At 70.4% G+C, this 111,063-nt stretch carries 105 protein-coding genes and 1 pseudogene (2 of these 106 cut by a window edge); 48 read left to right on the forward strand and 58 right to left on the reverse strand.

What is annotated here, in order from left to right:
* Window positions 1-450, forward strand: partial view of an enoyl-CoA hydratase/isomerase family protein gene (locus tag ACFY10_RS20330; RefSeq protein WP_390666534.1) — the 3' portion only. 333 nt of this gene lie to the left of the window's left edge; the window shows 450 of its 783 coding nt (coding positions 334-783); the start codon falls outside the window, past its left edge; it ends in the stop codon at window positions 448-450.
* A 5-nt stretch (window positions 451-455) separates the two neighbouring features.
* Here the strand turns inward: ACFY10_RS20330 and ACFY10_RS20335 are convergent, their stop codons facing one another.
* The 3 genes from ACFY10_RS20335 to ACFY10_RS20345 all read right to left on the reverse strand — a co-directional run bounded on the left by ACFY10_RS20335 (window position 456) and on the right by ACFY10_RS20345 (window position 4,396).
* Window positions 456-953: a hypothetical protein gene (locus ACFY10_RS20335; RefSeq protein ID WP_390666535.1), complete on the reverse strand. Its 498-nt coding sequence runs from the start codon at window positions 951-953 to the stop codon at window positions 456-458.
* 137 nt (window positions 954-1,090) lie between these two features.
* Complete coding sequence (locus tag ACFY10_RS20340) at window positions 1,091-3,439, reverse strand: PQQ-binding-like beta-propeller repeat protein (protein WP_390666536.1); 2,349 nt, start codon at window positions 3,437-3,439, stop codon at window positions 1,091-1,093.
* Between the two features lie 210 nt (window positions 3,440-3,649).
* Entirely contained in the window at window positions 3,650-4,396 is a 747-nt protein-coding gene (locus tag ACFY10_RS20345) for a VOC family protein (protein ID WP_390666537.1), read from the reverse strand.
* Between the two features lie 135 nt (window positions 4,397-4,531).
* Between ACFY10_RS20345 and ACFY10_RS20350 the strand changes: the two genes are divergently transcribed.
* Window positions 4,532-5,167: a TetR family transcriptional regulator gene (locus tag ACFY10_RS20350; RefSeq protein WP_275773609.1), complete on the forward strand. Its 636-nt coding sequence runs from the start codon at window positions 4,532-4,534 to the stop codon at window positions 5,165-5,167.
* 75 nt (window positions 5,168-5,242) lie between these two features.
* Here ACFY10_RS20350 and ACFY10_RS20355 read toward each other — a convergent pair whose 3' ends face one another.
* Window positions 5,243-5,695, reverse strand: a complete 453-nt coding sequence (locus ACFY10_RS20355; RefSeq protein WP_390666538.1) for an Lrp/AsnC family transcriptional regulator — start codon at window positions 5,693-5,695, stop codon at window positions 5,243-5,245.
* A gap of 82 nt (window positions 5,696-5,777) precedes the next feature.
* On the opposite strand from ACFY10_RS20355, the gene ACFY10_RS20360 reads away from it, so the two are divergent.
* Together ACFY10_RS20360 and ACFY10_RS20365 are read left to right on the forward strand one after the other, a co-directional pair.
* Window positions 5,778-6,398, forward strand: a complete 621-nt coding sequence (locus ACFY10_RS20360; protein WP_390666539.1) for a LysE family translocator — start codon at window positions 5,778-5,780, stop codon at window positions 6,396-6,398.
* Between the two features lie 67 nt (window positions 6,399-6,465).
* Complete coding sequence (locus ACFY10_RS20365) at window positions 6,466-6,738, forward strand: hypothetical protein (protein ID WP_390666540.1); 273 nt, start codon at window positions 6,466-6,468, stop codon at window positions 6,736-6,738.
* A gap of 8 nt (window positions 6,739-6,746) precedes the next feature.
* On the opposite strand, the gene ACFY10_RS20370 is transcribed toward ACFY10_RS20365, so the two are convergent.
* Window positions 6,747-7,211, reverse strand: a complete 465-nt coding sequence (locus ACFY10_RS20370; protein ID WP_390666541.1) for a nitroreductase family deazaflavin-dependent oxidoreductase — start codon at window positions 7,209-7,211, stop codon at window positions 6,747-6,749.
* The gene (locus ACFY10_RS20375) at window positions 7,208-8,395 is read right to left on the reverse strand and encodes an acyl-CoA dehydrogenase family protein (RefSeq protein WP_390666542.1); all 1,188 of its coding nucleotides are present in this window, start codon (window positions 8,393-8,395) and stop codon (window positions 7,208-7,210) included. Before ACFY10_RS20375 ends, ACFY10_RS20370 begins: the two co-directional genes overlap by 4 nt.
* Window positions 8,396-8,498: 103 nt before the next feature.
* Between ACFY10_RS20375 and ACFY10_RS20380 the strand changes: the two genes are divergently transcribed.
* A complete protein-coding gene (locus ACFY10_RS20380) occupies window positions 8,499-9,692 on the forward strand; it encodes an acetyl-CoA acetyltransferase (protein ID WP_390666543.1) in 1,194 nt (397 codons plus the stop codon).
* Window positions 9,693-9,706: 14 nt separating this feature from the next.
* Here the strand turns inward: ACFY10_RS20380 and ACFY10_RS20385 are convergent, their stop codons facing one another.
* Window positions 9,707-10,060 (reverse strand): DUF1330 domain-containing protein, encoded by a 354-nt coding sequence (locus ACFY10_RS20385; protein WP_390666544.1) that lies wholly within the window; start codon window positions 10,058-10,060, stop codon window positions 9,707-9,709.
* Window positions 10,061-10,346: 286 nt separating this feature from the next.
* On the opposite strand from ACFY10_RS20385, the gene ACFY10_RS20390 reads away from it, so the two are divergent.
* The 5 genes from ACFY10_RS20390 to ACFY10_RS20410 all read left to right on the forward strand — a co-directional run bounded on the left by ACFY10_RS20390 (window position 10,347) and on the right by ACFY10_RS20410 (window position 13,097).
* Window positions 10,347-10,679 (forward strand): type VII secretion target, encoded by a 333-nt coding sequence (locus ACFY10_RS20390; RefSeq protein WP_390666545.1) that lies wholly within the window; start codon window positions 10,347-10,349, stop codon window positions 10,677-10,679.
* On the forward strand, window positions 10,676-11,809 hold the full coding sequence (locus ACFY10_RS20395; RefSeq protein ID WP_390666546.1) for a WXG100 family type VII secretion target: 1,134 nt from the start codon (window positions 10,676-10,678) through the stop codon (window positions 11,807-11,809). The genes ACFY10_RS20390 and ACFY10_RS20395 overlap by 4 nt, the downstream gene beginning before the upstream one ends.
* Before the next feature lie 2 nt (window positions 11,810-11,811).
* The gene (locus ACFY10_RS20400) at window positions 11,812-12,054 is read left to right on the forward strand and encodes a hypothetical protein (RefSeq protein ID WP_390666547.1); all 243 of its coding nucleotides are present in this window, start codon (window positions 11,812-11,814) and stop codon (window positions 12,052-12,054) included.
* 51 nt (window positions 12,055-12,105) lie between these two features.
* Window positions 12,106-12,363 (forward strand): hypothetical protein, encoded by a 258-nt coding sequence (locus ACFY10_RS20405; protein WP_390666548.1) that lies wholly within the window; start codon window positions 12,106-12,108, stop codon window positions 12,361-12,363.
* Window positions 12,364-12,431: 68 nt separating this feature from the next.
* Complete coding sequence (locus tag ACFY10_RS20410; RefSeq protein ID WP_390666549.1) at window positions 12,432-13,097, forward strand: pyridoxal 5'-phosphate synthase; 666 nt, start codon at window positions 12,432-12,434, stop codon at window positions 13,095-13,097.
* A 12-nt stretch (window positions 13,098-13,109) separates the two neighbouring features.
* On the opposite strand, the gene ACFY10_RS20415 is transcribed toward ACFY10_RS20410, so the two are convergent.
* The 4 genes from ACFY10_RS20415 to ACFY10_RS20430 are packed head-to-tail and all read right to left on the reverse strand — an operon-like array spanning window position 13,110 to window position 15,531.
* On the reverse strand, window positions 13,110-13,970 hold the full coding sequence (locus ACFY10_RS20415; protein WP_390666550.1) for a GNAT family N-acetyltransferase: 861 nt from the start codon (window positions 13,968-13,970) through the stop codon (window positions 13,110-13,112).
* Between the two features lie 39 nt (window positions 13,971-14,009).
* The gene (locus ACFY10_RS20420) at window positions 14,010-14,663 is read right to left on the reverse strand and encodes a GNAT family N-acetyltransferase (RefSeq protein WP_390666551.1); all 654 of its coding nucleotides are present in this window, start codon (window positions 14,661-14,663) and stop codon (window positions 14,010-14,012) included.
* Window positions 14,664-14,686: 23 nt separating this feature from the next.
* A complete protein-coding gene (locus ACFY10_RS20425) occupies window positions 14,687-15,082 on the reverse strand; it encodes a Zn-ribbon domain-containing OB-fold protein (RefSeq protein WP_390666552.1) in 396 nt (131 codons plus the stop codon).
* Window positions 15,082-15,531, reverse strand: coding sequence for a DoxX family protein (locus ACFY10_RS20430; protein WP_390666553.1), 450 nt, complete (start codon window positions 15,529-15,531; stop codon window positions 15,082-15,084). Before ACFY10_RS20430 ends, ACFY10_RS20425 begins: the two co-directional genes overlap by 1 nt.
* Window positions 15,532-15,752: 221 nt before the next feature.
* On the opposite strand from ACFY10_RS20430, the gene ACFY10_RS20435 reads away from it, so the two are divergent.
* The 7 genes from ACFY10_RS20435 (at window position 15,753) to ACFY10_RS20465 (ending at window position 25,249) form a co-directional block, all read left to right on the forward strand.
* Window positions 15,753-17,354, forward strand: coding sequence for a subtype B tannase (locus tag ACFY10_RS20435; RefSeq protein ID WP_390666743.1), 1,602 nt, complete (start codon window positions 15,753-15,755; stop codon window positions 17,352-17,354).
* Between the two features lie 192 nt (window positions 17,355-17,546).
* Window positions 17,547-18,740, forward strand: coding sequence for a flavin-containing monooxygenase (locus ACFY10_RS20440; protein WP_390666554.1), 1,194 nt, complete (start codon window positions 17,547-17,549; stop codon window positions 18,738-18,740).
* Window positions 18,741-18,911: 171 nt separating this feature from the next.
* Window positions 18,912-20,423 (forward strand): flavin monoamine oxidase family protein, encoded by a 1,512-nt coding sequence (locus ACFY10_RS20445; protein WP_390666555.1) that lies wholly within the window; start codon window positions 18,912-18,914, stop codon window positions 20,421-20,423.
* A 162-nt stretch (window positions 20,424-20,585) separates the two neighbouring features.
* On the forward strand, window positions 20,586-22,811 hold the full coding sequence (locus ACFY10_RS20450) for an acetate--CoA ligase family protein (protein WP_390666556.1): 2,226 nt from the start codon (window positions 20,586-20,588) through the stop codon (window positions 22,809-22,811).
* 43 nt (window positions 22,812-22,854) lie between these two features.
* The gene (locus ACFY10_RS20455) at window positions 22,855-23,694 is read left to right on the forward strand and encodes an enoyl-CoA hydratase/isomerase family protein (protein WP_390666557.1); all 840 of its coding nucleotides are present in this window, start codon (window positions 22,855-22,857) and stop codon (window positions 23,692-23,694) included.
* A 42-nt stretch (window positions 23,695-23,736) separates the two neighbouring features.
* Window positions 23,737-24,348: a flavin reductase family protein gene (locus ACFY10_RS20460; protein ID WP_390666558.1), complete on the forward strand. Its 612-nt coding sequence runs from the start codon at window positions 23,737-23,739 to the stop codon at window positions 24,346-24,348.
* A 124-nt stretch (window positions 24,349-24,472) separates the two neighbouring features.
* Window positions 24,473-25,249 (forward strand): polysaccharide deacetylase family protein, encoded by a 777-nt coding sequence (locus ACFY10_RS20465; protein WP_390666559.1) that lies wholly within the window; start codon window positions 24,473-24,475, stop codon window positions 25,247-25,249.
* A 126-nt stretch (window positions 25,250-25,375) separates the two neighbouring features.
* Here the strand turns inward: ACFY10_RS20465 and ACFY10_RS20470 are convergent, their stop codons facing one another.
* A complete protein-coding gene (locus tag ACFY10_RS20470) occupies window positions 25,376-26,689 on the reverse strand; it encodes an MFS transporter (protein ID WP_390666560.1) in 1,314 nt (437 codons plus the stop codon).
* Between the two features lie 83 nt (window positions 26,690-26,772).
* Between ACFY10_RS20470 and ACFY10_RS20475 the strand changes: the two genes are divergently transcribed.
* Window positions 26,773-27,867, forward strand: a complete 1,095-nt coding sequence (locus ACFY10_RS20475; RefSeq protein ID WP_390666561.1) for a GlxA family transcriptional regulator — start codon at window positions 26,773-26,775, stop codon at window positions 27,865-27,867.
* Here ACFY10_RS20475 and ACFY10_RS20480 read toward each other — a convergent pair.
* From ACFY10_RS20480 to ACFY10_RS20495, 4 genes and pseudogenes are all read right to left on the reverse strand, one after another.
* A pseudogene (locus ACFY10_RS20480) lies at window positions 27,829-29,103 on the reverse strand (MFS transporter); the annotation flags it as partial. The gene ACFY10_RS20475 and the pseudogene ACFY10_RS20480 sit on opposite strands and share 39 nt — an antisense overlap.
* Before the next feature lie 119 nt (window positions 29,104-29,222).
* The gene (locus ACFY10_RS20485) at window positions 29,223-30,272 is read right to left on the reverse strand and encodes a Zn-dependent alcohol dehydrogenase (RefSeq protein ID WP_390666562.1); all 1,050 of its coding nucleotides are present in this window, start codon (window positions 30,270-30,272) and stop codon (window positions 29,223-29,225) included.
* Window positions 30,272-31,420 carry an acyl-CoA dehydrogenase family protein gene (locus ACFY10_RS20490; RefSeq protein ID WP_390666563.1) on the reverse strand — a complete coding sequence of 383 codons (1,149 nt, stop codon included), beginning with the start codon at window positions 31,418-31,420 and terminating at the stop codon, window positions 30,272-30,274. Before ACFY10_RS20490 ends, ACFY10_RS20485 begins: the two co-directional genes overlap by 1 nt.
* A gap of 154 nt (window positions 31,421-31,574) precedes the next feature.
* Window positions 31,575-32,486 carry an SDR family oxidoreductase gene (locus ACFY10_RS20495; RefSeq protein WP_390666564.1) on the reverse strand — a complete coding sequence of 304 codons (912 nt, stop codon included), beginning with the start codon at window positions 32,484-32,486 and terminating at the stop codon, window positions 31,575-31,577.
* 85 nt (window positions 32,487-32,571) lie between these two features.
* Here ACFY10_RS20495 and ACFY10_RS20500 point away from each other — a divergent pair, with 85 nt between their 5' ends.
* Window positions 32,572-33,498, forward strand: a complete 927-nt coding sequence (locus ACFY10_RS20500; protein WP_390666565.1) for a cyclase family protein — start codon at window positions 32,572-32,574, stop codon at window positions 33,496-33,498.
* A gap of 367 nt (window positions 33,499-33,865) precedes the next feature.
* Here ACFY10_RS20500 and ACFY10_RS20505 read toward each other — a convergent pair whose 3' ends face one another.
* The 4 genes from ACFY10_RS20505 to ACFY10_RS20520 form a co-directional block, all read right to left on the reverse strand.
* Window positions 33,866-34,327 carry an ATP-binding protein gene (locus ACFY10_RS20505; protein WP_390666566.1) on the reverse strand — a complete coding sequence of 154 codons (462 nt, stop codon included), beginning with the start codon at window positions 34,325-34,327 and terminating at the stop codon, window positions 33,866-33,868.
* A 487-nt stretch (window positions 34,328-34,814) separates the two neighbouring features.
* Entirely contained in the window at window positions 34,815-35,720 is a 906-nt protein-coding gene (locus ACFY10_RS20510; RefSeq protein WP_390666567.1) for an acyl-CoA dehydrogenase family protein, read from the reverse strand.
* Between the two features lie 3 nt (window positions 35,721-35,723).
* A complete protein-coding gene (locus ACFY10_RS20515) occupies window positions 35,724-36,857 on the reverse strand; it encodes an acyl-CoA dehydrogenase family protein (protein WP_390666568.1) in 1,134 nt (377 codons plus the stop codon).
* Window positions 36,857-38,050 (reverse strand): amidohydrolase family protein, encoded by a 1,194-nt coding sequence (locus tag ACFY10_RS20520; RefSeq protein WP_390666569.1) that lies wholly within the window; start codon window positions 38,048-38,050, stop codon window positions 36,857-36,859. The genes ACFY10_RS20515 and ACFY10_RS20520 overlap by 1 nt, the downstream gene beginning before the upstream one ends.
* 163 nt (window positions 38,051-38,213) lie before the next feature.
* Between ACFY10_RS20520 and ACFY10_RS20525 the strand changes: the two genes are divergently transcribed.
* Window positions 38,214-39,749 carry a class I adenylate-forming enzyme family protein gene (locus ACFY10_RS20525; RefSeq protein ID WP_390666570.1) on the forward strand — a complete coding sequence of 512 codons (1,536 nt, stop codon included), beginning with the start codon at window positions 38,214-38,216 and terminating at the stop codon, window positions 39,747-39,749.
* Here ACFY10_RS20525 and ACFY10_RS20530 read toward each other — a convergent pair.
* Together ACFY10_RS20530 and ACFY10_RS20535 are read right to left on the reverse strand one after the other, a co-directional pair.
* The gene (locus tag ACFY10_RS20530; RefSeq protein WP_390666571.1) at window positions 39,733-40,245 is read right to left on the reverse strand and encodes an EF-hand domain-containing protein; all 513 of its coding nucleotides are present in this window, start codon (window positions 40,243-40,245) and stop codon (window positions 39,733-39,735) included. The genes ACFY10_RS20525 and ACFY10_RS20530 overlap by 17 nt on opposite strands.
* Window positions 40,246-40,421: 176 nt before the next feature.
* Window positions 40,422-40,802 carry an STAS domain-containing protein gene (locus ACFY10_RS20535; protein WP_390666572.1) on the reverse strand — a complete coding sequence of 127 codons (381 nt, stop codon included), beginning with the start codon at window positions 40,800-40,802 and terminating at the stop codon, window positions 40,422-40,424.
* A 304-nt stretch (window positions 40,803-41,106) separates the two neighbouring features.
* Here ACFY10_RS20535 and ACFY10_RS20540 point away from each other — a divergent pair, with 304 nt between their 5' ends.
* Window positions 41,107-41,688 carry a sigma-70 family RNA polymerase sigma factor gene (locus tag ACFY10_RS20540; protein ID WP_390666573.1) on the forward strand — a complete coding sequence of 194 codons (582 nt, stop codon included), beginning with the start codon at window positions 41,107-41,109 and terminating at the stop codon, window positions 41,686-41,688.
* Window positions 41,685-43,121, forward strand: coding sequence for a maleylpyruvate isomerase N-terminal domain-containing protein (locus tag ACFY10_RS20545; RefSeq protein ID WP_390666574.1), 1,437 nt, complete (start codon window positions 41,685-41,687; stop codon window positions 43,119-43,121). The genes ACFY10_RS20540 and ACFY10_RS20545 overlap by 4 nt, the downstream gene beginning before the upstream one ends.
* 165 nt (window positions 43,122-43,286) lie before the next feature.
* On the opposite strand, the gene purU is transcribed toward ACFY10_RS20545, so the two are convergent.
* Entirely contained in the window at window positions 43,287-44,168 is an 882-nt protein-coding gene (purU, locus tag ACFY10_RS20550) for a formyltetrahydrofolate deformylase (protein WP_390666575.1), read from the reverse strand.
* Window positions 44,169-44,214: 46 nt separating this feature from the next.
* Window positions 44,215-44,715, reverse strand: coding sequence for a hypothetical protein (locus tag ACFY10_RS20555; protein ID WP_390666576.1), 501 nt, complete (start codon window positions 44,713-44,715; stop codon window positions 44,215-44,217).
* A 117-nt stretch (window positions 44,716-44,832) separates the two neighbouring features.
* Here ACFY10_RS20555 and ACFY10_RS20560 point away from each other — a divergent pair, with 117 nt between their 5' ends.
* Complete coding sequence (locus ACFY10_RS20560) at window positions 44,833-46,140, forward strand: ABC transporter substrate-binding protein (protein ID WP_390666577.1); 1,308 nt, start codon at window positions 44,833-44,835, stop codon at window positions 46,138-46,140.
* Window positions 46,141-46,171: 31 nt separating this feature from the next.
* Here the strand turns inward: ACFY10_RS20560 and ACFY10_RS20565 are convergent, their stop codons facing one another.
* Together ACFY10_RS20565 and ACFY10_RS20570 are read right to left on the reverse strand one after the other, a co-directional pair.
* Window positions 46,172-47,845: a hypothetical protein gene (locus tag ACFY10_RS20565; protein WP_390666578.1), complete on the reverse strand. Its 1,674-nt coding sequence runs from the start codon at window positions 47,843-47,845 to the stop codon at window positions 46,172-46,174.
* 190 nt (window positions 47,846-48,035) lie between these two features.
* A complete protein-coding gene (locus ACFY10_RS20570) occupies window positions 48,036-49,421 on the reverse strand; it encodes a transcriptional regulator (protein ID WP_390666579.1) in 1,386 nt (461 codons plus the stop codon).
* 263 nt (window positions 49,422-49,684) lie between these two features.
* Here ACFY10_RS20570 and ACFY10_RS20575 point away from each other — a divergent pair, with 263 nt between their 5' ends.
* The 3 genes from ACFY10_RS20575 to ACFY10_RS20585 all read left to right on the forward strand — a co-directional run bounded on the left by ACFY10_RS20575 (window position 49,685) and on the right by ACFY10_RS20585 (window position 52,830).
* On the forward strand, window positions 49,685-50,338 hold the full coding sequence (locus ACFY10_RS20575) for a bifunctional DNA primase/polymerase (protein ID WP_390666580.1): 654 nt from the start codon (window positions 49,685-49,687) through the stop codon (window positions 50,336-50,338).
* Between the two features lie 108 nt (window positions 50,339-50,446).
* Complete coding sequence (locus tag ACFY10_RS20580; RefSeq protein ID WP_390666581.1) at window positions 50,447-51,238, forward strand: ABC transporter ATP-binding protein; 792 nt, start codon at window positions 50,447-50,449, stop codon at window positions 51,236-51,238.
* Window positions 51,235-52,830 carry a transporter gene (locus ACFY10_RS20585; protein ID WP_390666582.1) on the forward strand — a complete coding sequence of 532 codons (1,596 nt, stop codon included), beginning with the start codon at window positions 51,235-51,237 and terminating at the stop codon, window positions 52,828-52,830. Before ACFY10_RS20580 ends, ACFY10_RS20585 begins: the two co-directional genes overlap by 4 nt.
* Before the next feature lie 152 nt (window positions 52,831-52,982).
* On the opposite strand, the gene ACFY10_RS20590 is transcribed toward ACFY10_RS20585, so the two are convergent.
* Complete coding sequence (locus tag ACFY10_RS20590; RefSeq protein WP_390666583.1) at window positions 52,983-53,909, reverse strand: alpha/beta fold hydrolase; 927 nt, start codon at window positions 53,907-53,909, stop codon at window positions 52,983-52,985.
* Between the two features lie 613 nt (window positions 53,910-54,522).
* On the reverse strand, window positions 54,523-55,215 hold the full coding sequence (locus tag ACFY10_RS20595; protein WP_390666584.1) for a metal-dependent transcriptional regulator: 693 nt from the start codon (window positions 55,213-55,215) through the stop codon (window positions 54,523-54,525).
* A 239-nt stretch (window positions 55,216-55,454) separates the two neighbouring features.
* Between ACFY10_RS20595 and ACFY10_RS20600 the strand changes: the two genes are divergently transcribed.
* Window positions 55,455-56,210 (forward strand): SIS domain-containing protein, encoded by a 756-nt coding sequence (locus tag ACFY10_RS20600; RefSeq protein WP_390666585.1) that lies wholly within the window; start codon window positions 55,455-55,457, stop codon window positions 56,208-56,210.
* Window positions 56,211-56,239: 29 nt separating this feature from the next.
* Here the strand turns inward: ACFY10_RS20600 and ACFY10_RS20605 are convergent, their stop codons facing one another.
* Both ACFY10_RS20605 and ACFY10_RS20610 read right to left on the reverse strand, forming a co-directional pair.
* Entirely contained in the window at window positions 56,240-57,643 is a 1,404-nt protein-coding gene (locus ACFY10_RS20605; RefSeq protein WP_390666586.1) for a PAS domain-containing protein, read from the reverse strand.
* A 140-nt stretch (window positions 57,644-57,783) separates the two neighbouring features.
* Window positions 57,784-58,605, reverse strand: a complete 822-nt coding sequence (locus ACFY10_RS20610) for a GNAT family N-acetyltransferase (protein ID WP_390666587.1) — start codon at window positions 58,603-58,605, stop codon at window positions 57,784-57,786.
* 961 nt (window positions 58,606-59,566) lie between these two features.
* Between ACFY10_RS20610 and ACFY10_RS20615 the strand changes: the two genes are divergently transcribed.
* The gene (locus tag ACFY10_RS20615) at window positions 59,567-60,595 is read left to right on the forward strand and encodes an isopenicillin N synthase family dioxygenase (protein ID WP_390666588.1); all 1,029 of its coding nucleotides are present in this window, start codon (window positions 59,567-59,569) and stop codon (window positions 60,593-60,595) included.
* Window positions 60,596-60,703: 108 nt separating this feature from the next.
* Here the strand turns inward: ACFY10_RS20615 and ACFY10_RS20620 are convergent, their stop codons facing one another.
* Entirely contained in the window at window positions 60,704-61,804 is a 1,101-nt protein-coding gene (locus ACFY10_RS20620) for a citrate synthase 2 (protein WP_390666589.1), read from the reverse strand.
* Window positions 61,805-62,097: 293 nt separating this feature from the next.
* On the opposite strand from ACFY10_RS20620, the gene pdxH reads away from it, so the two are divergent.
* Window positions 62,098-62,766 (forward strand): pyridoxamine 5'-phosphate oxidase, encoded by a 669-nt coding sequence (gene pdxH / locus ACFY10_RS20625; RefSeq protein WP_390666590.1) that lies wholly within the window; start codon window positions 62,098-62,100, stop codon window positions 62,764-62,766.
* A gap of 23 nt (window positions 62,767-62,789) precedes the next feature.
* On the opposite strand, the gene ACFY10_RS20630 is transcribed toward pdxH, so the two are convergent.
* The 8 genes from ACFY10_RS20630 to ACFY10_RS20665 all read right to left on the reverse strand — a co-directional run bounded on the left by ACFY10_RS20630 (window position 62,790) and on the right by ACFY10_RS20665 (window position 72,892).
* Window positions 62,790-63,413, reverse strand: coding sequence for a TetR/AcrR family transcriptional regulator (locus ACFY10_RS20630; protein WP_390666591.1), 624 nt, complete (start codon window positions 63,411-63,413; stop codon window positions 62,790-62,792).
* Window positions 63,401-64,135: an enoyl-CoA hydratase family protein gene (locus tag ACFY10_RS20635; protein ID WP_390666592.1), complete on the reverse strand. Its 735-nt coding sequence runs from the start codon at window positions 64,133-64,135 to the stop codon at window positions 63,401-63,403. The genes ACFY10_RS20630 and ACFY10_RS20635 overlap by 13 nt, the downstream gene beginning before the upstream one ends.
* Window positions 64,132-65,709, reverse strand: a complete 1,578-nt coding sequence (locus tag ACFY10_RS20640; RefSeq protein ID WP_390666593.1) for a 4-coumarate--CoA ligase family protein — start codon at window positions 65,707-65,709, stop codon at window positions 64,132-64,134. Before ACFY10_RS20640 ends, ACFY10_RS20635 begins: the two co-directional genes overlap by 4 nt.
* A 25-nt stretch (window positions 65,710-65,734) precedes the next feature.
* Complete coding sequence (locus tag ACFY10_RS20645; RefSeq protein ID WP_390666594.1) at window positions 65,735-66,871, reverse strand: acyl-CoA dehydrogenase family protein; 1,137 nt, start codon at window positions 66,869-66,871, stop codon at window positions 65,735-65,737.
* An 83-nt stretch (window positions 66,872-66,954) separates the two neighbouring features.
* A complete protein-coding gene (locus ACFY10_RS20650; RefSeq protein ID WP_390666595.1) occupies window positions 66,955-68,805 on the reverse strand; it encodes a biotin carboxylase N-terminal domain-containing protein in 1,851 nt (616 codons plus the stop codon).
* Between the two features lie 12 nt (window positions 68,806-68,817).
* Window positions 68,818-70,416, reverse strand: coding sequence for an acyl-CoA carboxylase subunit beta (locus tag ACFY10_RS20655; protein WP_390666596.1), 1,599 nt, complete (start codon window positions 70,414-70,416; stop codon window positions 68,818-68,820).
* The gene (locus tag ACFY10_RS20660; protein WP_390666597.1) at window positions 70,413-72,101 is read right to left on the reverse strand and encodes an acyclic terpene utilization AtuA family protein; all 1,689 of its coding nucleotides are present in this window, start codon (window positions 72,099-72,101) and stop codon (window positions 70,413-70,415) included. The genes ACFY10_RS20655 and ACFY10_RS20660 overlap by 4 nt, the downstream gene beginning before the upstream one ends.
* Window positions 72,098-72,892 carry a TIGR03084 family metal-binding protein gene (locus tag ACFY10_RS20665; RefSeq protein ID WP_390666598.1) on the reverse strand — a complete coding sequence of 265 codons (795 nt, stop codon included), beginning with the start codon at window positions 72,890-72,892 and terminating at the stop codon, window positions 72,098-72,100. The genes ACFY10_RS20660 and ACFY10_RS20665 overlap by 4 nt, the downstream gene beginning before the upstream one ends.
* A gap of 106 nt (window positions 72,893-72,998) precedes the next feature.
* On the opposite strand from ACFY10_RS20665, the gene ACFY10_RS20670 reads away from it, so the two are divergent.
* A complete protein-coding gene (locus ACFY10_RS20670; protein ID WP_390666599.1) occupies window positions 72,999-73,754 on the forward strand; it encodes a class I SAM-dependent DNA methyltransferase in 756 nt (251 codons plus the stop codon).
* Window positions 73,755-73,787: 33 nt separating this feature from the next.
* Here the strand turns inward: ACFY10_RS20670 and ACFY10_RS20675 are convergent, their stop codons facing one another.
* From ACFY10_RS20675 to ACFY10_RS20690, 4 genes are all read right to left on the reverse strand, one after another.
* Entirely contained in the window at window positions 73,788-74,720 is a 933-nt protein-coding gene (locus ACFY10_RS20675) for a DMT family transporter (protein WP_390666600.1), read from the reverse strand.
* Between the two features lie 121 nt (window positions 74,721-74,841).
* Window positions 74,842-76,875 (reverse strand): ABC transporter ATP-binding protein, encoded by a 2,034-nt coding sequence (locus ACFY10_RS20680; protein ID WP_390666601.1) that lies wholly within the window; start codon window positions 76,873-76,875, stop codon window positions 74,842-74,844.
* A gap of 97 nt (window positions 76,876-76,972) precedes the next feature.
* Window positions 76,973-77,107 carry a hypothetical protein gene (locus ACFY10_RS20685; RefSeq protein WP_276622102.1) on the reverse strand — a complete coding sequence of 45 codons (135 nt, stop codon included), beginning with the start codon at window positions 77,105-77,107 and terminating at the stop codon, window positions 76,973-76,975.
* 301 nt (window positions 77,108-77,408) lie between these two features.
* Window positions 77,409-80,369 (reverse strand): FAD-binding and (Fe-S)-binding domain-containing protein, encoded by a 2,961-nt coding sequence (locus ACFY10_RS20690; RefSeq protein ID WP_390666602.1) that lies wholly within the window; start codon window positions 80,367-80,369, stop codon window positions 77,409-77,411.
* Window positions 80,370-80,568: 199 nt separating this feature from the next.
* On the opposite strand from ACFY10_RS20690, the gene serC reads away from it, so the two are divergent.
* Together serC and ACFY10_RS20700 are read left to right on the forward strand one after the other, a co-directional pair.
* A complete protein-coding gene (gene serC, locus ACFY10_RS20695) occupies window positions 80,569-81,687 on the forward strand; it encodes a phosphoserine transaminase (protein WP_390666603.1) in 1,119 nt (372 codons plus the stop codon).
* Between the two features lie 109 nt (window positions 81,688-81,796).
* Window positions 81,797-82,279 (forward strand): hypothetical protein, encoded by a 483-nt coding sequence (locus ACFY10_RS20700; RefSeq protein WP_390666604.1) that lies wholly within the window; start codon window positions 81,797-81,799, stop codon window positions 82,277-82,279.
* 63 nt (window positions 82,280-82,342) lie between these two features.
* Here the strand turns inward: ACFY10_RS20700 and ACFY10_RS20705 are convergent, their stop codons facing one another.
* Window positions 82,343-83,860, reverse strand: a complete 1,518-nt coding sequence (locus ACFY10_RS20705; protein WP_390666605.1) for a cellulase family glycosylhydrolase — start codon at window positions 83,858-83,860, stop codon at window positions 82,343-82,345.
* 108 nt (window positions 83,861-83,968) lie between these two features.
* The gene (locus tag ACFY10_RS20710; RefSeq protein ID WP_390666606.1) at window positions 83,969-84,955 is read right to left on the reverse strand and encodes a WD40 repeat domain-containing protein; all 987 of its coding nucleotides are present in this window, start codon (window positions 84,953-84,955) and stop codon (window positions 83,969-83,971) included.
* 129 nt (window positions 84,956-85,084) lie between these two features.
* Here ACFY10_RS20710 and ACFY10_RS20715 point away from each other — a divergent pair, with 129 nt between their 5' ends.
* Window positions 85,085-85,759, forward strand: coding sequence for an SGNH/GDSL hydrolase family protein (locus ACFY10_RS20715; RefSeq protein ID WP_390666607.1), 675 nt, complete (start codon window positions 85,085-85,087; stop codon window positions 85,757-85,759).
* Between the two features lie 127 nt (window positions 85,760-85,886).
* On the opposite strand, the gene ACFY10_RS20720 is transcribed toward ACFY10_RS20715, so the two are convergent.
* Window positions 85,887-86,723, reverse strand: a complete 837-nt coding sequence (locus ACFY10_RS20720; RefSeq protein ID WP_390666608.1) for a DUF2637 domain-containing protein — start codon at window positions 86,721-86,723, stop codon at window positions 85,887-85,889.
* 15 nt (window positions 86,724-86,738) lie between these two features.
* Window positions 86,739-86,966, reverse strand: coding sequence for a hypothetical protein (locus ACFY10_RS20725; protein WP_390666609.1), 228 nt, complete (start codon window positions 86,964-86,966; stop codon window positions 86,739-86,741).
* 340 nt (window positions 86,967-87,306) lie between these two features.
* Here ACFY10_RS20725 and ACFY10_RS20730 point away from each other — a divergent pair, with 340 nt between their 5' ends.
* Both ACFY10_RS20730 and ACFY10_RS20735 read left to right on the forward strand, forming a co-directional pair.
* A complete protein-coding gene (locus tag ACFY10_RS20730) occupies window positions 87,307-87,894 on the forward strand; it encodes a Uma2 family endonuclease (protein WP_390666610.1) in 588 nt (195 codons plus the stop codon).
* 18 nt (window positions 87,895-87,912) lie between these two features.
* Complete coding sequence (locus ACFY10_RS20735; RefSeq protein WP_390666611.1) at window positions 87,913-88,554, forward strand: 1,4-alpha-glucan branching protein; 642 nt, start codon at window positions 87,913-87,915, stop codon at window positions 88,552-88,554.
* On the opposite strand, the gene ACFY10_RS20740 is transcribed toward ACFY10_RS20735, so the two are convergent.
* Window positions 88,538-88,948: a hypothetical protein gene (locus tag ACFY10_RS20740; protein ID WP_390666612.1), complete on the reverse strand. Its 411-nt coding sequence runs from the start codon at window positions 88,946-88,948 to the stop codon at window positions 88,538-88,540. The two genes, ACFY10_RS20735 and ACFY10_RS20740, sit on opposite strands and share 17 nt — an antisense overlap.
* Before the next feature lie 83 nt (window positions 88,949-89,031).
* Between ACFY10_RS20740 and ACFY10_RS20745 the strand changes: the two genes are divergently transcribed.
* Together ACFY10_RS20745 and ACFY10_RS20750 are read left to right on the forward strand one after the other, a co-directional pair.
* On the forward strand, window positions 89,032-89,844 hold the full coding sequence (locus ACFY10_RS20745; RefSeq protein ID WP_390666613.1) for a helix-turn-helix domain-containing protein: 813 nt from the start codon (window positions 89,032-89,034) through the stop codon (window positions 89,842-89,844).
* Window positions 89,841-90,074 (forward strand): DUF397 domain-containing protein, encoded by a 234-nt coding sequence (locus ACFY10_RS20750; RefSeq protein ID WP_390666614.1) that lies wholly within the window; start codon window positions 89,841-89,843, stop codon window positions 90,072-90,074. The genes ACFY10_RS20745 and ACFY10_RS20750 overlap by 4 nt, the downstream gene beginning before the upstream one ends.
* A gap of 9 nt (window positions 90,075-90,083) precedes the next feature.
* Here ACFY10_RS20750 and ACFY10_RS20755 read toward each other — a convergent pair whose 3' ends face one another.
* Complete coding sequence (locus tag ACFY10_RS20755) at window positions 90,084-91,022, reverse strand: nuclear transport factor 2 family protein (protein WP_390666615.1); 939 nt, start codon at window positions 91,020-91,022, stop codon at window positions 90,084-90,086.
* A gap of 174 nt (window positions 91,023-91,196) precedes the next feature.
* Here ACFY10_RS20755 and ACFY10_RS20760 point away from each other — a divergent pair, with 174 nt between their 5' ends.
* A complete protein-coding gene (locus tag ACFY10_RS20760) occupies window positions 91,197-92,189 on the forward strand; it encodes an aldo/keto reductase (protein WP_390666616.1) in 993 nt (330 codons plus the stop codon).
* 188 nt (window positions 92,190-92,377) lie between these two features.
* On the opposite strand, the gene thpR is transcribed toward ACFY10_RS20760, so the two are convergent.
* Window positions 92,378-92,944 (reverse strand): RNA 2',3'-cyclic phosphodiesterase, encoded by a 567-nt coding sequence (gene thpR / locus ACFY10_RS20765; protein ID WP_390666617.1) that lies wholly within the window; start codon window positions 92,942-92,944, stop codon window positions 92,378-92,380.
* Between the two features lie 26 nt (window positions 92,945-92,970).
* On the opposite strand from thpR, the gene ACFY10_RS20770 reads away from it, so the two are divergent.
* The gene (locus tag ACFY10_RS20770) at window positions 92,971-93,492 is read left to right on the forward strand and encodes a GNAT family N-acetyltransferase (RefSeq protein WP_390666618.1); all 522 of its coding nucleotides are present in this window, start codon (window positions 92,971-92,973) and stop codon (window positions 93,490-93,492) included.
* A gap of 36 nt (window positions 93,493-93,528) precedes the next feature.
* Here the strand turns inward: ACFY10_RS20770 and ACFY10_RS20775 are convergent, their stop codons facing one another.
* The gene (locus ACFY10_RS20775; RefSeq protein ID WP_390666619.1) at window positions 93,529-94,923 is read right to left on the reverse strand and encodes an MFS transporter; all 1,395 of its coding nucleotides are present in this window, start codon (window positions 94,921-94,923) and stop codon (window positions 93,529-93,531) included.
* 24 nt (window positions 94,924-94,947) lie between these two features.
* The gene (locus tag ACFY10_RS20780) at window positions 94,948-95,385 is read right to left on the reverse strand and encodes a MarR family winged helix-turn-helix transcriptional regulator (protein WP_390666620.1); all 438 of its coding nucleotides are present in this window, start codon (window positions 95,383-95,385) and stop codon (window positions 94,948-94,950) included.
* A gap of 175 nt (window positions 95,386-95,560) precedes the next feature.
* On the opposite strand from ACFY10_RS20780, the gene ACFY10_RS20785 reads away from it, so the two are divergent.
* Entirely contained in the window at window positions 95,561-95,749 is a 189-nt protein-coding gene (locus ACFY10_RS20785) for a ribbon-helix-helix protein, CopG family (RefSeq protein WP_390666621.1), read from the forward strand.
* Between the two features lie 10 nt (window positions 95,750-95,759).
* On the opposite strand, the gene ACFY10_RS20790 is transcribed toward ACFY10_RS20785, so the two are convergent.
* A complete protein-coding gene (locus tag ACFY10_RS20790; protein WP_390666622.1) occupies window positions 95,760-97,211 on the reverse strand; it encodes an NCS2 family permease in 1,452 nt (483 codons plus the stop codon).
* Window positions 97,212-97,323: 112 nt separating this feature from the next.
* On the opposite strand from ACFY10_RS20790, the gene ACFY10_RS20795 reads away from it, so the two are divergent.
* On the forward strand, window positions 97,324-97,590 hold the full coding sequence (locus ACFY10_RS20795; RefSeq protein ID WP_390666623.1) for a DUF2530 domain-containing protein: 267 nt from the start codon (window positions 97,324-97,326) through the stop codon (window positions 97,588-97,590).
* Between the two features lie 109 nt (window positions 97,591-97,699).
* Window positions 97,700-100,093 (forward strand): HAD-IC family P-type ATPase, encoded by a 2,394-nt coding sequence (locus tag ACFY10_RS20800; protein ID WP_390666624.1) that lies wholly within the window; start codon window positions 97,700-97,702, stop codon window positions 100,091-100,093.
* 13 nt (window positions 100,094-100,106) lie between these two features.
* Here ACFY10_RS20800 and ACFY10_RS20805 read toward each other — a convergent pair whose 3' ends face one another.
* A complete protein-coding gene (locus tag ACFY10_RS20805) occupies window positions 100,107-100,991 on the reverse strand; it encodes a hypothetical protein (protein ID WP_390666625.1) in 885 nt (294 codons plus the stop codon).
* A gap of 213 nt (window positions 100,992-101,204) precedes the next feature.
* Here ACFY10_RS20805 and ACFY10_RS20810 point away from each other — a divergent pair, with 213 nt between their 5' ends.
* Complete coding sequence (locus tag ACFY10_RS20810) at window positions 101,205-101,528, forward strand: hypothetical protein (protein ID WP_390666626.1); 324 nt, start codon at window positions 101,205-101,207, stop codon at window positions 101,526-101,528.
* A 93-nt stretch (window positions 101,529-101,621) separates the two neighbouring features.
* On the opposite strand, the gene ACFY10_RS20815 is transcribed toward ACFY10_RS20810, so the two are convergent.
* Window positions 101,622-104,774, reverse strand: a complete 3,153-nt coding sequence (locus ACFY10_RS20815; protein ID WP_390666627.1) for a sacsin N-terminal ATP-binding-like domain-containing protein — start codon at window positions 104,772-104,774, stop codon at window positions 101,622-101,624.
* 287 nt (window positions 104,775-105,061) lie between these two features.
* On the reverse strand, window positions 105,062-105,988 hold the full coding sequence (locus ACFY10_RS20820; RefSeq protein ID WP_390666628.1) for a DUF3027 domain-containing protein: 927 nt from the start codon (window positions 105,986-105,988) through the stop codon (window positions 105,062-105,064).
* Window positions 105,989-106,332: 344 nt separating this feature from the next.
* Here ACFY10_RS20820 and ACFY10_RS20825 point away from each other — a divergent pair, with 344 nt between their 5' ends.
* The 4 genes from ACFY10_RS20825 to ACFY10_RS20840 all read left to right on the forward strand — a co-directional run bounded on the left by ACFY10_RS20825 (window position 106,333) and on the right by ACFY10_RS20840 (window position 109,834).
* Complete coding sequence (locus ACFY10_RS20825) at window positions 106,333-107,757, forward strand: MFS transporter (protein WP_390666629.1); 1,425 nt, start codon at window positions 106,333-106,335, stop codon at window positions 107,755-107,757.
* Window positions 107,758-107,818: 61 nt separating this feature from the next.
* The gene (locus tag ACFY10_RS20830; protein WP_390666630.1) at window positions 107,819-108,307 is read left to right on the forward strand and encodes a DUF2771 domain-containing protein; all 489 of its coding nucleotides are present in this window, start codon (window positions 107,819-107,821) and stop codon (window positions 108,305-108,307) included.
* A 20-nt stretch (window positions 108,308-108,327) separates the two neighbouring features.
* A complete protein-coding gene (locus tag ACFY10_RS20835; RefSeq protein ID WP_390666631.1) occupies window positions 108,328-108,996 on the forward strand; it encodes a futalosine hydrolase in 669 nt (222 codons plus the stop codon).
* Window positions 108,986-109,834 (forward strand): 1,4-dihydroxy-6-naphthoate synthase, encoded by an 849-nt coding sequence (locus tag ACFY10_RS20840; RefSeq protein ID WP_390666632.1) that lies wholly within the window; start codon window positions 108,986-108,988, stop codon window positions 109,832-109,834. The genes ACFY10_RS20835 and ACFY10_RS20840 overlap by 11 nt, the downstream gene beginning before the upstream one ends.
* 22 nt (window positions 109,835-109,856) lie before the next feature.
* Here ACFY10_RS20840 and ACFY10_RS20845 read toward each other — a convergent pair whose 3' ends face one another.
* Window positions 109,857-110,240 (reverse strand): cold-shock protein, encoded by a 384-nt coding sequence (locus ACFY10_RS20845; RefSeq protein ID WP_275778652.1) that lies wholly within the window; start codon window positions 110,238-110,240, stop codon window positions 109,857-109,859.
* A gap of 164 nt (window positions 110,241-110,404) precedes the next feature.
* Here ACFY10_RS20845 and ACFY10_RS20850 point away from each other — a divergent pair, with 164 nt between their 5' ends.
* The gene (locus ACFY10_RS20850; RefSeq protein WP_390666633.1) at window positions 110,405-110,653 is read left to right on the forward strand and encodes a hypothetical protein; all 249 of its coding nucleotides are present in this window, start codon (window positions 110,405-110,407) and stop codon (window positions 110,651-110,653) included.
* Here the strand turns inward: ACFY10_RS20850 and ACFY10_RS20855 are convergent.
* Window positions 110,632-111,063 carry the 3' portion of an HAD family hydrolase gene (locus ACFY10_RS20855; protein ID WP_390666634.1) on the reverse strand. The gene runs 210 nt beyond the window's last position, so only the last 432 of its 642 coding nucleotides appear in the window; the start codon falls outside the window, past its right edge; it ends in the stop codon at window positions 110,632-110,634. The two genes, ACFY10_RS20850 and ACFY10_RS20855, sit on opposite strands and share 22 nt — an antisense overlap.

Below are 111,063 nucleotides of genomic sequence, written 5' to 3' on the forward strand. Positions count from 1 at the left end.
GGGGGCGCCTTCTATCTCCTCGGCGAATCGGACTTCGTCGTCGCCGACACCACCGCCGCCTTCTTCGACCCGCACACCACGTACGGCATGGTCAGCGCCTACGAGTCCGTGCTCATGGCGCAGCGGATGCCGTACGGCGAGGTCGCGCGGATGATGCTGATGGGGACGGCGGAGCGGATCGGGGCCCGGCGGGCGTACGACCTCGGGCTGGTCTCCGAACTCACCGAGCCCGGCGGGGCGTTGGCGGCGGCCGAGCGGTGCGCTGCCGTCATCGCCGGGTATCCGCCCGAGGGCGTCCAGGGGACCGTGCGGGCCCTGTGGGCGGCGAAGGAGAGCGCCGTCGCCGCCGGGTTCGCGCAGGCGGCCCACCTGGTCGCGCTCGGGAACCTGCCGGACGAGCGGCAGGCGGAGTTGTTCGTCCGGCGCAGCAAGGCGTTCCGGACACGCTAGAACCGTCAGCCCACCGCCGGAGCCTGGTCCGCCACCTCGCAGTGCTTGACGCCGGCGACGAGGGCGCCGCTTCCGCCGACGTTCACGCTCGCGGTCGCCGTTCCGTTCGCGGGCACGTCCACCTGGTCGACCCGGGTGGCGACGACACCGTTCTTCGCGTTCCGGAAGGTGACGGTGACCTCGAAGGTGCCCGCGGTGCCGTTGGGGTTGCTGACCTCGACACTCGCGTACGGCTGCTTCACGGTCGCGCACTTCAGCAGGACCGCCATGGCGGGCGACGCCGAAGCGGCCGGAGAAGAGGAGTACGAACCGCTGCCCCCGGTCGTCGTGCCTCCGGTGGTCGTGTACGACGACGTGTCGTGGTCCTGCGACGAACTGCTGCACCCACCGCCGCTGTGATGCTTGCCGATACCGTGGTGGTGCCCCCGCGAGAAGCCCGTCAGCGACAGGATCACGAACCCGATGACAGCCGTGTACTTGAGTGTGCGCCCCCGTGTATTCACGCCGTCACTCTAGCGAATCCCTGTCACGGCCATGTCACCGCGTGGCGACCGCCGCGCACCCGGCGTAGCGTCTAGGTGGGACGGCCGCCGTCCACACCCTTCCGTGAACCGGTACGACGGCCGTCACCAGCAACAACTCATGCGGTCCGGGCAGTTCCCGTCCCCTTCTCCGCGTCCAGGGCGTACACGCAGCGGTCCTTGCTGCACGCGTACACGACGCCGTCCTTGACCACCGGGGAGCCGGTGATCTCGCCACCGGTCGCCAGCTTCCAGCGCAGTCGGCCGTCGTCGGCCTTCAGGGTGTAGAGCAGGTGGTCCGTGGAGCCGAAGTGGATGCGGCCCTCGGCCACCGCGGGGGCGCCCACGATGTCGCCGCCCGCCTGGAAGCGCCACTTGGGCGTGCCGGTGACCGCGTCCAGGGTGTACAAGCCCTTGCCGCTGCCCACGTGGACGTGCCCGGCCGCCACCAGTACCGGATCGATCGACGCCCGGGACTCGGTGGCGATACGCCAGCGGTCGCGGCCGTCGGTGGCGTCGAGGGCGTAGACCGTGCCGAGGTAGTCGGCCAGGTAGATGCCGCCGCCGGTGACCGCGGGGCCGGGCGCGAAGGTGGGCGGACAGAGGAAGACCGCGGGGGCCTCGAAGTGCCACTTCACATGGCCGCTCGCCACGTCGATCGCCAGGACCCGGGTGCCGGCGGACACGTACACGTATCCGTCCGGCGCGTGCGTCACCCGTACCGGCACCCCGCCGCAGGAGGCCGCGTCGCCGATCGGGTAGGACCAGCGCTCCTTGCCCGTGCGGGCGTCCAGGGCGCGCAGCCGCGCGTCCTGCCAGACGTACACGGTGCCCTCGTGGACGGTGGGCCCGGCCTCGGGCGACTCGAAGTCGGTCTGCGCCCCGGTGAGTTCCCAGAGCTTCTGGCCGTTCGAGGCCTCCCAGGCCTGGACGCCGCCGCCGCGCGTACCGGTGACGACCGTGCCGCGGTCGGCCTTGAGGGAGTACACCCAGGCGTCCGTCTGCAGCCGCCACAGGTCGGCGCCTTCGCGAGCCTCCAGGGCGAACAGTGTCGGCCCGTCGGAGGCGTGGATACGGCCGTCGGCGACCGCCATCGACCAGGCCACGTCCCGCGTCTTGAAGCGCCGGCGGCCGGTGGCCACGTCCAGGGCGTGCACCTCGAAGGAGGTGACGTAGACGAGGTCGCCAAAGACCGACGGGGTCCCCCACACATCGTTCGACATACGGAAACGCCAGGGGCGCCAGCCTGCCGCGGCCTCCGGGGGCGCGGGCAGCGACGACGGTACGACGGGGTCTGCGCCGTTGACGCCCGGGCGCGGCTTGGACCAGGAGGCGGCCAGGGCGGCCTCCGGAGGAGGTGCCTTCACGGCGGCGGCACGGACGTCGGAGACCCGCGGCCCCGGCCCGATGGGCACCTGGGCGCCGGCCAGGCGGACAGGGCCGGTGTCGGGGGCGCCGACGGACGCGGGGGACGCCGGTACGACGGGGTCGTGCGAGGGCGGGGGCGGAACGGGGGCGGGTCGCGCGCCGCCGCCGCTGCGGCCGCCGCCCTGACCGGGTTTCGCCGCCGGACGGCCGTTGCGGCGCGCCTCGATCAGGCTCACCGCGCGCTCGGGCAGCCACGCCGACGCCGTACCGCTGTCGTCGGAGCCGGAGCCGAAGAGGTGCGGGGCCAGCTGGGCCTGGAGGTCGGCGGGGTTGGGGCGGCCCGTCGCCTCCATCTGCATGAGGGACTCGATCAGCGGGCGCAGCTCCTCCGGGAGCCCTTCCAGGTCCGGGCCCTCCCGCAGCAGCATGAAGACCGTCTCGACCGGGTTGGCGCCGTGGAAGGGCGGGTGTCCGGTGGCGGCGAAGACGAGCATCGAGCCGAGCGAGAACACGTCGCTCGCGCCGGTCACTGACCGCGAGTCCTTCGCCTGCTCCGGCGACATATAGGCGGGCGTACCCACCGCCACGTTCGTCATGGTCAAACGCGTGTTCGATACGCCGGAGGCGATACCGAAGTCGATCACCCGGGGGCCGTCCTCGACGACGAGGACGTTCGAGGGCTTCAGGTCCCGGTGCACAAGCCCGGCGCCGTGGATCGACTGCAGTGCCTCCGCGACACCCGCCGCGAGCCAGCGCACCGCCTGGGCCGGGAGCGGCCCGCACTCGTTCACTATTTCTTCGAGGGAGGGCGCGGGAACGTACGCGGTGGCCAGCCACGGCACGGCCGCGCGCGCGTCGGCGTCGACCACGGCCGCCGTGTAGAAGCCGGAGACCGCCCGGGCGGCCTCGACCTCGCGCGAGAAGCGGACGCGGAACAGCTGGTCCTCGGCGAGCTCCGTTCGGACCGTCTTGATCGCCACGCGCCGGCCGGACGCCGAGCGCGCGAGATAGACCAGCCCCATGCCGCCGGCACCGAGCCGCCCCAGCACCTCGAACGGACCGATACGCCGCGGATCGTGCTGTGTCAGCTGATCCACCACTTGCCTGCCACCTCCCCGTACGGGCCGCGCCGGCCACATCTCTACGCGACCCCGTGCAGCGTCTCACCACCGCACCGCCATGGCGGCACGCACCCCGATTCTTCCTGTCCCGGGCACTGGTTGCGAACCCGAGGACGAGTCGGGATGTCTTACCGCAAAACGGTACGTATCACTGCTCGGTCTGATTCAGTCGGTCTAATTCAGTCGTTTTCAGTCGGTCTGCTTCAGCCGTTCCAGCACCGCGAACGACGCCCCCTGATTGTCGGTGACGACGGCCACCCTTCCGTACGACGTCTCGAATGGTGGCGCCCAGATCCGACCGCCGAGACGATTCACCGTCCCGAGTACGGCTTCACAGTCGTCGACGCGGAAGTGCACCAGGAAGTGGGGCGGCATCTCCGCCGGAAAGACGTCCGACACGGCCGCCCGCCCGAAGTCGGGCCTGGCGTCCGGCCCGAACAGGGCGTCGTGGAAGAGATCGCCGTAGAAGGTGTTGGCGACCTCCACGTCCCGGGCGTACAGCTCGGCCCACGCGAAGGTGCCGGGCTCGTGCCGCCTGCCGAAGCCGGGGTGGCTGCCCGGCTCCCAGAGGCCGAAGACGGCGCCCTCGGGGTCGGTGACCAGCGCGGCCGTGCCCAGCTCCGCGACCGGCGTGGGCGCCGTGACCACCTGCCCGCCCGCCGCCCAGATCCGGTCGGCCAGCGCCTCGGCGTCCGGCGTCGCAAAGTACACGGTCCACACGGTGGGCAGCCGCCCGTCCGTCTTGCGCGCGAGGGCGGCAACCCGCTCCCCCTCCTGACGGGCCCACACGGAGCCGCCGGACACCTCCGGCCGGTCCTCGAAGGCCCACCCGAAGAGCTCACCGTAGAACCGCTTGCCCGCCTCCACGTCGGGAAGCTGCGCGTCCACCCAGCAGGGGACGCCCTCTCCGTACGCGGATGCCCTGTTTTCGGCCATAGCGCCAAACTAACGGCGACTCACGCACCCCGCAGGACCAGGCACAGCAGCCTCTCTCCACTCATGCACCCCATTTGCAGTCGGCCGAATCGCGATCCGATCACCCCTCGGTAAGCTGACGACATGACAGGACAAGTGCGTACCGTCGACGGCCGCGTGGCCGGTCGGCGTGGGCAGGCGACCCGGCAGAAGCTGCTCGACTGCCTCAGCGAGATGCTCAGCTCCTCCCCTTACCGGGACGTCAAAGTCATCGATGTCGCCCGGAAAGCGGGCACTTCGCCCGCGACCTTCTACCAGTACTTCCCGGACGTCGAGGGCGCCGTCCTGGAGATCGCCGAGCAAATGGCCACCGAGGGCGGCCAGTTGACCGCGCTTCTCGAGGGCCGCTCCTGGGTCGGCAAGGCCGGCTGGCAGACCTCGCAGGAACTCGTCGACGGCTTCCTGGAGTTCTGGCGCAAGAACGACGCGATTCTGCGTGTCGTCGACCTCGGTGCGGCCGAGGGCGACAAACGCTTCTACAAGATCCGCATGAAGATTCTGAACTCGGTGAACAACTCCCTCACCGACTCGATCACCGAACTGCAGTCCAAGGGCAGGGTCGACAAGGACGTGAACCCGGCGGCGGTCGCCGGTTCACTGGTCGCGATGCTCGCGGCCGTCGCCTCGCACCAGAAGGGTTTCCAGACGTGGGGCGTCAAGCAGGCTGAACTCAAGCCGAATCTGGCGCTGTTGGTGCACCTGGGCGTCACGGGCAAGAAGCCCACGAAGTAGCGCATCTCCTTTTTCCAGGCCCAAGTCCTGTCTGGCAGGCGGTGGTTCACCCGACGTGAGCCGCCGCCTGCTGCGCTATGCGGGCAGCGGACGGTCCCGCACCACGTGCTTCATCACCAGCGTCGAGTTCAGCCGCTGCACCCCCGGCAGTGTCGCCAGCCGCTCGTCGTACAGCCGCTGGAAGGCGGCGAGGTCGGCGGTGGCCACCCGCAGCAGATAGTCGGGCTCACCGAACAGTCGTTGCGCGTCAAGGACATGGGGGATGTCCGCGATTGCCCTCTCGAACTCGGCGACCGTGTCCCGGTCCTCCTGCCGCATGGACACGAAGACCAGCGCCTCGAAGGTCAGACCCACAGCAGCCGGGTCCACCACCGCCCGGTAGCCGCTGATCGCCCCCGCCCGCTCCAGCTCCCGCAGCCGCCGATGGCAGGGCGAGACACTCAGCCGCACCCGCCCGGCCAGCTCGGTCACGGTCAGCCGCCCGTCCTGCTGCAGCTCGGCAAGGATTTTTCTGTCCACGTCGTCCATGAGGCAGATCTTTCCACGAACCAGCTACTTGCGGGCAAAATCTGAGAACACTTTCGACCCCTTCACGCCTAATGTTCCCCACATGGACACCGGACTGCTGCTTTCCTTCCTCGCCCTCGATCTTCTGCTGGTGTGCGTGCCGGGTGCCGACTGGGCGTACGCGATCTCGGCCGGCCTGCGCGGCCGCTCCGTCGGGTGGGCGGTGGGCGGTCTGGTCGCCGGGTACGCACTGCACACGGTGCTGGCTGTGGCGGGGCTGGCAGTACTGGTGGCGGGCGAGCCGAAGCTGCTGACCGCGCTGACGGTGGCGGGGGCCGGGTATCTGGTGTGGCTGGGGTGGGGGGTGCTGCGCCGGCCCGGCGTCCCGGGCGCGACGGAGGAGCCCGTGGAGACGTCCAACGCCCGCATCTTCCTCCGCGGCGCGACGATCAGCGGCCTGAACCCCAAGGGCCTGCTGCTGTACCTGTCGCTCCTGCCGCAGTTCCTGACCCCCCACGGCGGCCTGCCCGTCCCCGTCCAGACCGCCACCCTCGGCCTGCTCCACATGGCGTGCTGCGCCGCCGCCTACCTGGCGGTCGGCCTCGGCGCCCGAGCCGTCCTGGGCACCCGCCCGTCCGCGGCCCGCGCGGTGACACGCACGTCGGGGGCGGCGATGTTGGGGATCGGGGCGTTTTTGCTGGTGCAGCGGCTGGCGACGCTGTAGGTCATTGAACACTCCGCGCCCGGTTTACGTACGTATGAGCACGTACTCCGCGAAAGGAGAGGCGATCATGAACCTCCTGAAGCATGCGGCCGTCGCTGTGGCGTCGGTGGCTCTGATCACCGGTGCCGCGGGCATGGCCGCCGCCCCTGCCTTCGCAGGCCAACCGGGCAAGGAATGCGAAGACACCCGCCCCGGGCACTCCTCGTCCGCCCCCGGCTCGGCCTTCAACCCCGACGGAGTCGCCGGCACGCACTACGCGGGCGAGCAGCCCCAGAACTCCAAGAACCCGCAGTCGGTTTCCCAGTACGACGTGGCTTGCTTCCAGCTCGAATCGCACTGAGGCCACAATTACCTCCGCACGATCCTGAAGATCCGTATCTCCCGCTCCACCCGAGCCTGATACGTCGCATACGGCGGCCAGAAGGCCAACAGGGCCTTCCAGGCCGCCGCCCGTTCCTCCCCCACCAGCAGCTGGGCGTGGACAGGGATGTCCGCGCCCTTCCAGCTGATCTCGGCATCGGGATGCGCGAGGAGGTTATGGGTCCAGGCGGGATGGTCGGTGCGGCCGAAGTTGGAGCCGATGAGGAGCCAGCCGCCCTCTTCCGGCATGCAGGCGAGGGGCGTACGGCGGGGCAGCCCGCTCCTCGCCCCCGTGGACGTAAGGATCACGCCCGGCAGCATCTGCGCGCTGAGCAGCACCTTTCCGCGCGTGAGCCGATGGACGGCCCGGTCCAGCGCAGGAACGACATGCGGGGCGACCTTCACGAACCCCCGCGTCGACGAAATCTTCTGCACCACCCGTACGCCGATCACACCGCCACCTCCCGGCCCTGCTCGAAAAGGTGCGCCGAGTCGGCGGCGTGCGCCCGCAGCCGGTGCACCGGCCCGAACAGCAGCTCGTCGCCTGAGGCGCGTTTGAAGTAGAGATGCGCCTCGTGCTCCCAGGTGAAACCGATGCCGCCGTGCAGCTGGATCCCCTCGGCGGCGGCAGCGCGCAGCGCCTCCAGAGCCTGCGCGAGGGCGAGCCCGCCGACGCGCTCACCGTGGGCGGTGGCCCAAGCGGCGTAGTAGGCGGCCGAACGCGCCGCCTGGACCTGGACGTACACGTCGGCCAGCCGGTGCTTGACCGCCTGGAAGGACCCGATCGCCCGCCCGAACTGCTCGCGCTGCTTGACGTATTCGACGGTCCGTTCCAATGCATGGTCGGCAGCCCCGACGGCTTCGCAGGCGAGCACGGCGGCGGCCGGGTCACCGACGGCGGAGAGGGCACCGAGGACGTCCGCACCTTCCGTACCCAGCAACTCGGCTTCCACGTCCCGCAGTTGGAGGCGCGCCTGCGGCCGGGTCGCGTCGAGCGCGGTCTGCCGTACGCGTACGAGACCGGCCGCGTCCCCCGTCACGAGGAAGAGGAGGGTGCGCGAGCGGGCGAATCCGCCGGTGTGGGCGGCGACCAGGAGGAGCTCCGCGCTGTGGCCGTCCAGCACCTGGTCGACCTGCCCGTACAGCTGCCAGCCGTCCCCCGCCCTCCTGGCCTGTACGCCACCCGCACGACCCCCGCCCGCCCAGTCGCCGTCGCCCGTGCCGGTGAGGGCGAGGGCGCCGGCGAGGGCGGCGCCCGGGACGGCGAGGGCGGCGGTGAGGGTGCCGTCGGCGATGCGCGGCAGCAGGCCGGCGCGCTGGGCGTCGGTGCCGAGGGCGAGGATCAGGGGTGCGGCGAGGACGCAGGTCGCCAGGAGCGGGGAGGGGGCAAGAGTCCTGCCCGACTCCTCTGCCGCCAGGGCGAGTTCGGTCATGGAGCAGCCGACCCCGCCGTACGCCTCCGGGAGGGCGAGTCCGGGCAGGCCGAGCTGGTCTGCGAGGGCCGACCACAGGGCCGGGTCGTGTCCGGCGGGGGTGTCGAGGGCGGCGCGCAGCTCCTCGGGGCCGCAGCGTTTGCGGAGCAGTTCGCGCAGGGTGCGGCGGATCCCGTCCTGCTCGGCTGTGAAGCCGGCGTCCATGGCTCCCCCTCCTCTTCCCTGTCCCCGTTGTCTTCCCTCCGGATCTGACGGTCCGTCATATTAGGAGGGCCGGAACGATATGCACAGGGGCAGGAGGCCGCTCATGACTTCCCGGACGACTTCCCGGACGACTTCACGGAGCCGGAAGGTCGCCGTGGTCGGCGTGGCTCTCTCCGACTGCGGCCGCGTGGACGACGCGACCCCGTACGCCCTGCACGCCCAGGCGGCCCGCCGCGCGCTGGCCGACGCGGGGCTCGCCCGGGAGGTGGTGGACGGCTTCGCGTCGGCGGGCACGGGCACCCTCGCCCCCGTGGAGGTGGCCGAGTACCTGGGCCTGCGCCCCACCTGGGTCGACTCGACGGCGGTCGGAGGCTCGACTTGGGAGGTGATGGCGGCCCACGCCGCGGACGCGATCGCGGCCGGGCATGCAAACGCGGTCCTGCTGGCGTACGGCTCGACGGCCCGCGCGGACATCAAGGCGGGCCGCCGCACGGGAAACCTCTCCTTCGGCTCGCGCGGCCCGCTGCAGTTCGAAGTCCCGTACGGCCACACCCTCGTCGCCAAGTACGCGATGGCGGCCCGCCGCCACATGATCGAACACGGCACGACGATCGAGCAGTTGGCGTCCGTGGCCGTACAGGCGAGGGCGAATGCCGCGCTCAACCCGGACGCGATGTTCCGCACCCCGATCACCGTGGACGAGGTCCTCTCCGGCCCGATGATCGCGGACCCGTTCACGAAGCTGCACTGCTGCATACGTTCCGACGGCGGGGCGGCGGTGCTGCTGGCCGCCGAGGAGTACGTACGGGACTGCCGTACCGCTCCGGTCTGGGTGCTCGGCACCGGGGAGCACGTCTCGCACGCCTCGATGTCCGAGTGGGCCGACTTCACGGTGTCACCGGCGGCGGTGAGCGGGCGGCTGGCGTTCGAGCGGGCCGGGGTCGGGCCCGCGGAGATGGACTTCGCGCAGATCTACGACGCGTTCACGTACATGACGCTGGTGACCCTCGAGGACCTCGGGTTCTGCGCGAAGGGGGAGGGCGGGGCGTTCGTGGAGAAGGGGCGGCTGCGGGTGGCGGGCGGGGAGCTGCCGGTGAACACGGACGGCGGCGGGCTGTCGGCCCAACACCCCGGGATGCGGGGGTTGTTCCTGCTGGTCGAGGCGGTACGGCAGTTGCGGGGTGAGGCCGGGGCGCGGCAGGTCCGGGCGTCGGACGGGGAGTTGCCGCGGCTGGGGGTGGCCTCCGGCACGGGCGGCTGGTTCTGCTCGTCCGGGACGGTGGTGCTGGGCAGGTAGTCAGCCGCGAGGGGCTACTCGGCAGGCAGGGGCAGGGTCTCGCGCATCGCGCGTGCGGTGGAGGCCGGGTCGTAACCCTCGGGAACGCCTTCGACGAGGATGATGTCGCCGTCGATGTGCAGCGACCGCAGCGGGGCGATCTCCTGGTACGCGGGTGAGTCCCACCAGGCCCGCGCCTCGCCGATCCCAGGAAAGCTGATCACCACCACATGCCCGGGCCAGCTGCCCTCCTTCACCTCGTGCTGCGCGGCGTGCACCAGGAAACGGCCGCCGTACGGCTCGAAGGTGTCACTGATGCGCTCGATGTACTCGGCGATCTCCGGGTGCGGGGCGGCTTCCTGCAGGTGACCTATGACGTAGGCGGGCATGGTGTCCTGGTGTCCTTCCGGTCGGTCGGGCTGGTCGGGCTCCGTATGCCGACGATCGTGGCAGGCCGACGCGGCCGGGGTCGATGACCTCACAGGTAAGCGACTGGGCGACCTGGCCAGGAACTGTCGTCACGAGCCCCGTGGCCGGCGACTTCAAGACAGTGGATCTTCTGGGCAAAGGACGCGCCATCTTCGCATCTGGAACCCGCAAACAGCCCTTCCCGGCGGATCACTGCCTCCGGTACTGCTGGTCTCTGCTTGTGTACTCAACAACGGGGGAGCGGGAATGAGCCAGTTCGGTGTCGACCCAGACACGCTGACCGACCTTGCCGGGAAGTTCGACAGGGAGGCGAAGGACCTGGCGAAGCCGATCGACGCCTTCGCGGCGACCGCGTCCGAGATCGGAGAGGCCTTCGGCCTGCTCGGCGCCTGCGACGGTGCGGCGGACAAGTACCAGACGCTGCTGAACAACACCCTCAAGGCCCTCGGGCATCTGCCCGGGGTGTTCACCAGCGACGGCGACCGGCTGCGTCTCAACGCCGGCAACTACAAGGCCTCGGACCAGACCGCCATCGACCACCTCCGCGCCGCGACCCAGCCGGCAGGAGGCCCGGCGTGAGCATCAACAGCTGGATCGACGGCAAGGTTCTGGACATCCTCCAGGCCTTCGGGGTGGAGCTCCCGGGCGGCAACGGCGACACGCTCCGCTCTGTCGCCGGTGCCTGGGACACCATGGGCAACGAGCTGACAGAGGCCGTGCATGCCCTCGACGTCCAGATCCAGGGCGTCGACAAGCAGGGCTGGCACGGTGAGGCCCGCGATGCCTTCGAGAAGCACTGGGCGGAGCAGAAGCGCGTCATCAATGACGTCGCGCACAACTTCCACCAGGTGGCCGACGGGCTGCGGGCGTACGCCGACGAGATCGACAAGATCAACGAGGAGATCATCGACATCTGCGTCGAGATCGCCGAGATGGAGATCGCCGGCGCGGCGCTCTCCTTCTTCACCGGCTTCCTCTCCGACCTCGTCGCGAACACGGCCGTCGCCTCGCGCGTCGCCAAGATCGTCGACCTGGTGAAGCTCTTCACGTCGGCCGCGGAGAAGGTGGCGGCTCTGCTGGAGCGGTTCGGTGCGCTCACTGAGGAAGGGGCGGTGAAGCTGGCGCAGGTGCTCACCAAGGTGGCCGAGTTCAGTGCGAAGTTCCTCACGAAGGGCGCGGAGAGCTTCGTCACGAACTTCGTGGCCGACTCCGGCAGCACGATGCTCAACCAGGCTGTCCACGGCCAGCCCGTGACCGTCGGAGACGATCTTGTCAACGGTGCCTGGGCCGCCGGCGGTACGGCTGTGTTCACCGGGGGCGGCGCGGCGCTCGCGGACAGAGCCGGAATGACCGGGGTAGTCGGCAACATCCTGCGGGGGGACGGCCTGCTCGGCACCACCGTCAACGGCGCGGCAGGCAATGTGGCAGGTGGGCTCACGGCTGACATCGTCAACGATCAGGACGCCTCGACGATGGGCCAGGACGCTCTCACGAACGCCGCAACCGGCGCGTTCGGAAACGCCCAGAACCACGGCGTCAACCACGCCTTGGAGCAGCATGGGAGTCTCGGCGGCGAGAACCTCAGTGACCGGGGCAAGCTTGCCGACAGCGCGTTCAAGAACACCGTGGGGACCACCTTGAACACGGGCGTCTACGCTGCCGGCTCCGGCATCGAGTCGGATGTCCAGGACCTGGCCAAGGACGAGTGAGAGTGGTCGGCGACATGAGACTTGCGGCCACATGGACCCCTAACCCGGACCACCCCGCTACTTGGATCGGCTTCTTCTGGGCGCTTCTCGGGGTTGCCGGGTGCCTGATCGCCATTACCGGCGCCGCTGTGACCGTTGCGCTCTGGCGCGTCAACGGCCGGAAGACGTGGGGCAACTACGTTCTCGGGCCGGTAATTCTCGTGATCGGCCTCGCCATTGCTGCCCTGGGCTTCTGGGCCCAGTGACCGTGCGGCCTTGGGCGACCTGAACCGGATCCAGAAGAAGGCGAGTGATCCGTGCACGATGAGTTCGGGGAGGTGATCCTGGCAGGGGTCGCACACAACAACCCGAACTACGACCCCGGCTGGGTTCCCTTCTTTGCGGCGCTCGTCGTGCTCGCGGGGTGCTTGATCGTCCTTGTCGGTGGAGCCATGTCCATCGGTATCGGTATGCGGGACCTCGTAGGTCGAAGGAAGTGGGCCGGTTACACGATCGGGCCGGTGATCACCACGATCGGCCTTGCTGTCGTCGCCCTTGGCGTGTGGGTGTACTGAGCCGCACGCCCGTGGCCCTGCCGGGGCCGGCAGGGACTGGTGTCGGACCCGCGGGTGATACTCGACCCATGGGAACCGATCTTCACGAGTTGCTGAGGTCGCTGCGGGTGTGGGACCCGGAGGTCACACAGCTGCCGCCCTTCGAGCCGGCGGACGCCCCCGCCGAACCGCTCGCCCTCTTCACGACGTGGTTCGCTGAGGCGGTGGCGGCCGGGCAGCCGGAGCCGCACACCATGTCCCTGGCCACGTCGGACGCGGCGGGTATGCCGGACGTACGGATCGTGATGCTGCACGGCGCCGACGCCGACGGCTGGTCCTTCGCGACGCATGCGACGAGCCGTAAGGGCGGACAGCTGGCGGCTCGGCCGTATGCGGCCCTCGGCTTCTACTGGCCTGTGCTGGGCCGCCAGGTGCGGGTACGCGGACCGGTCACCGCCGCTCCGGCCCAGGAGTCCCAGGGCGACCTGCACGCCCGCTCGACCGGTGCGCTCGCCGCCGCCCTCACCGGGCGCCAGAGTGAAGTCCTGGGGTCTGTGGAGGAGTTGGCGCGGGCGTCCGAGGCCGCCTGGGAGCGGGCCCAGCAGGAGCCCGACGCTCCGGTGCCCTCCTGGACCCTGTACCGGCTCCGGCCGGAAGAGGTGGAGTTCTTCCAGGGGGACGAGCGCAGACGGCATGTACGGCTGAACTACCTTCGCAAGGAAGGGGGTTGGGTCAATGAACTGCTGTGGCCGTAGGCCCGCGGCCCCTCATCCCATGAAGTCGTACACCGCGAAGTCCGCCACCGGCCGATACCCGATCCGCTGGTACAGCGCGTTGCTGGTCGGGTTGGCGAGGTCCGTGAACAGCAGCACCTCGGCCGCGCCGGAGGCGAGCGCGGCCCGGCTGACCTCGGCCGTGACCGCCCCGGCGTAGCCGCGGCCGCGCAGGTGGGGCGGGGTGTAGACGGGAGCCACTCGTATCTGGCCGGCAACCGGCGGCGTCGCTCCGGCCATGGCGAGCGGGGTGCCGTCGGCGTCCTCCCAGAACGTGATCCCGCCGTAGGAGATACGGGCGTCTGCCCACTTCTCCGCGTTCATCATCGCTCCGCCGCCGACCGCTTCGGCGAACTCGCGCTGCCAGCGCACCAGTTGGTCCCGGTCCGCTTCTCCCGCGACCCTCGCCCGCCCCTCCGGCACCGGGCTCGGAGCCGTGAGCGTGCCGAGCCGGTACAGCCGCTGCCGCTCGGCCGGGCTCGAAGTCCCGCCCGTGTGCCGCTCCCAGGCCCGGGCCAGGGCGTCGGCGCTGGAGCGCTCGCCGGTGACTCCGGGGACCGGTCGACCCAGGCCGGCCAGGTGGGCGGCGAGGGAGTCGGCCTCCTCGGGGGTGAGCGGCGTGACGTTCAGCGAGTGGGGAGGGGTGCGGATGTAGGCGGCGCGGACTGCGCCTTCCGACTCCAGTACGCCGAAGTGGGGCGCCTCGGTGCCGTAATAGTGCAGGCCGCGCGTCCGCAGTCCCTCGGTCACCGTCAACGGGACGGTATGCAGGGCGGGGCGGGAACGGAGGAAGCTCCCGGCGCGTGTCAGAAAGGTGTCCAGGTCGTCGGTGCTGTACCAGTCATCGGGACGCATGCTCCATCGTCCCGCGCGCCTCGCCCCGACGCCTTCGAATTACGGGACCTGCGGCTCCGGATCCGTCGCTGTCCGCCCATGCAGATGCACGTCCCGGAACGCGTCGTACCGCCCGGCCTCGAACATCGCGCCCCGCAGCGTCCCCTCGTAACGGAACCCGCACCGCTCGGCGATACGACACGAGCCCTCATGGCCGAGGGCATGGCCGAGCTCCAGCCGGTGCACCCCCAGTTCGGTCAGCGCCCAGCGGGAGGCCACGGCCAGCGCGCGGGTGGCGACCCCTTGCCCCCGGGCCTCGGGCAGCACCCAGTACCCGACACGGGCAACGCTCAGGACGAGGTCGATCGCATTGACGCCGATGTGCCCCAGCACCGTCCCGCTCGCCGCGTCGGTCACGCAGTACGACGCCGCCGACCCGTCCGCCGAGCCCAACGCCTTGGCCCGCAGCGACTCGCGCGCGCCCGCGAGGTCGTCGACCGGCCTGAGCGGTGTGTTCCAGCGCCGGAACTCCGGGTCCGTGAGGCCGCGCAGCCAGGTGGCGACATCGGCGTCCGAGTCCGCGTCCCACTGGCGCAGGCGGAGTCCGTGACCGTGCAGATCAGGAAAGGAAGGGGCAGCGGGAACAGAAGCAACGGGAGCAGGAGCAGGAGCAGGAGAACGTGGGTCGATGTGCTGCGCGTCGACAGAGGTCATCGGCCCATTCAAGCCCGTACGCCTCACTCGCGCGGCCGGAATACCGGCGTCCCCTCCCGGAACGCCACCTCCAGTTCCATCCCCGCCCGGAGCTCACCCGCCCCGCACCCCACCACCTCCGTCATCATCCGCGGCCCCTCCGCGAGGTCGACCACGGCGGCCGTGTAAGGCGTCCGCTCCCCGAAGGGCGGCAGGTCGTTGCGGTGGACGACGGACCAGGTGTAGAGCGCCGCCCGGCCACTCGCCCGCTCCCACTCCACGTCCTCGCTCCAGCAGTGCGGGCAGAACTCGCGCGGGTAGTGGTGGGCCCGCCCGCACGCCCCGCAGCGGCGGATCAGCAGCCTGCCCTCGGCGGCCGCGTCCCAGTAGGTCCGTGTGAAGGCGTCGGCCTCCGGTACGTCGAAACGCGCGCCGGCCATCAGAACAGCCCCAGCGCACTGTCCAGCGACCACGTCTGCCACGACATCCCGAACAGCGCGACCACCGACATCAGCGCCATCATCGAGTTCTGCCCCTGCTCGGCCACCTCGTGGATCATGAGCGTGAAGTAGAGGACGTTCAGCAGCAGCCCTCCGACCAGCGCGATCGGGCTCAGGAACCCGACGACCAGCCCCAGCCCGATCGCCAGCTCCGCGTACACCACCACGTACGCCATGGTCCGCGGGCGTGGCGCCACCATGACCTCGAAGCCGGATCGTACGGCGTTCCAGCGGTGCTTCGCCGCGATGTCGGCCGCCCACTTGATCCCGGTCCCGCGCTCGAACCAGGCCTTGCGGTCCTTGTGCCGCCAGCTTTCCAGCCACCACAGCCCGAGGCCTATGCGCAGCACGGCCAGCCATTCAGCGCCACTGAGCCAGATCGCATCCATGAATCTGACGGTACGTCAGATGGCGGGATCGGGGAAGCGTCGTGCGCCTCCCGCGAACCGGGGAGGGAGCTGTGCGGCCGCCATGAAACTGTGCATCGCCCATGAATGCCGACGGATTGTTGGCAATTTTGTCGGCACGCTGGCTACCTTCGCAGACGCAGCCCAAACACCGAGGGAGTCGAACTGTGAAGCACAGGGCAGTCAAGCGCAGGACCGTTGTGATGGGCATCGGCGCGACCGCCGGCGTCGCCGCGGCCGGGGGCGTCGCCCTCAGCGCGCAGGCATCCAGCGACTCGTCGTCGTCCGCGTCGTCCTCGTCGTCCTCGGACTCGCTGGTCTTCGACCCGGACGGCTACACCAAGCTGACGACGACCGTCACGGACACCGACGGCAACGACCACTCCGTGACGTACCACTTCTGGAAGGCGATCACCTACGTCGCCAAGCCGGTCGACGAGACGTACCAGTCGCTGATCGTCAGCGCCCCGGTCGAGATCGACGGCAGGACGGTCGACCCGACGAACGCGCCGATCCTGTTCGCAAACTCCGTCGGCGGCTACATGCCGTCCTCCGTGGCGGACGCCACCGGGGTCGGCGCCGGGGGCATGACCGGCGGCGGTGGCATGCCGAGCGGCGCGCCCACGGGGAGTGCCGCGCCCAGCGCCTCCGCCTCCAACGCGAACGGCAACACCAACGCCACCGGCGGCGCCACGGCCTCCAACCAGCTCCTGGCGCTGGCCGCCGGGTACGTCGTCGTCGAGCCCGGCGCCCGCGGCCGTACCCTCAAGAACTCCAGCGGCGAGTACTACGGCACCGCCCCGGCCGCGATCGTCGACCTCAAGGCGGCGGTGCGGTACGTGAAGTTCAACAAGGGGCGCATACCCGGCGACGTCGACCGGATCGTGTCGGCAGGCACCAGCGCCGGTGGCGCCCTGTCCTCGCTCCTCGGCGCGTCCGGCGACAGCCCGATCTACGAGAAGTACCTCGCCGAGATCGGCGCCGCCGACGCCTCCGACGCGATCTTCGCCGTCGGCGCCTGGTGCCCGATCACCGACCTGGAGCACGCCGACGGCGCGTACGAGTGGAACTGGGGCTCCAACGTCACCCAGTCCACCGGCAAGGTCGTCGACCAGACGGTGTCGAAGGACCTGCAGGCGCAGTTCGCCGAGTACCAGGCATCGCTGAAGCTGCGCGGCCTCAGCCGCTTCGGCGCGCTCACCGCCCGCAACTACGACGAGTACCTGGTCAAGCAGTACCTGGAGCCGTCGGCGACCAAGTACCTGACCGACCTGTCGGACTCGGACCGTACGACCTATCTCGCCAAGAACACCTTCATCAACTGGTCGGGCGGCAAGGCCACCTTCGCCTGGGACGACTTCCTCACCCACGTGGGCGCCCGCAAGAAGACCACCCCGGCCTTCGACGCCTTCGACCTGTCCGCCGGCGAGAACAACCTGTTCGGCGCGGGCACCACCGCGAACCGCCACTTCACGGCGTACGGCGCCAAGAACGACACCACGGGGCTCAGCAGCAAGCGGGTCGCGAGCGACATCCCCGAGAAGCTGCACCTGATGAACCCGATGTACCACCTGGTGGAGAAGGTCAACGGGCGGCGCTCGAAGCACTGGTGGATCCGCCTCGGCACCAACGACTCCGACACCTCGCACGTCATCTCCGCCAACCTCGCCGCCGCCGCGAACGGCCTGGGCGACGAGGTCAACCACCTCTACTACTGGGACCAGGGCCACGGCGCGAACACCGACCCGGGCGACTTCATCACCTGGATCGCCAAGGTGACGGGCCACAAGGCCAAGAGGAAGTAGGCAGAAGCAGACAGCGGGGCCGCCTGGGCGCCACATGCCCCCGGAGGAGCGGGCGGGTGCTCGCCAAATGGCCACAACCAGGTGGCCTACGTCACGCATCCCACCCACTCCTCCTACAGGCGTGATCAATCCGAAACCAATTCCGGGCTTGACCGAGACCCATCAACCCGGTGCGTGATTACGCTCCCGCACATGGCCGACTCCTCTCCGTCCGCAAGCCCCTCGGACCGCCACCGCCCCGTCTACGTCATCGGCGGCGGCCCGGCCGGGCTCTCCGCCGCATACGCGCTGCGGGCCCGGGGCATACGCGCCGTCGTCCTGGAGAAGTCCGACCGCGTGGGTGCGCCCTGGCGACGGCACTACGACCGCCTCCACCTGCACACCACCCGCCGCCTCTCGGCCCTCCCCGGGCTGCCGATACCGCGCCGGTTCGGGCGGTGGGTGGCCCGGGACGACGTGGTGCGGTACCTGGAGAAGTACGCCGAGGTGCACGCACTGGAGATCGTCACCGGCGTCGAGGTCTCCCACGTGGAACGCACACCCGACGGCGAGGGCTGGCTGCTGCACGCCACGGGCGGCCGCGAACTGACCGGCGCCGCGGTGGTCGTCGCCACCGGCTACAACCACACGCCGTACGTCCCCGACTGGGCCGGACTCGACACCTACACCGGCGACTTCCTGCACGCCGGCGACTACCGCAGCCCAGCGCCCTACGCCGGCCGTGACGTCCTCGTCGTCGGCGTCGGCAACACCGGTGCCGAGATCGCCGTGGACCTGGTGGAGGGCGGCGCCTCGCGGGTGCGGCTGTCGGTGCGGACGGCTCCGCACATCGTGCGGCGCTCGACCGCCGGGTGGGCCGCCCAGTACACGGGCGTGCTGGTACGGCGGCTGCCGACCGGGGTCGTCGACCGGCTCGCGCGGCCGATGGCGAAACTGAGCGTCCCCGATCTCTCCGCGCAGGGGCTGCCCCGCCCCGACACCGGGCTGTACAGCCGGGCCAAGGAGGGCGCCATCCCGGTCCAGGACGTCGGTCTCATCGACGCCGTCCGCAAGGGGCGCATCGAGGTCGTCGCCGCCGTCGACGGCTTCGAGGACGGCAAGGTCGTCCTCGCCGACGGCACCCGCATCTCCCCGGAGGCCGTCGTCGCCGCCACCGGATACGTCCGCGCCCTGGAAGGCCTGGTCGGCCACCTCGACGTGCTCGACGCACAGGGAAGACCCGTGGCGCACGGCGCCCGCACCCCGCAGAACGCCCCCGGCCTGTACTTCACCGGCTTCACCACCCCCATCAGCGGCACCCTCCGCGAGGTGGCGATGGACTCCGAGAAGATCGCGAAGGTCATCGTGAAGAACGGCGCGGACGCGCTGTCCCGACTGCCCGGGTGACGTAGAAACCCTCAGCTCCCTGCCCCCCTTTCGACTCAACTCCCTTCAGTAGAACTCTCGTTACGCGTGGGTCAGATGTGACGGGAGCGTTGAAGCGTGCCGCCGCGCGGGGCCAGAATGTGAATCCTGCTCACCTTTCTGGCTCCACCGACTTCTCTCCCCCGACGGAGGATGCACGTGGCACGCGAAAGACAGCACCAACCCCAAGCCCTCTCCCGACGCTCCCTGCTCGGCGGTGCCGCCGCGGCTGCCGGAGCCGTCACCCTCACCGGCACCGCCGCCGGTACGGCGTCCGCCGCGACCACGCGTGATGTGGACGTCGCCGTCGTCGGCGGCGGGCTCGCCGGGCTGACGACGGCCCGCGACCTGGTGGCGGCCGGCAAGACCGTGGCCGTCCTGGAGGCCCGTGACCGCGTGGGCGGCCGGGTCGTCAACCTGTCCCTGGCCAACGGCGGATTCACCGAGGGCGGCGGCGAGTTCATCGGCCCCACCCAGGACCGCATCAAGGCCCTCGCCGACTCCCTGGGCGTGGCGACCTTCACGACCTACAACACAGGCAAGAACCTCCTCTACAAGGACGGCACGAAAACCCCTTACGCCACCGACGGCATCCTCGGCTCGGTCCCGCCCGTCGACGTGGCCGGGCTCGCCAACGCCGCGGTCGTGCAGGCGTCGCTGGACGACATGGCCAAGCAGGTCCCGGTCGACGCGCCCTGGACCGCCGCGAAGGCCGCCGAGTGGGACAAGCAGACCTTCGAGAGCTGGCTGAACGCCAACGCGGTCATCCCCTCGGCCAAGTTCCTGCTCGACGTGGCGACCACCTCGATCTTCTCGGCCCAGCCCCGTGAACTCTCCCTCCTCTTCGTGCTCTTCTACATCGCCGCCGCCGGCAACGAGTCCAACGCCGGCACCCTGGAACGCCTCACCGACACCGCGAACGGCGCCCAGGAGTCCCGCTTCGTCGGCGGCTCCCAGCAGGTGCCGATCAAGCTGGCCGCCAAGCTCGGCGACCGGGTGGTGCTGAGCGCGCCGGTGCGGTCGGTCGTGCAGTCCGGCGGCAAGTACGTGGTGACCGCGGACGGGGTGACGGTGACGGCCAGGAAGGTCGTCGTCGCCGTACCGCCGCCGCTGGCTGCGCGCATCACCTTCGACCCGTTGCTGCCGGCCTCGCGGGACCAGCTGAGCCAGCGGCTGCCGATGGGCTCGATCGGCAAGGCGATCGCGGTCTACGACACCCCCTTCTGGCGGGCCGACGGCCTCAACGGCCAGGTCGTCAGCGACTCCGGCGTAGTCCGCTCGACGTTCGACAACTCACCGCCCGACGCCTCCTACGGCGCCCTGATGGGCTTCATCGAGGCCGACGAGATGCGGGCATACGACGCGTCGAGCGTGGCCGAGGTCAAGGCCGCCGTCCTCAAGGACTACGCCAACTACTTCGGCGACAAGGCCAAGTCACCCACCTCCTTCGTACTGCAGCGCTGGAACAACGAGGGCTTCTCCCGCGGCGGCCCGGTCGCCTACGCGCCGCCCGGCGTCCTGACCGAGTACGGCGCCGCCCTGCGGGCGCCGGTCGGCGGCATCCACTGGGCGGGCACCGAGACCTCCACGTACTGGAACGGGTACATGGACGGGGCCGTGCGGTCGGGGGAACGGGTGGCCAAGGAGGTCCTCGCGGAGCTGTGAGGAGCCCCGCCGGGGTTGATCGGCCTCCGGTTCGACTCTGCGTGCCGGTTCAACTCTGCGTGCCCGTTCAACTTTGCGTGCACACCCGTTCCTGACATCGCGTCAGTTCAGTAATCTGACAGTGCGTCAGTTATTGGCTGTCTCAGAGGAGCGGGCGGACCGATGCTTGGATCAACCCACGGCACCCTCACCACCGACTCCCGCCGGGCCCGGGTCATCGCCTGTGGCGAGCAACCCGGGCCCGCCGTCCACGGCAGGCCCGCCGAGGTCGACGACCTCGACGTCAGCGGCCTGCCCCTGTACGCCGACGTACCCGATCTGGACCGGTTCTTCCGGCCGGAGTCCGTCGCCGTGGTCGGCGCCTCGGACACCGAGGGGCGGCCCAACACCGGTATCACCCGGCAGCTGGTGGCCTGGGCCGAGCGGGTCGGGGCACGGCTCCACCCCGTCCACCCGAGCCGCCCGTCCGTGTTCGGCATACCCTGCTCCCCTTCCGTCGCCGGCCTGCCCGAGCAGGTCGATCTCGCCGTACTGCTGGTCGCCGATCCCCTTCCCGTGCTCGAGGAACTGGCCGAGGCCAAGGTGAAGTTCGCGGTCGTCTTCGCCTCCGGGTTCGCGGAGACCGGTGCGGAGGGCGCGGCCGCACAGGAGCGTCTGGCGGTGGCCGTGCGCCGCTCCGGGATGCGGATGCTCGGCCCCAACACCAACCTCAACGCCTTCGAGCGGTTCCGGGACGACCTCGACGGACCGGCCATCGCGCTCATCACCCAGTCCGGCCACCAGGGCCGCCCCGTCTTCGCCCTCCAGGAACTCGGCATCCGGCTCTCCCACTGGGCACCCACCGGCAACGAGGCCGATCTGGAGACCGCCGACTTCATCTCCTACTTCGCCGAGCGGCCCGAGGTCGGCGCCATCGCCTGCTACGTCGAGGGCCTGAAGGACGGCCGGTCCTTCCTGCTCGCCGCCGACCGGGCCGCCCGGCGCGGGGTGCCGGTCGTCGCCGTCAAGGTCGGCCGCACCGAGACCGGCGCCCGCACGGCCGCCTCACACACCGGCAAGCTGACCGGCGCGGACACGGTGGTGGACGCGGCGATGCGGCAGTTCGGGGTGGTGCGGGTGGACGGACTCGACGAACTCCAGGACACCGCCGCCCTGTTGGCCCGCGCCCGGCCTCCGCGCGCGGAAGGCGTCGTCGTCTATTCGATCTCGGGCGGCACGGGCGCGCACTTCGCCGACCTGGCGACCGAGGCCGGGCTCACCCTGCCGGTGCTGTCCGAGGCCAGGCAGACCGAACTGCACCAGTGGATACCCGAGTACCTGAGCGTGGCCAACCCGGTCGACAACGGCGGACATCCGGTCGGCGACTGGCGCGGCCGGAAGATCATCGACTCGATCCTGGACGACCCCGACGTAGGCGTCCTGATCTGCCCGGTCACCGGCCCGTTCCCTCCCCTCAGCGACCGCCTCGTCCAGGACCTGGTGGACGCGGCCGAGCGGACGGACAAGCTGGTCTGCGTGGTGTGGGGCTCTCCGGTCGGCACCGAGCCGGCCTACCGCGAGGTCCTCCTCGGCTCCTCCCGGGTGGCCACCTTCCGCACCGTCGCGAACTGCATCACCGCCGTCCGCGCCTACCTCGACCACCACCGCTTCGTCGCCCGCTACCGCTCCCCCTTCGACGAGGCCCCCCGCACGACCTCGCCCTCCTTCCGCAAGGCGCAGGCACTGATGCGCCCGGGCCAGCAGCTGAGCGAACACGCGGCGAAGCAGCTGCTGCGGGCGTACGGAATCCGCGTACCGCGCGAGCAGTTGGTGACCAGCGCGGCAGCGGCCGTACGCGCGGCGGGCCTGGTGGGCTACCCGGTCGTGATGAAGGCGTCCGGTGCGCAGATCGCCCACAAGACCGAGCTGGGGCTGGTCAAGATCGAGCTCACTTCCGCCAGCCAGGTCCGGGACGCCTACCGGGAGTTGACCGACATCGCGCGCTACGAGGGTGTCTGTCTGGACGGCGTCCTCGTGTGCCAGATGGTCGAGCGGGGCGTGGAGATGGTCGTCGGCGTCGCGCACGACGAGCTGTTCGGTCCGACCGTGACCGTCGGGCTCGGCGGGGTGCTGGTCGAGGTGCTGCACGACGTCGCCGTACGCGTGCCGCCCTTCGGCGAGGAGCAGGCGCGGGACATGCTCTCCGATCTGCGCGGGCGGGCTCTGCTCGACGGGGTCCGGGGGCGTCCCCCGGCCGACCTCGACGCGCTGGTCGAAGTCGTCCTGCGGGTGCAGCGCATGGCGCTGGAGCTCGGGGACGACCTCGCGGAGCTCGACATCAACCCGCTGATGGTGCTGCCCAGGGGGCAGGGAGCCGTCGCGCTGGACGCGTTGGCGGTGTGTCGCTGAGATGGCCGGTGACATGGCAGCTGACACGGCAGCTGAGATGAACATGCCCAATACCCCCCGTACTGGCGCGAACGATTCCGAGCCGGAAATTTCCGCTGAGTCATTGGTACAGCACGCCACTGACAACCAGGTCTGCCGCATCACCCTCAACCGCCCCGAAGCTCTCAACGCCATCACCCCTGACCAGCGGGAACGCATCATCCGGCTGCTCGGCGACGCCTCCGCCGACCCGGACGTACGAGCCGTGGTCATCACCGGAACCGGGCGCGGATTCTGCGCGGGAGCCGATCTGCGGGGCGGCGCGGGAGCAGGTGAACGGGTCGCCGGCGACGTCGCCCGCATGCTCCGCCTGGGCGCCCAGCGTCTGATCGCGGCCGTCCTCGACTGCGAGAAGCCGGTGCTGGCCGCTGTGAACGGCACGGCGGCCGGGCTCGGCGCGCATCTCGCGCTCGCCTGCGATCTCGTACTGGCCGCGGAATCGGCCAGGTTCATCGAGGTGTTCGTGCGCCGCGGGCTCGTACCCGACGGCGGGGGTGCCTATCTCCTCCCCCGTCTGGTCGGCCCCCAGCGCGCCAAGGAGCTGATGTTCTTCGGCGACGCGCTGTCCGCGGCCGACGCCGAACGCCTGGGACTGGTCAACCGGGTCGTCCCGGACGCCGAGTTGGACAAGACGGCCCGCGAGTGGGCGGCCCGGCTCGCCACCGGCCCCACCCGCGCCCTCGCCTTCACCAAGCAGCTCGTCAACACCTCCCTCGACACCGACCGCGCCACCGCCTTCGCCGCCGAGGCGGCCGCGCAGGAGATCAACATGACGACGGCGGACGCACGGGAAGGGGTAGCGGCGTTCGCGGAACGCCGAGCCGCAGAGTTCCGAGGTCGATGACCCTTCCCATCTGACGAACCGTCAGCTTCAATGGAAGGCGTGATGGGACACGCAGGGGCGGCTGCCGCCGCCGTCCGTTACCTCAGGTCGGCCGGGGCCCCGGCCCCCGTCGAAGCGCTGCCGCGCCCGGAGCTGCGGTGCGTCGGCGCGGACGAGCGCGCGCCGGTCGACCAGACCGAGTTCCGGCGTGTCCTCGGCAACTTCGCGACGGGCGTCACCGTCGTCACCGCACCCGCCGCCGACGGCGAGGACGGTCCGGCCGGCTTCGCCTGCCAGTCCTTCTCGTCCCTCTCCCTCGACCCGCCGCTGGTCGCCTTCATGGTCGGCCGTACGTCCACGACCTGGCCGCGTATCGCCCGCGCGGGCGTCTTCTGTGTCAACGTCCTGGGCGCCCACCAGGACGCCCTGTGCCGCGCCTTCGCCGTGAGCGGCGCGGACAAGTTCACGGGGGTCGCGTACGACCCGGCACCGGTCTCCGGCTCACCGCGGCTGGCCGGTGCGCCCGCGTGGATCGACTGCACCATCCACGCGGTGCACACGGGCGGCGACCACCTGATCGTGGTGGGGCGCGTCGAGGCCCTCGGTGCCGGGGCCGCCTGCGACGAACCGCTGATCTTCCATCGGGGGCGGTTCGGGCGGCTGACTGACGGCTGAGCCGACGCACTTCGCATCGCGGCAATGTCCCGCAGACTGGCTTGAAACGCCCTGCACACACGTGTCCTGCCTCACTATCGAGGCCGCTGGGCAACCCTTCCGGCGCTGAAATCTTCTCCTTGGGATGAAGATCCTGAAGAGACGGCCTCGCCTACTCATACTCATAACCCTGGCCGTGGTGGCGGCCGTGACGGTGACCGTCGCCATGGTCATCCAGGCGAACAAGATGGAGACGATCTCCCCGCGCGAGCAACGTGACCGGGCCGCGTCCGGAGCAGTCGTACCGTCGGGGCAGGTGGACTGCCGGAAGGTCAAGTGCATCGCGCTCACCTTCGACGGCAACCCGGGCGAACCCACCGACCGGCTGATGGACCTCCTGAAGGAGTACAAGGCGCCGTCGACGTTCTTCCTCGAGGGCCGGCGCATCCACAAGTTCCCGGATGTGGTGCGCCGGATCGCCAAGGACGGCCACGAGATCGGGGACCACACCTGGACGCACGCGGTGCTGACCGATGTCTCTGATGCGCAGATCCGCGACGAGCTGCGCCGCACGGCACGGGCCATCTCCGGCATCACCGGCAGCGAGCCGACGCTGATGCGCCCGCCCCAGGGCCGCACCGACGACCGCGTCTCCAAGGTCTCGAAAGAAATGGGGATGGCGCAGGTGCTGTGGACGGTGACCGCGAAGGACTACGAGACGGACGACACCGCGCTGATCACCAAGCGCGTGCTCGCGGGCGCCGACCGCGACGGGATCATCCTGCTCCACCCGCTGCACAAGGGCACCGTGCCGGCCATGCCTTCCATCCTGAAGGCGCTCAGCAAGCAGGGCTACACCTTCGTGACCGTCTCCCAGCTGCTCGCTCCGTCCAAGGCCGAGCCCGGCAAGATCTACAGGTGACTGACTGAGGCGCGAGGCGTCCGCCTCCTTGGGCCCCTTCGGTAGCAGGCGACTGCCCGTCACCGGAAGCCTTCGGTGCGGGTGAGGACGAGCCGGGGTCGTCGTCGAGGTGTTGAGCGGATCCGGTCAGGACACGGCCAGGGCAGGGACCGCCTGCCTCCGCCGGATCACCAGCGCCATCAGCGCCGCCACCGCGCACAGCGCACCGGACGCGTACCAGACCATGTCGTACGAGCCGAAGACGTCACGCGCGACGCCGCCCAGGAAGGCGACCAGTGCGGCGCCGACCTGGTGGGAGGCGAGGACCCAGCCGAAGACGATCGCGCTGTCGTCGCCGTACTGCTCGCGGCACAGGGCGACGGTCGGCGGGACGGTGGCGACCCAGTCGAGGCCGTAGAAGACGATGAAGAACAGCATCGGCGGGTGGACGCTCGGGGCCAGGAGCATGGGCAGGAAGAGGAGCGAGATGCCGCGCAGGGCGTAGTAGACCGCCAGCAGTCGGCGCGGTTCGAAGCGGTCCGTGAACCAGCCGGAGGCGATCGTGCCGACCACGTCGAACACGCCGATGACCGCGAGCAGCGAGGCCGCCGCCGTGACGGGCATGCCGTGGTCGTGGGCGGCGGGCACGAAGTGGGTCTGGACCAGGCCGTTGGTGGAGGCACCGCAGATCGCGAAGGTGCCGGCCAGCAGCCAGAAGGTGCCGGTGCGGGACGCCGAGAACAGCACGGTCACGGCTCGGCGGGCGGCCCCGACCGCGGGCTCCGGCTTCGGTACGAACTCCTTGGCGCCGTACGGCTTCAGGCCCACGTCCGCCGGGTGGTCGCGCAGCAGCAGCCAGACGAGGGGGACGACCGCGAGGGCGGCGAGGGCCACCGTGGCGACCGCCGGCCGCCAGTTGTGGTTCGCGACGATCCAGGACAGCAGCGGCAGGAAGATCAGCTGGCCGGAGGCCGAGGCGGCGGTGAGGATGCCGGTGACCAGGCCGCGCCGCTCCGTGAACCACCGGTTGGTGACCGTCGCGGCGAAGGCGAGGGCCATCGACCCGGACCCCAGGCCGACCAGCAGACCCCAGCAGAGCAGGAGCTGCCAAGCCGCCGTCATCCACCAGGTCAGACCCGAGCCGAGCGCGATCACTGTCAGAGCGACCGCCACCACCCGCCGGATACCGAAACGGTCCATCAGCGCTGCCGCGAAGGGGGCGGTGAGGCCGTAGAGAGCGAGGTTGATGGAGACCGCGGCACCGATCGTGCCGCGCGACCAGCCGAACTGTTGGTTCAGCGGGTCGATGAGCAGTCCGGGCAGGGAACGGAAGGCGGCCGCGCCGATGATCGTCACAAAAGTGACGGCGGCGACGAACCACGCCCGATGGATACGGATGCGAGGGGATCGCCCGGACTCGGGGGCCGTTTCGACCGCTGCGGGTTCGGTTGTCTGGGTCACGACATAGAGCATCCAGGCCGGAACCGAGCGCATCCACTGGCCCGAAGGACAGTATTCGTTAGGATCGGGCCATGGATACGGCCATGAGCAGTGAGACGGGTTTCCGCCCGCACCGCGTAGTCGTCCTCGCCCTCGACGGCCTGCTCCCCTTCGAGCTGGGCATTCCGCACCGCATCTTCGGGCGCCCCAAGGACGCCCGGGGCCGGCACCTGTACGAGGTCGTCACCTGCTCGATCCGGCCACCGGGCCCGGTGCAGACCGACGCCGACTTCGCCATCCAGGTCGAGAACGGCCCGGAGGCCCTGGCCACCGCCGACACGGTCATCGTCCCGGCGTCGTACGAACTCGGCCCGGTCTTCGAGCAGGGCGTCCTCACCGACGAACTGGCCGCCGCCCTCGCCCACATCCGCCCCGGCACCCGGCTCGCCTCCATCTGCACCGGCGTCTTCGTCCTGGCCGCCGCCGGCTACCTCGACGGCCGGCCCGCGACCACGCACTGGGCGGAGACCGACCAGCTGCAACGCCTCTTCCCGAAGATCGACGTCGACCCGAACGTGCTGTTCATCGACGACGGCGACATCCTGACCTCGGCCGGCGTCGCGGCCGGCCTCGACCTGTGCCTGCACATGGTGCGCCGCGACCACGGCACCGCCGTCGCCAACGAGATCGCCCGCCGCACCGTCGTACCGCCGCACCGCGACGGCGGTCAGGCGCAGTACATCCAACGCCCGGTGCCCGAGCCCCAGTTGGCGACCACGAGGGGAGCGCGCGCCTGGGCCCTGGGCCGGCTGCACGAGCCGATCCAGCTCCGCGACATGGCCACGCAGGAGTCCATGTCCGTCCGCACCTTCACCCGCCGCTTCCGCGAGGAGGTCGGCATCAGCCCCGGCCAGTGGCTCACCCAGCAGCGCGTGGAGCGGGCGCGACACCTGCTGGAGTCGACCGACCTGTCCATGGACCAGGTGGCGCAGGAGGCCGGATTCGGCACGGCACAGTCGATGCGGCAACACCTACAGACGGTCCTCGGGGTCACACCCACCGCGTATCGCCGCACTTTCCGCGCCGGGAGCGGCGGGATCTATGGGGTCGATGGGAACGGTGGGAGCGGCGGGTCCGGGGACAGCCGGTCCGATGACAGCGGGTCCGGGAGTTACGGCGGTGTCGGCGCCCTGCGCTGACTGTCCGGCACGGCGGACCTCGCCCCACCAGCCCACCGCGGTGAGCACCAGGGTGAGGCCCACGCCGGCCAGGATGGCGGTGGACGGCGCCGTCACATGCAGCAGGGCGCCGGCGAGCGAGCCCGTCGCCGCATAACCCGCGCCCGCAGCCGCGTACATGACCGAATAGCCCGCGGCCAGGGTTCTCTGCGGAAGGGCTTCGCGCAGCGACAGGTTGCGGGTGAGCAGCACCGCCGACTGGAGCATGCCGCCCACGACCAGCGCAGCGGCGATCCCGGCCGCACCCGGTATCAGCGCGACGAGCGTCACGCACGCCGTCGTCGCGCACATCAGCACGGCGCTGCGGGTGCGCAGCAGCCCGGGCCAGCTGCGCAAGCCGTAGAGGAACGCGCCCAGTGCGCCGCCCACCGCCAGTCCCGTCAGCATGGGGCCCGACCAGCCGACGGCGATGCCGCGCTGTTCCAGCAGGGCGGGCAGGACGAGTTCGGCCAGACCGAGCAGGGCGAGGCCCGCCGCTCCGGTGACGAACAGCGGCCAGGCGCCGGTCAGCAGCCGGATCGGCGACTTGTCCGCCCGCGCCTCGCCCTTTGAGCCGCCCGCCCGTTCTCCGTCCGTCGTGCCGCCCGCCCGCACCCCACCCTCCGCATCGCCCTCCGCATCGCCCGTCTCCCAGCCGGCCGGCAGCAGCCACAGACCGGCGAGCGACGACGCCATCAACGCGGCAGCGAGCAGCAGCGGGACGCGCGGTGCGACGCCCAGGGCCAGGCCGGTGACGGCGGCCGGGGAGACCGCCCAGATGCCCGACACCAGCATCGACTCGGTGGACAGTGCCTGCGCAACGGCACGCTCCGGGACCAGATGGGTGAGCAGTGCGCGCAGCGCTCCCGCCGTCGCGGCCGGGGCGCCGCCGGCCAGGAAGGCGAACGCGGCGAGGACCACGGAGTGCGCGCCGGGAAACGCCCCGAGGCCCGCGAAACCGGCGACTCCGGCCGCGAGGCCCGCGGCCAGCTGAGGGCGCGCGCGGTCGAGACGCAGCCGCATGCCCAGGACGGGGGCGCCGATGATCTCGCCGATCACATAGGCCGCGGCGAGAGCCGCACCGAGCGCATAGCCCCCGGGGCGCTCCCGCACCAGGAAGACCAGGGCCAGCGGAGTCATCGCCACCGGCATGCGGGCGCCGACGGACGTGCAAGCCCAGACGAGGACTTGTCGGGAGGCGACGTCGCGGTAGGTCATGCGTCGAAGTTACGGGTCGGCACTGACAACGCCCAGGCGTTTTCCGCTGCCTGTGGAAAACCCTCCAACTGCTGCCAGAAGCTGCCCAGTTAGAAGGTGAGCAACTACAGGGTGAGCAACTAGAAGGTGAGCACCCCTCTGGCCACCCGCCCCGCCTCCGCATCCGCCTTCGCCTTCTCGAAGTCCTCGATCGGGTACGTCTCGGTCACCAGCTCGTCCAGCAGCAACCGCCCCGCCCGGTACAGCTCCGCGTAGACGGCGATGTCCCGTTGCGGCCGCGAGGACCCGTACCGGCACCCCAGAATCGACTTGTCCAGATACATGGAGGAGACGCGGAAGGACGCCTCGGCGGTCGCCGGAGGAACACCGAGGAGCACGGCCTGCCCATGCCGGTCCAGCAGATCGATCGCCTGCCGGATCAGCTCCACCCGCCCGACGCACTCGAAGGCATGGTCGGCCCCCGTGGGCAGGATCTCCTTCACCCCCTCCGTCGACGTCAGGAAGTGCGTCGCCCCGAACTGCCGGGCCACCGCCTCCTTCGCCGGGTTCGCGTCGACGGCGACGATCCGCAGCGCACCCGCGATCCGCGCGCCCTGGATGACGTTGAGCCCGATGCCGCCGGTGCCGATGACCAGCACGCTGTCCCCGCGATCGACTCTCGCCCGGTTGAGCACAGCCCCCACCCCGGTCAATACCCCGCACCCGATCAGCGCGGCGGCCGGCAGCGGAATGTCCTTGGGAATGCGAACCGCCTGCACTGCCTTCACCACGGTCCGCTCCGCGAACGCCGAGTTGGAGGCGAACTGGTAGACGGCCCGCCCGCCTTGGACGAACGGCTGCCCGGGACGCCCGATCGCCTGCCGGCACATCGTCGGCCGCCCCCGGTCGCACTCCGCGCACGTACCGCAGTTGGCAAGCGTGGAGAGCGCGACATGGTCGCCCACCACCACATGCGTGACCCCGGCGCCGACGGCCTCCACCACCCCCGCCCCCTCATGCCCCAGCACCACAGGAACGGGGAAGGGTATGGTCCCGTCCACCACGGACAGATCGCTGTGACACAACCCGGCTGCCGAGATGGCGACCTGCACCTCCCCCGGCCCCGGCTCCCGCACCTCCAGGTCGTCCACGACCTCGAGCCGCTTGCCGTCGAACACCACACCGCGCATCAGAAGTCCCCCTTGGGCTCCCTGGGCAGGCCGAGCACGCGCTCGGCGATGATCGTGCGCTGGACCTGGTCCGAACCGCCGTAGATCGTGTCGGCCCGGGAGAACAGGAACAGGTGCTGCAACGAGTCGAGTTCGTACAGCGCCGACGGCGACCAGTCCGCCGGCCCGACCCCCGCCGCGGCCCCCCGCACCTGCATGGCCAGCTCCCCGAGCCGCTGATGCCAGCCGCCCCACAGCAACTTGGCCACGCTGGGCGCCCCCGCGTCCCCCGAACTCCCCAGCGTCCGCAGGGCGTTCCACCGCATGGCCCGCAGTTCGGCCCACTGCCGCACCAGCCGCTCCCGTACGACGGGATCGGCGACCGCCCCCGTCTCCACGGCGGCCCGCACCACGCGCCCCAACTCCTGAGCGAACCCGACCTGCTGGGCGAGCGTGGAAACTCCCCGCTCGAACCCGAGCAGACTCATCGCGACCTTCCAGCCACCCCCTTCGCCCCCGACAACGTGCTCCACGCGCGCGTGTGCCCCGTCGAAGAAGACCTCGTTGAAGTCGCTGGTCCCGGTCAGCTGCCGAATGGGCCGCACCTCGATCCGCCCCGGCTGGTCCATGGGGACGAGGAGGAAGGTCAGTCCGTGGTGACGGCGGGATCCGGGTTCGGTACGGGCGAGCACGAAGCACCAGTCGGCCTCCTGCGCCAGCGAGGTCCAGATCTTCTGCCCGGTGATCCGATAGCCCGCCCCCTCACGCACGGCCGCCGTCCGAACCCCGGCCAGATCCGATCCGGCACCGGGTTCGCTGTACCCCTGACACCACAGCTCGTCACCCGCGGCGACCGGAGGAAGAAAGCGGGCCTTCTGCGCCTCCGTCCCATGGGCGAGGAGCGTGGGAGCAAGCAGCTTCTCCCCGATGTGCCCCGACCGCGGCGGCGCACCCGACCGCGCATACTCCTCGGCCCAGACGACTTGCTGGGTGAGCGTGGCAATCCGGTTCCCGTATCCACCTTCGGACCACCCGAGCCCTATCCAGCCCGCCTTACCGAGGGTGCGTTCCCAAATACGACGATCCAGCCCGGGTTCGGCGTGCTCGCAGAGCCACCCCCGAGCCTCGGCCCGAAACGCCTCATCCTCGTCAGCAAATCCGAAGTCCACGGGATCTCCTCTCGGCAACGGGGGTCGCTTCTTGGTTCCGGGCGACGGATCCAACCTCAGGGGCTCGGGGCTGTGTCCATATGCGGCTCCGCTGCAGGGCGCGACCAGCCACAACAAACCCGCACCCGCGACACAAACCGCGCACCCCGAGCTCTTAGGCGTTGGGCTTGTCGCCCCGCGCAGCGGCCTTCTCCATCGCCGCCAACCGCGACAGCATCGGCATCGGATCCACCCCCACCGACCCCGGCAAGAACTCCGCAATCCGCTCAGGCGTCCAGGAACCCTCGGCATACGCCGAGCGAAGCTCCCGCGGCTGAGCCCATACCGCCAGCTTCGGCCCCGCAATCGTGTACACCTGCCCGGTGATCCCCTGCTCCCGCGCCTTGTCCGACAGCAGGTACACCACCAGGGCGGCCACATCCTCCGGCTCCCCGATCTCCGTCAGCTCCACAGGAACGTTCGCCGACATCCGCGTACGAGCAACCGGCGCCACCGCATTGGCGCTGACCCCGTACTTGTTCAGGCCCAGCGCGGCGCTCCGCACCAGCGAGATGATCCCGCCCTTGGCCGCGCTGTAGTTGGCCTGCGAGACCGACCCCTGATGGTTGCCGCTGGTGAACCCGATCAACGTTCCCGCGCGCTGCCCCCGCATCACCGCCGAGGCCGCCCGGAACACCGTGAACGTGCCCTTCAGATGGGTGGCGACGACCGGGTCCCACTCCTCCTCGGACATGTTGAACAGCATCCGCTCACGCAGGATCCCGGCGACACACACGACTCCGTCGAGCCGTCCGTACGACGAGACCGCGACGTCGACCACCCGCTGCCCGCCCGCCATGGTCGACACGTCGTCGGCCACCGCAACCGCGTCCCCGCCCGCTGCCTCGATCTCCTTGACGACGCCCTCGGCGACCTCGCTCGTCGGGGACGCACCGTCCACCGACACCCCGTAGTCGTTGACGACGACCTTCGCCCCCTCAGCGGCCGCGGCCAGCGCCACCGCACGACCGATGCCCCGTCCGGCGCCCGTCACGGCGACGACCTTGCCTGCCAAGAAGTTCCCCACGTCCGGCCCCTTCCCGCGGTTTCTGACGGACCGTTAGATTTTATGACCCGTCAGATACCTGGAGACAAGCCCCCGGGGAGGGCCGATGTCGCTGCCCGCCGAGTTCCACGAGATCGCCAAGCGCGTGAACAACTGGGGTCGTTGGGGCTCCGACGACGAGATCGGCACCCTCAACCTGATCACCGACGAGGTCGTCCGCGAGGCCGCGGCGACCGTCCGCACGGGCCGCCGCATTCCCCTCGCGCTGCCCCTGAAGCAGGACGGCGTACAGACCGGGATGATCCCGGGGCGGGTCAATCCGCTGCACGCGATGGTGCAGATCAACCAGGAGTTGTTCGGCCCGGGGTCGGTGGCGTGCAGCGACGACGCCGTGACCATGGGGCTGCAGGCCGCCACCCACTGGGACGCGCTGACCCATGTGTCGCACTCGGGCCGGCTCTACAACGGCCGCCCGGCCGCAACCATCACCCCGCACGGCGGCGCCGAGTTCAGCGGCATCGACAAGGCGCGGCACGTCGTCTCGCGCGGGGTGCTGCTGGACGTGGCACGCGCGCGAGGCGTCGACCGGCTGGAGGGCGGGCACGCGGTCACCCCCGAAGACCTGGAGGCCGCCGAGGAGATGGCCGGTACGCGCGTGCGTGCCGGCGACGTCGTGCTCGTGCGCACCGGGCAGATCCAGGTCTGTCTCGCCGGGGACAAGCACGCGTACGGCTATCCCTCCCCGGGCCTGTCGATCCGCACCCCGGAGTGGTTCCACGCGCGCGATGTCGCCGCCGTCGCGAACGACACCCTCACGTTCGAGATCTTTCCGCCCGAGATCGAGGATCTGTGGCTGCCCGTGCATGCGCTCGACCTGGTGGAGATGGGGATGCTGCAGGGCCAGAACTGGAATCTCGAAGAGTTGTCCACAGCCTGTGGAGAAGCGGGGAGGTTTGCGTTCCTGCTGTCGGCGATGCCGGAGCCCTTCGTCGGTGCGACGGGGACTCCGGTGGCCCCCGTCGCCATCCTGTGAGGGCCGTCGGCCGGCGGCGCGGTGCTCCCGCCCCGAGCACGGCACCACGCGCCGCCGACCGACTCCGGCGCACCCGCCCCGGCTCCTCTTGGCCCTGAGGGAGCCGACGCCGAATCACGACTCGCACTCGTCGAGGGCTCCCGTCACCGAAGCCCTCGTCGTCCCCTCACGGCGAATCGCTGACCACAAGCGTGACCAAACGGACACGATGCGTCAACGCCCGTACGGGGATTTATTACTTAAGCCCAATTTGTCACGGGCGCGCACTGAAGCACATCCCGGCGCACCGCCTCAGCCGACCATGACATGAGAGCGGTTTCTGCGACCGTGCACCGAAGCTGACGGATCTTCGGCACCCGTGCGCCGGTCACACCGCCTCGAACGCCAGCCCCTCGTACGCCGTTGCGCCGCCCACGCAGGCCTGAGCGGCCTCGCGGGTCTGTGCACAGCGGTCGAGTTCGCACCAGATGCGCTTGCCGGCACCCTCGGGGCTCCAGCCCCAGCGGTCGGCGAGACCGTCGACCAGGGCGAGGCCGCGGCCGCCGGTCGCGTCGCCGTCGACGCACCGGGGCACGGGAGCCTGGGCACTTGTGTCGGCCACCTCGAGGCGGACGGTGGCCGACTCGGCGGCCACGCCCGGCAGGGAGAGTCGCAGCACGGCCGGACAGCCGGTGTGCACAACGGCGTTGGTGACCAGTTCTGAGACGAGCAGGATCAGCGTCTCGGCGAGCGGCTCGTCGGCCTCTATCCCCGACCCGGCCAGGCGCGAACGCGCCCACCGCCGGGCTCGCCCCACCTCAGCGGGGTCGGGCCGGACTTCCAGCTGCACCTGAAGCACCTGCACCGCTCACACCATCCGAACCGGCGGACACATGACCTCGCGCCACGCGCGCGCCGCAACGAGGGCCACGATCGTAGCCATTTTCTGCATGACCAGAACAACAGCCAGTGCAGAGCCCAGAGCAAGGGTCACGGAACGTGAATCCCTTAAGAGACAGCATGGTTGACGTACAGTCACGCCAACAAGCGCTTCGGGCATATTCCAGCGCGAAGGAGTACCCGTGCGGCATACTGTGCGACGCTCATTGCGGGGACTCGAACAGGCCAGTTCCGGCATCACCCCGGGGGCAACACCGGCACGGCTCGTGCTCGGAACCACTCGCATCCCACAGAAGGTACCGGAGCCGGACGCCGACTCCAGGACGTGACGGGTCACGCGTAGGACACAACCCGATATCAACGCTCCGTAATTCCGGTATGCCACAATCCGCGACAACTGCGAGGGCGGCTTCCGCGACATCCCAGGCCCGCGCCGCTCAGGCCGCCAGATCGGCCGCGAGCAACTCCTCACTCTCCGTGACTCCGCCGCCACGTTCTGCCCGCACCCACGCCCGCTTCAGATGCAGATGCACCTCGGACTCCCAGGTGAAGCCCATGCCGCCGTGCACCTGGAGGCAGTCGCGGGCGCCGCGCACGGCGGCCTCGTCGGCGAGCAGCCGGGCCGCGGCGATGTCGGCCCGGTCGGCGGTGACGGCGGCGGCATAGACCGCGGCGCGGGCCACCTCGACGCGCACCAGCATCTGCGCACACAGATGCTTCACGGCCTGGAAGGCCCCGATCGGCTGCCCGAACTGCTCGCGCGTCCGGGCGTGTTGCACAGCCAGCTCGCACGCGCGCGTGGCCGTGCCGAGTTGCTCGGCGGCGGTGAGGAGGACGGCCACGGGGTCGGTGCGCCCCGGCGCCGGCACCCGATGCAGCGGCGTCAACGGATCCACCGACTGCAGCGGTACGGCCCCCTCGGCGCCCCGCCGGACGACGTCCGCCTCGTCCATCCACTCCACGATCCTCCCGTCCACGGCGGCCACGACGACCTCCCCAGTGGCCGCTCCGGGCACTTCCCCGGCCGCAAGATGCGTCGCCACGAGAGGCCCCGGCACGAGTGCCCGCCCGGCCTCCTCGAACACCAACACGGCCTCAGGCAGCCCGAGTCCGGCCCCACCGTCGGCCTCGGGCAGCCGCAGAGAGAAAAAGCCCAGCTCTCCGAGAGTGCGCCACAGAACCCGGTCGAGACGGGGCTGATGATCGCCGGGGCGTGCAGCGCCGGGAAGGGGCGCGGGGAACTGCGCGACCAGCCACGACGCACCCGCAGTCGACCGACGACCGACGACATCCCGCACAGCACCTTGCAACGCCCGTTGCTCCTCCGTCAGTTGAAAACGCACACCTCACCTCCCCTTCGGCAACCCGAGAATCCGCTCAGCCACGATGTTCTGCTGAATCTGCGAGGTCCCGGCCGCGATGGTGTACGACAGCGACGACAGCCGGTCGAGCATCCAGGGCGCGTCCAGGTCCAGGGATCCCGGCCCCAGAACGTCCGCCGCGGCGTCGTACAACTCCTGCCGCGCATGCGAATACCGCAGTTTGAAAACCGAACCCCCGACTCCCGGGACCCCGGAACCGCCCTCCGCCTCGCTCACGTTCCACTGGATCAGCCGCCACAGCCCCCGGAACTCCGCATTCAGCCTCCCGAGGCGGCGCCGGAGCACCGGATCGTCCCAGCGGCCGCGCCTCCGCGCCTCCGCGGCGAGTTCGCCCAGCACGCGCCGACAGGCCACCACCTCGCCCACGAACGCCGTACCGCGCTCGAAGGACAGCGTCACCATGGTTACGCGCCAGCCGTCGTTCTCGTCCCCGACCCGGTTGGCGACCGGCACGCGCACGTCGTCGAGGAACACCTCCGCGAACTCCGCCGACCCGGCGAGGGTCCTGAGCGGCCGTACGGTGATCCCCGGGGCGTCCATGGGCATGGCGAGCCAGCTGATGCCCTTGTGCTTCGGCGCGTCCGGGTCCGTACGGACCAACAGCTCGCACCAGTCGGCGACTTCGGCATGGGAGGTCCAGATCTTGGACCCGCTCACCACATAGTCGTCGCCGTCCCTACGCGCGCGCGTGCGCAGCGCCGCGAGGTCGGAGCCGGCGTCCGGTTCGCTGAAGCCCTGGCACCAGACCTCCTCGCCGCGCAGGATCGGCGGCAGCCAGCGCGCCCGCTGCTCGGCGCTCCCCTCGGCGGCGATGGTCGGCCCGGCGTGCAGCAGCCCGACGAAGCCCGCGCCCACGTAGGGCGCACCGGCCTTCTCGGTCTCCTCCAGGAAGATCAGCCGCGTCGTCGGGGAGGCGTCCCAGTGGACGTCGGCGTACCCGGCGTCGTACAGCATCCGCTGCCACCCGAGGTCGTACGCCCGGCGCCCCGGCCAGTCGTCCGGGGACGGCTTCGGCGGCAGGGTCGGCAGCACCTTGCCGAGCCACTCCCGCAGCCGCGCCCGGAACTCCTCCTCCTCGGGCGTGTACGACAGGTCCATCAGCGGTCGAAGTCCAGGTCCAGCATGCGGATCGCGTTGCCCCGCATCAGCTTGTAGACCGTCTCGTCGTCGAGGCCCTTCACATGGTCGAGGGCGACCTCCTTGGTGTGCGGGAAGGTCGAGTCGACGTGCGGGTAGTCGGTCTCGAAGGTCGCGTTGTCCCGGCCGACCACGTCCAGCGAGGCGACCCCGTGCTTGTCGCGGAAGAAGCAGCAGAACATCTGCCGGTAGTAGTACGTCGACGGCGGCTCCGGGATCAGATCCCGCACGCCGCCCCATGCGCGGTGTTCCTCCCAGACGTCGTCGGCGCGCTCCAGGGCGTACGGGATCCAGCCCATCTGGCCTTCGGAGTAGGCCAGTTTGAGGCTCGGGAACTTCACCAGGACTCCGCTGAACAGGTAGTCCATCATCGAGGCCATGGCGTTGTTGAAGCTCAGCGAGGCCTGGACGGCGGGGGGCGCGTCCGGGGACGCGGCGGGCATCTGGGAGCTGCTGCCGATGTGCATGTTGACGACCGTGCCGGTCTCCTGGCAGACCGCGAAGAACGGGTCCCAGTAGCCGGAGTGGATGGAGGGCAGGCCGAGGTAGGTGGGGATCTCGGAGAAGGTCACCGCCTTCACCCCCCGCGCGGCGTTGCGCCGGATCTCCACGACCGCCAGGTCGACGTCCCACAGCGGGATCAGGCAGAGCGGGATGAGCCGGCCGCCGCTGTCGCCGCACCACTCCTCGACCATCCAGTCGTTGTAGGCGCGCACACAGGCCAGCGCGACCTCCTTGTCGTGCGCCTCCGCGAAGGTCTGCCCGCAGAAGCGCGGGAAGGACGGGAAGCAGAGGCTGGCCTCGACATGGTTGAGGTCCATGTCCTCGAGGCGGGCCTTCGGGTCCCAGCAGCCGCGCCGCATCTCCTCCCTGGTGATCCCCTCCAGGGTCATCTCGTCCCGGTCGAAGCCGACGGCGGCGATGTTGCGCTTGTACGGGAACTTCAGGTCCTCGTAGATCCACCAGTCGGTCGGCTGGCCCTCCGGATCCATGGTGATCCGGTACTTGCCGCCGATGTAGGCGAGCTCGCCGATCCCGGCGGTGAGGGGCTGCGGGCCCCGGTCGCGGTACTTCTCCGGCAGCCAGGTCTCGAAGAGGTGGGCGGGCTCGATCACATGGTCGTCGACGCTGATGATGCGGGGCAGTTCGGTCATGGGTCCCCCACTCAGATATCTGATGGACCGTCAGATTCACTTCATCGAGCAGGCTAGTCCCGCACCCCTGGACCGACAAGGCGCCGAGCCCTACGCTCTGCGCACGATCTGACTGTCCGTCAGCTCAGCACCAGCTCCGTGTCAGCTCCATGAGGGGGTCGCCGTGAACGACACCGCCCACGCACTGAGCGCATCCCGCACCCTCTGGGACCTGGTCGCCCGCCGCGCCGGCCGCACCCCCGACCGCCCGGTCCTCCTCCAGGACGACCGCTCGCTGACCTTCGGCGAGCTACGCGCGCGTGCCGAGCGCGTGGCGGCCGGCCTGTACGGCATGGGCGTACGCCCCGGCACGGTGGTCGCCTGGCAGCTGCCCACCCGGATCGAGACGGCCCTGCTGTCCTTCGCACTGGCCCGCCTGGGTGCCGTACAGACGCCGGTCATCCCGTTCTACCGGGACCGCGAAGTCGGGTTCGTGCTGCGGGAGTCCAAGGCCGAGTTCTTCGCCGTACCCGGTGAGTGGCGGGGCTTCGACCACACCGGGATGGCGCGGCGGCTCGGCGCGAAGGGGGTCTTCGAGGCGTACGACGTCCTGCCGGACGGTGACCCGGGGGTGCTGCCGCCGCCGCCCTCCGACGGCACCGCCGTCCGCTGGATCTACTGGACCTCGGGCACCACCTCCGACCCCAAGGGTGTGCTGCACACGGACCGTTCGCTGATCGCGGGCGGGTCGTGTCTCGCGCATGCGCTGCGTCTTTCGGCGGACGACGTGGGGTCGATGGCCTTCCCGTACGCCCACATCGCCGGGCCGGACTACACGGTGATGCTGCTGCTGTACGGCTTCCCGGCCGTGATGTTCGAGCAGTTCGCGCTGCCGGACGCGCTCGAGGGATACCGCAAGCACGGGGTGACGGTGGCGGGCGGATCGACCGCGTTCTACTCGATGTTCCTCGCCGAGCAGCGCAAGCAGCCCGGCCAGAAGGTGATTCCCTCGCTACGGCTGCTCGCGGGCGGCGGGGCGCCCAAGCCCCCGGAGGTGTACCACTCCGTCGTACGGGAGATGGGGGTGCAGCTCACCCACGGGTACGGCATGACCGAGGTGCCGATGATCACCATGGGGGCGCCGGACGACACCGTGGAGAACCTGGCGACGACGGAGGGGCGGCCGCCGGAGGGGATGGAGATACGGATCGTGGACGGGGAGGTGCGGCTGCGGGGGGAGGCCGTCTGCCAGGGGTATCTGGATCCGGCGCAGACGGCGGAGGCCTTCGACGAGGAGGGGTTTCTGCGCACCGGTGACCTGGGGTTCGTCAAGGACAGCGGGCATCTGGTGCTCACCGGGCGGCTCAAGGACGTGATCATCCGCAAGGGCGAGAACATCTCGGCGAAGGAGATCGAGGATCTGCTGGCCGCCCATCCCGCCGTCGGGGACGTCGCCGTGATCGGGCTGCCGGACGCCGAGCGCGGGGAGCGGGTGTGTGCGGTGGTGGAGCAGCCTGAAGGTGCCCGGGAGTTGACCCTGGACGCGGTGACGTCGTACCTGCGCGCGGAAGGGCTGTCGGTGCACAAGCTGCCGGAGCAGCTGGAGGTGGTGGACGCCCTTCCGCGCAATGAGACGTTGCGGAAGGTGCTCAAGTACAAGCTGCGGGAGCGCTACGCGCAGGGCGCCTATCGAGGGCAGGGCCCTACTCAGGGACCGTGAAGTAGCGGGCGAACGCCGGGACGATCTCCGCCTCGCCGACCCTGCCGTCGCCGTCGGCGTCGAGCGCGGCGGCGACGCTGTGGGCGATGTCCTCGCCCACACCCAGAATCGTCAGCACGCGCGCGGTGTCCTCGACGGTGGCCGCTCCGTCGCCGTCGGTGTCGGCGACGGCGATGGCCGCGTGCAGGAAGGGGCGGGCGATCTCGGCGAACCGGTCGGGGTTGTCGCGCAGGCGCTTGACCGCGCCGGTCACGAACTCCTCGCGGTCGATGCGCTGGTCGCCGTCCCGGTCCGCTATCCCGGCCATGCCCTGCCAGAACGCCTCGGCGCCGGCGTACAGCGCCTGGCCCTTGTCGGAGCGGGCCGCGACGGCGAACTCGGCGAGCAGCGCCTTGGCCGCCCCGCTGAAGTCCTCGCGGTCGATGTAGCCGTTGCCGTCCTGGTCGAAGGTGGCGAACCGGGCCGCGATCCGGCGCTCGTACTCGCTGCTGACCATGTCTTTCGGGCCGCCTTACGTCATGTCGGGTGCATCTCGTGGGAGCGTACGACGCGAGGGACCGTCCGGGCGCGGGAAAGCGGCGCTTGTGCCAAGACCGGGGGAATTTCGGGACAACGGTGTGGCACACGCGGGTGAGCTGTGACTCCTGCGACAGCTGCCGGACAGGCCCCGGGTCAGGCCGACAGCGGGCCGGCCTCCTCCGCGACGGCCGACGCGACGTCGGCGTACACGTCGAACAGGCGGCGCACGCCGAGGGCGCCCAGTACGCGGTTGACGTGTGAGCCGTCGACCGCGCCCTGGGCCGGGAGTATCAGGCGCAGGGTGCCCTGGCAGGAGCGGATGAGGCGGCGGGCGGCGATGAGCACGCCGACGCCGCTGGAGTCGCAGAAGAAGACCTCGGAGAGGTCGAGGACGAGGCCGTGGCGGCCCTCGGCCACCACGTCGTGCACCCGCTGACGCAGCACCGGCGACGTCACCAGGTCCAGCTCGCCCGACACACGGAGCACGGTCCAGTCGCCCTGCTCGCCGCCGGTCACATAGAACGCCACCACCATGCCTTTCGCTCGCCGGACCCCCCGCAAACGGAAGTCATCCCTACGCTTCCTTGCAGCGCGGCTGCCCAGCGGCCGTTCCCTGAAACACAACGCGAGAAACGGAAACTGATCGGAAGAGGCTTGTTTTAGTCGACTTCGATCCTGTTCGATCAGGTCTGATCGGAGGTCGAGCGGGTAGGCAGGCACAGAACGACGGCTGCACACATTGCGACAAAGCGACGTGCACTGTCGTAGGTGCCGACTACATTCGAGGAGACGATGGACGCAGGCCGGGCCGAGGAACGGGCAGGGGTGAGGGGGCCGTATGGCGAAGAAGGACGCACCGCCCCGCTGGGACCGCAAGATGCAGCAGCGACTTGCACGCGGTGAGGCGGCCGCCCTCGGCGAGCTCTACGACCGGTTCGCCTCACTCGTGCACGGCATGGCCCACCGCGTCCTCGGGGACGAGCGCGCGGCGGACGGCATCACGCGCGATGTCTTCGTCCACGTCTGGGAACACCCCGAGGCGTACGACCCCAAGCAGGGCCCTCTGCGCTCCTGGGTCGCGACGCTGACCCACCGCCTCGCCGTGCAGCGGCTGCGCGCCACCGAGACCGCCGCCCTGGCCCAGGGCTCCGGCGGCTCCGCCGAGGACCTGGAGCGCAAGGTGCGCCGCGCCTCGGTCGCCGCCCGCGCCGACTACATCGTCACGTCCATGCCCGCCCCGCTGCGCGCCGCCCTCGACCTGGCCTACTTCCAGCGCCGCGACTACCGCCAGACCGCCGCCGACCTCGGCGTCACCGAGGACGAGGCCCGCCGCCGGCTCCGCCTGGGCCTGCAGCTCCTGTCCACCGCCCACGACGCCGGCGCACCCGGAGCACCGCCCGGTTACGGGGGTGCGGTGTGAACGACACAGGCAGCGCGGACCGCTTCGGCCATGGGGACTTCGACGGCGAGGACGGTCTCGAGGGCAAGGGCGACCTCGGAAGCAAGGGCGGCTTCGGGAACAAAGGCGACAAGAACGACAAGGGCGACAAGGACGAGCAGCAGAAGGGGTACGGCATCCCGGGCGGACCCGCGAACGGAAACGGAAACGGCAACGACACCGGCCCCGACTCCGACCAGCCGCCCCGCATACCCATGCCCCGCGCCTCCGTCGAGGACGGCGGACGGCCGCTGCCCTCCCTGGAGGACCTGGGAGACCTGGCGCCGCAGCCCGCCCCGCTCGTCCTGGAGCACCGCGTCCTGAAGTCGCTCCTCGGCGCATGGGCGCTGGCCGCCTGCTCGCCGGACGAGACGGCGGCCGTCGAGGAGCACCTGGGCGACTGCGGCGCCTGCGCCGACGAGGCGCTGCGGCTGCGCGAGGCGGTCGGCCTGCTGCACCAGCCGGAGAGCCTCGACCTGGACCCGGGCCTGCGCACCCGCGTCCTGGACGGCTGCCTCGACCGGCGCCCGCCACGCATCCCGGTGCCCGAGTGGGCGGCTCCGTACGACGCCGAGACCGCCCGGCTCGACGCCCTGCTGCAGGACATCGGGGACGCCGAGTGGCACGCGCCCGTGCGGCTGCGCTGGTTCGAGGGCGAAGGCCCGATGACCCGTCGTACGACGGTCGCCGGGGTCATCGCCCACCTGCTGACGGTCGACGGGCTGGTCGCGGTCGCCCTCGGCCTGGACGACCCGCTGGGCGACGTCGCCGCGGAGGGCCCCACACCACGGGCCCGCACCGAGGCGTACTGGCGCACCTCGCACTTCCCGCCCACCCGTGCCGTCCGGGCCCCCTGGCGAGAACAGACCCATGACCTCGTCCGCACGGTGTCCTTCACCAGCGACTCGGGACCGGCCCGGCTGGCCGTCTCCTACGGCGACTTCGAGCTGCCGTTGCAGGACGCGATGCTGGACCGGGCCTTCGAGTGCTGGGTGCACGCGGAGGACATCGCCGAGGCGGTCGACTACCCGTACGAGCCGCCCGCCCCACGCCATATGCACCGCATGATCGACCTCGCGGCGCGTGTCCTGCCGGACGTACTCGCGACCCGCCGCCGGGCCGGCCTGGCTTCGCCTCCCCACCACCGACACCTGGTCCCGGCGGGCGAGCCGGGCCGCAGCCTGCGGCTGGAGATCGAAGGGATGGGCGGCGGCGAGTGGCTGATCCCCCTCGACTCCCCCGCGGCGGTCGGCTCCGCCGCGTACGAGGTGGCCCATGTGGCCCTGGACGGCGCAGAGTTCTGCCGCCTGGCAGCGGGCCATGTGCCTCCGGCGGAAGCGGCGGCGGGGCAGGTCGGTGACCGGGAGGCGATCAGGGATGTGCTGTTCGCGGCGGCGAGCTTGAGCCGGATGTAGGGGTGGGTTGCTGTTTCGCGGGCGGCTGCGGGTGATTCGTGGTTTCTCGCGCCCACGCGACGGAGCCGCATATTGATACAGCCCCGCGCCCCTTCAGGGGCGCGGGAAACTGCGCGAACAACCCCCACACACCCGCAGGCGCCAACGACAGAAGAACCCGAGCTCCTAGGCGAACACGACCGTCCGCCGCCCGTTCAGCAGAATGCGCCGCTCGGCATGCCACTTGACGGCCCGTGCCAGCGCCTGGCACTCCACATCCCGCCCGACCGCCACCAGCTGATCCGGCGTGACGTCATGCCCCACCCGCTCGACCTCCTGCTCGATGATCGGCCCCTCATCAAGGTCTGCGGTCACGTAGTGCGCCGTCGCACCGATCAGCTTCACACCCCGCGCATGCGCCTGGTGATACGGCTTAGCGCCCTTGAAGCTCGGCAGGAAGGAATGGTGGATGTTGATGATCCGCCCGCTGAGCTGCTTGCAGAGATCGTCGGAGAGCACCTGCATGTAGCGGGCCAGCACCACCAGCTCGACGTCGTTCTCACGAACGATCTCCAGGAACCGCGCCTCCGCGTCCGCCTTCGTATCCTTCGTCACCGGAATGTGGTGGAACGGGACGTCGTACGACCCCACGAGCTCGGCGAAGTCGGTGTGGTTGGACACCACGGCCGCGATCTCCACCGGCAGGGCACCGATGCGGGCACGGAACAGCAGGTCGTTCAGGCAGTGGCCGAACTTGCTGACCATGAGCACGATGCGCATCTTCTCGTCGGCCCGGTTGATCTGCCAGTCCATGTGGAAGGAGTCACCGATCGCCGCGAAGCTGGCGCGCAGCTTGTCCACCGTCACCGGCGGCGCTGCGGAGAAGTGGACGCGCATGAAGAACAGACCCGTGTCGTGGTCGCCGAACTGCTGGCTGTCCTCGATGTTGCAGCCGGTCATGAAGAGGTAGCTCGACACGGCGTGCACGATGCCCGGCTTGTCGGGGCAGGAGATCGTGAGGACGTACTGGTCGGCGGGCGCCGCGGCTCGGGTGGACTGCTCGTTCATGCAGGACAGGGTCCCATAAGTGAGCCCCCGTCCGGACCGGAGTCCGCTACGCGGACCTCGTCATGATCCGCAGCACCTCGAGCGTGCGCGGGGGCGCGTCCGGGTCCTCCCCGTCGGCGACGGCCATCCGCACGTGCGCGTCCCGGGCCGCCCGGATCGCCTCCGGCCAGGCCTGGTTCTCGACATAAGCGGAGACCGGGGCGTCGGGTCCGACCTGGTGCATGATCCGCAGCACCCGGAGCACGGCGGTGTCGACGAGGGCCGCCTCCTGGGAGTCCCGGAAGATCGTGCCGACGTACTTCTCGGCGGACCAGTTGTCCAGCCAGGTGTCCTCGACCAGGCGGTACACGGCGTCGGTCACGTCCCCGTATCCGTCGACGCCGGCCAGCCAGACGTTCTGCTGGAACGCCGGATCGGAGAGCATGTGCAGCGCGGAGCGCACATTGCTGCGCCAGCGCCACCACGGCATGTCGTTCAGTGGCATGCCGCCCATGGTGGAGGAGCGACGGCCGCGACGGGAAGAGTTCTCCGAACCTTGCACGGTCATCGATCGTACGTTCTCCCGTTCCGGCGCCTCACCGACCCCCGTAATTCACCTTGCCGTCACCGATCCATAACCGAGGGTCATCCCCGGGTTGGCGGTGTGGCGGAAACGTGTGTGTCCATGACCGGCAGGCGACGCATCCGCAGCACCTTCCTCCCCAACCGCACCCGGCCTTTCAGAGCCACCGCCCTTTCGGCGGGGGCGCTGGTGGCGTGTGCGTCGCTCGCCGCCGGATGCGGGGTCATCCCCGGTGCCACGGGGGGCTCCGGGGATGACCCGATCACGGTCATGACCTGGGCCCCTTCGGACACCAAGGCGACCAACAAGCCCGGCATGCCCGCCTTCGCCCAGGCCTACGCCCGCTGGATCAACGCCCACGGCGGCATCAACGGCCGCAAGCTGAACGTCCTGACCTGCAACGAGCACAACGACAGCGTGGCCGCCGCGAAGTGCGCCCGCCTCGCCGTCAAGGAGAACGTCGTCGCGGTCGTCGGCTCCTACAGCCAGTACGCCGACACCTACCTCCCCGAGCTGGAGGGCGCCGGCATCCCCTACATAGGCGGCTACGGCGTCACGACCACCGAGTTCACCAGCCCCATGTCCTACCCCGTCAACGGCGGCCAGCCCGCCCTCCTGGCAGGCCTCGGCAAGGAACTCGCCGGCAGCTGCGGCCCCGTGGCGCTGATACGGCCCGACAGCATCGCGGGCGACGAACTGCCCGCCATGCTCGACTCGGGCCTGAAGGCGGGCGGGCACGCCGCCGCGGTCGACCAGCGGGCGGCGGACGACACCACCGAGTACTCGGGGCCCTCGCAGCGGGCACTGACGGCCACGACCGGCAACCCGGCGAAGAAGGGATGCGTGATACCCGCGCTCGGGGACCGCACCGACACCTTCATGGACTCCTTCCGGCGCGACCGCGAGGACTACCCGGCGGTGAAGACCGCCGCCACGCTCGACAGCGTCGACCAGACGGTGATCAACGAGTCCGGCGGGCAGTCGGGGCCGTACGAGGGCTCGTACGTCACCGGCTGGTACCCGGCGTCGAGCGACCCGCGCTGGGACCCCATGAAGAAGGTGATCAAGGAGCAGGCCTTCGGCGACAACCGCATCGACGCCTCGGACACCGGGGTGCAGACGACTTGGATCGCGTACACCGTGTTCAGGTCCGTCGTCGCGTCACTGGGCAGCGCCGACGTGAGCGCCGACACGGTGCGCAAGGCCCTCGACGACGGGCTGAAGGTCACCACGGGCGGACTCACGCCGACGCTGCAGTGGTCCTCCGAGAGCCCGCTGGCCGCCATCGGCTTCTCCCGCCTGGTCAACGCCGACGTGACGCTTCAGGTCGTGCGTCAGGGCCAACTCGTGGCGGCGAAGAAGGGGTTCGTGGACGCGACGAAGACGCTGCAGACCGCGGACGTGAACTGAGGCTCACGTCCGCGGGTTCACAGGCTCCCGGTCACAGCTGGGTCCTCTGGCGCTGGGTCAGGCCGTATGTCCTCGCGATGGCGTTCCACAGCTCGGCCGCCTTGACCTTCTGCTGGCTGGCCGTGCCGCTCGCGCGGTTGGCGGCCGCGGTCTGGCCGGTGACGCGGGCCTCGCCCCCCTTGCAGCCCTTCTTGCCGCCGACCTGGTCGGCCCAGGCCGCGTAGTGGTTGTCGGCCGCCGCGGACGCCTGCCACGCCTTGGTGAGTGCGGTGGTCAGCGCGGCGTGGTTCGGGAGCTTGTCGACGGACAGGCCGGAGAGCCGGGTGACCAGCTCGGCGCGCTGCTTGGCCGCGGCGCGCAGGTCGGAGGCGGCCTGGGGCAGGTTGTTGCACTTCTTCACACTGGCCACTGCCTGGATCACCGAGGCCCGGCTGTCTCCGCTGTCGGCGAGCAGCTTGTCCAGGGCGACGGCCTGCTGCTTCGCCGGATCGGCGGCCGACGAAGCCGAGCTGTCGGTCGCCGGAGCCGTGGCGGACACCGTCTGGTTCTTGTCCTTGCCGTCGTCGCCGCCGCCGCTGAGCATTGCACCGGCGCCGACGCCGAGCACGACGATGCCCACACCGATGGCGGCGATGAGCGGCACCCGAGCCCCGCTCCGGCCCCCTCGGCGGTCGTCGCCCGGCGGGGGGTACGCGGCCTGCGGAGGCGGCGGGGGCGGCTGCTGGAAGCGCGGCATCTGCTGCGTGGCCTGAGCCGGGCTCTCGCCGCCCGGCCCGCTGCGGAACAGGTTGTCGAACTCGGCCGGCGGCTGCCGGTCCCCGCCCTGCGGCATGCCGTACGGCGCCTGCCCGGTCACGGGCGGTATGTACTGCGTGGCCTCGGAGTCGGGCCCGGCCGCATGCGGCGCACTCCCCAGGAACTGCGTCGCCTCGGAGACCGGTCCGCCCCCGCCCACCTCGGGCGGCAACGCCCCGGGCGCAACGGGCGGAATGTACTGCGTCGCCCCTTCGACATCGGATACGGCAGGTACGGGCGGTATGTACTGGGTGGCCCCTTCGTCCGCAGCGGGCGGCAGGGGAGCACCGCCGTAGCCACCGGGGGTGGCGGGAGGCAGAGGCGCGGCCGGCCCTCCGTGCCCGGCGGGCGGCAGGGCCGCGCCCGGGGCGGAAGCGCCGTATGTGTCGGCTGGCGGCAAGGGTGCGTTCGCCGGTGGCTGCGATATCGCGGGCTGCCCACCGTACGACGGAGCCGGGGCACCCTCCGGGGGCAGTGCCCCGGACGCGGGCGCACCCCACTGGTCAGGGGGCGGCGCCTGCTGCTGGTCGGGCGCTCCCCACGCCTGGGCCGGTGGCGTCGGCCAGCCCTGGCCCGGCTGCGGGGCCGGGCTCTGCTGCTGCTCGGGGCCCCACGGCGTGCCCCAGGCCTGGCCGCCGGGCGGTGCCGCGGCGGGGGCCTGCGGGGCGTTGTACGGACCGGTCTGCGGGCCGTTGTACGGGCCGGGCTGGTGCCCGTTGTACTCGCCCGCCTGCTGCCCGGCGGAGTACCCGGGCGGCTGCGGTCCGGCGTAGTGACCGGGCTGCGGGCCGGCCGGGCCCTGTGCGCCCAGCATGCCCGGCAGCAGGGGCTCGCCGCCGTCGGAGGGCAGCACGATGCCTTCGCGCGCTTCGCGCGGCGAGGGCTCCTCGCCCTGTCCACTCTGCGTCACCGGGACTCCTACGAATGGGGGACCTTCGGAATCGTCGGCTCACGCTACCGGGTCCCCCGAGCCGGGTGCCACGCAGCTCAGGGCACAACCTCCTTCCCTGTGACGGCAGTAACAGAACGGCTCTACAGACCGCTGTATCTGTCACCCTCTCCGACTGCCCCCGCACGGCAACCGGCCGTTTCCCGCAGGTTCACGCAGCCGCCTGCAACTCGAGCCGTGCCCCGAACTCCCGCACCACCGGCTCGTCCCGGTACGGCTCCAGCCGCTGCTGGAAGTCCTCCAGGTACTCGGCGCCGCGGTTGGAGCGGAGGGACTCCAGGAGTTCCACGGCCTTCAGTCCCGTGTTGCAGGCCTGCTCGATCTCGCGCTGCTGCACCTGTGCGGTGGCCAGCAGCACATACCCGATGGCCCGCCTGCGCGCCTTGGTCTCGGGCAGCCCGGACAGGGACTCCTGCGCACGGCGGGCCGCCGCCTCGGCCTGGCCGAGGTCCCGGTGGCAGTGCGCCAACTCGTCGGCCAGATACGCTTCGTCGAAGTGCGCGATCCACGCCGGGTCGTCCCCGGACGCCGCATCGGCCCCTTCCAGCGCCGTGACCGCCCGCCCGGACGCCACCTGGGCCGCCCGCGCGTCGCCCATCAACGCGTGCCCGCGCGCCTCCGCCGCATAGAACATCGCCTCCACGCGCGGTGTCACACGCCCACGCGCCCCCTCCTGCGCCGCCCGGGCCAACTGCGCGATCTCACGCGGGTTTCCGAGCTGTGCGGCGAGGTGGCTCATGGAGGCGGCGAGGACGTACCCGCCGTAGCCACGGTCGCCCGACGCCTGTGCGAGCCGCAGCGCCTGGATGTAGTACCGCTGGGCCAGGCCCGGTTGCCCGGTGTCGACGGCCATGTAGCCCGCGAGCTCGGTCAGTCGGGCCACCGCGGCGAACAGGTCGCGGCCGACGGCCTCCCGGTACGACCCCGCCAGCAGCCCCGAGACGACGCTGTTGAGGTAGTGCACGACGACCGGGCGCACATGCCCGCTGCCGTACTGGTGATCCAGATCCACGAGCGCCTGCGTCATCGCGCGCACGGCCGCCACGTCGGACTGCCCCACGCGCGGTCCCGCCGAGCGCGACACCTGTGAGTCGGGCGAGGAGATCAGCCAGTCCCGGCTCGGCTCGACGAGCGCGGACGCGGCGACGGACGAGCCTGACAGGAAGTCCCGGCGCCCCACGTCACTGCGCCACAGCTCGCAGACCTGCTCGATGGCGCCCAGTACCGTCGGCGAGAACTGGAGCCCCACGCCTGAAGCAAGGTTTTTGCCGTTGGCCATGCCGATCTCGTCGATCGTGACCGTGCGGCCGAGTTTGCGGCCGAGCGCCTCCGCGATGATCGCCGGGGCGCGTCCGCGCGGCTGCTGCCCGCGCAGCCAACGGGCCACCGACGTCTTGTCGTAGCGCAGGTCGAGGCCGTGCTCGGCGCCGCACATGTTGACCCGGCGGGCGAGCCCGGCGTTCGAGCACCCCGCCTCCTGGATGAGCGCCTGCAACCGTTCGTTCGGCTGTCGCGCGACGAGAGGCCTTGCGGCCATGGCGTAACCCCCTGCGAACCCCTGGAGCGAAAAGATCCGGCCGTGAAGATCAATGCCCCGCCGACACACCTAAAATGCGAGGCTTGCGCGGATTGCCGGGGTAAAGGCGGAAGCCGACCCCACCGGTGGCTACCCAGCTCACGCCGAGGTTCCTCCCGCGCGCCCCCACACGTGCATCCATGCGCCCCAGATACGGAATCAATGCTCCTCCCCCGCGCGCGCTACCCCCGTAACCCAGGGTGGATGCGGGAGTTGAGTTCACCGTGGAAGAGACGATCGCCGGCCCCGAAGCCGCTCAGATTCCGAAGCAGCGTGGGGAATCGCTGCAGGAGACCGCCGTACGCTACGCCGAGGAGCGCCACTGGGACGTCTTCCCCGGCACCTGGCTGGAAGCCGTTGACGGGGTGCAGTACTGCTCCTGCGGCGACACCGCGTGCGCCGCGCCCGGCGCGCATGCGGCGCGCGAGGACTGGGCGACGCTGGCGACGGGCAGTGCGACCGTTGCCCGCCGGATGTGGCAGAAGCAGCCGACGGCTTCGATTCTGCTGCCGACGGGGCGGACGTTCGACGCGATCGAGGTCGCCGAGACCGCGGGGTTCCTCGCGCTGGCGCGCATGGAGCGCATGGAGTTGACGCTCGGTCCCGTGACCTTGACGCCGGATCGTCGCATGCACTTCTTTGTTCTGCCCGGTGCGGCGGTGAAAGTACCGGAGCTGGTGCGGAAGTTGGGCTGGTCGCCCTCCTCTCTCAATCTGGTCGCGTTGGGCGAGGGCTCGTATGTGGCCGGTCCTCCCACGCGGTACGGCTCTCGGGGCGCCGTGCAGTGGGCCTGCCGGCCTACGCCTGCGAACCGGTGGCTGCCGGATGCGGAGGAATTGATCTCGCCGCTCGCCTATGCGTGTGGGCGGGATCGGTAATCGCGCGACTGCAGGTAGTCAGTGGCTGGTCGCGCCCACGCGGCGGAGCCGCATATCAGACGCAGTCCCGCGCCCCTTGAGGGCGGTGCCCCACCGTAGGGTTCTTGCATGACGTCGGAAGTAGTGACGAGTACAGCGGCCGTACGGGTACGTGGGCTCTGGAAGCGGTTCGGGCAGCAAGTTGCCGTTGCCGGGATTGATCTGGAACTGCCTGCGGGGAAGTTCATCGGGCTCGTCGGGCCGAACGGAGCGGGGAAGACCACGACCCTCTCCATGGTCACCGGGTTGCTGCGGCCCGATCAGGGGAGTGTCGAGGTCGTCGGGCACGATGTGTGGCGGGATCCGGTGGCGGTGAAGGCGCGGATCGGGGTGCTGCCGGAGGGTCTGCGGCTCTTCGAGCGACTGTCGGGGCGTGAACTGCTCGCGTACAGCGGGCGGTTGCGCGGGCTGCCCGGGGCCGAGGTCGACAAGCGGGCCACTCAGCTTCTCGATGTGCTCGACCTGGCCGGCGCCCAGCACAAGCTCGTCGTCGACTACTCGACCGGCATGCGCAAGAAGATCGGGCTCGCGGCCGCGCTGCTCCACAATCCCGAAGTGCTCTTCCTCGACGAGCCGTTCGAGGGCGTCGACCCGGTGTCCGCCCAGACCATCCGCGGGGTCCTGGAGCGGTACACGGCGTCGGGCGCCACCGTCGTCTTCTCCTCCCATGTCATGGAGCTCGTCGAGTCCCTGTGCGACTGGGTGGCCGTGCTGGCCGCCGGCCGTATCCGCGCGCACGGCACGCTCGCCGAGGTGCGCGGGGAGGCGGCCTCGCTGCAGGAGGCGTTCCTCCAGCTCGTCGGCGCGGGCGGCCGCGACACGGCGTCGAATCTGGACTGGCTGGGCGGCGGGGCGCGATGACGGGCAATGTCGACGTCACTGCCGTCGTCGTACGGCTGAAGCTGTCGCTGCTGCGCAACGGGCTCAGGCAGTCCGGCGGGCGGCGGGCCGCCTACGTCGCGTCGGCGGTCGTCGTGGTGCTGTTCGGGGCGCTGCAGCTGCTCGGGCTGATCGCGTTGCACGGGAACACGCATGCCTTGCCCGTGGTCGTGCTGCTGGTGGCCGTACTGGCGCTGGGCTGGGCGGTGATGCCGCTGTTCTTTCCCAGCGGTGACGAGACGCTCGACCCGACGCGGCTGGTGATGCTGCCGCTGCGGCCCCGGCCGCTGGTGCGGGCGCTGCTTGCGGCCTCGCTGGTGGGCATCGGGCCGCTGTTCACGCTGCTTCTGCTGGCCGGTTCGGTGATCGCGGTCGCGCACGGCGGGGCGGCGTACGCCGTCGGTGTCGTGGCCGTCGCTCTCGGGCTGCTGGTGTGCGTGGCGCTGGCGCGGGCCGTCGCCGCCGCCAACATCCGGCTGCTGACCAGCCGCAAGGGCCGTGATCTGGCGGTGCTGAGCGGGCTGGTCATCGCGATCGGGGCACAGCTGGTCAACTTCGGGGCGCAGCACCTGGGTTCGACCGGGCTCTCGCAACTCGACCCGGTGGCGGACGTACTGAAGTGGGTGCCGCCCGCGTCGGCGGTCGGCGCGGTGGACTCGGTGAGCGACGGGTCGTACGGTGTCGCCGTCCTCCAACTGGCCCTGACCGTGGGCGCGTTGGTGCTGCTTCTCGCCGTGTGGTCACGCCATCTGACCCGGCTGATGACCTCGCCGGACGGCTCCACCCTCCAGGCCGCCGAACCCGCGGCCCGCGAACGGACCGCCGGCGGCCTCGCCCGCCTGCTGCCCGCCGGCCGCACCGGCACGGTCATGGAACGCAGCCTGCGCTACATCTGGCGCGACCCCAAGACCAAGGCCGCCTGGGTGACTTCACTGGCCATCGGCCTGATCGTGCCCGTGTTCAATGCCCTTCAGGGCACCGGCTCGATCTACTTCGCATGCTTCGCCGCGGGGATGCTCGGCATCCAGATGTACAACCAGTTCGGGCAGGACACGTCCGCGTTCTGGATGGTCGCCACCACTATTTCCTCCGCGCACGATGCCTACGTCGAGCTGCGCGGGCGAGCCCTCGCCCTGCTGGTGATCACCCTGCCGTACGCCACCCTCGTGACCGTCGTGACCACCGCGATGCTCGGCGACTGGCCCCGGCTGCCCGAGGTGCTCGGCCTGTCCCTCGCGCTGCTCGGCGCGATGCTGGCGACCGGCGCGTGGACGTCCGCCCGCTTCCCGTACTCCATCCCGCAGGAGGGCTACAAGAACGTGGTCCCCGGGCAGGCCGGCCTCGCCTGGATCTCGATCTTCGGCGGCATGGTGTCGGCGGCCCTCCTGTCCGCCCCCGTCATCATCGCGGCGATCTGGGTGAACGTGGCCAAGGACGGCGACCAGTGGGGCTGGCTACTGCTGCCGGTGGGCGCGGCATACGGGGCGGGCATCACGCTGGCGGGCCTACGCCTGGCGGCGCCGCGCACAGCGGCGCGCCTCCCGGAGATCCTCGCGGCGGTAAGCAAGGGCTGACGGCACCTTTCTGGCACGAGGGCCTGCAACACCCTGAAGGGGCGCGGGGCTGTATCGATATGCGGCTCCGCCGCGTGGGCGCGACAAGCCACAACAGACCCGCACCCGCCACACAACAGGAGCCCCGAGCCATCAGGCGCCCCGGCCCAGCCTCACGCAGTGAACACCGCATCCAGGAAGGGTTCGATCGCCGCCCGCCACGCCTCCGGCTGGTCGTAGTGGACGAGGTGACCGGCATCGGCCACCTCCGCATACTCGCCCCGCGGCAGCACCCGCACCATCTCCTGCGCCTCGGCCCGGCCCAGCTCGCCGTCGAGCCCGCGCACGACGAGCGCCGGGCACTGGACCTGGGCGAGCTCCTCCCAGTGCGCGTCGTACACCCAGGTCTCACGGGAGCGGAGCATCTGCTCGTGATCGAAGACGGGGCGCCAGCCGTCGGGCGACTCGTGCATCACCTCGGCGTAGAACTCCCCGCGGGCCGGGTTCGGCCGCTCCACCCAGGGGTCGTCCTCGCCGAACCACTTGCGTACGTCGGCGAGTGTGGCGAAGGGGACGGGCCAGGCCTTGAACCAGTCGGCCCACTCGCGCTGCGAGGCGGCGCCGAGCGCGGAGGCCCGCATGTCGCAGATGACCACCCCGCGGACCAGATCGGGCCGCTTGGCGGCGAGCTGCCAGGCGGTCAGCGCGCCCATGGCGTGGCCGACGAGGACGGCCGGGGCGAGACCGAGCTGCTCGAGAGCTGCCTCGGCGTCCTCGACGTAGGCCTCGCGTGTGAAGGAGGCCTGCGGCGGCTTGTCGCTCTGGCCGTGGCCGCGCTGGTCGAGCGCGACGGCGCGGTGCCGTCCGGAGAGCCAGCGGGCGGTGGACGCCCAGTGCGAGGCGCGACCCATCAGGCCGTGCAGTAACAGCACGCCGGGGGCGTCCTCGGTCAGGGGATGCCCGGTCTGCTCGCCGGAGAGCTGTGACGGAATCACGGGTTCCGTCAGGTTTTTTGCCGGGTCGGTCTTGGGAGGGTCGCCGAACTCCCAGACCGCGAGGCGTACGCCGCCCGCCCCGGTCACGTCGATGCGTCGCGCCATGGTCCTGGCACCCCCCTAGCTCCGCTCGGACCGCTCGCTCCCGCTCGAGCCGGCCGGTCCTGTGAACCGTGTCCTGCCGTGCCGTGCAGCTGCCTGTTCTTGTGCGCTCGCTCTTTGTGTACTCACTCCTGAAGCGCACATTCCGCGTGACCCGTCACCCGAAGACTATCGAATGGGTATTCGAAAATACTGTGTCTGCGGGCAACACCCCTCGTACGAGTGACCTCGCCCGAGGAATGATCGCCGCCGCCGAGGGGAGATCTTCAGCGGGAGGCGGACCGCTCGGGGAAAACGGTCCGAAGGGGATGACCCTGAGAGCTCGGGGCTCCGGGTCAGCACAGGGGAGGACAGGCCCCGGCGCCATACGGCGCCGGGGCCCTCCACACGTCTGCGGCACATCCTCCCGGCCCCCTCAGGTCATATGCCTCACGCGACAGCCTCGCACGCAAAACGTCCGAGCGCTGCGATTTCGACGCACCGAATCCCGGCGTCGAAGAGATCGACGACAAGCCCGCAGGGCACCTCAAATGCCCCTGGAACAACGGAAGTTGACGGCCTTCACCAGGCCAGGGACGGCACGAGGAGCAGTACGCCGCCGATGGGCCGCCGACGGTCAGCGCTTGGCGACGAACACATGGGAAGCGACATCCGCCGCCAGCTCGGCCGCCTCACCGCCGCTGCCCACCAGCACACCGCCCGCCGACTCCGTCACGCTCACCACCGAACCGGGCTGCACACCCGCCCGCCGCAGCGTGTACATCAACTGCGCATCCGTCTGGATCGGCTCACCGATACGGCGCACGACGACCGTCTTGCCTTCCAGACCCGGGTCCAGGTCCGCCAGCGACACCATGCCCTCGTCCAGGAACGGGTCCGCGCCGTCCTTCTCGCCCAGCTCCTCCAGACCCGGGATCGGGTTGCCGTACGGCGACTCGGTCGGGTGCCGCAGCAGCTCCAGCACGCGCCGCTCCACGGCCTCGCTCATCACGTGCTCCCAGCGGCACGCCTCGGCATGCACCTGCTCCCACTCCAGGCCGATCACATCGACCAGCAGACACTCGGCGAGCCGGTGCTTGCGCATCACGCGCGTGGCGAGCCGACGGCCCTCGTCCGTGAGCTCCAGATGGCGGTCCGTCGCGACGGACACGAGGCCGTCCCGCTCCATCCGCGCCACCGTCTGGCTGACGGTCGGCCCGCTCTGGTCCAGCCGCTCGGCGATCCGGGCGCGCATGGGGACCACACCTTCCTCCTCCAGCTCGAGGATGGTGCGGAGATACATCTCCGTGGTGTCGATCAGTCCGGACATACGTGCCCCTCGATGAGATCTGCCGGAAGCGCGACAGCTTCCCGGCGCGTGCGCTGGCCCTGGATTCAATTCTGACGCATACCACTGACAACCGTGCCGCGCCGTTGAAACCACCGGGTTACGCGGGGGCGCTCACCCCGTACTCACCCCCCGTATTGACACGGCACTGGTCCAGACCGCACGGTGATCCGCGACACATCCGCGCGCCGGACACCCCACACCGCCCCGGAAGGACCCGCATGAGCGACGGCAAACTGGCCGACCAGTTCTTCGACGCCGCGATCGACCTCCTGCAAAGGGTCCGGGACGAGGAGACAGAGTCCATCACGGCGGCCGGCACCCTGCTCGCCGACACCGTCGCGGACGGCGGACGGCTCTTCGCCTTCGGCGCCGGCCACTCCTCCCTCGCCGCACAGGACGTCGTCTACCGCGCGGGCGGCCTGGCCCTGATGAACCTGCTCGCCGTACCGGGCGTCGTCGGCGTCGACGTGATGCCGGCCACGCTGGGCTCCGCCCTGGAACGCGTGGACGGCCTCGCAACCGCCGTCCTGGACTCCTCGCCGCTCCGCTCCGGGGACGCCCTGGTGATCATCTCCCTCTCCGGCCGCAACGCCCTCCCCGTCGAAATGGCCATGAGCGCCCGCACGCTCGGCGTGAAGGTCATCGGCGTGACCTCGGTCGCGTACGCCACCGAGACCCGGTCCCGGCACACCTCCGGCACCTACCTGCGCGACCACTGCGACATCGTCCTCGACTCCAAGATCGCCATCGGGGACGCCACCCTCACCGTCGATACCATCCCGGCCCCCTTCGCCCCGGCCTCGACCGTCGTCACCAGCGCGATCCTCCAGGCCGTCATGGCCACGGCAGCGGGCGCACTCGCCGAGCGCGGCATCGAGCCGCCGCTGCTGCGGTCCGGCAACGTGGACGGCGGCCACGACTGGAACAGCCGGGTGATGCAGGAGTACGGGGACCGGATCTTCTACCAGCAGTAAGCACGCAAACGGTGTAGCCGCGGGCCGCGCTACCGCCCCACGACCCCCGCCAAGTCCAACGCCGCAGCGATCCGAACGGCGACATCCTCGGCGTACACCGCATCCACCCGCTCGAACTGACTCCGCCCGCTCCCCCGCAGAAACGTCACGACCCCCAGCGTCCGCCCCCGGCTGCGCAGCACCGCGCACAACGCGTGCACCGCATCCTCCGGCCACTGCCGGGCCAGCGCCCACTCCCGGGCCTGCTCGGCCGGCACCGCACCCACGCTCGCCCGCACGGCCCCCGTCCGCTCCACGCACTGCAACGCCGGATGCCCCTGCGCGTACCGCACCGGCAGCCCCGCCTGCCCGGTCAGCAGACTCGGCCCCGGCGCCCCGGCCGGCGTCGCGGCGACCCGCACCAGCCGTACGGGCCCCTCCGCCGCCCCGTCGGCCACCGCACCACCCGCCACCCGGTCGATCAGCGCATGGTCGGCGAACCCGGCGAGCGCGAAATCGAGATGGACGGTCGCCGCCTCGCCCGGGTCCTCGCACTCCGCGGCGGCCCGAGCCGCCCGGTGCAGCTGATTGGTCCGGAACCGCAGCAGCGCCGCCTCCTGCTCGCCCTGCTTGCCCTCGGTCACGTCCTGGAAGAGCCAGGCGACCCCCAACGGCACCGGCTCCTCCGCCAGCGGCGAGGCCAGCCGTACGAAGCCGCAGCGCCAGCACCGCCGCTGATCGCCCTCCGGCGTACGCACACTCACCCAGATCTCGGCCGGCGCGGGCGGCGCACCCTCCGCGAGCACATGCGTGAGCGCGCTCTCCAGCTCCTCGACACCCTGGGCGAGCAACTCCCCCAGCGGCCGCCCGAGCGCCGACGTACGCCCGATGCCGAGCGCACGCGCCGCATGAGCATTCACCACGGCGGGCCGCAGATCGGCATCGACCAGTACGACGCCCCAGCTCGCATCCTCGAACAACGCCTCGCTCAGCGCGATCGACCGCTCCAGATCGATCTGTGCATGCACTTCACTGAAGGCGCAGTACACGCCCGCGGGCTTCCCGTCGGGCCCGCGCACCGCCGCGGACTGCGTCCGCACCAGCACCCGCCCGCCGTCCTTCGTCAGCAGCGCGAACTCGTGCACCTGCCGGCCCGGGGCCTCCATGGCGGACATCAGCCGCCCCTCGACCTCCTCGGCATCCGCACTGCGCACGGCCCACCCCGCGAACCCGTGCCGCCCGACCGCCTCGGCCGCGGTCCACCCCAGAATCCGCTCCGCCTCACGATTCCAATGCGTTACGACCCCGCCCGCATCGAAGGCGCACAGCGCCGCGTCCATCCCGTCGAGCAGCGCGGCCAGCAGATCGGAGCCGTCAGGGCCCACCGGACCAGCCCGCTCGGGCTCGTCCGGCCCCAGCTCGTCGGTGGTCCCACTACGCCGGGAAGCACTCACCTGGACCCCCTGCCAAGCTGCGTCCGCACGTACGGCGCGTCGGTTCGCTCACTCGCAATCATCTAACTGGAACGTGACGCAGCACACACCGAGTTCCCCAAGATTGAAGGAATCGTTGTACGCCGCCTCCGCCTCCAGGATCACCCCACCATCAGCCGAAGATCAATCCACAGATCACTTTCCCCGTCGAGCACATACCTCTCGACCTCGACGAACCCGTACTTCTCCGCGAACCGCAGACCGTCCTCGTTGGCCGCCAGCACACACGTCTCGACCACCTCGGCGCCCAGCACACGCGCGTGCGCGAGCCCTCTCTCGTACAGCGCCGCCCCGAACCCCCGCCCCCGGTACTCGGGCAGCACGCGCGCGATCACCGTGGCCGCGCCCTGCTCGCCCTCCGGCGGCCGCACGGTGGAACACCCGACGAGCGCGTCCCCGAGATACGCATTCTCCAGCCGGTAACGCCCGAGCCGCTCCCGCGCCTCGTCGAGGGACATCGCGGCGGGCGGCACGATCGCGTTGTGGACCTGCCTCCACTCCCGCAGCATGGCCTCTCCGTGCACAGCCTCGATCCGTAGGCCCCTGCGCCGCGCGGACACCTCGATCTCGATCCTCATCCGAGGATCCGAAAGCCCGCACACCATCATCGTCGCCGCCGGCCGCACCTCCCCGAACGCCCGCCGCAGCACGGGCCAGCACGGCTCGAAGTCCTCCTGCTCGGGCAGCAGGTACCGCACCCGTACGACATCGGAGAACCCGGCCCCCGCCTCCGCGAGCGCCGCCCCGATGTTCCGTATGCACTGCTCGGCCTGCTCGACCACGTCGTCGGAGATCGTCATGGTGGCGTAGTCGAACCCGGTGGTCCCCGAGACGTGCACCCAGTCGCCGTCGACCACGGCCCTGGCGTAACCGATCTGCTCTTCGAAGGTCGATCCGCTGAGGATTGCGCGTCGCTCTGTCATGCGCGGAACGCTAACCGAGGGCGCGGACGATCACGTCTGCTTTAGCAGCAAGATCGGGTGCGCGTTCGAGGGTTTGGGGTTCTTCGCACGAATGAGCGCCATCTGGTGATTCGACCGCTCACGCACCACGTTGATCACTAGCGTCATTGGCAATACGCACGCACTCACGCACTACCCCGGACCGGTTCGGTTTCCCGCGCCTGCGGCGGGCTCGCGTCAAGCGACACTTCGGATACGCCACGGGCGATCTCGTATGTGCCACCGTGCCTACTGGTAAGTGGGCGGGCACGTGGACGGGCCGCGTCTCTGTCCGGGCCGCGGGACGGCACAGCCTCTCGACACCAGCAGGCCGAGTGGACGTCTTCCATCGGAATCTTCGGCTCCTACAACGGGGCGACGGGTACGGCTACACCGTCCAGCCTGAAGCCGTACCGTCAACATTCAGAAAATGGGTTGATCGGCGGCAGAAGGCTTCTTAGGCTGCGGGTAATTCGGAAAGGAGGTGGTTCGGCAGATGTATGAACACCGGACAGAAGAGGTGGCTGCGGGCTAGCGGCCCGCCACCACACCGAGTGCGGTGCCGGACCAGCGTGTGCGAGCAACACGCAGCCGGCCTAATCCAACGCAGTCACCCGACCCGCGAGCTCGCCGGTACGTCCGGCCGGCTCCCCCGCCACAGGCAGGGGGACCCGAGCTCGCGGGTCGTCTGCGTTCTCGGGGTGCGGGAAGATCTGCGGCAGTGGGGAGTGCCAGGTACGGATCCTTCGGCGAGCAGTACGCTGGGCGCATGCTTCTGCTCGTTCGACGCCGCCATGTGGACTACGTCCGCGTCACGAGCACGGGCTGTCGGCGCTCCGCCTGACCCAGCCCCGTTCTGCTTGTTCTTCCTCCGTTCGGGCATCTGGGCCCCGCCCCACCCTCGGCGGCCGCCCCTGCCCCGTACACCCTGCGGACGCACCCCATGACGCACATCGCGACGACCCCGTCGTACCAGCAGCTCCCGATCATCGATCTCTCGGCCGCCGACCGCGGACCCCAGGCCCGTGCACTGCTCCACGCCCAACTGCACAGCGCCGCTCACGACGTGGGCTTCTTCCAACTGGTCGGACACGGAGTCAGCCCCGCCGAGACCGACGAACTCGTGCGGGCCATGCACGCCTTCTTCCGGCTTCCCGAAGCCGACCGGCTCGCCCTCGACAACATCAACTCGCCCCACTTCCGCGGCTACACCCGCACCGGCGACGAACGCACCGCCGGCGCCCGCGACTGGCGGGACCAGCTCGACATAGGCGCCGAACGCCCCGCCCGCACACCTGGCCCAGACGAGCCCGCCTACTGGTGGCTGCAGGGCCCCAACCAGTGGCCCGCCGCCCTCCCCGAACTGCGCACCGCCGCGCTCGCCTGGATCGACCGGCTGAGTGCCGTCGCCCAGCGGCTGCTGCGCGAGCTGCTCACCGCCATCGGCGCGCCCGCCGACTTCTACGACCCGGTCTTCGGCGACCACGCCCACCCGCATCTCAAGCTCGTCCGGTATCCGGGGACCGCGGGTGACGGCGCCGACCAGGGCGTCGGCGCCCACAAGGACTACGGCTTCCTGACCCTCCTGCTCCAGGACCAGGTCGGCGGACTGCAGGTGCAACGGGAGGACGGCCTGTTCCACGACGTGCCGCCCCTGGAGGACGCGTTCGTCGTCAACCTCGGCGAACTGCTTGAGGTGGCGACCAACGGATACCTCGTGGCCACCAACCACCGGGTGGTGAGCCCGGCGGGCGCCACGGAGCGGTTCTCAGTGCCTTTCTTCTACAACCCGCGCCTGGACGCGAGGGTGGCCCCCTTGCCCTTCCCGCACGCATCCACGGCCCCGGGAATCACCGACGACCCGGCCAACCCCCTCTTCGCCGAATACGGCTACAACGAGCTGAAGGGCAAGCTGAGGGCTCACCCGCTGGTGGCGGAACGGCACCATGCGGATCTTCTCGCGCCGGCATGAAAACAGGGCCCGAAGGGCCCGTTTTCCAGGGGCGCGGGGAACTGCGCGACCAGCCACAACTGGCCCGCAGTCGCCCGCGCTCTTCAAGCACCCGTCTCAGTGGGCGATTCAGTGGGCGATGCCGTCGTACCCCTCGATGGCCTGCGGAGCCCTCGCCCCCGGCCCCACATACCGCGCAGACGGCCGCACAAGCCGCCCCGTCCGCTTCTGCTCAAGAATGTGCGCCGACCACCCCGCCGTACGGGCACAGGTGAACATCGACGTGAACATATGGGCCGGCACCTCGGCGAAGTCGAGCACGATCGCCGCCCAGAACTCGACGTTCGTGGCAAGCACCCGGTCCGGACGCCGCGCATGCAGCTCCGCCAGAGCGGCCTTCTCCAGGGCCTCGGCCACCTCGAACCGCGGAGCCCCCAGCTCACGGGCGGTACGCCGCAGCACGCGCGCGCGTGGATCCTCGGCCCGGTACACCCGGTGGCCGAAGCCCATCAGCCGCTCCCCCTTGTCGAGGGCCTGCTTGACGTACGCCTCCGCGTCCCCGGTCCGCTCGATCTCCTCGATCATGCCCAGCACACGGGAGGGCGCGCCGCCGTGCAGCGGCCCGGACATGGCTCCGACGGCACCGGACAGAGCGGCAGCGACGTCCGCCCCGGTGGAGGCGATGACGCGGGCCGTGAAGGTGGACGCGTTCATGCCGTGTTCGGCGGCGGAGGTCCAGTAGGCGTCGACGGCGGCGACGTGCTTGGGGTCGGGCTCGCCCCGCCAGCGGGTCATGAAGCGCTCGGTGATCGAGTGGGCCTTGTCGATCTCACGCTGCGGAACCATGGGCCGGCCCTGGCCGCGGGCCGACTGGGCCACGTAGGAGAGAGCCATGACCGCGGCCCGGGCCAGGTCCGCGCGAGCCTGCTCGGCGTCGATGTCGAGGAGGGGCTTGAGGCCCCACACGGGCGCCAGCATGGCCAGCGCCGACTGCACGTCCACTCGGATGTCGCCGGAGTGCACGGGGATCGGGAACGGCTCGGCGGGCGGCAGGCCGGGGTTGAAGGCGCCGTCGACAAGCAGCCCCCAGACGTTCCCGAAGGAGACGTGACCGACCAGGTCCTCGATGTCGACGCCCCGATACCGAAGGGCGCCGCCCTCCTTGTCCGGTTCGGCGATCTCCGTCTCGAACGCGACGACTCCCTCGAGTCCGGGTACGAAGTCGGACATCAGGCGGCTCCTCGTGATGTGTACGACAGATGGGTACGGCAGAAAACGGCGGCTCGGCCGCTGGATCCCCGGTCTGTTCGTGCGACTCGTGGTCCTGGGCGGCCACCCTGGTGATGCCCCGCGCGACTGGTCACTCAACCAGAACGCACCAGCACGATATCCCCGAGTGCCACGTTTGGGGAGGCTCAACGGCACTCAGTGCCACAGCCACTCGTCCGCAACGAGTGGCCCCATGCCGAAATCATGACGGACACCATGCCGTACGGCACCTGCACATACGGCAGGATGACCGGGTGACCGACCGAGACGCCGTCCCCCTCGATCCCGCCTCGATGCGCAAGCAGTACCGGGCCGAGGGCCTCGCCGAGTCCGATCTGGCCGCCACTCCGGTGGCGCAGTTCGCGCGCTGGTTCCAGCAGGCCGCGACGGAGGCCCACCTCTTCGAGCCGAACGCCATGGTCGTCTCCACGGCGAACGCCGAAGGCCACCCCAGCTCACGCACCGTACTGCTGAAGCACTTCGACGAGCAGGGCTTCGTCTTCTACACCAACTACGACTCCCGCAAGGCCCGCGACCTCGCCGAGAACCCGTACCTCTCGCTCCTGTTCCCCTGGCACCCGATGGCCCGCCAGGTCATCGTCACGGGCATCGCCCGCCGCACCGGCCGCGACGAGACCGCCGCCTACTTCCGCACCCGCCCGCACGGTTCCCAGCTCGGCGCCTGGGCCAGCGCCCAGTCGAGCGTGATTTCCACCCGCGCCGACCTGGACGCCTCGTACGCCGAACTCGCCGCCCGCTACCCGGAGGGCGAGCAGGTCCCCGTGCCCCCGAACTGGGGCGGTTTCCGGGTCGCCCCCCAGGCGGTGGAGTTCTGGCAGGGCCGCGAGAACCGGCTGCACGACCGGTTGCGGTATGTGGCGGAGGCGGACGGGGGGTGGCGGGTGGAGCGGCTCAGCCCCTGAGTGTCGGCGCCTGAGGACCCGGCTCAGTCCGTGAGCACCTGGTCCAGGATCTCCGCCCACTGCGCCACGACCCGCTCCCGTCGCCCCCCGTCGTCCGTGAGCAGGTTGGCGAGGCCGAGGCCGCGGGCCATGTCGAGGAGGCCCTGGACGGTTTCGCGTACGCCGGGGCGGGTTTCGTCGGCGGCGAGGAGGTCCACTGCTATGCGGTGGGTTTCGCGGCCGACGCGGGCCTCGAGTTCTGTGACGCGCGGGCGGAGCTGGTCTTCGTTGGAGGCGGCGACCCAGAGGTGGAGGGCGGCGCGGAAGAGGGGGCCGGTGTAGAGGTCGACGAGGGCCGAGACGACCGCCCGCCGGTCGCCCGCGGCGCCCTGCGGGAACAGGGCACGGAGCGCCGTCGACCGCTCCTCGGCGACGTATTCGACGGCCGCCGTGAAGAGGTCCTCGCGGGTCGGGAAGTGGTGCTGGGCGGCGCCGCGGGAGACGCCGGCGCGTTCGGCGACGACGGAGACCGTGGAGCCGGCCCAGCCGTGTTCGGCGAGGCAGGCCACGGCGGCTTCCAGGAGCCGCTGCCGGGTGGCTCGGCTGCGGTCCTGTTTGGGCACGCGGTCGACGCGGTCGACACCGCCGTCTGTGGTCACAGCACCCATGTGGGATCCCGTCGTTCCAGGAAGGCCGTCATTCCCTCGCGGGCCTGCGGGGAGGCGAACAGCCGGGCCGAGAGTGCGGTGAGGTCGGCCGCGTCCCGGTCGAATGTTTCGAGCACCTTAGCTGTGAGCAGCTGTTTCGTCTCCGCCAGCCCTTGGGGTGCGGCTCGGCGCAGTCCGTCCAGGACCGGTTCCAGTACGGCGTCCACGTCCTGCCCGGCCGCCGTGAGCAGTCCGATGCGGGCGGCCTCCGTGGCGTCGAGGCGCTCGCCGGTGAGGTAGTAGCGGGCGAGGGCTCGGGGGTCCGTGCGCGGGAGCAGGGGCAGGGAGATGACCGCCGGGGCCACGCCGATCCGTACCTCGGTGAACGCGAAGGTGGACTCCGTCGATCCCGCCGCGATGTCGCATGCGGCCAGCAGACCGAGTCCGCCGGCCCGTACGTGGCCGGTGACGCGGGCGACGACGGGTTTGCGCAGTTCGATGATCTGGCGGAGGAGCTGGACCAGTCCGTCCGGGGGAGGGGGGTCGCGGAGGTCGGCGCCCGCGCAGAACGTGTTGCCGGTGTGGGTGAGGACGATCGCGCGTACGTCGCTGTCCTTGGCGCAGTCCGTCAGTGCGGCGGCCAACTGCCCCACGAGCGCCGCCGAGAGCGCGTTGCGGTTGGCCGGGGAGTCGAGGCTGAGTGTCTCGATGCCACGCGCGCGCGTACGTCCGATCAACGTCATGTGCGCTCCCTGGGTTCCCGCAGTGCACGGCGGAGGATCTTCCCGGAGGCGGCCCGCGGGATGCCGTCGATGAAGGTGACCTGGCGGACGCGTTTGTAGGGGGCGACGCGTTCGGCGACGTACATCATGACCTCTCCTTCGGAGAGGTCGGTGGCGGTGGGCTGGCGGACGACGTATGCGTGCGGGATTTCGTTGTTGTCGTCGTTGTAGACGCCGACTACGGCCGCGTCGGCGATGCCCGGGTGGGTCAGGAGGATGGCCTCGAGTTCGGCGGGGGCCACCTGGAAGCCCTTGTACTTGATGAGTTCCTTGACGCGGTCGACGACGAACAGCCAGCCGTCGGTGTCGACATGGCCCACGTCTCCGGTGTGCAGCCAGCCGTCCGGGTCGATCATCGCGGCGGTGGCGTCGGGGTGGCCCAGGTAGCCCTTCATGACCTGGGGGCCGCGGATGAGGATCTCGCCGGACTCGCCGGTGCCGAGGTCCTTGTCGGGGTCGTCGAGGGAGACGATGCGCATCTCGGTGCCCGCGATGAGCTTGCCGACGGTTGCGGGGGGTGCGTCGCGCATGGCGTCGAGGGGGACGACGTGGGTGCCGGGTGAGAGTTCCGTCATGCCGTAGGCCTGGCCGACGGGTGGCAGGCCGAGCCGCTGGGAGCAGGCGGCGGCGAGGTTGGCGTCCAGGGGGGCGGCGGCGCTGATGATGTGTTTCAGGGACGACAGGTCGTACTGGGCGACCAGGGGGTGCTTGGCGAGGGCCAGGACGATGGGCGGGGCCACGAACAGGCCGGTGATGCGGTGGTTCTGGATGGCCGCGAGGAAGGTTTCGAGGTCGAAGCGCGGGAGGACGACGACCGTGGCGCCCTGCCTCAAGGGCGCATTCATCAGGGCCGTCAGGCCATAGATGTGGAAGAAGGGCAGGACGGCGAGGATGCGGTCGCCGGGGGCGGTCGGGATGAGGGGTTCGAGCTGGGCGAGGTTGGTGGCGATCTGGCGGTGCGTGAGCATCACGCCCTTGGGGATGCCGGTCGTCCCGGAGGAGTACGGGAGTGCCGCCACGTCCGTCACCGGGTCGATGTCGACGGCCGGCTCCGGGGCGGCGGAGGCCAGCATGTCGATCAGGGACCGGTGTCCCGGCGCGCTGTCGCAGACGAAGATCTCCTCGACGCCGCCCGCGAGTTCGGCGGCCCTGCGTGCCGTTTCCAGCAGCGGTGACACGGTGACGATCCAGCGGGCCGCCGAGTCCCCCAGCTGCTTGGCGAACTCCTCGGGGGTGGCCAGCGGGTGCACGGTGGTGACGGAGGCACCCGCGCGCGTGGCCGCGTAGAAGGCCGTCGGGAAGGCGACGGTGTTGGGGCTGTGCAGGGCGAGCACGTCCCCCTTGCCTACGCCTGCCTCGGCGAGCGCGGCCGAGATGCGCCGGTGGAAGCGGTCCAGTTGTTCGTACGTGAGGGTGGTGCCGTCGGTTCCGTCGATGAGCGCGGGCGCGTCGCCGTACTCGGCGGCCCGGCCCAGCACCGCTTCGTGGATGGGGAGTTCTACGGGCGGGACGTCTGCGTAGTCGCTGCGGAACACGGTTCCTCCAAGGCGGCCGAGGCGGTCAGTACGACTTGGGCAGGCCGAGGGTCTGGTGGGAGACGTAGTTGAGAATCATCTCCCGGCTCACCGGAGCAATACGAGCCACGCGCGCTGCTGTTATCAACGAGGCGAGCCCGAATTCGCGGGTGAGGCCGTTGCCGCCGAGGGTGTGCACGGCCTGGTCGACGGCCCGCACACAGGCCTCGCCGGCCGCGTACTTCGCCATGTTGGCGGCCTCACCTGCGCCGACGTCGTCTCCTGCGTCGTACAGATGCGCCGCCTTCTGCATCATCAGGCGGGCGAGTTCGAGGTCGATGTGCGCCTGGGCGAGGGGGTGTGCGATGGCCTGGTGGGCGCCGATGGGGGTTTTCCAGACGGTGCGGTCGCGTGCGTACTCGACGGCGCGGGCCAGGGCGTAGCGGCCCATGCCGATCGCGAAGGCGGCCGTCATGATGCGTTCGGGGTTGAGGCCGGCGAAGAGCTGGAGGAGGCCTGCGTCCTCGTCGCCGACGAGTGCTTCTGCCGGGAGCCTTACGTCGTCCAACGTCAGCTCGAACTGCTTTTCCACGGCGTGGAGTTCCATGTCGATCTTGCGGCGGGCGAAGCCGGGCGCGTCCCGCGGGACGATGAAGAGGCAGGGCTTGAGGGTGCCGGTGCGGGCGTCTTCGGTGCGGCCGACTATGAGGGTCGCGTCGGCGATGTCGACGCCGGATATGAAGACTTTGCGGCCGGTGAGGAGCCAGTCGCCGGTGTCCGGGTCGCGGCGGGCCGTGGTGGTGATGCGGTGGCTGTTGGAGCCGGCGTCGGGTTCTGTGATGCCGAAGGCCATGGTCAGGGTGCCGTCGGCCAGTCCGGGCAGCCAGTGTTGTTTCTGGGCGTCGGTGCCGAAGCGGGCGATCACTGTGCCGCAGATGGCCGGGGATACGACCATCATCAGCAGGGGGCAACCGGCTGCGCCCAGCTCCTCCAGGACGATGGAGAGTTCTGCGATGCCGCCGCCTCCACCGCCGTATGCCTCCGGCAGGTTGACGCCGAGATAGCCCAGCTTGGCTGCCTCTGCCCAGAGGGCCTCGCGGTCGAATTCGCGGCCGTGGCGTTTGCCGAGGGCAGCGACGGCGGATCGGAGAGCCTTGTGTTCTTCGGATTCTATGAGGGCCATCAGGTCTCCTTCGGGGTGCGGGTTGTGTGTGGCTGGTCGCGCTCGCGCGGCGGTAGCCGCATATCGATACCGTCCCGCGCCCCTTAGGTGGGCTCGACCACCGCCAGCAATGCGGCGACCTCTACCTGTTGTCCCGGTACGACGTGCAGGGCCGTCAGCGTGCCCGTGACGGGTGCTGTGATCCTGTGCTGCATCTTCATCGCCTCCAGCCAGAGGAGGGGCTCTCCGGCCCGTACGGACGCTCCTACGGCCAGGCCCTCGGCCACCTTCACGACCGTGCCCGGCATGGGGGCCAGAAGGGAGCCCGGCGCGTGCTGGGCGGTGGGATCGGGGAAGCGGGGCAGGGCGGTCAGGCGGGTGGCGTTCACGTACACCTCGTCGCCGTACCTCGACACCTCGAACTTCCGCTGTACGCCGTCCACTTCGAGTACGACGAGACTCGCGTCCGCGTGCACGACCCGGACCCCGTCCGCCTCGAGGCCCGTGCGCGTGTGCCGGTAGCGGGCCTCGTGCTCCTCGCCCGCCATCGCGTACCGCTTGGTCTGCGGCTGGGAGGGGAGGTTGCGGAAGCCGCCGAAGTGGGAGCGGGCGTGGGCGTCGGCGAGGGCCGCGGCGAGCGGGGCGTGTGGGTCACCCGTCCCGGAGCCGGTCAGTTCGGGGAGGTGGCGGTCGTAGAAGGCCGTGTCCATGCCGGCCGACGCGAACTCCTTGTGGCGCAGGGAGCGGACGAGGAGGTCGCGGTTGGTCGTCGGGCCGTGGACCGTGGCTCGCTCCAGGGCTCCCGCCAGTCTGCGCACGGCCTCCGCGCGCGTGGGGGCGTGGGCCACCGCCTTCGCGAGCATCGGGTCGTAATGGACGCCGATGTCGTCTCCGTCGCCGTAGCCCGTGTCCAGGCGGATGCCTTCGGGAGCCGTCAGGCGGTGCAGGGTGCCGGTCTGCGGGGTCCAGTCGTTCGCCGGGTCCTCGGCGTACAGGCGGGCCTCGATCGCGTGGCCACGCGCGCGTGGGGGGTCGGTTTCCAGGGGGTGGCCTTCGGCTACCCGGATCTGCAGGGCCACCAGGTCGACGCCGAACACCGCCTCCGTGACGGGGTGTTCGACCTGGAGGCGGGTGTTCATCTCCAGGAAGTGCGCCCGGCCGTCGGCCACCAGGAACTCGACGGTGCCGGCGCCCTCGTAGGCGACGGCGCACACGGCCTGTACGGCCAACGCGTACATATCCTCGGTGAGCCCCTCGGAGAGCCCGGGTGCCGGGGCCTCCTCGATGACCTTCTGGTGGCGGCGCTGGAGGGAGCAGTCGCGGGTGCCCAGGGTCCAGATCGTGCCGTGCGTGTCCGCGATGACCTGGACCTCGACGTGGCGGCCGTGCTCCAGGTACGGCTCGACGAAGACCTCGCCGTCGCCGAAGGCGCTCGCGGCCTCGGCCCGTGCGCCCTCCAGTGCGGTGTCGAGGTCCTCCAGGCGGCGCACGATGCGCATCCCGCGTCCCCCGCCGCCCGCGGCCGCCTTCACCAGGACCGGCAGGTCGGTCTCGGTGATCCGCCCCCGTTCCAGGGAGGGGATCCCCATGAGCTCCTTGGCTCGGGTCTTGGACGCCATCGCCTCGATGGCTTCCGGGGACGGTCCGATCCACGTCAGACCGGCGTCGACGACGGCGCGTGCGAAGTCGGCGTTCTCGGAGAGGAAGCCGTAGCCGGGGTGTACGGCGTCCGCGCCGGATGCGACGGCCGCCTTCACGATCAGGTCGCCGCGCAGATACGTCTCCGCGGGCGCCGCGCCCGGCAGCCGTACCGCCGTGTCGGCCACGCGCGCGTGGAGCGCGTTCTCGTCGGCGTCGGAGTGCACCGCGACCGTCCGGATTCCCAACTCGCGGCAGGTGCGGAAGATACGGCAGGCGATCTCGCCCCGGTTGGCGACGAGGACTGAAGTGATCATTGAAACCGTCCCTCACATCCGGAAGACGCCGAAGCCGCCGCGTGCACCCTCGTACGGCGCGGTGTGGATGGCCGACAGGCACAGGCCCAGCACCGTGCGGGTGTCGCGCGGGTCGATGACGCCGTCGTCGTAGAGCCGCCCGGACAGGAACATCGGCAGCGACTCGGACTCGATCTGCTGCTCCACCATGGCGCGCAGGGCGGCGTCCGCGTCCTCGTCGTACGGCCGGCCCTTCGCCGCCGCCGACTGCCGGGCGACGATCGACAGGACTCCGGCGAGCTGCTGCGGGCCCATGACGGCCGACTTGGCGCTGGGCCAGGCGAACAGGAAGCGGGGGTCGTAGGCGCGGCCGCACATGCCGTAGTGACCGGCGCCGTACGAGGCACCCATCAGCACCGACAGATGCGGGACCCGGCTGTTGCTCACCGCATTGATCATCATGGCGCCGTGCTTGATGATGCCGCCCTGCTCGTACTCCTTGCCGACCATGTAGCCGGTGGTGTTGTGCAGGAAGAGGAGCGGGATGTCGCGCTGGTTGGCCAACTGGATGAACTGGGCGGCCTTTTGGGACTCCTCGCTGAACAGGACCCCCTGGGCGTTCGCCAGCACGCCCACCGGATAGCCGTGGAGCGTCGCCCAGCCGGTCGTCAGGCTCGTCCCGTACAGCGGCTTGAACTCGTCGAAGTCGGAGGCGTCGACGATCCGGGCGATCACCTCGCGCGGGTCGAAGGGGGTCTTCAGGTCGCCGGGGACGATGCCGAGCAGTTCCTCCTCGTCGTACTTGGGAGGTGCGGCCGGGCCCGGATCCTCGTACGCCTTGCGGTGGTTGAGGCGGGCCACGACCCGCCGGGCCTGACGCAGGGCATCCGGCTCGTCGACGGCGAAGTAGTCGGCGAGACCCGACACGCGCGCGTGCATCTCGGCACCGCCGAGCGACTCGTCGTCGCTCTCCTCGCCGGTGGCCATCTTCACCAGGGGCGGACCGCCGAGGAAGACCTTCGCGCGTTCCTTGACCATGATCACGTGGTCGGACATGCCGGGGATGTACGCGCCCCCGGCGGTCGAGTTCCCGAAGACCACGGCGATGGTGGGGATGCCGGCCGCCGACAACCTCGTCAGGTCCCGGAAGATCGCACCCCCGGGGATGAAGATCTCCTTCTGGGAGGGCAGATCGGCGCCGCCCGACTCCACCAGGCTGATGCAGGGGAGGCGATTGGCGAGCGCGATGTCGTTGGCGCGCAGGGCCTTCTTCAGCGACCAGGGGTTGCTGGCGCCGCCGCGTACGGTCGGGTCATTGGCGGTGATCAGACACTCGACCCCCTCCACCACCCCGATCCCGGTGACGAGCGAGGCGCCCACCGTGTACTCGCTCCCCCAGGCGGCGAGCGGCGACAGCTCCAGGAAGGGCGTGTCCGGGTCGAGGAGCAGCTCGATGCGCTCCCGGGCGAGCAGCTTGCCGCGCCCGCGGTGCCGTTCGACGTACTTCTCGCCGCCGCCCACGAGGGCCTTGGCGTGCTCGGCGTCGAGGTCGGCGAGCTTGGCGAGCATGGCCTCGCGGTTGGCCCGGTGGTCCGGGCCACTGGTGTCCAGGGTGGTCGGCAGAACCGTCACAGCAGGGCCTCCGGGATGTCCAGGTGGCGGGAGCGCAGCCATTCGCCGAGGGCCTTGGCCTGCGGGTCGAATCGGTGCTGGGCGGCGACGCCCGCGCCGAGGATGCCCTCGACCACGAAGTTGAGGGCGCGGAGGTTCGGCAGGACGTGGCGGGTGACGGGCAGATCGCGGCTCTCCGGGAGCAGCTGACGGAAACGGTCCGCCGTCAGCTCGTGGACGAGCCACCGCCATGCCTCGTCCGTACGGGCCCAGACACCGACGTTGGCGTTCCCGCCCTTGTCTCCGCTGCGGGCGCCGGCGACGAGACCGAGCGGGGCACGGCGTACAGACCCGTCCGGCAGCGGTTCGGGCAGCTCAGGATCCGGCAGAACGTCGAGTACGAGGGTGTCGTGGGCCGGGGCCACAGGAACCCGGCGCCCGTCATCGAGCACCGCCACATGGTCGACGGCGCCATGGGGGACGTACACATCCTCGAAGACCCCATAGGGCGCGCCCTTTCCAGGTGGCGCGAGCACATGGAAGCCCGGGTAGCTGGCGAGCGCCAGCTCGACGGCGGCTCCGCTCAGCGCGCGACCGACCGCACTTTCGTCCCGGTCCCGTACGACCAGCCGCAGCAGCGCGCTCGCCGTCTCCTCGGTCGGGGCGTCGGGCCGGTCGGTGCGGACGAGGTCCCAACGGACGTCCGCGGGGGCCGACTTGGCCTCCCGGAAGGCGGCGTCCATCTGCTCCCGCACCAGCGCGGCCTTGGCCTCGATGTCGAGGCCGGTGAGCACGAAGGCGACCTCGTTGCGGAAGCCGCCGAGGCGGTTGAGGCCGACCTTGAGGGTGGGGGGCGGGGCCTCGCCGTGTACGCCCTCGATGCGGACGCGGTCGGGGCCGTCCTGGGTGAGGCGGATCGTGTCCAGGCGGGCCGTCACGTCCGGTCCCGGGTAACGGGCGCCCGCCGTCTCGTACAACAACTGCGCGGTCACCGTGCCGACGTCGACGAAGCCGCCGGTGCCGGGGTGTTTGGTGATGACCGCGGTGCCGTCCTCGTGCAGCTCGGCGAGCGGGAAGCCGGGCCGCCGCAGATCACCCGGGCGCTCGCTGAAGAACGCGTAGTTGCCGCCGGTGGCCTGCGCCCCGCACTCCAGCACATGCCCGGCGACGACGGCTCCCGCGAGCCGGTCGTACTCCCCCGGCCCCCACCCGAAGTGCGCGACGGCGGGCCCGGTGACCAGCGCCGCGTCCGTCACCCGCCCGGTGACGACCACGTCCGCGCCCTCCCGGAGGCAGGCCGCGATGCCGAAGCCGCCGAGGTAGGCGTGGGCGGCGAGGCTGCCCGGGTGGGCGGCGGTGAGGTCGTCGCCCTCGACGTGGGCGACGCGGACGGGGAGGCCGAGCCGGTCGGCCAACTGCCGTACGGCGTCGGCGAGTCCGGCCGGGTTGAGGCCACCGGCATTGGCGACTATCCGCACCCCACGCTCATGCGCGAGGCCGAGGCACTCCTCCAGCTGGCGCAGGAACGTGCGGGCGTACCCGGCGGCCGGGTCCTTGAGCCGATCACGGCCCAGGATCAGCATGGTCAGCTCGGCGAGATAGTCGCCGGTCAGGACGTCGAGTTCGCCGCCGGTGAGCATCTCGCGCATGGCGTCGAACCGGTCGCCGTAGAAGCCGGAGGCGTTGCCGATACGGAGAGTCGTCATCCGGCGGCCCCCTTCGGCGGACGGCCGTCGCCCGGGGGCCCGGCGAAGGCCTGGGCGATGTCGAGCCAGCGGTCGGCGTCGGGGCCGGTCGCCTGCAGAGCGAGATCTTCTCGGTGCGCACGCTGGGTGACCAGGAGGCAGAAGTCGAGGGCGGGGCCGGTGACGCGGTCTTCGGCGTTCTCGGGCCCGTACACCCACAACTCCCCGGACGGGGAGGTGAGTTCGACGCGGAACTCCTCGAACGGGGTGGGCAGTCCGTGCACTCCGAAGGCGAAGTCGCGGGTGCGGACGCCGAGGCGCACGATGTGCCGGAGCCGGTCGGTGGGGGTGCGTGCCACGCCCAGCGCGTCCGCCACGTCCCCGGCGTGGGCCCAGGTCTCCATGAGGCGGGCGGTGGCCATGGAGGCGACGGACATCGGGGGGCCGTACCAGGGGAAACGCGCTCCCGTCGGCGCCACCCGCAGGGCGTCCGCCAGGGCCTTGCGCCCGGTCCGCCAGTCCGCGAGCAGCTGCTCGGGCGGCTTGCCGGCGCCCTCCTCCGCACCGTTGTCCACGAAGTCGCCGGGCGCGGCCAGCGCCTTCTCGACCTCGCGGGAGAAGGCGTCCTGGTCGGTCACCGCCAGCAACGAGGAGTGGTCGGTCCAGGCGAGGTGCGCGATCTGGTGGGCGACGGTCCAGCCGGGCGCGGGGGTTGCGAGCGCCCACTGCTCCGAGCTCAACTCGGCCACGAGCAGGTCGAGTTCCTCGCTCTCCGCGCACAGATCGTCGATCACGGGCGTCGGGTCAGCCATGGGGTGAGCATGGCAGCGGCGACAGAAACAAGCAAGCGTGCTTGCATTAATTTGTGGGCTGGAAATGCCCACGCACCGCCAGTCACCGAGGCAGTACGGTCGGCCGATGCTCGATGACGACGGTTACTTCGGAGAGTCCGTCGCGGCGGCGTACGACGAGTCGTCGGCGGAGATGTTCATGCCGGACGCGGTGGAACCCGCCGTCGACCTCCTGGCGGAGCTGGCCGGGACCGGCCGCGCCCTGGAGCTGGGCGTCGGCACCGGGCGCATCGCGTTGCCGCTGTCACGCCGCGGTGTCGAGGTGTACGGCATCGACCTGTCCCGGGCGATGGTGGAGCGGCTGCGCGCGAAGCCGGGCGGGGACGCGATCGGGGTGACGATCGGCGACTTCGCGACGACACGGGTGGAGGGCGGATTCTCGCTCGCCTACCTGGTCTTCAACACGATCATGAATCTGACCACGCAGGACGCGCAGGTGGACTGCTTCCTCAACGCCGCGGCCCATCTCGAGCCCGGCGGACACTTCGTCGTCGAGGTCATGGTTCCCGACCTGCGGCGGCTTCCGCCCGGGCAGAACGCGGTGCCGTTCCGTGTGGAGGACGGGCGTCTCGGATTCGACCTGTACGACGTCGCGACCCAGTCGATGAGCTCGCACCACGTACGGGTCGAGGGCGACCGCAGCTCGTATCTGACCGTCCCGTTCCGGTACGCGTGGCCCGCGGAGCTGGACCTGATGGCCCGGCTGGCGGGGATGCGGCTGCGCGATCGGTGGGACGGGTGGACGCGGGAGCCGTTCACCAGCGGGAGCCAACAGCATGTGTCGGTGTGGGAGAAGGTTGCCGGCATCGATGGGACAACCTGAACGAGCTCGTCTCGGCCGCCGAGCCTTCAACCGTCAGGAACCCACCCCCGGCGCCTCCGCCTTCCCCCGCCCCACCTGCGTCCGCACCGCCCCCATGCTCGCCCCGATGACCAGGGCGATCGCCGCGGCCTGGATCAGGGACAGGGACTGGCCGAGGATCAGGAAGCCGGCCGTCGCGGCCATCGCCGGTTCCAGGCTCATCATGATCGCGAAGGTGGAGGCGGGGAGGCGGCGCAGGGCCAGGAGTTCCAGGGTGTACGGCAAGACCGACGACATGATCGCCACCGCCGAGCCCAGCGCGATCGTCACCGGGTCCATCAGCTTCGCACCCGACTCGGCGATCCCCAGCGGCAGCATGAGCAGCGCCCCCACCGCCATGGCCAGCGCCAGCCCGTCCGCCTGCGGGAACCGTCGCCCCGTACGCGCACTGAACACGATGTACGCCGCCCACATCCCACCCGCGCCCAGCGCGAAGGCCACTCCGACGAGGTCGAGGTCGCCGAAGCCACCGCCGCCGAGGAGGAAGACGCCGGCGAGGGCCAGCCCGGCCCAGACGGCATTGACCGCTCGGCGGGAGGCGAGAACGGACAGGGCCAGCGGGCCGAGGACCTCCAGAGTGACCGCCGCGCCCAGCGGGATGCGGGCGACCGCCTGGTAGAAGAGGCCGTTCATCGCGCCGAGGGTGATGCCGAAGACGATCACCGTGCCCCAGTCGGTGCGTGAGTGGCCGCGCAACCGGGGGCGGCAGATCAGGAGGAGGACCACGGCCGCCGCGAGGAGGCGGAGCGTTACGACGCCGAGCGCGCCGGCGCGCGGCATCAGGTTCACCGCCAGTGCCGCGCCGAACTGCACCGAGATCCCGCCCGACAGGACCAGCCCGACCGGACCGAGGGAGCCCCGGCGGTGCGGGGCGGCGGCCTGCACCGCTGTGGGTGAGGTGGGGGTGGTGGTACTGGGCGTGGTCACGGGCTGTCCAGGTGCTCGGCTCGGGCTTCACGGTTCGTTCATCACGATGCACTGCCGGGTCCAGGGTAATGGACTCGGTCAGGCGCGTAAACCCGTTATGCAGCTGTCCCGAATGATGGACTCAGATCCCGGGCCAGGGCTCCTCGTCGCGGAACAGAGGGCGGCCGTCGGGGAGGGTGGTGGGGACCGGCGCAGGTACGTAGGGGGCGTAGGGGTCGTAGGCGTACGACGGCGCCTGCCATGTCTCGTACGGTCCGTACCCCTCGTACCCCTGGTACCCGTACGCGGGCTGAGCCACGGCCGCGGGCGCCTCGGCGAACCCTTCCGTGAATCCTTCCGGGAACAGCGGCATCCGCAGCTCCCCCGTGTCCGTCACCGCGTTGTTCTGCGAGCGGTGCAGCCGTGCGTACGCCCCGCCCCGCGCCAGCAGTTCCTCGTGCCGGCCGGTCTCCACGATGCGGCCGCGGTCGACGACCAGGATGCGGTCGGCGTCGGGGGCGAGATTGAGGTCGTGGGTGATCATGATGGTCGTACGGCCGGTCATCAGGCGGCGCAGCGGCTTCACGACCCGGCGGGCGGCCATGGCGTCGAGGCCCGTGGTCGGTTCGTCCAGGACCAGTACGGGGGCGTCGCGCAGGATGGCGCGGGCGATGGCGAGGCGCTGGAGCTGACCGCCGGACAGGCGGGCCGAGTTGGGGTCGACCCTGGTGTCGTAGCCCTCGGGGAGACGGGTGATGAAGTCGTGGGCGTCGGCCGCCCGCGCCGCCTCCTCGATGGCCTGGTCGCTCGCGCCGGGGCGACCGCAGGCGATGTTGGCGCGGACGGTGTCGTGCAGGACCAGGGTTTCCTGGGGGAGCAGGGTCACGTATTCGCGGAGGCGGGCGAGCGGGAAGTCGCGCAGGGGGACGCCGTCGAGCAGGAGCTCGCCCGCGTCGGGGTCGTAGAAGCGCAGCAGCAGCTTGGAGACCGTCGACTTTCCGGCCCCGCTCGGCCCGGTGACGATCACGAGCTCGCCGGGGCTGACCGTGAACGACAGCCCCTGAAGGGCGACGGTGTCGGCGCCCGGGTAGCTGAAGGAGATGTCCCGGACCTCGACCGCGCCGTCGGGGCGGCCGGTCTCCGTGGCTCGGCGCGGGTCGGTGACCGACGGCCTGACGTCCAGGATCTCGATCAGCCGTTCCGCGCCCGCAGTGGCGGCCGTGACGGTGAGGCCCAGCTGGGCCAGGCCCCGCACCGGCGGATAGAGATAGCCGAGGAAGGCGGCGAAGGCGAGGAGCTGGCCGAGGGTCATCCGGCCGGTGGAGATCTCCCAGGCGCCGATGCCGATCACGGCGAGGACGCACACCGTCTCGATGACCTGGACGAGCTGCTCGTAGGCCTCATTCAGGCGGGTGGAGCGGACCGAGGCGCGGAACCAGGCGCTCGCCTCCTCGTTCAGCCGGCGGCGCTCCGCGTCCCGTCGGCCGTACGCCTGGGTCAGCACGATGTTGCCGAGGGACTCCTCGACCACGGAGGTGATCGCGCCGTCGGCGACGCGGCCCTCGCGGGAGACGTCCTTGATGGAACCCGAGAAGCGGCGGGCCGCCAGCCAGAACAGGGGTGCCAGGACGAAGGTGGCGGCCGCCAGGTCCCAGCGCAGCCAGAAGGCGGCGACCGCGTAGAACAGGGCGGAGAAGACGGCGGAGGCGGCGCCGACCAGCCCGGAGACGACCATGGTCTCGATCGCCTCGACGTCACTCGTCAGGCGGGACAACAGGTCGCCCTGGCGGTGGCGTTGGAAGAAGTGCGGGGGCAACTGCTGTACGTGGTCGAAGACATGCTCGCGCAGTCTCATGACGAAGCGTTCGGTGGCCCAGGCGGCGAGGGAGTTTCCGGCGTACGCGACGACAGCGCCGACGACGGCCACGCCCAGCCACTTCACGGCCGGCACCCAGAACGCGGCCAGCGACCCCTTCTGCAGGGCGTTGTCGGTGAGGTCGCTGAAGACCAGGATGGCCTCGGTCTCGGCGAGCGCGGCGAGCACCGTGCACGCCCAGACGGCGAGCAGCCATTTCCTGAGGCCCTTGGTCAGCGGCCAGAAGCGGCGGAAGGCGGTGCGGGCCGGAATGGTGGGAGTGTCCTCGTATTCGAGTTCCTCATCCTCTTCCGTATCCATTTCGCATTCCCTCCGCATTCCGTCACGTCACGAGAATCCCTGAATTCGGCAAGATGAAGAGGACCGACGGAACACCGTCGGTCCTCTCACAGCTCACTCAGTTGTCGTCGCCCGGGATCGGCTTGGGCACCGGGGGCTTGGGGTGCTTCTTCTTCGGCTTCGGCGGGGGCGGCGGAGGCAGCTGCTTCGACTTGGGCTTCGGGGGCAGCGGGGCGAGCTTCTTGAGGCTCATTCCGACTCCTTGAGAGTGTGCGGTGTGCGTGGTGGTGCGAGAATTCTCTACGGATACGGACGGATTCAGACGGGGATTTCTTTCCGGATCGTCATCCGGGATCTCCCCGCCGCCCGACACCGATGAACTTACACGGCCCACAACTCAAGGAATGGCAAAGTCGGCGAGGTAACGGCAAACAGGGGCTGTGAATACCTGGGTGAATCCTGAGTGAGGCCCGCCGAACCTGAGAGTTCTCTTATGAACCTGAGAACGAGCTTATGGACTCTGTGAAACAGCCCTGAAATCCGGAGTGCCGGGGTCAGTCGTCCCCCTCCGGCACCCCATCCAGCGCCCCATCCAGCCCTTCCGCCAGCACCTCCGCCAGATGCCTGCCCCGCACCCCCGCCAGCTGCTCCAACTGCGTCCGGCAGGAGAAGCCGTCCGCGAGCACGACCGTCCCGTCCGCCGCGCCCCGCACCGCCGGGAGGAGCTGATCCTCCGCGCAGGCCGCCGACACCTCGTAATGGCCCTTCTCGAAGCCGAAGTTGCCCGCCAGACCGCAGCAACCGCCCGCCAACTCCCCTGTCAGGCCCGCCGCTTCACGCAGTCGGCGGTCCGCGCTGTCGCCGAGGACCGCGTGCTGGTGGCAGTGGGTCTGGCCGGTGACCGGGCGGTTCAGGGACGGGGGGACCCAGTCCGGGGCGTACTTCTCCAGCGCCTCCGCGAAGGTCAGGACCGAGGCCGCCAGACGCGCCGCGCGCGGGTCGTCGTGCAGCAGCTCCGGCAGATCCGTGCGGAGGGCTGCCGCGCAGCTGGGTTCCAGGACGACGATCGGCGCCCGGACGTCCGTCTCCAGCTCCGGCAGGAGGAACGGTTCCAGCAGATCGAGCGTGCGGCGCAACACCGTGCGGGCCCGGTCCAGTTGGCCCGTCGAGAGGTACGTCAGGCCGCAGCAGGCGCGCGCTCTGCGGGCCGACCCCAGGTTCAAGGGGTTCACACCGATTCCCTGGAGGTCCCCCTCGGGCGACCTCGACACCCTCGCCCGCCGCGTCGGAATCGGTACCGCGCCCAGCCCCGCCGCCTCCAGCACCCGCACGGCCGCCCGGCCCACGGACGGCGACAGGTGTTCCGTGAACGTGTCCGGCCAGACGAAGACCATCTGCCGGGGGAAGTCGGGCCGCCGCCCCGCGCGCGCCTCGGCCATCCACCCCCGCATCCGTTTCCTGAGCCGCCGCTTCCACCACCGGCTGAACGTCTCCGATGCCACTGGTGGAATCCCCCGCCCGGGCGCGATCCCGCCGAGCCGCTTCCCCAGTGCCGCCAGCGGACCCACGGAAGCGAGCGCGTTGACGAGCGGTGCCGTGCGCGTACGGGACACCCAGCGCAGCCACACCGGCAGCCATCCCATGCTGTAGTGCGCGGCCGGGCGGCGTCGCCCCGCGTAGTGGTGGTGCAGGAACTCCGCCTTGTACGTGGCCATGTCGACCTCGACCGGGCAGTCGGAGCGGCACCCCTTGCAGGACAGGCAGAGGTCGAGCGCGTCCCGGACCTCCGTGGACCGCCAGCCGTCGGTGACGACTTGACCGGCGAGCATCTCGTGCAGCAGCCGGGCACGCCCGCGCGTGGAGTGCTCCTCCTCGCCGGTCGCCCGGAAGGACGGGCACATGACGGACGCGCCGACGGCAGATGTCGTACGGCATTTGGCGACCCCGACGCAGCGCCGCACCGCCGCGGAGAAGTCGCCGCCGTCCGACGGGTACCCGAAGGCGACGTCGACCGGCTTCCGCGGCAGCACCGAGAAACGCAGGTCGGCGTCGAGCGGTGCCGGACGGACCAGCATCCCGGGGTTGAGAAGATCGTCCGGATCCCAGACGCCCTTCACCCGCTCGAAGAGGCCGACCATCTCCGGGCCGTACATCTTCGGCAGCAGCTCCGCCCGTGCCTGCCCGTCCCCGTGCTCCCCGGACAGCGACCCGCCGTGCGCCACGACCACGTCGGCGAGCTCCTCCGAGAACCGCCGGAAACGACCCACCCCCGCCTGGCTCAGCAGGTCGAAATCGATACGGACGTGGATACAGCCGTCCCCGAAGTGCCCGTACGGAGTGCCGCGCAGTCCATGGGAGGTCAGCAGCTGTCTGAAGTCCCGTAGATATGCGCCGAGTTGGGCGGGCGGCACCGCGCAGTCCTCCCACCCGGGCCAGGCCTCGCTCCCGTCCGGCATCCGCGTCGCCGTACCACTGGCGTCCTCCCGGATCCGCCACAGCGCGCGCTGCCCGCCCGGATCGGTGACGACGAGCGAGTCGACGACATCGGCGGCCCGCACGATCGCCTCCGCACGCGCGCGGGCCTCCGCCCCCGTCTCCCCGCCGGTCTCCACGAACAACCAGGCGCCGCCCCTGGGCAGCCCGGCCGTGGACCGCACCAGATCGGCCGCCATCCCCTCCACCGTGAGCGGTTCGTACGGCAGCAGCCCCGCCGCGGCCTCGGCGGCAGCGCTCTCGTCGGCGTACGCCAGCACGGCCAGCGCACGCGCGCGTGGTGCCTCGACAAGCCGTACGACCGCCTCGGTCAACACGCCCAGCGTGCCCTCGGAGCCGCAGAAGGAACGGGCGACATCCGCACCCCTCTCCGGCAGCAGCGCGTCCAGTGCATACCCGGAGATACGGCGGGGCAGCTCGGGAAACCCGGTCCGCAGCCGTGCCAGTTCCCCCTCCACCAGCGCCCGCAGCCCCTCCGGCGCCCCGGCCCACCCCTGCCCGGGCCGCAGCCGCTGCCCGCGCGCGGTGATCACCGACAGCTCGCGCACACTGTCCGCCGTCGTGCCCCAGGCCACCGAGTGCGAGCCGCACGAGTTGTTGCCGATCATTCCGCCGAGCGTGCAACGGCTGTGCGTGGAGGGATCAGGACCGAAGCGGAGCCCGTGCGGGGCGGCGGCCTCCTGCAGCCGGTCGAGAACGAGCCCCGGCTGCACAACAGCGGTACGCGCCTCCGCGTCGAGCGAGACCAGCCGATTCATGTACCGCGTGAAGTCCAGCACGACGCCGGTACCGGTGGCCTGCCCCGCGATGGACGTACCCCCACCCCGGGCGACAACAGGCACGCCGTACTCCCGGCACACCCCAAGCACCGCCGCCACGTCATCCGCGTCCTTGGGAGCGACCACCCCCAGCGGAACCCGCCGATAGTTCGACGCATCCATGGTGACCAGCGCCCGGGCCGCGACGTCAAACCGCACATCACCCCGGACAACCTCGCGCAAACGTGCCTCGAGACCCGACATGGGGCCAGCAAACCAGCCGATGGCCGGCACCCTCCAGCCGCCGGTCAGGCAATTTCAGCCCGTCCGGCGTTTGAGGACGAGGCCGTCCAGGCCGACCGGGGGTCTGGGGGCGGAGCCCCCAGCAGACGCCCGCCAAGACACGCGTCTCACCCGACGGACCACGTTTCGCCCAGGTTTCCGCACCGGCTAACCTCACTGCGTGGCTGAGATCCAGATTCCCGCTGACATCAAGCCCGCCGACGGACGTTTCGGCGCGGGCCCCTCCAAGGTGCGGACGGAAGCGCTGGACGCGCTGGCCGCCACCGGTACGTCCCTCCTCGGCACCTCCCACCGCCAGGCCCCGGTGAAGAACCTGGTGGGCAGGGTGCGCGAGGGCATCTCCAACCTGTTCTCCCTCCCTGAGGGCTACGAGGTCGTCCTCGGCAACGGCGGCTCCACCGCGTTCTGGGACATCGCGACGCACGGCCTGATCGAGAACAGGTCGCAGCACCTGACCTTCGGCGAGTTCAGCTCGAAGTTCGCCAAGGCGGCCAAGCTGGCCCCCTGGCTGGCCGAGCCGGACGTCATCTCCACCGACCCGGGCACGCACCCCGAGCCGGTCGCCGAGGCGGGCGTCGACGTCTACGCCTTCACCCACAACGAGACCTCCACCGGCGTGGCCATGCCCATCAAGCGCGTGGCCGGCGCCGACGAGGGCGCGCTGGTCCTGGTCGACGCCACCTCCGGCGCCGGCGGCCTCCCGGTCGACGTCGCCGAGACCGACGTCTACTACTTCGCCCCGCAGAAGTCCTTCGCCTCCGACGGCGGCCTGTGGATCGGCGTCTTCTCCCCCGCCGCGATCGAGCGCGCGGAGCGCATCCACGCGTCCGGCCGCCACATCCCGGAGTTCTTCTCGCTCCCCACGGCGATCGACAACTCCCGCAAGAACCAGACGTACAACACCCCGGCCCTCGCCACCCTCTTCCTGCTCAACGAGCAGCTGGAGTGGCTCAACGGCCAGGGCGGCCTGGACTGGTCGGTCCGCCGCACGGCGACCTCCGCGCGCACGCTCTACGGCTGGGCCGAGGACATCAAGTACGCGAACCCCTTCGTCACCGACCCGGCCAAGCGCTCCCAGGTCATCGGCACGATCGACTTCACCGACGAGGTCGACGCGGCCGCCGTCGCCAAGGTCCTGCGCGCCAACGGCATCGTGGACACCGAGCCGTACCGCAAGCTCGGCCGCAACCAGCTCCGTGTCGCGATGTTCCCGGCGATCGACCCGGCGGACGTCGAGGCGCTGACGAAGTGCATCGACTACGTGATCGAGAAGCTGTAACTCCTCCCGATCACGTACACGCCACACACCTCGTCAATCCCCGTAGTTGCGCAGCTTGTTGCAGGGCCCTGTCGGTGACAGGGCCCTCTTCATTGGGTACGGCGGTGGCATGAACAGACCGATACCGGGCACCGTGCAGGTCGCGGTACGCCACATCCTCAGCGACAAGACGAGCGGTGTCCTCACCCGGACCCGCCGGATCACCTGGCGGGACAGCCGGTACCGGGTGCGCCGGCCGAAGTCCGGCAAGCAGACCGTGGAGCTGACCTGCACCGTGTGCGAGGCCTCCCTGCTGGCCCAGGTCCACGACGAGGCCCGCACCCGCAGGACCGCGACCGTCCTGCTGGTCCTGGCCGCCCTGTCCGTGCTCGTCTTCTTCGTGGCGTTCGGCTACGTCGTCCACGAGGGCGGCAAGACGCTCCCCGAGGGCCAGTCGCTGCCGACCCTCTTCCCCATCAGCGTGGTCTCGATCTTCGTCACGTTCGTCACCGCCTTCCTGTTCCTCGGCCGGGGCCTCCACTACAACGGCGTCAGCATGCTCGACGCCCCCAAGCCACGCCGGCTCCACCGGATCCTGCCGGTGCGCGGCTGAGCTCCGACCACGACGACGAGGGCGCCCGGCTAGTACCGGGCGCCCCCAGGTGCCCGTCCTGGCTCACGCAGCCGTACAGCTCACACTCGGCACACCTCCGCCCCCGGGCGCGCCCCCGAAGCCGAAGTCGGCCGAACCGCCCGCCGCGATCGCACCGTTGTGGGAGGCGTTCACCGCGGTCACGGTCGAACCGCTCTGGGTGTACGACGCGTTCCACATGTTCGTCACCTGCTGGGAGCCGCTCCAGGTCCAGGTCACCTTCCAGGAGCTGATCGGGCTCGTCCCCGTGTTGGTCACCTTCACCTCGGCGTTGAAGCCACTGCCCCAGTCGCTGCTTACGGTGTAGGCGGCCGAGCACGCGGCCGTACTCCCGCCACCGCCGCCTCCTCCACCCCCGCCACCCGTACCGCTACTGGGAAACAGCGGCGCTTTGACGCTCGCCAGATACCCGTCCTTCACCGTGTCCACGGTCACCCAGTCGTCCTTCAGGATCCCGCCCGTGTCCCCGGAGTTGGGGTTCCAGGACCAGAACGTCCAGTGGAAGGAATCGGCCCCGTACGTCGAGGTCGGCCGCAGATAACTCACCAGCGCCGCAAGCCACTTCTGGTCCACGGTCGACGCAAGCGTCGTACCGAACTCGCCGACCCAGACGGGCGCGATGTTCTGCTTGAAGATGTAGCCCCAGTACTTGTCCCAGACGCCCGGCATGTTGGCAGGGAACGTCGGATCGCTGAACCAGCTCTGCTGAGCCACGCTGGTCGCGTAGTCGTGGGCGGAGTACACGACCCGGTTCGCCACGTCGAGCCGGACCGGGTACTGGGCGACGCCCATCAGATTGCCGCCCCACCACCCCGACACACCGCCGTACGTCTGTACGCCCTCGACGAAGATCAGCAGGTCGGGGCTGACGGAGAGCACCGCGTTGCCGGCCCGCTCGGCGGCCAGCCGCCAGTCCGTCGCCGTGTCGCCGCAGCCCCAGCAGGCGGGATCGTGGGGCTCGTTGTGCAGGTCGATGCCGATGACGGCGTCCTGGCCCTTGTAGCGGGCCGCCAGCGCCTTCAGATCGGCGATCCATGTCGACTCGGGGACGGCCGCCGTGTACCAGAGCGCCGACTGCCCGCCCGAGTCCGGCCGGTGCCGGTCGAGAATGACCTTGAGGCCGTCCTGACCGGCGTACGCCACGATCCTGTCCATGACCTGCAGGGAGTTCAGCCCCTGCAGATCGGCGTTCTTGCCGCTGCTGAAATCGATGCTGTTGGGGACGGTCGTCGACTTGAGGATGTCGTCGCTGTAGGGCAGCCGGACGGTGTTGTAGCCGAGCGACTTCATCTGGTCGATCATGCTCTTGTAGTCGCGGGACCACAGGCCATGGACCACGTGGTTGCCGGTCTCGAAGCCGAACCAGTTGATCCCGGCGATCCGGACCGGCTGCCCGGCCGCGTCGAGGATCTGCCGGCCGCTGGTGTGCCAGTGACCGGCGCCGGGGACGTCGGCCGCGTGTGCTGTCTGCGCACCGGCCCCCAGCGGTAACAGGAGCACCGCGGCAACAGCGCACAGCGCTCTTCGCAGGCTGCGGAACATGTCGCTGCTTCCTCTCGGGAGGCGCGGGCCCGGAACGAATGGGAGCGCTCCCACAACCCGGCACCTTCCATGGAAGCAGGTCTCATGAACACGTCAAGGACTACGGCGTCACCGGCGCAGCAGCCGCCGGAATCCGAAGAGGACCGCTGCCGCGACGGCGACGACGAGGGCGCCGACCTTCAGATTGCCGCCCACGCTGCCACCGCTTCCACCCGATGCGCCCGAACTCCCGCTGGCCGAGGGCGACTTGGAGCTGCCCCCGCCCCCGCCCGGCGCGTCCTGCGCCTGCACGGAGCTGTCGGCGCCCTCGCTGCCGTACATGAGCCTGGAGCCGTCGACGGAGTAGGTGACGGACTCGCCCTGCCCCTGCAGCGGGACGTTCAGCCGCCCCTTGCGCTTGATGTTGCCGCCGTTCCAGTCGTAGTAGATCCCGCCGAAGTAGCCGCGCACGGCCAGCTGTTTGTCGTCCGGGGAGATGGCGGCGTCGGTGGCCCAGAGGTCGACGGCGGCGACGGGCTTGAAGTAGTTCGTGCCCGAGGCGGAGAGCTTGGCCGGCCCCTCGTAGAGATGCCCGCCGTTCTCGTTCTTGTCGATGATGTACGCCCGCCCGGTCTTCGGATCGACGACCAGCGACTCGGCGTTCCGCGCCCCGCCCGAGTACTTCACCACGTACTGCGTGGCCCGGACGGTCTGATCGACCAGCTTCTTCGGCTCGGGCAGCTGATAGATCCAGACGTACGGCCACTTGCCGCCGAGGTTGTCGCCGATGTCGCCGACGTAGATCTGGTTGTCGGGCCCGATGGAGATGGCCTCGACATCGCGGGGTGAGCCGATGCCGCTCAGCGTGACCCGGGCGACCGTCTTGCCCGTACTGCTGTCGACGGCGTAGATGTACGGGCCGTCGTCGCTGTCGTTGTGGGTCCAGTAGACGCCCGGGTGCAGACGGGAGGCGGCGAGGCCGCTGGACTCGGTGATGCGCGAGTCCTTGATGGTGAACCCCTGGTCCCCCTTGCCGTCACCGTCGGCGGCGGAGGCGGGCAGGCCGAAGGCGCCCACGAGAAGGACCCCGGCGAGGAGAGCGAACGGTCGGCGCATGCCCCCAAGCCTGCCATCCCGGCCCGGCATCCACGGACGCTCGGCATGCAGGCGCGCGTGGCAGGCCTCACACCCCACCCGTCCCATTGGTCCCTCCCCCATCCCCCCTCGATCGTCCATCATGAGCGGATGCTTAGGTTCATGCCGGTCGGCGACTCCATGACGATCGGAAGCGCGGGCGAGCACACATGGCGCTACCGGATGTGGGAGCACCTGCGCGAGACGCACGGCGGCCCGTTCGCCCTGGTCGGCCCGCGCGAGACGCTGTACGACAAGGCGACGGACACGCCGGAGTCGTACGAGTACGCCGACCCCGACTTCCCGCGCGCCCATCTGGCCGGCTGGGGCGAGGGCTGGCTGCACATGGCGCCGCTGATCGGGGAGGCGGTGCGCTCCTGCCGCGCGGACGTCCTGCTCGTCTCCCTCGGCCTGATCGACCTGGGCTTCTACACGAACGCGGATCAGACGGCGGAGAACGTACAGGCCTTCGTCGCGCAGGCGAGGTCGGCGAACCCGCGCATCCGGCTGGTCGTCCTGCCGGTGATCCCGAACGTCCGCGCCACCGCGGACGCCCCCTTCGCCGCGCAGGTCACCCGCTTCAACGAACTCCTGGCCAAGGCGCTGGCCGACCTCGACGAGCCCCGCTCCCCGCTCCTGCTGGCCTCGCCCCCACCGTCGTACGACATCCTCCACGACACGTACGACGGCACACACCCGAACGCGAGCGGCGAACACAAGATCGCGGCGGCCTTCGCGGACGCGATGCACCAGGCGTGGGACGTCGGGAAGCCCTACGAGACCTGAGCCGCCTCCGCCTCGGCGGCCCGCGACGAGAAAGCCGGCACTGCGTCCAGGCACCCCCAACTCCCGCCCCACGTCAGCCTTTTGCGCCCCGAAGGAAGAGGCAGGTACGACCGCAAGGGCCGGCTGATCAGCGCCGCGGCTTCGAAGTGGCCGAACCGCTCTTGGCTGCAGGGGATTTCTGATTTGCGGGCGTGTTGCGGTGCCGGTGGCGGGAGATGTTTCGCCGCGGCGGCCGGGTCAGAGTGATCTGGCGGACCAGCTGCTGGAAGCACGCCAGGGACGCGAGCGTCGGCAGGGCGGCAGCGGCGATACCGGTGAAGCTCCTGTCGGCCTCGGCCACGCAGAGCGACATCGCAAGGAAGGAGAACAGCAGAACGACGAACCAGGAGTGCACAGCCCGGCGTTGGTGAAGGGCGCTGCGCAGGATGGAGAGCGAGGCCACCATCCAGGGGCCGTAGACCAGAAGCGGCCACCAGGTCAGCATGCCGCCCTGCGTGGCCGACGCGACGTGCCGCAGAGGCGCATAGGCCACCATGCCGCCGAAGACGCTCACCATCGACACGATCACGGCAGCGAGCGCGGCGATCAGAAAGCTGACTGTCTGCAACCAAGTGAAGCGCAGACGGAATCGGAAACGAACTTTCCGATGCCGGACGGAACGGCGCCGGATGGGCGGCAACTCGGCTGTGATTTTCGCCAGGTTGTCCATCGACTCGCCCGTGAAGTCGAGGTCGGGCGTCTGCTCGCGACGCGGCGGAGACGCGGCGCCGGCCTGCTCCGCCGTCACGGCATTCTGCAGGAGAGAGGTGAGTTCCTCGACCGGGTCCCAGCCCTCCACCAAAGGCCCAGCGGAGTACATGTCGTCGGCGGGACCCCGGTGGCGGCCGGTGGCCGTCCCGGTGGGGTAGTCACCGGGATACCGTTCGTGAGGCGTGAAGGAAAGATCCAGGTATTCGTCGTTCATGGAGGTCCGCCCCCGTCATGTGCCCGCGTGGCAGCCGGACCGTCCCTGATCGTTCCACCGCCGCCCGAGTTCCTCCTGAGCCGTGTCCAGGGTCCTCAGAAACTCCGTGAACACAGCCCCGGTGACCTGCAGTTCGATCCGTGCGCCGTCTCCGTGCAATGTGCCGCAGGCCTCGGCCGCCGAGTACGCCGCGGCGGGCGTGAAGGTGTAGCGCCCCACTGTCACAGCACGGGCGGCGGCCATGTCCTCCGCTGTCGCTCCGGAACGGTACGGGTTAAGGAACCTTGCTTTCGCCATATTCCGCTAACGCGGCCTCCCCTCCTCCGGATGCGCGGCAAACGAGTGAGGCCAATTTGACGAAAACATCGACGAGAGCGTTTGTAATCCGAGCCGACCGCACTGTCCTCAATACGTAAAGAATCGAGCAGTTTGTCTTTTGAATTCTTCTCGCACAGGAAAGATCATTTATTCCTGGCGGGCCGGTCCCCGTCGGCGGAGCTCCGCCCCGTGTCTCGCTCACCGTGCGTATCGTTGTACTGCGCGGCTGCACTCGTCCATGGGGCAGCCGGGGAGGAGCGCCACGATGACCGTCCTTGAAGGCAGGATCGAGATGGCCGAAGCGAGCGGCGAGCTCACTCTGGACGTCATGTTCGAGTGGCTCGAGAAGATGCCCATCCCCGAGGGAACGAAGGTCGAGATCGTCGGGGGAAACATCTTCATGTCACCGCAGCGGCACACTCACTTCCAGATCATCTTCGGCATCCTGGAGCAGCTGCGCGCCAAGTACCCCCGCACGCGGCTGGCGTCAGACGTGAGGATCGACTTCCCCGGCCACCTGAACGGCTTCGCGTGTGACGTAGCGGCGGTGGCCGAGCGTTCGGTGAAGGACGACAAGGGGCGTTGGCGCTATCAGGACATCGAGTTCGTAGCCGAGGTCATCTCCAAGGACACAGCCGCCAACGACTACGGCCCCAAGAAGACCGCCTACGCCGTCGCCGAGGTCCCCGTCTATTTCATCGCCGACCCCTACCAGGGCAAGTGCCACCTGTACACCCAGCCCAAGAGCGGCGAGTACGTCAGCGAGCTGTCCGTCACCTTCGGAACGGAGGTCGACATGACCACCACCCACCTGGGTCTCGCCCTCAAAACGGATGAGTTCCCCCGCGACTGACTGACAGAATCCCGTCGTATGGCGATCATCCACCACACCACCCTCAAGCCCACCAAGGTCGAACTGCTCACCAGCTGGCTGCCCACCCGCCCCTGGTACCAAGGCGGCCCGGCCACACCGGAGTTGACCAAGGCCGGCGGCTTCCGGCTGGACGACCCGGCGAGCGAGGTCGGCATCGAGTTCATGGTCGCCACCGACGCGTCGGGCCCCGCCCCGGTCGCCTACCTCGTGCCGCTCACCTACCGCGGCGCCCCGCTCGACGGCGCGGAGCACGCCCTCGTCGGCACCATGGAGCACGGCGTACTGGGCAAGCGCTGGGCCTACGACGGCTGCCACGACCCGGTACTCCTCGCCGAGCTCCTGGCCCTGATCGAGGGCCGGACCCAGGCCATGGCGCAGAGCATCACCGACACCCCCGACCACGAGGTCACCCGCGCCAGCACGGCCGCTTGCCCCTCCGTCGAGGGCCCGCTCTCCAGCGTCACGGACACCACCGAGAGCACCGAACTCCGCGTGGGAGATGGCAAGTTGGTACGCGTGCACCGCGTCCTACGCCCTACGTCGCTCTCCCCGGAGGGCGTACTCGGCCACGTCACCGGCGCCTGGCAGGCAGCGGGCGACGCCCGCGCCCGGGCCGTGTTCGTCACGCTGCACAGCTGACCACCGCCTCCGCCAACAACTCCCCCGCCACGAACCGCACCCCCTCCGACGGCACCGACCTCCACCCCAGCGGCCACGTCTGACCACTCAGCGCCGGCACGCCCACGTAGGCCAAGGTGCCGTCACCGCGCGTCAACGCTCGTACGCCCGGGGGCCATCGGAAGCCGGATGCGGTTTGCGGAGGCAACAGGAAGTACAGGTACCGCTCGCCGGTGAACTCCCGGACGATCGGGCCGGCGTCGAAGTCCGTGCGCAGCACCAGCTCTGTGGCGATACGTTCCCCCAGCCCACCTCCGATGCGTACGGCGTCGAAGTGGATACCGGCATGCCGGAGGGCGTGGCCGGAGGCGGGGATCCAGGTCGGGATCCAGGGGGCGGCAATTCTCTCGTTCATGCCGCAAATGCAACAGGGTGCTCACATACTGTGACCAGGGGTTCGCAATGGTGGTGCGGGGCTGTGCAGTTGGGGAGGTCGGTGTGCACTCCAGTGAACGCGGTTCGGGGAACCTGGAGATGTTCGGCTCGTTGCTGCGGTTCTATCGCGAACGGGCGGGGATGACGCAGGACAAGCTGGGCGGATACGTCGGGTACTCCAAGTCCCAAGTGGCCATGGTGGAGCGGGGAGAGCGACCGCCCAAGGGCAGGTTCGTCGAGATCGCGGACGAGGTGCTGGGTGCACAAGGTGCACTTCTGGCGGCGGCCAGGAAGCTGAAGGCAAGCCGATTCCCGTCGTGGTTCGAGGACTACGCCGAGTTGGAGGCGAAGGCGACCGCGATCTACATGTACGCCAACCACGTGATCCCGGGCCTACTTCAGACCGAGGCCTACGCCCGGGCAACCTTCGACGTCTACCGCCCACCCCTGGAGGACGACGAAATCGAGTCCCGCGTGGCCGCCCGTCTCGACCGGCAGCGGGTCTTGGAGCACAAACCCGCGCCGTTCGTGGGCTTCGTACTGGAGGAGCACATCCTCAAGCGCCCCCTAGGCGGCGAGCAGTCGCTCAAGGAGCAGTTGGGCCACCTTCTCGACATCGGTCAGCGCCGCAACATCGAGGTACAGGTCATGCCGACCGACCGCCAGATCCATGCCGGGCTCGACGGCCCCATGATCCTGCTTGAGGCGGACGAGCCCGACCGGATCGCGTACGTCGAAGGCCCCAGCAATGGCTACTTCGTCAGCGAACAGCCAGACCTGGGCCACATGTTCGCGCGGTATGGCATTCTGCGAGCGCAGGCCCTCAACCCCGAGGAGTCGGCGCAGTTGATCAGCGAGGTGGCAGGCAGGCTATGAGCACGGACCTGGACTGGTTCAAGAGCAGCTACAGCAGCGGCCAGGGCGGCGAGTGCGTCGAGGTCGCTCTGAGCTGGACCAAGTCGAGCTACAGCGGCAGCCAAGGGGGCGAGTGCCTCGAAGCAGCCCTCACCCCCACCACCATCCACATCCGCGACTCCAAGAACCCGACGGCCCCCGTCCTCGAAGTCGCCCCCACCACCTGGTCGACGTTCCTGAAGTCCCTCTAGAACATCCCGCTAGAACATCCCGTTGCCGTTCGCCGAAGTCGCCGGCACGTCCTGGATCACATCCCAGTGCTCGACGATCTTCCCGCACCGCACCCGGAACAGATCCACGATCGCCTGCCCCCGCTCCCCCGGCGCGTTCACGTAGTGGCTGTGGACGGCGACCAGATCACCCTCGGCGATGACCCGCTTCGGCGTGACCGTCAGCTGCGGGAACTGCTTGAAATACGCACCCAGCCCTGACTTCACGCCCGCCACGCCATCCGCGATGTTGGGGTTGTGCTGGTCGTACTCGGGCCCCCAGTAACGGTCGATCGCCGACAGATCCTTCTTCACCAGCAGTTGGTCGAACGCGGCCGTCACCAGCTTCTTGTTGTACGCCGTGAGAAAGCCCGGCCCCGGCTGCTCCGTCCGCGGCCAACTCACCGTCGAGAACATGTCGTTGCCGTTGGCGGACTTGTCCGGCACCGACTGCCCCACGTCCCAGTGCTCGGCGATCTTCCCGTCCTGGAAGCGGAAGATGTCGAACACCGCGGAGCCCCGCGTGCCAGGCGTCAGGACGACGTTCGAGTGCACCAGGACGAGGTCGCCCTCGGAGATCACCCGCTTGATGTCGTACTTGGCGTCGGGGAACTGCTTGTGCACCGAGACGGCGAGGTTCTTCAGCGTCTCCGCCCCGTCCGGCGCGAGCGGGTTGTGCTGGATGTAGTCCGGCCGTACGAAACGGTCCACGACCGCGGTGTCCCCGCGCTCGAACACACCCTTGAGGACACGGGCGGCAACGGCCTTCTGGTAGCCGAGGCGGGCTGAATCCCCGTAGCCGCCGTAACCGGCGTGACCCGCGGAAGCGACGCGCGGCGCCGCGACGGCCGGAACGGCGGCGGCACCCAGCACGGCGGCGGAGGCGACGAAGGCGACAAGCGCCCTGCGGACGGAGGTGGTGGGGGGCATGTGGCTCTCCGGGAATAGATATTGAAAGTTCAAGCGCACGCTTCCCACAGGAAAGCACTAACTGCCAGTTAGCGTCAAGATCTCCGAGCATCGCCAACGCATCTCCGATGCATCCCCGACGCATCCCCAAGCTCCCTTGCCTAGAGCGCACTCCACGTCGTTGGCTAGGTGGTCATGAAGTACACGCAGCTCGGACGCACCGGACTCAAGGTCAGCCGACTGGTCCTCGGCACGATGAACTTCGGACCGCAGACGAACGAGGCCGACAGCCACGCGATCATGGATGCGGCGCTCGGCGCCGGCATCAACTTCTTCGACACCGCCAACGTGTACGGCTGGGGCGAGAACAAGGGCCGTACGGAAGAGATCATCGGGAACTGGTTCGCCAAGGGAGGCGAGCGGCGCGACAAGGTCGTCCTCGCCACCAAGGTGTACGGCAACATGGCCGCCGACGGCGACGCCTGGCCGAACCACGACAAGCTCTCCGCGCTCAACATCCGACGCGCGGTCGACGCCAGCCTGAAGCGGCTGCAGACCGACCACATCGACATCTACCAGTTCCACCACGTCGACCGCCGCACTCCCTTCGAGGAGATCTGGCAGGCGATCGACGTTCTGGTCCAGCAGGGCAAGATCCTGTACGTCGGGTCCTCCAACTTCCCCGGGTACAAGATCGCGCAGGCCAACGAGATCGCCGCCCACCGCGGCGGCACCATCGGTCTCGTCAGCGAGCAGTGCCTCTACAACCTCGCCGAACGCCGCGCCGAGATGGAGGTCATTCCGGCCGCGGAGGAGTACGGCCTCGGAGTCATTCCCTGGTCCCCCCTCCACGGCGGACTGCTCGGCGGCGTCATCAAGAAGGAGGTCGAGGGCGGGCGCCGGGCGAGCGGCCGGGCCGCGGACTCCCTCGCCAACACCACCATCCGCGCCCAGATCCAGGCGTACGAGGACCTGCTCGACAAGCACGGCGTCGAGCCCGGCGAGGCCGCCCTGGCCTGGCTCCTCACCCGCCCGGGCGTGACGGGCCCGATCGTCGGCCCGCGCACGGCAGAACAGCTGGAGTCAGCGATCAGGGCGGTGGAGCTGGAGCTGTCGGACGAGCTCCTGGCCGGCCTCGACGAGATCTTCCCGGGCCCGGGCCCGTCCCCGGAGGCCTTCGCCTGGTAGCGCCGGTAGGGGCAACGCCCTGAAGAGGCGCGGGGAACTGCGCGACCGGCCACATCCGGCCCGCAGCCGAAGAACCGGCCGCAGTTCCCCGCTACCTGACCGCCGCAGCGACGACAACCACCACAAGCAAAAGAACAAGCACACCGGCCATGATCCGGTTCCGGGTTTTCGGGTCCACGCTCCCGAGCCTAACCGGCCCCGCCAAGCGCCCAACGGGCGACCGCCTCGTAACGGGGCTGCTCCCCCGGCACCCCGGACCTCGGCAGGTTGCTGCGCACCAGCACCAGCTCCCCCACCGTCCACGTACGGCTCGTGAACTCCCCCAGAGCCGCGACGTACGGCCGTACGTCCACGGCGTCCCGACTCCGCGCCACCGTCAGGTGCGCCTTGTAGCGGCGGTGCTCGTCCATGGCCACGCCCGCCTTGCGGGCCGCCGCCTCGGCACGTTCGGCCAACAGTCTCAGCGCCCCCAGATCCCCCTCCGCCCCCACCCACAACGCCCGCCCGCGCCCGAACTGCCCACCGCCCCGCAAGGCCAGCGCAAAGGGCTCGGATCGCCGCGCCGCCCGCTCCAGCCGATCCGACAGATCGGCCACGACGCCGTCGTCGACCTCTCCGTAGAACGCGAGCGTGAAGTGCCACCCTGGCCGCCCCGTCCAGCGAAGCGAACCGGGCAGCTTCTTCAACTCGGCCACTTCCGCGGCGAGTTCATCGACGACCCGCTCGGGGGGCAGCACCGCGGCGAAGAGTCTCATGCGCACCAGCCTGCCACCATGGGGCCATGGAGATCAGCATCAGAGAAGGCGGACCCGACGACATGCCCGCAATGCTCGGCATGCTCGACAGCTGCGTGGAGTGGCTGGTGGCCCAGGGCCGTACCCGCCAGTGGGGCACGAAGCCCCTGTCGCAGCAGCCGAAGACGGTGGAATCGGTCCGGGGCTACATGGAGGAGGGCACCGCGTACATAGCCGAGGTCGACGGCGTGCCCGCCGCGACCCTCACCCTCACCGGCGAGCCCGGCTCCTACCTCTCCCACCTCCCGCCGCCCGGCGAGCCCGAGCACTACATCCACTGGCTCGCCTCCGACCGCCGCTTCAAGGGGCACGGCCTGGGCAGCGCCCTGCTCACGCACGCCGCCGAGGAGACCAGGCGCGCCGGCATCTCCCTGCTGCGGGTCGACTGCTACGCCGGCGACGACGGCAAGCTCGTCCGCTACTACGAGAGCAACGGCTTCGTCCGCACCGAGGCCTACACCGTCGGCGAGCACGAGTGGCCAGGGCAGGTGCTGGCCCGGAGGCTGTGACCCCTGCCCCGGGCCGAAGCAGCCGTCGCACAGCCGTCAGGCCACCGCGGCCAGCTCCTCCTGCCGCTCCCGCGGCACGAACCGCACCTGCGGGTGGCCGCGGTTCCAGCCGACCGACAGGCGCAGATTGCCCACCCGGGCCAGGAGCACGCCGATGGTGACGGCGGCCGCCGCGGCGATCGCGCCGCCGACGGCGAGGCCCGCCCGGACGCCGTACGAGTCCGTGATCCAGCCCGCGATGGGTGCGCCGATCGGGGATCCGCCGAGGAAGACCATCATGTAGAGGGCCATGACCCGGCCGCGCATGGCCGGGTCGGTGCCCATCTGGATGCTGGTGTTGGCGGTGACGTTGACCGTCATGCCGAACATGCCGATCGGGGCCATGAGCAGGGCGAACAGCCAGAGCGAGGGGGCGGTCGCGGCGACGATCTCCATCGCGCCGAAGGCCACCGCCGCCGCGATCAGGATGCGCATCCGGGCCGTGCCGCGCCGGGCGGCGAGCAGGGCACCCGCCAGCGAACCGACCGCCATCAGCGTGTTGAAGAGGCTGTAGGAGCCCGCGCCCGCATGGAAGACGTCGTTTGCGAAGGCCGAGAGGTAGACCGGGAAGTTGAAGCCGAAGGTGCCGATGAACCCGACCAGGACGATCGTCCAGATCAGGTCCGGGCGCCCGGCGACGTAGTGGAGTCCCTCGCGCAGCTGGCCCTTTCCGCGCGGCGCCCGCTCGACGACGTGCAGCTCGCGCGCCCGCATCAGCAGCAGGCCGGCGACCGGGGCGACGAACGACAGTCCGTTGAAGAGGAACGCCCAGCCGGTGCCCACGCCGGTGATCATCAGGCCGGCGACGGCGGGGCCGACCAGTCGGGCTGACTGGAAGTTGGCGGAGTTGAGGCTGACCGCGTTCTGCAGCTGGTCCGGGCCGACCATCTCGGAGACGAAGGACTGGCGGGCCGGGTTGTCGACGACCGTGGCGAGGCCTGCGGCGAAGGCGGCGAGGTAGACGTGCCAGACCTGGACGTGGCCGGAGAGGGTGAGCACGGCGAGCGCGATGCCGGTGACGGCCATCGAGGTCTGCGTGACGAGCAGCGTGCGGCGCCTGGGCAGGCGGTCGACGAGGACGCCGCCGTAGAGGCCGAAGAGCAGCATCGGCAGGAACTGCAGTGCCGTCGTGACGCCGACGGCGGTGGCGGAGCCGGTGAGGCTCAGGACCAGCCAGTCCTGGGCGATGCGCTGCATCCAGGTGCCGATGTTGGAGACGACCTGGCCGGCGAAGAAGAGGCGGTAGTTCCGGATCTTCAGCGAGCTGAACATCGAGGACTTGCGGGAAACCGAGGGTGAAACAGGCGGAGGAACAGGGGGAGAAACGGGGGGAGGAACAGGGGTAGTAGGTGTCGGTGCGGGTGCGGAGTCTGCTCCGGGTCCCGTACTCAAAAGGGTTCGCCTCCTCGTTGTGGCTTACAGATGCGCGAGCTTCTCCAGCACGGGGGCGGCGGCGCGCAGTTTCGCCCACTCGTCCTCGTCGAGGCCGTCGACCAGGTTGGCCAGGAACGCGTTCCGCTTGGCGCGGCTCTCCGCGAGCATGGCCTCGGCCTGCTCGGTCTTGGTGACGACCTTCTGGCGCCGGTCCTCGGGGTGCGGCTCCAGCCGGACCAGCCCCTTGGCCTCGAGCAGCGCGACGATGCGGGTCATCGAGGGCGGCTGCACGTGCTCCTTGCGGGCGAGTTCGCCCGGGGTGGCCTTCCCGCAGAGGGACAGGGTGCCCAGCACCGACATCTCGGTGGGGCTGAGCGACTCGTCGACCCGCTGGTGCTTGAGGCGACGGGACAGCCGCATGACAGCTGATCGAAGGGAGTTCACGGCGGCCGCGTCGTCGCCATGGCTAAGGTCCGGCATGTCTTTAGAGTAACTCATTACTCTCGCTAAGGACCAGGTGTGACGCGCCGAATGCCCGTGACTCCCGCCACTGAACCCGGGGGGCCGGGGGTTCCTCCCGCAAACACAGCGTCACTCATATGAGTGACCCGGCTCCGGAAAGTGACCCAGCGTCCGCCATCGTGCGGCGAACCTCGTGGTCATGGGGACACATGTGCTCAGCCTGCGGATAGACGGGGAGCTGCTCGACCGGCTCCGGGACCGCGCTGCGAAAAGGGGAATGAGCGTCCAGGACTATGTGGTCCGGACGCTCATTCGGGACGACTTCGACGAGCGGTTCCAGGCCGCCGTCGAGGAGACGGAGAGGTTCTACGGCGTCAACTGACACCCGCCGGTCAGGTCAGACCCAGGGCAGGCATCAGGTAGTAGAAGCCGAACACGGCCGCGACGACGTACATCGCCACCGGGATCTCCCGGGCCCGTCCGACCGCCAGGCGCAGCACCACGAAGGTGATGAAGCCCATGCCGATGCCGTTGGTGATCGAGTAGGTGAACGGCATCATCACCATCGTCACGAAGGCGGGGACGGCGAGCGTGTAGTCGGCCCAGTCGATCTCCTTGACCGAACCGGCCAGGATCAGGAAGCCCACCGCGAGCAGGGCCGGGGTGGCCGCCTGGGACGGGACCATCGTGGCGACGGGGGTCAGGAACAGGGCGATGGTGAACAGTCCGCCGGTGACGACGTTCGCGAAGCCCGTGCGGGCCCCTTCGCCGACACCCGCCGTGGACTCCACGAACGCGGTGGTGGCCGAGGAGGAGCTGGCGCCGCCCGCCGCGACCGCGAGGCCGTCGACGAACAGGACCTTGTTGATGCCCGGCATATAGCCCTGGGCGTCGGTCAGCTTGGCCTCGTCGCTGACGCCCATGATCGTGCCCATCGCGTCGAAGAAGCACGACAGCAGCACGGTGAAGACGAAGAGGATGCCGGTCAGCACGCCGACGTGGGAGAAGCCGCCGAACAGGCTGACCTTTCCGATCAGGCCGAAGTCCGGGGTGGCGACCGGGTTGCCGGGCCACTTGGGCGTCGTGAGGCCCCAGGTCGGGATCTTCGCGACGGAGTCGATGATCACCGCGAGGACCGTCATCGTGACGATCGAGATCAGGATCGCGCCGGAGACCTTGCGGACGATGAGCGCGAGGGTGAGCAGGGCGCCCAGGATGAAGACCAGGACCGGCCAGCCGTTGAGGTGGCCGTCGGCGCCGAGCTGGAGCGGGACGGTGGTGTGGGCGGCGTCCGGGATCCGGGAGACGAAGCCGGAGTCGACCAGGCCGATCAGCATGATGAACAGGCCGATGCCGATGGAGATCGCCTTGCGGAGGCTGTAGGGCACGGCGTTCATGACGCGCTCACGCAGACCTGTGGCGACGAGCAGCATCACGATGAAGCCCGCCAGGACCACCATGCCCATGGCGTCCGGCCAGGACATCCGGGGGGCGAGCTGCAGGGCGACAACCGAGTTCACACCCAGACCGGCGGCGAGCGCGATCGGCACATTGCCGACGACACCCATGAGCAGGGTGGTGAACGCCGCCGTCACCGCCGTCGCCGTGACCAGCTGGCCGTTGTCGAGCTGGTGCCCGTACATGTCCTTCGCGCTGCCCAGGATGATCGGGTTCAGCACGATGATGTAGGCCATCGCGAAGAAGGTGGCGAAACCGCCGCGGATCTCGCGCGGCAGGGTGCTGCCGCGCTCGGAGATCTTGAAGTAGCGGTCGAGGGCGCCGGATGCCGGCCGGGCCCCCGGCTGGTCGGGGGCGGGGACCTTGGTGGGGGCCGAGGTGGGCATTCAGAGGTTCCTACGAGCAGAAGTGGACACACGGAAACTGTTTCAGTATGAACATATGAACCCTTGGGCGCTATCTCCGCGCGTAGATGTGATCGCCTCGTAAGCTGTCCCCATGGCGAAGTGGACCCCCAAGCACGAGGCGCCGGAGCCCCTTGAGGGCCCCGTGGTCGCCACCATCACCGGCGGCACGATCCTCTGGTTCGTCCTCTTCCTGGTGCAGCTCCCCTTCTACGGCTGGTTCGACGACCACGGGCACCTGTGGTGGCTGTGGACCTGCCTGGCCGGAGGCGTGCTGGGGCTGTACGGCGTCTGGTTCGTCAGGAAGCGGGACGCGGCGATCAAGCGGGCGGCGGCACTGGAGTCGGAGCCGGCCGAATAGCCCGTACCGAACAGCCCGTACAACCACCGCACGAGTTCGCTCCTCCCCAGGTCGGATCTTCCGGGCACTCGGCGGGTGAAGCCGTAAATCCACACGTACCGTCGGATGCATGACGCACATCGACGCGGGCGCGGAGCTCGACCCTGTGCACCCCGTACCCGTTCCGGCGACGACGCGGGGCCTGACCGCGGCCGAGGTGGCCGAGCGGGTCGCGCGGGGGCAGGTCAACGACGTTCCGGTGCGCAGCAGCCGGTCGATGGGCGAGATCGTCCGGGCGAACGTCTTCACCCGGTTCAACGCGATCATCGGCGTGCTGTGGCTGATCATGCTGTTCGTCGCGCCGTTCCAGGACAGCCTGTTCGGGTACGTGATCATCGCCAACACCGGCATCGGCATCATCCAGGAGTGGCGGGCCAAGAAGACCCTGGACTCGCTGGCGGTGATCGGGGAGTCGCGGCCCACGGTACGGCGGGACGGGGTGGCCGCCGCGATCAGCACCTCGGAGATCGTGCTGGACGACCTGATCGAGATCGGGCCGGGGGACAAGGCCGTGGTCGACGGGGTGTGCGTCGAGGCCGACGGCCTCGAGATCGACGAGTCGCTGCTCACCGGCGAGGCCGACCCGGTGGTCAAGAAGCCCGGGGACCAGGTCATGTCGGGCAGCTTCGTGGTCGCCGGCGGCGGCACCTTCAAGGCCACCAAGGTGGGCCGCGAGGCCTACGCCGCCCAGCTCGCCGAAGAAGCCTCCCGCTTCACCCTCGTCCACTCCGAACTCCGCACCGGCATCTCCACGATCCTCAAGTACGTGACGTGGATGATGATCCCGACCGCGATCGGCCTGGTCATCAGCCAACTGGTGGTCAAGGAGCACGGCTTCAAGGACTCGGTCGCGCGGACGGTCGGCGGGATCGTGCCCATGGTCCCGGAGGGACTGGTGTTGTTGACGTCCGTCGCCTTCGCGATAGGTGTCATCCGGCTTGGCCGAAAACAATGCCTGGTCCAGGAACTCCCGGCGATCGAGGGCCTCGCCCGTATCGACACCGTCTGCCTCGACAAGACCGGCACCCTCACCGAGGGCGGCATGGACGTCACCGAGCTCAGGCCCCTGCAGGGCACCGACGAGGCGTACGTACGCAAGGTCCTCGGCGCCCTCGGCGAGTCCGACCCGCGCCCCAACGCCTCCCTCCAGGCGATCATCGACGCCTACCCGGACGTCGAGGACTGGCGCTGCACCGAGTCCCTGCCCTTTTCCTCCGCCCGCAAGTACAGCGGCGCCACCTTCAGCGAGGGCAACGGCGAGTCCAGTACCTGGCTGCTGGGGGCGCCCGACGTGCTGCTGGCCGACGGCGATCCGGCGCTCGCGGAGACAGGGCGGCTCAATGAGCAGGGCCTACGGGTGCTGCTGCTCGCCCGGGCCGCCCACGACCTCGACGATCCCGAGCCCGCGAGGGGCGCCGGGCCCGCCGCCCTCGTCGTCCTCGAACAGCGCCTGCGCCCCGACGCGGCCGACACCCTGCGCTACTTCGCCGACCAGGACGTCCGCGCCAAGGTCATCTCCGGCGACAACGCCGTGTCGGTCGGCGCGGTGGCCGCCAAGCTGGGGCTGACCGGCACGACCGTGGACGCACGCCACCTCCCCTCCGAGCAGGAGGAGATGGCGAAGTCCCTCGACAAGGGCACGGTGTTCGGGCGGGTCACCCCGCAGCAGAAGCGGGACATGGTGGGCGCGCTGCAGTCCCGCGGGCACACGGTCGCGATGACCGGCGACGGCGTGAACGACGTACTGGCCCTGAAGGACGCCGACATCGGCGTGTCGATGGGCTCCGGGTCCGAGGCCACCCGGGCCGTGGCCCAGATCGTGCTGCTGAACAACAGCTTCGCGACGCTGCCCTCGGTGGTGGCGGAGGGCAGGCGGGTCATCGGCAACATCACCCGAGTGGCCACCCTGTTCCTGGTGAAGACGGTCTACTCGGTGCTGCTGGCGATCCTGGTGGTCTGCTGGCAGGTCGAATACCCCTTCCTGCCGAGGCACTTGACCCTGCTCTCCACCCTGACCATCGGCGTCCCGGCCTTCTTCCTCGCCCTGGCCCCCAACAAGGAACGGGCGAGGCCGCACTTCGTACGGCGGGTGATGCGGTACTCGATCCCGGGCGGGGTGGTGGCCGCGGTGGCGACCTTCGTGACGTATCTGATCGCCCGTCACTACTACACCGGGCCTGGCCAGTTGGACGCCGAGACCAGCGCCGCGACGCTCACGTTGTTCCTGATCTCGATGTGGGTCCTGGCGATCATCGCCCGCCCCTACACCTGGTGGCGGATCGTCCTGGTCGCCTCGATGGGCGTGGCGTTCCTCTTCGTACTGATCGTGCCGTCGCTCCAGCACTTCTTCGCGCTGAAGCTGGTCGGCGTCACGATGCCGTGGGTCGCGGTCGGCATCGCGGCGGTGGCGGCGGTCGCCCTGGAGTTGCTGTGGAGGGTGGTCGACCGCCGCGTGCCCGCTTAGCGGGTGCGGGTGCCTACCGCACGTCGACGAAGTCGCCGGTGGCGCTGACCGCCGGGGTCGTGGTCGTACCCGCGAAGCTGAAGCGCCAGTAGCCGTCCGCCTGCGCGGTGGCGGTGGCCTTCAGGTTGCCGTACGAGTCGGAGTACACCGTCTTGATGGTGGTGTAGGTGCTCGTACCGGCCTTGCGGAACTGCAGCTTGACCGGCTGGTTGGTGTAGCCGTGGTACTTGTTGTCCTCCCAGTTGGCGCGCGACAGCTTGCCGGTGGAGGTGATGGTCTTGCCCTTCGCCACCGGCTCAGGACCGGCGTTGACGGTCAGCTTGGAGTAGCGCTGGAGGAGGGTGGTGCCGAGGTCGCCCTGCACGGAGTAGTCCCCGGTGCTGTACTGCAGGGCGAGCGCGCCGGCCGACCACTTGCCCGCGTCCGAGTTGAGCAGGTCGCCGGCGGTGCCGTCCTCGTTCAACGGGAAGATGTCGATGTTGCCCTTGCAGGTGGCGGTGGTGTCCGAGGTGGCCGTGCAGGTCGCGGGCAGCTCGCCGCCGAGCACGTTCTCGGCGCTGGTGACCGAGCTGCCCTTGTAGATGACCGGGCCGCTGTCGAAGTCGCTGGAGTTGATGTCGTAGTTCGCCCCGTGGGTCAGCGTGTAGGTGACCGTGGTGGCGACGTGGTTCGTGGTGCCGACCTTGATCGCCTTGGCGATCTTGAGGTCGGAGAAGGTGACGCCGAGGTCGGTCGCGGCGGCGGTGCTGAACGCGGTCTTGCCGGAGTGCGCGGCAAAGATCTTCGCGGCCTCCGCCTTGTACGACGTGGCGGCGTCGGCGGCCTGCGAGGCCGGCACGGCGAAGGCGGAGATGGCCAGGGCGCCGGAGACGGCGGCCACAGTGGCACGTATGCGCATGTGTTCCCCAAGTGGAGAAAGTGATCGTGGAGCCTGTTGGCTCACGGGGTCAGATCCGTGACGGTTGTGCAAGGTTGTACGACTGACGCGGATTTTTGTTCGGGCATTACGAAGCCCTGGTGAAGCACGGAGATACGGCCGCCCTCGGGGTCCATGTCCGAGGGCGGGACAATGGCGCACTGGACCTGGACCGCTTCGAGCTCTAGGAGGCGTGTGAACGACAAGGACTGCATCGAGGCCATCCGCGACAGGCCCGGGATGTTCGGTCTGGACGGCACCTACTACCCGACGGCCATGCTCGTCCTGGGGATCGACGTGGGCACGTCAGGGAGGCTGCTGGCCGGGTTCCGCGAGTGGCTTCTCGCCCGCAAGGGTGAGGAGAGCAGCTTCATGTGGATCCCGCTCGTCCTCGAGGACGCGTTCCCCGGAACCGGCATCCGGCACTGGAAATCGCTGGCGGAGAGCCAGCAACAGCCGGCGGTCGACCACCTGTTCGCCCTACTGATCGAGTTCCTGACCGAGCGCGAGACGGCGTAGGCGAGTCGGCGCAGGACAGACGGCCGCCCCACCGGCGAGACACTGGTGGGGCGGCCGTTGTGCTCAGTGCGTGTGGGTTACTGCACGTCGTTGTCAGTCGAACCAGCGATCCCGCGCCAGCTCCTCCGTCCGCGACGGATCCTCCAGCAGGGCCGCCACCTCGAAGCGCCGGGGCCACTGGCCGGAAGCCCAGGCCAGGCCGGCGGCGACGCCCTCCAGGGTGGCTGCGTGCAGCACCCCGTCGCCGGGCAGGCGCCAGTCCAGTTCCATGCCGTCGACGAAGAGTTCCTCGTGCTCGACGTACGTCGCGGGGGTGCGGGCGCCCAGTAGCACCCGTACCGAGTCCGGTACGTCGTGTTCGGTGCCCTCGGAGTTCACCTCGCCCGTGATGGACTCGCTCAGTCGCCGCACCTGGAACAGTTCCGCCAGTTCGGCGGCCCGCGCGGGGCGGACCGGGAGCAGGGGGACGCCCTCGGTGAAGGGCAGTAGGTCCGGGGAGTCGACGACCATCGCTTCGGTCGCGTCCACCACCTCGACGCGGCCGTCCACGACGGCACGAAGTTCGTCCGGGAGGGTCACCTGGTCGGGGTCCAGGTCGGCCAACGCGCCGTAGAGGGCGTGCAGTTGGGCTCCCGATACCTCCCGCTCCGGGTCTGCCAGGCGGTCCAGCAGCTCGGCCGCGCCGCCCGGCTCGTCGAGCAACGCCGACACCGACGTCCGTACGCCCAGCGCCCGCAGCACCTGCTCGTCGTCGAAGCCGGTCGCGTCGGCCTCGTCGTACAGGCCTCGGAGGAGGGGGTCGCCGCCGGACGCCAGGAGGCCCGCGGGGCGGCGGCCGTCGAGGACCGGGTGGCCGCGCAGCCACCATGCCGTGTACGGGCGTACGACCTCGTGAGTGCCGTCCGGCAGCAGGATCCGTACGGGTTGCGTGAGCGCATCGCGCAGAGGCGGCTGGGCGAGCAGGGCCAGGGCCTGGGGCCACTTGTCGTCGTCCACCAGGTCCAGGTCGCGTACGGCGATCAGTTCGGTGGCGACCGGGGGTACGGGGGTGTCCGGGAAGCGGTCGAGGACGTCCTCGCTCCACACGTCCACGGCGTCGAGGAGGCCCGCGTCGTCGGGCTCGGCGAAGTCGCCCTCGCGGGGCTCCAGTTCGTCGGGGTCCAACACCACGTCCGTCGCCCGTACCAGTGCGAAGTTGGCGAGCACGCCGCAGGCGGCGAGTGGCTGTTCGCCCCATCGCTCGGCCAACTCGGCGTCCACAGTGGCGAGTTCGTCCTCCCTGATGACCTGGTGGAAGGGGCTGCCGGGGAAGACCAGTTCGCCGGCGGGGGCCGGTTCCCCGTCCTCGTCGGGGAGGGCGAGGGCGCCGAGCCACGGCTCGTCGCCCGGTTCCAGCGCCGCGTCCCGTACGAGCGCGAGGACCGTGTCGGCCAGTTCCTCGGCGTCGGGGGCGTCCTGCTCCCAGTCCAGGCCGCCCTCGTCGTCGAGGGAGGCCGCTACGGCGGCGCGGACCTGGGGGGTCGTGAGGACCGCCCGCGGGGTCGCGGGCAGCGCGCCGAGCTTCTCCAGGAGGGGGTGCGCCGCATCCGGGTGGGCGACCTTCAGGCCGAGCCGGGCGAGCACTTCCGGGTCGATACGGGCGGCGGCATCCGCGGTCGGCAGCAGCACCTGCCGGGGGCCGATGGTCGTACGCCCGTCGGCGAGCGGAACGGGGAGGCCGGAAAGGCGGTCGGGGTCGACGCCCGCGAGGCTGTCGTAGAGCCGCCGCCACCAGCCGGGGTCCTTCTCCAGCCCGGCCAACCGGTCCACGGCGTCCGTCAGCGGGACTCGGGCTACGCCCAACGTCCGCAGTTCCACGCGCCGTTCGAGGCCGGCGGGGAGGAGGGTGGGCAGCACCTCGGCCAGGACCCGTACGGTGTCGGCGCCCGCGCCCTCCACCACCTCCGCCTCGCGAGGGCGCAGGGACTCGGGCAGGTCCTTGTCGCCGTCGGAGGGTTCCAGGGCCGGGGGCAGGAAGGCCGGGGGGGCGGGCGGGAGAAACGCAGTCCGGGGCAGCCGTTCCAGGATCGCCTGGCGCAGCGCGCCGTCCAGCTCGCCCTTGCCCAGCGGGCCGGGGACGAGGCCGATGATGCCCTCGGTCACCGGGCGCCAGTCGGCGAGGAGTTCGGCGTACGCGTCCGCCGCGCGCTGCACGAGGAAGTCGGTGAGGGGGCCGGGGGCCGCGTGCCGGCGGGTGGTGTCGAGGGGGAAGGAGGCGATGAGGAGGGCGGGTACGCCGAGGGGCTCGTCGCTGGGGGTGGGGGCGTGCACGTACGGGCTGGTGCGGGGGCGGGCCGGGCTGCCGTCGGCGTCGACCGGGACGGCCCAGGTGGCGGACCAGTGGGGGCGCAGCCGCTCCTCCACGGGCCGGTCGGCGAGCAGGTCCGGGGTGAGGGTGCCGTGCGCGGAGACGGCACGCCAGCGGGTGGTGCCGCGGTCGGAGTCCTCTACGACCGTGAAGGGACCGTCGGCGGTGCGGCGCAGCGTGCGGGGGGTCTCGTCGCCGATCTCGATCAGCACTTCCTCCAGACCCGGCAGGGCGAGGAGGAGGGCGTCGTCGACGGCGCCCAGGAGGCGTTCGGCGAGGTCGGTGGCGGCCGTGTCGCGCAGCGGGAGGATGACGGCGGTGTCGTACGGGTCGGGGGCGGTGCCCTCGGCGGCGAAGGGGAGCCGGAGGAGCGGGACATGCCCGTCGCGCCGGCGGATCTCGTCCCCCAGTCCCGGGCTGTGCCGTGCCGTGTCGGCGGCCAGCTCCCGGGCCTCGGCGAGGGACCAGCGGACGCCGCCGTGGCGGCCGACCAGCGCGGGCTCGTCGGTGACGGCGAGTACGGCGGCGAAGCCGACGCCGAAGCGGCCGACCGCCGTGTCGTGGGCGTCCCGCTTGGCGGAGGCGCGGAGGGTGGACAGCGACTCGACGCCCGTCGCGTCCAGGGGGGCGCCGGTGTTGGCGGCGACCAGGACGCCGTCGCGGAGGGTGAGGCGGAGGCGGCCGGGGGTGCCGGCGCGGGCTGCGGCGTCGGCGGCGTTCTGGGCGAGCTCGACGACGAGGCGGTCGCGGTAGCCGCCGAGGACGAGGTCCTCCTCGGCGTTGGCGTCCTCGCGGAAGCGGGCGGGGCTGGTGGCCCAGGCGTCGAGTACGCCTCGCCTGAGGCGGGCGGTCCCGAAGGGGTCCGCGCCCTCGGCTGCAGGCCGCACGAACTTGCTCACGTTGGCTCTCCTCATCGGCCCTCATCGGCGTGAGGTTGAAGGTACCGCGAGATGTTCTTCGCCCCCGCCGCCCCTACCCGTCCCGTCCCCAGGGGCGCTGCCCCTTCGACCCCGCTTCCGGGGGCCAGCCCCCGGACCCCCGCTCCTCAAACGCCGGAGGGGCTGATTTTCGCCGGGTGGGGTTTGATCTTTCAGCCCGTCCGGCGTTTGAGGACGAGGCCCTTCAGGGCCGACGGGGGTCTGGGGGCGGAGCCCCCAGGGACGCGTACCCCCACGCACCCGCAGACTTACGAGTGCCCCAGGTCCGCCGCTTCACCGTCGGAGACAACCGGGACGGACCCCGAGTCCGCCGCCGGACGCAGCGGGAAGGGGTCCACCCGGGTCTCGTCGATCACCGGTGGAGCCGGCTGGGGCGGCTTGGGCATGACCGCGGCCTCGGAGTGGCCCCCGCAGCCGTACGACAGGGACACCACACGGCCGTCGGCCGGGGAGAACTCGTTCGCGCAGACGCCGAAGGCCTGGCCCAGGGAGCCGCCGATCGGCTGCAGGAAGCCACAGCTCACGCAGGATGCGGGGGCCGCCTGGGCCATCGGGGTCTTGGAGCCGTACGACTCCTCCCAGCGGTCCGCGGCGACGTGCAGGCCGTAGCGGGACAGGACGCGGGCGCGGCGCATGCCCAGTTCCTCGGCGACCGACGCGATGGAGCCGCGGGTCGGGGCGACGGGAAGGTTCGCGGGGGCGCCCCCCGTGACCTCCGCGTCCTCCGCCTCCACCAGTTCCGCCATCTCCTCGGAGACCGGCGAGTCCGGCCCCGGCTCGTCCTCGCCGGAGTAGCCGGGCTCCAGGCGGAGGTCCTCGGCGTCCGTCGGCAGCAGGTCGCCGGGGCCCATGTCGCCGGGGCGCAGGCGCTCGCTCCACGGCACCCACTCCGGGGCGAGCAGCGCGTCCGGGCCGGGCAGCAGGACGACCTCGTCCAGCGTGACGAACTTGGCGCGGGAGGCGCGGGCGACCGTCACGGCCCAGCGCCAGCCGCGGTACCCGAGTTCCTTGCACTCGAAGAAGTGCGTGACAACGCGGTCGCCCTCGGACTCCAGCCCCACGTGCTCGCCGACCACCCCTGGCGCGGCAGCCTCCTCGGCGGCGGCGCGGGCGAGGTCGACGGCCTCGGCGCACAAGCGGTCGGGGGTGCGGCTTCGCGTTGTCGCTGCGCTCACAGGTATCGCTTCTCTCCTACGCCGTCACTCGGGTGCGCCGGCCTGAAGGCGGTGGGAGCGGACGGAGCGGACCGAAGGACCGCGTCGACGTCCGCGCCCGATCGCACTCGGGCGCACCTCATGCATCCATTCTGCGGGATGTTTGAGAGGCGCGCGGCCGAGAACGTTCGCCACGACGCGCTACGCACGCTACCTTCTCCCGACCGCTCGGCCTACACCGACGGGAGGTTTCCCCCTGCGGGCCTGGCAACTATCTGGCATGCACCTGGGAAATGCATGCGAACTACGCGCCCATACGCGCGGTAACCGCACTACACACAGGTTTCTCGGGGCACTATGACGGAGTGGCAGCCGCAAGGACGCCCCAAGGAGCCACCGGGGTCGGTGGGATCAAGGGCAGCAGTCGTGGTGGCGGTTCGGGCCGGTTCGGCGGGTCCGTCCGTGCGGTCGGCCGTGCGCTGCACTTCCCGGTGACCGGAACCGCCCGTGGGATCCGGAAGGCCACGCATGCGCACGGCGCGGGCGAGTCGGGCCTCGGCAAGCTGATCGAACTGCACGCGGTGAACGGCGCGGGCGATGTGATGATCACTGTCGCCCTCGCCTCCACCGTCTTCTTCTCCGTACCGACCGACGAGGCGCGCGGGCGCGTCGCGCTCTACCTCGCCATCACCATGGCGCCCTTCACCGTCCTCGCCCCCGTGATCGGCCCGCTCCTCGACCGGCTCCCGCACGGCCGCCGCGCCGCGATGGCGGGCTCGATGCTCGCCCGGGCACTGCTGGCGCTGATCATCGCCGGGGCCGTCTCCAGCGGCAGCCTGGAGCTGTATCCGGCCGCGCTGGGCGTGCTGGTCGCGTCGAAGGCGTACGGGGTGGTGCGAAGTGCGGTCGTGCCCCGGCTGCTGCCACCCAATTTCTCCCTGGTGAAGGCCAACTCCCGGGTCACCCTCGGCGGTCTCCTCGCCACCGGTGTGGCGGCTCCCGTCGGAGCCGGGCTGCACGCCATCGGTCCGCGCTGGCCGCTCTACGGCGCGTTCCTGATCTACATCTGGGGCATGTTCCTGTCCTTCACCCTGGCGCCGAAGGTCGACTCGGCCAAGGGCGAGGACACGGCGCTGCTCGCGGCGGACGCGGAGCATCTGCACGGGCCGCACCTCAAGCCGGTCAAGCGTCCGGGCCTCAGAACCGTCGGCATCGCGGTCACCCACGCGCTCGGCGCCAACGCGGCCCTGCGCTGGCTGTCCGGGTTCCTGACCTTCTTCCTCGCCTTCCTGCTGCGCGAGCATCCGCTGACCGGCGAGAGCGCGGCGGTGTCGCTGGGCCTGGTGGCCGTCTCGGCGGGCGTGGGCAACGCGCTCGGTACGGCGGTCGGGGCGTGGCTGCGGCAGCGGGCGCCGGAGATCATCGTCGTGACGGTCCTGCCGATCGTGCTCGGCGTGGCGATCACGGCCGCGATCTTCTTCGGCGCGTTCCTGGTGGCGTGCCTCGCCGCGTTCGCCGGGTTCTCGCAGGCCCTCGCCAAGCTGGCCCTGGACGCGCTGATCCAGCGGGATGTGCCCGAGACGGTGCGCCCGTCGGCGTTCGCGCGCTCCGAGACCATGCTGCAGATGGCCTGGGTGCTGGGCGGCGCGATCGGCATCGTGATGCCGCTCAACGGCCCGGCAGGCCTGTCGCTGGCCGCCGCGGTGATCGCCCTGGGCTGGGTCACCACCGTCCGCGGCCTGCTCGGCTCGGCCCGGCACGGGGGCGCGCCGAAGCCTCGCGTGGCGTAACACACGGGCACGCCGCACCCCACGTAAAGAGAGCGTCGGACGGGCCCTATAGCCTTCGCCCATGACCTCGATGCAATCCGCTGTGCGACGCCGCCGCGCCGTCGCCGCCGCCGGCGCCGTTTCCGCCGGACTGCTCGTCCTGTCGGCGTGCGACAAGCCGACGCCGCTGTCCACGATCACGGTCGGCCGCTCCTCCGTCAGCTCGGAGGCCACCTGCGGCGGCGAGGGCAAGTCCCTGCAGACCGCGGACCTGGCGAAGTGCCTGAAGGCCAAGGACATCAAGTCCATCAAGGTCGACCCCGACGAGACCGTCCGCTTCGGCGTCGACCCCAAGATCGCCGACAAGCGGTGGACGATCCTGATGAACGGTCAGCCCCTGACCGAGGACAGCGACAAGACCTACCGGACCATCCCAGGCAGCGTCTTCTTCAACGCCCAGTACGGCGCCCAGGGCAAGTCCACCCTGGTCACCATCAAGGCGGCCGACGGCAAGAAGAGCAGCAGCACGGTCACCGGCCTGTGGTCCTTCAAGCTCGAGAAGAACGACTGACCCCGCCCTCGGCCTCTGACGTGTCTTCGGTACGTGTCCTCGTGGCCACCGCGGTTCCCGCCGAACGGGACGCGGTGGCCCGGGCGTTCACGGGAAACGGTCGCCTGGTGATCGCCGCCGGTGTGGGGCCCGCCCTCGCCGCCGCCTCCACCGCGACCGCCCTCACCACCGCCGCCCTCGGCGGCACCCCCTACCACCTCGTCGTCTCCGCCGGAATCGCCGGCGGCTTCCAGCCCGAGGCTCCCGTCGGCTCGCTCGTGATCGCCGACGAGATCACCGCGGCCGACCTGGGCGCACAGACGCCCGACGGATTCGTCCCCGTGACGGACCTCGGCTTCGGGACCGTCACCCACCGTCCGCCGGAAGCACTCGTACGAGACCTCGCGGCCGCGACCGGGGCCCGCGCCGGGACCGTACTCACCGTCTCCACCGTGACCGGCACCGCCGAGCGCGCCGCCGCCCTGCGCGGCCGCCACCCCCGCGCCCTTGCCGAGGCCATGGAGGGTTTCGGTGTGGCCGAGGCGGCCGCCGCGCACGGCGTGCCGGTGCTGGAGATACGCGCGGTCTCCAACCCCGTCGGCCCGCGCGACCGCGCCGCCTGGCGCATCGGCGAGGCCCTCACGGCGCTGACGGAGGCCTTCGGGAAGCTCGCGCCCGTCCTGGAGAGTTGGAAACCGTATGACCAGTGAGCAGCCTCTGCAGATCGCGTACTCGCCCTGCCCGAACGACACCTTCGTCTTCGACGCCCTCGCCCACGGCCGCGTACCCGGCGCGCCCGCGCTGGACGTGACCTTCGCGGACATCGACATCACCAACGGCATGGCCGAGCGCGGCGAGTTCGACGTGCTGAAGGTGTCGTACGCCGTGCTGCCGTACGTCCTCGACCAGTACGCGCTGCTGCCGTGCGGGGGCGCGCTGGGCCGGGGCTGCGGGCCGCTGGTGCTGACCCGGGAAGCCGGAGATCTGACGGGTCGCACCGTCGCCGTGCCGAGCGAGAGGTCGACGGCGTATCTGCTGTTCCGGCTGTGGGCGGCGGATACCGTGCCCGGCGGGGTCGGCGAGATCGTGGTCATGCCGTTCCACGAGATCATGCCCGCCGTGCGGGACGGGAAGGTCGACGCGGGGCTCGTCATCCACGAGGCGCGCTTCACGTACCAGAACTACGGGCTGCACAAGCTCGCGGACATGGGCGAGCACTGGGAGGACACGACCGGGCTGCCGATCCCACTGGGCGCGATCATCGCGAAGCGGTCGCTGGGAGCGGAGGTGCTGACGGGGCTCGCCGAGTCGATCCGGTCGTCCGTACGCGCCGCCTGGGACGAGCCCGAGGCCTCCCGCCCGTACGTCATGGAGCACGCCCAGGAGATGGACCCGGCCGTCGCCGACCAGCACATCGGGCTGTACGTCAACGAGTTCACCCACGACCTCGGGGTGGACGGCTACGCGGCGGTACGGGGACTGCTCACACGTGCGGCGGCCGAGGGGCTGGTGCCGCCCCTCGGCCCGGATGCGCTCGAATTCCCGTAGTGGTCACGGGGGTTGATCGGGGTTACACGTCCAGCTGGTCGGCGACCGCGCGCAGCAGGCCCGCGATCTTCTTGCCGGAGGCCTTGTCGGGGTAGCGGCCCTTCTCGAGCATCGGCGTGATGTTCTCCAGGAGGGTCGTCAGATCCTGGACGATGGAGGCCAGTTCGTCCGGCTTCTTGCGGGTGGCGGCCGCCACCGAGGGGGTCGGGTCCAGGACGGTGACCGAAAGTGCCTGGTCGCCGCGCTGGCCGGCGACCACACCGAACTCCACTCGCTGTCCCGGCTTGAGGCTCTCGACTCCGGCGGGGAGGACCGAGGAATGGACGAAGACGTCGCCGCCGTCGTCACGGGAGAGAAAGCCGAAGCCCTTCTCGCTGTTGAACCACTTGACCTTGCCGGTAGGCACGTCTGTCCTCGTCCTCGTACTCGTCGGAAAACTGCTTCGGAAACGGCTCTTGATAGCACTTGGGCGGGTCGTCGCGGACCCGCCGGTACCAAGGCTAATGGTCTTCAGGCCGGTGACAAGACGTCGCCGGGTTGTTCCTTCGGGCTGGGAACTACCCTGGTCCGGTGCGTGACAAAACCCAAACGAATTCCGCCGAGCCCGGTGACCGACTGATCCGTGCCGGTGCCATCGTGTTCTTCCTCGGTGCCCTGGCCACACTCGTCACAGTGGCTCCGCTGTTCCTCCACGCGAAGCCATTTCCGACGTACATGTTCGGACTGTGCATGCTCATGGGGGTCGGCTTCCTCATCGCGGGAGCCGGCGTGCTGCAGTCGATTGCGGCGGGCCGCCGTCAGGCGCGTGCCGGGCGGTAGTCCGCCAGCCAGCCGGGGAACTCGGTGAGGTCCCCGAGCACGACGTCCGCGCCGGCCGTGCTCAGCTCATCGGCGCTGCACGGACCGGTCGCCACGGCGACGGACAGTGCGTCGGCCTTGCGTGCGCCGCGTACGTCGCCGATGTGGTCGCCGACGTAGATCCCGGCCCCGTGCTCGCGCAAAGCCTCCGCCTTCTGCTCGGCCCACAGGTCGCCGACGACCTCGTCGGGCTGGATGCCGAGGTGTTCCAGGTGCAGCTTGGCGTTCGGCTCGTACTTGGCGGTCACTACGATCGCGCGTCCGCCCGCCGCCTGCACAGCGTCGACGGCCTCCCGGGCGCCGGGCATCGCGGGCGTCGCGGCGATGGCGATCGTCGGGTACATCGACCGGTACAGGTCGGCCATCTCCGC

The sequence above is a fragment of the Streptomyces sp. NPDC001401 genome (assembly GCF_042895385.1).
Lineage (GTDB): Bacteria > Actinomycetota > Actinomycetes > Streptomycetales > Streptomycetaceae > Streptomyces.

What these genes read in the sequence shown, in the direction of transcription:
- ACFY10_RS20345 (WP_390666537.1), bottom strand. Translation starts at nt 4,396, where the DNA reads ATGGCCGAAAACAGGGCATCCGCGTACGGAGAGGGCGTCCCCTGCTGG.
- ACFY10_RS20355 (WP_390666538.1), bottom strand. Translation starts at nt 5,695, where the DNA reads ATGGACGACGTGGACAGAAAAATCCTTGCCGAGCTGCAGCAGGACGGG.
- ACFY10_RS20360 (WP_390666539.1), top strand. Translation starts at nt 5,778, where the DNA reads ATGGACACCGGACTGCTGCTTTCCTTCCTCGCCCTCGATCTTCTGCTG.
- ACFY10_RS20365 (WP_390666540.1), top strand. Translation starts at nt 6,466, where the DNA reads ATGAACCTCCTGAAGCATGCGGCCGTCGCTGTGGCGTCGGTGGCTCTG.
- ACFY10_RS20375 (WP_390666542.1), bottom strand. Translation starts at nt 8,395, where the DNA reads ATGGACGCCGGCTTCACAGCCGAGCAGGACGGGATCCGCCGCACCCTG.
- ACFY10_RS20380 (WP_390666543.1), top strand. Translation starts at nt 8,499, where the DNA reads ATGACTTCCCGGACGACTTCCCGGACGACTTCACGGAGCCGGAAGGTC.
- ACFY10_RS20385 (WP_390666544.1), bottom strand. Translation starts at nt 10,060, where the DNA reads ATGCCCGCCTACGTCATAGGTCACCTGCAGGAAGCCGCCCCGCACCCG.
- ACFY10_RS20390 (WP_390666545.1), top strand. Translation starts at nt 10,347, where the DNA reads ATGAGCCAGTTCGGTGTCGACCCAGACACGCTGACCGACCTTGCCGGG.
- ACFY10_RS20410 (WP_390666549.1), top strand. Translation starts at nt 12,432, where the DNA reads ATGGGAACCGATCTTCACGAGTTGCTGAGGTCGCTGCGGGTGTGGGAC.
- ACFY10_RS20415 (WP_390666550.1), bottom strand. Translation starts at nt 13,970, where the DNA reads ATGCGTCCCGATGACTGGTACAGCACCGACGACCTGGACACCTTTCTG.
- ACFY10_RS20420 (WP_390666551.1), bottom strand. Translation starts at nt 14,663, where the DNA reads ATGACCTCTGTCGACGCGCAGCACATCGACCCACGTTCTCCTGCTCCT.
- ACFY10_RS20425 (WP_390666552.1), bottom strand. Translation starts at nt 15,082, where the DNA reads ATGGCCGGCGCGCGTTTCGACGTACCGGAGGCCGACGCCTTCACACGG.
- ACFY10_RS20430 (WP_390666553.1), bottom strand. Translation starts at nt 15,531, where the DNA reads ATGGATGCGATCTGGCTCAGTGGCGCTGAATGGCTGGCCGTGCTGCGC.
- ACFY10_RS20435 (WP_390666743.1), top strand. Translation starts at nt 15,753, where the DNA reads ATGGGCATCGGCGCGACCGCCGGCGTCGCCGCGGCCGGGGGCGTCGCC.
- ACFY10_RS20440 (WP_390666554.1), top strand. Translation starts at nt 17,547, where the DNA reads ATGGCCGACTCCTCTCCGTCCGCAAGCCCCTCGGACCGCCACCGCCCC.
- ACFY10_RS20445 (WP_390666555.1), top strand. Translation starts at nt 18,912, where the DNA reads ATGCACGTGGCACGCGAAAGACAGCACCAACCCCAAGCCCTCTCCCGA.
- ACFY10_RS20450 (WP_390666556.1), top strand. Translation starts at nt 20,586, where the DNA reads ATGCTTGGATCAACCCACGGCACCCTCACCACCGACTCCCGCCGGGCC.
- ACFY10_RS20455 (WP_390666557.1), top strand. Translation starts at nt 22,855, where the DNA reads ATGCCCAATACCCCCCGTACTGGCGCGAACGATTCCGAGCCGGAAATT.
- ACFY10_RS20460 (WP_390666558.1), top strand. Translation starts at nt 23,737, where the DNA reads ATGGGACACGCAGGGGCGGCTGCCGCCGCCGTCCGTTACCTCAGGTCG.
- ACFY10_RS20465 (WP_390666559.1), top strand. Translation starts at nt 24,473, where the DNA reads ATGAAGATCCTGAAGAGACGGCCTCGCCTACTCATACTCATAACCCTG.
- ACFY10_RS20475 (WP_390666561.1), top strand. Translation starts at nt 26,773, where the DNA reads ATGAGCAGTGAGACGGGTTTCCGCCCGCACCGCGTAGTCGTCCTCGCC.
- ACFY10_RS20485 (WP_390666562.1), bottom strand. Translation starts at nt 30,272, where the DNA reads ATGCGCGGTGTGGTGTTCGACGGCAAGCGGCTCGAGGTCGTGGACGAC.
- ACFY10_RS20500 (WP_390666565.1), top strand. Translation starts at nt 32,572, where the DNA reads ATGTCGCTGCCCGCCGAGTTCCACGAGATCGCCAAGCGCGTGAACAAC.
- ACFY10_RS20515 (WP_390666568.1), bottom strand. Translation starts at nt 36,857, where the DNA reads ATGGACCTGTCGTACACGCCCGAGGAGGAGGAGTTCCGGGCGCGGCTG.
- ACFY10_RS20520 (WP_390666569.1), bottom strand. Translation starts at nt 38,050, where the DNA reads ATGACCGAACTGCCCCGCATCATCAGCGTCGACGACCATGTGATCGAG.
- ACFY10_RS20530 (WP_390666571.1), bottom strand. Translation starts at nt 40,245, where the DNA reads ATGGTCAGCAGCGAGTACGAGCGCCGGATCGCGGCCCGGTTCGCCACC.
- ACFY10_RS20535 (WP_390666572.1), bottom strand. Translation starts at nt 40,802, where the DNA reads ATGGTGGTGGCGTTCTATGTGACCGGCGGCGAGCAGGGCGACTGGACC.
- ACFY10_RS20540 (WP_390666573.1), top strand. Translation starts at nt 41,107, where the DNA reads ATGGCGAAGAAGGACGCACCGCCCCGCTGGGACCGCAAGATGCAGCAG.
- purU (WP_390666575.1), bottom strand. Translation starts at nt 44,168, where the DNA reads ATGAACGAGCAGTCCACCCGAGCCGCGGCGCCCGCCGACCAGTACGTC.
- ACFY10_RS20555 (WP_390666576.1), bottom strand. Translation starts at nt 44,715, where the DNA reads ATGACCGTGCAAGGTTCGGAGAACTCTTCCCGTCGCGGCCGTCGCTCC.
- ACFY10_RS20560 (WP_390666577.1), top strand. Translation starts at nt 44,833, where the DNA reads ATGACCGGCAGGCGACGCATCCGCAGCACCTTCCTCCCCAACCGCACC.
- ACFY10_RS20570 (WP_390666579.1), bottom strand. Translation starts at nt 49,421, where the DNA reads ATGGCCGCAAGGCCTCTCGTCGCGCGACAGCCGAACGAACGGTTGCAG.
- ACFY10_RS20580 (WP_390666581.1), top strand. Translation starts at nt 50,447, where the DNA reads ATGACGTCGGAAGTAGTGACGAGTACAGCGGCCGTACGGGTACGTGGG.
- ACFY10_RS20585 (WP_390666582.1), top strand. Translation starts at nt 51,235, where the DNA reads ATGACGGGCAATGTCGACGTCACTGCCGTCGTCGTACGGCTGAAGCTG.
- ACFY10_RS20590 (WP_390666583.1), bottom strand. Translation starts at nt 53,909, where the DNA reads ATGGCGCGACGCATCGACGTGACCGGGGCGGGCGGCGTACGCCTCGCG.
- ACFY10_RS20595 (WP_390666584.1), bottom strand. Translation starts at nt 55,215, where the DNA reads ATGTCCGGACTGATCGACACCACGGAGATGTATCTCCGCACCATCCTC.
- ACFY10_RS20600 (WP_390666585.1), top strand. Translation starts at nt 55,455, where the DNA reads ATGAGCGACGGCAAACTGGCCGACCAGTTCTTCGACGCCGCGATCGAC.
- ACFY10_RS20610 (WP_390666587.1), bottom strand. Translation starts at nt 58,605, where the DNA reads ATGACAGAGCGACGCGCAATCCTCAGCGGATCGACCTTCGAAGAGCAG.
- ACFY10_RS20615 (WP_390666588.1), top strand. Translation starts at nt 59,567, where the DNA reads ATGACGCACATCGCGACGACCCCGTCGTACCAGCAGCTCCCGATCATC.
- ACFY10_RS20620 (WP_390666589.1), bottom strand. Translation starts at nt 61,804, where the DNA reads ATGTCCGACTTCGTACCCGGACTCGAGGGAGTCGTCGCGTTCGAGACG.
- ACFY10_RS20630 (WP_390666591.1), bottom strand. Translation starts at nt 63,413, where the DNA reads ATGGGTGCTGTGACCACAGACGGCGGTGTCGACCGCGTCGACCGCGTG.
- ACFY10_RS20635 (WP_390666592.1), bottom strand. Translation starts at nt 64,135, where the DNA reads ATGACGTTGATCGGACGTACGCGCGCGCGTGGCATCGAGACACTCAGC.
- ACFY10_RS20645 (WP_390666594.1), bottom strand. Translation starts at nt 66,871, where the DNA reads ATGGCCCTCATAGAATCCGAAGAACACAAGGCTCTCCGATCCGCCGTC.
- ACFY10_RS20650 (WP_390666595.1), bottom strand. Translation starts at nt 68,805, where the DNA reads ATGATCACTTCAGTCCTCGTCGCCAACCGGGGCGAGATCGCCTGCCGT.
- ACFY10_RS20660 (WP_390666597.1), bottom strand. Translation starts at nt 72,101, where the DNA reads ATGACGACTCTCCGTATCGGCAACGCCTCCGGCTTCTACGGCGACCGG.
- ACFY10_RS20665 (WP_390666598.1), bottom strand. Translation starts at nt 72,892, where the DNA reads ATGGCTGACCCGACGCCCGTGATCGACGATCTGTGCGCGGAGAGCGAG.
- ACFY10_RS20670 (WP_390666599.1), top strand. Translation starts at nt 72,999, where the DNA reads ATGCTCGATGACGACGGTTACTTCGGAGAGTCCGTCGCGGCGGCGTAC.
- ACFY10_RS20680 (WP_390666601.1), bottom strand. Translation starts at nt 76,875, where the DNA reads ATGGATACGGAAGAGGATGAGGAACTCGAATACGAGGACACTCCCACC.
- ACFY10_RS20685 (WP_276622102.1), bottom strand. Translation starts at nt 77,107, where the DNA reads ATGAGCCTCAAGAAGCTCGCCCCGCTGCCCCCGAAGCCCAAGTCGAAG.
- ACFY10_RS20690 (WP_390666602.1), bottom strand. Translation starts at nt 80,369, where the DNA reads ATGTCGGGTCTCGAGGCACGTTTGCGCGAGGTTGTCCGGGGTGATGTG.
- ACFY10_RS20700 (WP_390666604.1), top strand. Translation starts at nt 81,797, where the DNA reads ATGAACAGACCGATACCGGGCACCGTGCAGGTCGCGGTACGCCACATC.
- ACFY10_RS20705 (WP_390666605.1), bottom strand. Translation starts at nt 83,860, where the DNA reads ATGTTCCGCAGCCTGCGAAGAGCGCTGTGCGCTGTTGCCGCGGTGCTC.
- ACFY10_RS20710 (WP_390666606.1), bottom strand. Translation starts at nt 84,955, where the DNA reads ATGCGCCGACCGTTCGCTCTCCTCGCCGGGGTCCTTCTCGTGGGCGCC.
- ACFY10_RS20715 (WP_390666607.1), top strand. Translation starts at nt 85,085, where the DNA reads ATGCTTAGGTTCATGCCGGTCGGCGACTCCATGACGATCGGAAGCGCG.
- ACFY10_RS20720 (WP_390666608.1), bottom strand. Translation starts at nt 86,723, where the DNA reads ATGAACGACGAATACCTGGATCTTTCCTTCACGCCTCACGAACGGTAT.
- ACFY10_RS20725 (WP_390666609.1), bottom strand. Translation starts at nt 86,966, where the DNA reads ATGGCCGCCGCCCGTGCTGTGACAGTGGGGCGCTACACCTTCACGCCC.
- ACFY10_RS20730 (WP_390666610.1), top strand. Translation starts at nt 87,307, where the DNA reads ATGACCGTCCTTGAAGGCAGGATCGAGATGGCCGAAGCGAGCGGCGAG.
- ACFY10_RS20735 (WP_390666611.1), top strand. Translation starts at nt 87,913, where the DNA reads ATGGCGATCATCCACCACACCACCCTCAAGCCCACCAAGGTCGAACTG.
- ACFY10_RS20740 (WP_390666612.1), bottom strand. Translation starts at nt 88,948, where the DNA reads ATGAACGAGAGAATTGCCGCCCCCTGGATCCCGACCTGGATCCCCGCC.
- ACFY10_RS20750 (WP_390666614.1), top strand. Translation starts at nt 89,841, where the DNA reads ATGAGCACGGACCTGGACTGGTTCAAGAGCAGCTACAGCAGCGGCCAG.
- ACFY10_RS20755 (WP_390666615.1), bottom strand. Translation starts at nt 91,022, where the DNA reads ATGCCCCCCACCACCTCCGTCCGCAGGGCGCTTGTCGCCTTCGTCGCC.
- ACFY10_RS20760 (WP_390666616.1), top strand. Translation starts at nt 91,197, where the DNA reads ATGAAGTACACGCAGCTCGGACGCACCGGACTCAAGGTCAGCCGACTG.
- thpR (WP_390666617.1), bottom strand. Translation starts at nt 92,944, where the DNA reads ATGAGACTCTTCGCCGCGGTGCTGCCCCCCGAGCGGGTCGTCGATGAA.
- ACFY10_RS20770 (WP_390666618.1), top strand. Translation starts at nt 92,971, where the DNA reads ATGGAGATCAGCATCAGAGAAGGCGGACCCGACGACATGCCCGCAATG.
- ACFY10_RS20780 (WP_390666620.1), bottom strand. Translation starts at nt 95,385, where the DNA reads ATGCCGGACCTTAGCCATGGCGACGACGCGGCCGCCGTGAACTCCCTT.
- ACFY10_RS20790 (WP_390666622.1), bottom strand. Translation starts at nt 97,211, where the DNA reads ATGCCCACCTCGGCCCCCACCAAGGTCCCCGCCCCCGACCAGCCGGGG.
- ACFY10_RS20795 (WP_390666623.1), top strand. Translation starts at nt 97,324, where the DNA reads ATGGCGAAGTGGACCCCCAAGCACGAGGCGCCGGAGCCCCTTGAGGGC.
- ACFY10_RS20800 (WP_390666624.1), top strand. Translation starts at nt 97,700, where the DNA reads ATGACGCACATCGACGCGGGCGCGGAGCTCGACCCTGTGCACCCCGTA.
- ACFY10_RS20805 (WP_390666625.1), bottom strand. Translation starts at nt 100,991, where the DNA reads ATGCGCATACGTGCCACTGTGGCCGCCGTCTCCGGCGCCCTGGCCATC.
- ACFY10_RS20830 (WP_390666630.1), top strand. Translation starts at nt 107,819, where the DNA reads ATGACCTCGATGCAATCCGCTGTGCGACGCCGCCGCGCCGTCGCCGCC.
- ACFY10_RS20840 (WP_390666632.1), top strand. Translation starts at nt 108,986, where the DNA reads ATGACCAGTGAGCAGCCTCTGCAGATCGCGTACTCGCCCTGCCCGAAC.